This is a genomic window from Aeromonas enterica (assembly GCF_054052465.1).
In genome coordinates, this window is sequence record NZ_JBSTYL010000004.1 from 226,293 (window position 1) to 332,184 (window position 105,892).

88 protein-coding genes, 2 tRNA genes and 1 pseudogene (1 of these 91 running past the window's edge) are annotated in these 105,892 nt (G+C 59.4%); 40 read left to right on the top strand and 51 right to left on the bottom strand.

The features are described from left to right. The 3 genes in view from ACW5XD_RS06975 to ACW5XD_RS06985 are tightly spaced (at most 4 nt apart) and all read left to right on the top strand, a layout consistent with a single transcriptional unit that may run on beyond the window. A protein-coding gene (locus tag ACW5XD_RS06975) for a formate dehydrogenase subunit alpha (RefSeq protein ID WP_456494244.1) crosses the window boundary here: on the top strand, positions 1-1,380 show its end. It extends 1,497 nt beyond the left edge of the window; 1,380 of the gene's 2,877 nt are visible here — the last part of the coding sequence; its start codon lies off the left edge, out of view; it ends in the stop codon at positions 1,378-1,380. 4 nt (positions 1,381-1,384) lie between these two features. Then, entirely contained in the window at positions 1,385-2,008 is a 624-nt protein-coding gene (gene fdh3B, locus ACW5XD_RS06980; RefSeq protein WP_042865547.1) for a formate dehydrogenase FDH3 subunit beta, read from the top strand. Continuing rightward, positions 2,005-2,976, top strand: a complete 972-nt coding sequence (locus ACW5XD_RS06985; protein WP_456494245.1) for a formate dehydrogenase subunit gamma — start codon at positions 2,005-2,007, stop codon at positions 2,974-2,976. The genes fdh3B and ACW5XD_RS06985 overlap by 4 nt, the downstream gene beginning before the upstream one ends. A gap of 81 nt (positions 2,977-3,057) precedes the next feature. Here the strand turns inward: ACW5XD_RS06985 and ACW5XD_RS06990 are convergent, their stop codons facing one another. Further along, the gene (locus tag ACW5XD_RS06990) at positions 3,058-4,188 is read right to left on the bottom strand and encodes a response regulator (RefSeq protein WP_456494246.1); all 1,131 of its coding nucleotides are present in this window, start codon (positions 4,186-4,188) and stop codon (positions 3,058-3,060) included. Between the two features lie 179 nt (positions 4,189-4,367). On the opposite strand from ACW5XD_RS06990, the gene ACW5XD_RS06995 reads away from it, so the two are divergent. The 3 genes from ACW5XD_RS06995 (at position 4,368) to ACW5XD_RS07005 (ending at position 8,350) form a co-directional block, all read left to right on the top strand. Further along, positions 4,368-4,784 carry a DNA breaking-rejoining protein gene (locus tag ACW5XD_RS06995; protein WP_456494247.1) on the top strand — a complete coding sequence of 139 codons (417 nt, stop codon included), beginning with the start codon at positions 4,368-4,370 and terminating at the stop codon, positions 4,782-4,784. A gap of 215 nt (positions 4,785-4,999) precedes the next feature. Beyond that, positions 5,000-6,715 carry an NAD-dependent malic enzyme gene (locus ACW5XD_RS07000; RefSeq protein ID WP_456494248.1) on the top strand — a complete coding sequence of 572 codons (1,716 nt, stop codon included), beginning with the start codon at positions 5,000-5,002 and terminating at the stop codon, positions 6,713-6,715. Positions 6,716-7,111: 396 nt separating this feature from the next. Next, the gene (locus ACW5XD_RS07005; protein ID WP_456494249.1) at positions 7,112-8,350 is read left to right on the top strand and encodes a uracil-xanthine permease family protein; all 1,239 of its coding nucleotides are present in this window, start codon (positions 7,112-7,114) and stop codon (positions 8,348-8,350) included. A 74-nt stretch (positions 8,351-8,424) separates the two neighbouring features. On the opposite strand, the gene pgl is transcribed toward ACW5XD_RS07005, so the two are convergent. From pgl to pykF, 17 genes are all read right to left on the bottom strand, one after another. Continuing rightward, on the bottom strand, positions 8,425-9,432 hold the full coding sequence (pgl, locus tag ACW5XD_RS07010; RefSeq protein WP_456494250.1) for a 6-phosphogluconolactonase: 1,008 nt from the start codon (positions 9,430-9,432) through the stop codon (positions 8,425-8,427). Positions 9,433-9,545: 113 nt separating this feature from the next. Continuing rightward, complete coding sequence (locus ACW5XD_RS07015; RefSeq protein WP_456494251.1) at positions 9,546-9,848, bottom strand: response regulator transcription factor; 303 nt, start codon at positions 9,846-9,848, stop codon at positions 9,546-9,548. 464 nt (positions 9,849-10,312) lie between these two features. Further along, positions 10,313-11,482 carry a Fic family protein gene (locus ACW5XD_RS07020; RefSeq protein WP_456494252.1) on the bottom strand — a complete coding sequence of 390 codons (1,170 nt, stop codon included), beginning with the start codon at positions 11,480-11,482 and terminating at the stop codon, positions 10,313-10,315. 728 nt (positions 11,483-12,210) lie between these two features. Beyond that, complete coding sequence (locus ACW5XD_RS07025) at positions 12,211-14,673, bottom strand: phage tail tape measure protein (RefSeq protein ID WP_456494253.1); 2,463 nt, start codon at positions 14,671-14,673, stop codon at positions 12,211-12,213. 96 nt (positions 14,674-14,769) lie between these two features. After that, a complete protein-coding gene (locus ACW5XD_RS07030; RefSeq protein ID WP_456494254.1) occupies positions 14,770-15,591 on the bottom strand; it encodes a hypothetical protein in 822 nt (273 codons plus the stop codon). Positions 15,592-15,618: 27 nt separating this feature from the next. Next, complete coding sequence (locus ACW5XD_RS07035; protein WP_456494255.1) at positions 15,619-15,933, bottom strand: hypothetical protein; 315 nt, start codon at positions 15,931-15,933, stop codon at positions 15,619-15,621. Next, positions 15,926-16,267, bottom strand: coding sequence for a hypothetical protein (locus ACW5XD_RS07040; RefSeq protein ID WP_456494256.1), 342 nt, complete (start codon positions 16,265-16,267; stop codon positions 15,926-15,928). Before ACW5XD_RS07040 ends, ACW5XD_RS07035 begins: the two co-directional genes overlap by 8 nt. Before the next feature lie 2 nt (positions 16,268-16,269). Next, positions 16,270-16,494 (bottom strand): helix-turn-helix transcriptional regulator, encoded by a 225-nt coding sequence (locus tag ACW5XD_RS07045; RefSeq protein ID WP_456494257.1) that lies wholly within the window; start codon positions 16,492-16,494, stop codon positions 16,270-16,272. A gap of 248 nt (positions 16,495-16,742) precedes the next feature. After that, positions 16,743-17,738, bottom strand: coding sequence for a hypothetical protein (locus ACW5XD_RS07050; protein ID WP_456494258.1), 996 nt, complete (start codon positions 17,736-17,738; stop codon positions 16,743-16,745). 961 nt (positions 17,739-18,699) lie between these two features. Further along, entirely contained in the window at positions 18,700-21,504 is a 2,805-nt protein-coding gene (locus ACW5XD_RS07055) for a DUF927 domain-containing protein (protein WP_456494259.1), read from the bottom strand. Beyond that, positions 21,501-21,755: a hypothetical protein gene (locus tag ACW5XD_RS07060; RefSeq protein ID WP_042467310.1), complete on the bottom strand. Its 255-nt coding sequence runs from the start codon at positions 21,753-21,755 to the stop codon at positions 21,501-21,503. The genes ACW5XD_RS07055 and ACW5XD_RS07060 overlap by 4 nt, the downstream gene beginning before the upstream one ends. After that, positions 21,752-22,111, bottom strand: coding sequence for a hypothetical protein (locus tag ACW5XD_RS07065; RefSeq protein WP_042467308.1), 360 nt, complete (start codon positions 22,109-22,111; stop codon positions 21,752-21,754). Before ACW5XD_RS07065 ends, ACW5XD_RS07060 begins: the two co-directional genes overlap by 4 nt. Further along, positions 22,108-22,869, bottom strand: coding sequence for an ash family protein (locus tag ACW5XD_RS07070; RefSeq protein WP_456494260.1), 762 nt, complete (start codon positions 22,867-22,869; stop codon positions 22,108-22,110). The genes ACW5XD_RS07065 and ACW5XD_RS07070 overlap by 4 nt, the downstream gene beginning before the upstream one ends. 211 nt (positions 22,870-23,080) lie before the next feature. Then, positions 23,081-23,272, bottom strand: coding sequence for a helix-turn-helix transcriptional regulator (locus ACW5XD_RS07075; RefSeq protein WP_236301764.1), 192 nt, complete (start codon positions 23,270-23,272; stop codon positions 23,081-23,083). A gap of 398 nt (positions 23,273-23,670) precedes the next feature. Continuing rightward, positions 23,671-24,918, bottom strand: coding sequence for a tyrosine-type recombinase/integrase (locus ACW5XD_RS07080; protein ID WP_236301765.1), 1,248 nt, complete (start codon positions 24,916-24,918; stop codon positions 23,671-23,673). A gap of 133 nt (positions 24,919-25,051) precedes the next feature. Then, positions 25,052-28,357 carry a mechanosensitive channel MscK gene (gene mscK, locus ACW5XD_RS07085; protein ID WP_456494261.1) on the bottom strand — a complete coding sequence of 1,102 codons (3,306 nt, stop codon included), beginning with the start codon at positions 28,355-28,357 and terminating at the stop codon, positions 25,052-25,054. A 148-nt stretch (positions 28,358-28,505) separates the two neighbouring features. Next, positions 28,506-29,918: a pyruvate kinase PykF gene (pykF, locus tag ACW5XD_RS07090; RefSeq protein ID WP_456494262.1), complete on the bottom strand. Its 1,413-nt coding sequence runs from the start codon at positions 29,916-29,918 to the stop codon at positions 28,506-28,508. A gap of 303 nt (positions 29,919-30,221) precedes the next feature. Here pykF and ACW5XD_RS07095 point away from each other — a divergent pair, with 303 nt between their 5' ends. Beyond that, positions 30,222-30,443 carry a hypothetical protein gene (locus ACW5XD_RS07095; protein WP_456494263.1) on the top strand — a complete coding sequence of 74 codons (222 nt, stop codon included), beginning with the start codon at positions 30,222-30,224 and terminating at the stop codon, positions 30,441-30,443. 70 nt (positions 30,444-30,513) lie between these two features. On the opposite strand, the gene ACW5XD_RS07100 is transcribed toward ACW5XD_RS07095, so the two are convergent. The 3 genes from ACW5XD_RS07100 to rdgC form a co-directional block, all read right to left on the bottom strand. Then, positions 30,514-31,695, bottom strand: a complete 1,182-nt coding sequence (locus ACW5XD_RS07100; RefSeq protein ID WP_456494264.1) for a M28 family metallopeptidase — start codon at positions 31,693-31,695, stop codon at positions 30,514-30,516. A gap of 846 nt (positions 31,696-32,541) precedes the next feature. Then, the gene (gene ggt, locus ACW5XD_RS07105; protein ID WP_456494265.1) at positions 32,542-34,323 is read right to left on the bottom strand and encodes a gamma-glutamyltransferase; all 1,782 of its coding nucleotides are present in this window, start codon (positions 34,321-34,323) and stop codon (positions 32,542-32,544) included. 183 nt (positions 34,324-34,506) lie between these two features. Continuing rightward, positions 34,507-35,418 (bottom strand): recombination-associated protein RdgC, encoded by a 912-nt coding sequence (rdgC, locus tag ACW5XD_RS07110; protein ID WP_456494266.1) that lies wholly within the window; start codon positions 35,416-35,418, stop codon positions 34,507-34,509. 180 nt (positions 35,419-35,598) lie between these two features. Between rdgC and ACW5XD_RS07115 the strand changes: the two genes are divergently transcribed. The 4 genes from ACW5XD_RS07115 (at position 35,599) to ACW5XD_RS07130 (ending at position 41,930) form a co-directional block, all read left to right on the top strand. After that, positions 35,599-36,027: a GNAT family N-acetyltransferase gene (locus ACW5XD_RS07115; RefSeq protein WP_456494267.1), complete on the top strand. Its 429-nt coding sequence runs from the start codon at positions 35,599-35,601 to the stop codon at positions 36,025-36,027. A 105-nt stretch (positions 36,028-36,132) separates the two neighbouring features. Then, positions 36,133-37,359 (top strand): exonuclease SbcCD subunit D C-terminal domain-containing protein, encoded by a 1,227-nt coding sequence (locus ACW5XD_RS07120; protein ID WP_456494268.1) that lies wholly within the window; start codon positions 36,133-36,135, stop codon positions 37,357-37,359. Further along, entirely contained in the window at positions 37,356-41,114 is a 3,759-nt protein-coding gene (locus ACW5XD_RS07125; RefSeq protein WP_456494269.1) for an AAA family ATPase, read from the top strand. Before ACW5XD_RS07120 ends, ACW5XD_RS07125 begins: the two co-directional genes overlap by 4 nt. Positions 41,115-41,288: 174 nt before the next feature. Next, on the top strand, positions 41,289-41,930 hold the full coding sequence (locus tag ACW5XD_RS07130) for a bactofilin family protein (protein WP_456494270.1): 642 nt from the start codon (positions 41,289-41,291) through the stop codon (positions 41,928-41,930). 41 nt (positions 41,931-41,971) lie between these two features. On the opposite strand, the gene ACW5XD_RS07135 is transcribed toward ACW5XD_RS07130, so the two are convergent. After that, positions 41,972-42,520 (bottom strand): cytochrome b, encoded by a 549-nt coding sequence (locus ACW5XD_RS07135; protein ID WP_456494271.1) that lies wholly within the window; start codon positions 42,518-42,520, stop codon positions 41,972-41,974. 244 nt (positions 42,521-42,764) lie between these two features. Here ACW5XD_RS07135 and ACW5XD_RS07140 point away from each other — a divergent pair, with 244 nt between their 5' ends. Further along, entirely contained in the window at positions 42,765-43,583 is an 819-nt protein-coding gene (locus tag ACW5XD_RS07140; protein WP_456494272.1) for an ABC transporter substrate-binding protein, read from the top strand. A gap of 296 nt (positions 43,584-43,879) precedes the next feature. Here the strand turns inward: ACW5XD_RS07140 and crr are convergent, their stop codons facing one another. The 4 genes from crr to cysK form a co-directional block, all read right to left on the bottom strand. Next, positions 43,880-44,389, bottom strand: a complete 510-nt coding sequence (gene crr, locus ACW5XD_RS07145; RefSeq protein ID WP_042871003.1) for a PTS glucose transporter subunit IIA — start codon at positions 44,387-44,389, stop codon at positions 43,880-43,882. A 43-nt stretch (positions 44,390-44,432) separates the two neighbouring features. Beyond that, positions 44,433-46,160: a phosphoenolpyruvate-protein phosphotransferase PtsI gene (gene ptsI / locus ACW5XD_RS07150; protein ID WP_456494273.1), complete on the bottom strand. Its 1,728-nt coding sequence runs from the start codon at positions 46,158-46,160 to the stop codon at positions 44,433-44,435. 44 nt (positions 46,161-46,204) lie between these two features. Next, on the bottom strand, positions 46,205-46,462 hold the full coding sequence (locus ACW5XD_RS07155) for an HPr family phosphocarrier protein (protein ID WP_005303128.1): 258 nt from the start codon (positions 46,460-46,462) through the stop codon (positions 46,205-46,207). Between the two features lie 443 nt (positions 46,463-46,905). After that, positions 46,906-47,874, bottom strand: coding sequence for a cysteine synthase A (cysK, locus tag ACW5XD_RS07160; protein ID WP_456494274.1), 969 nt, complete (start codon positions 47,872-47,874; stop codon positions 46,906-46,908). 167 nt (positions 47,875-48,041) lie between these two features. Between cysK and ACW5XD_RS07165 the strand changes: the two genes are divergently transcribed. From ACW5XD_RS07165 to ACW5XD_RS07180, 4 genes are read left to right on the top strand one after another with little or no spacing between them, the layout of a single operon-like run. Further along, on the top strand, positions 48,042-48,884 hold the full coding sequence (locus ACW5XD_RS07165; protein ID WP_456494275.1) for an AAA family ATPase: 843 nt from the start codon (positions 48,042-48,044) through the stop codon (positions 48,882-48,884). After that, positions 48,885-50,048, top strand: coding sequence for a vWA domain-containing protein (locus ACW5XD_RS07170; RefSeq protein ID WP_456494276.1), 1,164 nt, complete (start codon positions 48,885-48,887; stop codon positions 50,046-50,048). Positions 50,049-50,105: 57 nt separating this feature from the next. Next, positions 50,106-51,227 (top strand): beta-ketoacyl-ACP synthase III, encoded by a 1,122-nt coding sequence (locus tag ACW5XD_RS07175; protein WP_456494277.1) that lies wholly within the window; start codon positions 50,106-50,108, stop codon positions 51,225-51,227. A gap of 55 nt (positions 51,228-51,282) precedes the next feature. Next, a complete protein-coding gene (locus ACW5XD_RS07180; protein WP_456494278.1) occupies positions 51,283-52,728 on the top strand; it encodes an HD domain-containing phosphohydrolase in 1,446 nt (481 codons plus the stop codon). Positions 52,729-52,779: 51 nt separating this feature from the next. On the opposite strand, the gene tsaA is transcribed toward ACW5XD_RS07180, so the two are convergent. Continuing rightward, entirely contained in the window at positions 52,780-53,484 is a 705-nt protein-coding gene (tsaA, locus tag ACW5XD_RS07185) for a tRNA (N6-threonylcarbamoyladenosine(37)-N6)-methyltransferase TrmO (protein WP_456494279.1), read from the bottom strand. A 249-nt stretch (positions 53,485-53,733) separates the two neighbouring features. Between tsaA and ACW5XD_RS07190 the strand changes: the two genes are divergently transcribed. Next, positions 53,734-54,726, top strand: a complete 993-nt coding sequence (locus ACW5XD_RS07190; RefSeq protein ID WP_456494280.1) for an NAD-dependent epimerase/dehydratase family protein — start codon at positions 53,734-53,736, stop codon at positions 54,724-54,726. 89 nt (positions 54,727-54,815) lie between these two features. Here the strand turns inward: ACW5XD_RS07190 and ACW5XD_RS07195 are convergent, their stop codons facing one another. From ACW5XD_RS07195 to cydD, 4 genes are all read right to left on the bottom strand, one after another. Continuing rightward, positions 54,816-55,202, bottom strand: a complete 387-nt coding sequence (locus ACW5XD_RS07195) for a DUF488 domain-containing protein (RefSeq protein ID WP_456494281.1) — start codon at positions 55,200-55,202, stop codon at positions 54,816-54,818. Positions 55,203-55,209: 7 nt separating this feature from the next. Beyond that, positions 55,210-55,581 (bottom strand): Rcs stress response system protein RcsF, encoded by a 372-nt coding sequence (gene rcsF / locus ACW5XD_RS07200; RefSeq protein ID WP_456494282.1) that lies wholly within the window; start codon positions 55,579-55,581, stop codon positions 55,210-55,212. A gap of 200 nt (positions 55,582-55,781) precedes the next feature. Then, positions 55,782-57,527: a heme ABC transporter ATP-binding protein/permease CydC gene (gene cydC / locus ACW5XD_RS07205; protein WP_456494283.1), complete on the bottom strand. Its 1,746-nt coding sequence runs from the start codon at positions 57,525-57,527 to the stop codon at positions 55,782-55,784. Continuing rightward, complete coding sequence (gene cydD, locus ACW5XD_RS07210) at positions 57,520-59,289, bottom strand: heme ABC transporter permease/ATP-binding protein CydD (protein ID WP_456494284.1); 1,770 nt, start codon at positions 59,287-59,289, stop codon at positions 57,520-57,522. Before cydD ends, cydC begins: the two co-directional genes overlap by 8 nt. Positions 59,290-59,490: 201 nt before the next feature. Here cydD and ACW5XD_RS07215 point away from each other — a divergent pair. After that, a tRNA-Gly gene (locus tag ACW5XD_RS07215) sits at positions 59,491-59,564 on the top strand. Between the two features lie 105 nt (positions 59,565-59,669). Continuing rightward, positions 59,670-59,744: transfer RNA gene (locus ACW5XD_RS07220), tRNA-Gly, on the top strand. A 132-nt stretch (positions 59,745-59,876) separates the two neighbouring features. Here ACW5XD_RS07220 and arcA read toward each other — a convergent pair. Next, positions 59,877-60,596 carry a two-component system response regulator ArcA gene (arcA, locus tag ACW5XD_RS07225; protein WP_010633329.1) on the bottom strand — a complete coding sequence of 240 codons (720 nt, stop codon included), beginning with the start codon at positions 60,594-60,596 and terminating at the stop codon, positions 59,877-59,879. A gap of 376 nt (positions 60,597-60,972) precedes the next feature. On the opposite strand from arcA, the gene ACW5XD_RS07230 reads away from it, so the two are divergent. After that, positions 60,973-61,389, top strand: a complete 417-nt coding sequence (locus tag ACW5XD_RS07230; protein ID WP_456494285.1) for a DUF3293 domain-containing protein — start codon at positions 60,973-60,975, stop codon at positions 61,387-61,389. Positions 61,390-61,431: 42 nt separating this feature from the next. Further along, positions 61,432-61,911 (top strand): putative 4-hydroxy-4-methyl-2-oxoglutarate aldolase, encoded by a 480-nt coding sequence (locus tag ACW5XD_RS07235; RefSeq protein WP_456494327.1) that lies wholly within the window; start codon positions 61,432-61,434, stop codon positions 61,909-61,911. A gap of 4 nt (positions 61,912-61,915) precedes the next feature. Here ACW5XD_RS07235 and ACW5XD_RS07240 read toward each other — a convergent pair whose 3' ends face one another. Further along, positions 61,916-62,392, bottom strand: a complete 477-nt coding sequence (locus ACW5XD_RS07240; protein WP_456494286.1) for a hypothetical protein — start codon at positions 62,390-62,392, stop codon at positions 61,916-61,918. 172 nt (positions 62,393-62,564) lie between these two features. Here ACW5XD_RS07240 and ACW5XD_RS07245 point away from each other — a divergent pair, with 172 nt between their 5' ends. Beyond that, positions 62,565-62,963, top strand: coding sequence for an META domain-containing protein (locus tag ACW5XD_RS07245; protein WP_456494287.1), 399 nt, complete (start codon positions 62,565-62,567; stop codon positions 62,961-62,963). Between the two features lie 160 nt (positions 62,964-63,123). Here ACW5XD_RS07245 and aceK read toward each other — a convergent pair whose 3' ends face one another. Next, positions 63,124-64,851, bottom strand: a complete 1,728-nt coding sequence (aceK, locus tag ACW5XD_RS07250; protein WP_456494288.1) for a bifunctional isocitrate dehydrogenase kinase/phosphatase — start codon at positions 64,849-64,851, stop codon at positions 63,124-63,126. A gap of 265 nt (positions 64,852-65,116) precedes the next feature. On the opposite strand from aceK, the gene ACW5XD_RS07255 reads away from it, so the two are divergent. From ACW5XD_RS07255 to tsgA, 11 genes and pseudogenes are all read left to right on the top strand, one after another. Beyond that, positions 65,117-65,812 (top strand): tRNA/rRNA methyltransferase, encoded by a 696-nt coding sequence (locus tag ACW5XD_RS07255; RefSeq protein ID WP_456494289.1) that lies wholly within the window; start codon positions 65,117-65,119, stop codon positions 65,810-65,812. Between the two features lie 265 nt (positions 65,813-66,077). Then, positions 66,078-68,537 (top strand): bifunctional aspartate kinase/homoserine dehydrogenase I, encoded by a 2,460-nt coding sequence (gene thrA / locus ACW5XD_RS07260; protein WP_456494290.1) that lies wholly within the window; start codon positions 66,078-66,080, stop codon positions 68,535-68,537. 2 nt (positions 68,538-68,539) lie between these two features. Continuing rightward, entirely contained in the window at positions 68,540-69,532 is a 993-nt protein-coding gene (gene thrB / locus ACW5XD_RS07265) for a homoserine kinase (RefSeq protein WP_456494291.1), read from the top strand. After that, the gene (gene thrC, locus ACW5XD_RS07270; protein ID WP_456494292.1) at positions 69,529-70,803 is read left to right on the top strand and encodes a threonine synthase; all 1,275 of its coding nucleotides are present in this window, start codon (positions 69,529-69,531) and stop codon (positions 70,801-70,803) included. The genes thrB and thrC overlap by 4 nt, the downstream gene beginning before the upstream one ends. Before the next feature lie 94 nt (positions 70,804-70,897). Next, the gene (locus ACW5XD_RS07275) at positions 70,898-71,290 is read left to right on the top strand and encodes a YybH family protein (protein ID WP_456494293.1); all 393 of its coding nucleotides are present in this window, start codon (positions 70,898-70,900) and stop codon (positions 71,288-71,290) included. A 47-nt stretch (positions 71,291-71,337) separates the two neighbouring features. After that, positions 71,338-71,610 (top strand): annotated as a pseudogene (locus ACW5XD_RS07280) (ABC transporter ATP-binding protein); the annotation flags it as partial. A 297-nt stretch (positions 71,611-71,907) separates the two neighbouring features. Further along, complete coding sequence (locus ACW5XD_RS07285; RefSeq protein WP_456494294.1) at positions 71,908-72,477, top strand: SLATT domain-containing protein; 570 nt, start codon at positions 71,908-71,910, stop codon at positions 72,475-72,477. Then, positions 72,474-73,808 carry a reverse transcriptase domain-containing protein gene (locus ACW5XD_RS07290; protein WP_456494295.1) on the top strand — a complete coding sequence of 445 codons (1,335 nt, stop codon included), beginning with the start codon at positions 72,474-72,476 and terminating at the stop codon, positions 73,806-73,808. The genes ACW5XD_RS07285 and ACW5XD_RS07290 overlap by 4 nt, the downstream gene beginning before the upstream one ends. A gap of 664 nt (positions 73,809-74,472) precedes the next feature. Continuing rightward, positions 74,473-74,853: a hypothetical protein gene (locus ACW5XD_RS07295; RefSeq protein WP_456494296.1), complete on the top strand. Its 381-nt coding sequence runs from the start codon at positions 74,473-74,475 to the stop codon at positions 74,851-74,853. Between the two features lie 286 nt (positions 74,854-75,139). Then, positions 75,140-75,841 (top strand): purine-nucleoside phosphorylase, encoded by a 702-nt coding sequence (gene deoD, locus ACW5XD_RS07300; protein ID WP_456494297.1) that lies wholly within the window; start codon positions 75,140-75,142, stop codon positions 75,839-75,841. Positions 75,842-75,896: 55 nt separating this feature from the next. After that, complete coding sequence (gene tsgA / locus ACW5XD_RS07305) at positions 75,897-77,060, top strand: MFS transporter TsgA (protein WP_456494298.1); 1,164 nt, start codon at positions 75,897-75,899, stop codon at positions 77,058-77,060. 90 nt (positions 77,061-77,150) lie between these two features. Here tsgA and ACW5XD_RS07310 read toward each other — a convergent pair whose 3' ends face one another. From ACW5XD_RS07310 to ACW5XD_RS07330, 5 genes are all read right to left on the bottom strand, one after another. Further along, entirely contained in the window at positions 77,151-77,828 is a 678-nt protein-coding gene (locus tag ACW5XD_RS07310) for a Crp/Fnr family transcriptional regulator (RefSeq protein WP_456494299.1), read from the bottom strand. 65 nt (positions 77,829-77,893) lie between these two features. Further along, positions 77,894-81,154: a response regulator gene (locus tag ACW5XD_RS07315; protein WP_456494300.1), complete on the bottom strand. Its 3,261-nt coding sequence runs from the start codon at positions 81,152-81,154 to the stop codon at positions 77,894-77,896. Positions 81,155-81,320: 166 nt separating this feature from the next. Then, positions 81,321-82,088, bottom strand: coding sequence for a DODA-type extradiol aromatic ring-opening family dioxygenase (locus tag ACW5XD_RS07320; RefSeq protein WP_456494301.1), 768 nt, complete (start codon positions 82,086-82,088; stop codon positions 81,321-81,323). Between the two features lie 395 nt (positions 82,089-82,483). After that, entirely contained in the window at positions 82,484-82,954 is a 471-nt protein-coding gene (locus ACW5XD_RS07325) for an FKBP-type peptidyl-prolyl cis-trans isomerase (RefSeq protein WP_456494302.1), read from the bottom strand. Positions 82,955-83,093: 139 nt separating this feature from the next. Next, on the bottom strand, positions 83,094-84,248 hold the full coding sequence (locus ACW5XD_RS07330) for a Na/Pi cotransporter family protein (protein WP_456494303.1): 1,155 nt from the start codon (positions 84,246-84,248) through the stop codon (positions 83,094-83,096). A gap of 283 nt (positions 84,249-84,531) precedes the next feature. Between ACW5XD_RS07330 and ACW5XD_RS07335 the strand changes: the two genes are divergently transcribed. Further along, the gene (locus tag ACW5XD_RS07335; RefSeq protein ID WP_456494304.1) at positions 84,532-84,912 is read left to right on the top strand and encodes a hypothetical protein; all 381 of its coding nucleotides are present in this window, start codon (positions 84,532-84,534) and stop codon (positions 84,910-84,912) included. 103 nt (positions 84,913-85,015) lie between these two features. Here ACW5XD_RS07335 and ACW5XD_RS07340 read toward each other — a convergent pair whose 3' ends face one another. The 4 genes from ACW5XD_RS07340 to ACW5XD_RS07355 form a co-directional block, all read right to left on the bottom strand. After that, complete coding sequence (locus ACW5XD_RS07340) at positions 85,016-86,368, bottom strand: APC family permease (protein ID WP_456494305.1); 1,353 nt, start codon at positions 86,366-86,368, stop codon at positions 85,016-85,018. A 448-nt stretch (positions 86,369-86,816) separates the two neighbouring features. After that, complete coding sequence (locus ACW5XD_RS07345; RefSeq protein ID WP_456494306.1) at positions 86,817-88,142, bottom strand: APC family permease; 1,326 nt, start codon at positions 88,140-88,142, stop codon at positions 86,817-86,819. 209 nt (positions 88,143-88,351) lie between these two features. Further along, complete coding sequence (gabT, locus tag ACW5XD_RS07350; RefSeq protein WP_456494307.1) at positions 88,352-89,653, bottom strand: 4-aminobutyrate--2-oxoglutarate transaminase; 1,302 nt, start codon at positions 89,651-89,653, stop codon at positions 88,352-88,354. Between the two features lie 185 nt (positions 89,654-89,838). Continuing rightward, positions 89,839-91,302 (bottom strand): NAD-dependent succinate-semialdehyde dehydrogenase, encoded by a 1,464-nt coding sequence (locus tag ACW5XD_RS07355; protein ID WP_456494308.1) that lies wholly within the window; start codon positions 91,300-91,302, stop codon positions 89,839-89,841. 311 nt (positions 91,303-91,613) lie between these two features. Here ACW5XD_RS07355 and puuR point away from each other — a divergent pair, with 311 nt between their 5' ends. Continuing rightward, positions 91,614-92,213, top strand: coding sequence for an HTH-type transcriptional regulator PuuR (puuR, locus tag ACW5XD_RS07360; RefSeq protein WP_456494309.1), 600 nt, complete (start codon positions 91,614-91,616; stop codon positions 92,211-92,213). A gap of 50 nt (positions 92,214-92,263) precedes the next feature. After that, the gene (locus tag ACW5XD_RS07365; protein ID WP_456494310.1) at positions 92,264-93,541 is read left to right on the top strand and encodes an NAD(P)/FAD-dependent oxidoreductase; all 1,278 of its coding nucleotides are present in this window, start codon (positions 92,264-92,266) and stop codon (positions 93,539-93,541) included. A 185-nt stretch (positions 93,542-93,726) separates the two neighbouring features. Here the strand turns inward: ACW5XD_RS07365 and ACW5XD_RS07370 are convergent, their stop codons facing one another. Together ACW5XD_RS07370 and ACW5XD_RS07375 are read right to left on the bottom strand one after the other, a co-directional pair. Then, complete coding sequence (locus ACW5XD_RS07370; protein ID WP_042034019.1) at positions 93,727-93,975, bottom strand: DUF3297 family protein; 249 nt, start codon at positions 93,973-93,975, stop codon at positions 93,727-93,729. Positions 93,976-94,196: 221 nt separating this feature from the next. Then, positions 94,197-95,240, bottom strand: a complete 1,044-nt coding sequence (locus tag ACW5XD_RS07375) for a helix-turn-helix domain-containing protein (protein WP_456494311.1) — start codon at positions 95,238-95,240, stop codon at positions 94,197-94,199. A 187-nt stretch (positions 95,241-95,427) separates the two neighbouring features. On the opposite strand from ACW5XD_RS07375, the gene ACW5XD_RS07380 reads away from it, so the two are divergent. Together ACW5XD_RS07380 and ACW5XD_RS07385 are read left to right on the top strand one after the other, a co-directional pair. Further along, complete coding sequence (locus ACW5XD_RS07380) at positions 95,428-95,769, top strand: DUF805 domain-containing protein (protein ID WP_456494312.1); 342 nt, start codon at positions 95,428-95,430, stop codon at positions 95,767-95,769. Continuing rightward, positions 95,766-96,248 carry a hypothetical protein gene (locus ACW5XD_RS07385; protein ID WP_456494313.1) on the top strand — a complete coding sequence of 161 codons (483 nt, stop codon included), beginning with the start codon at positions 95,766-95,768 and terminating at the stop codon, positions 96,246-96,248. The genes ACW5XD_RS07380 and ACW5XD_RS07385 overlap by 4 nt, the downstream gene beginning before the upstream one ends. A 46-nt stretch (positions 96,249-96,294) precedes the next feature. On the opposite strand, the gene ACW5XD_RS07390 is transcribed toward ACW5XD_RS07385, so the two are convergent. Then, positions 96,295-96,795, bottom strand: coding sequence for an SRPBCC family protein (locus ACW5XD_RS07390; protein WP_456494314.1), 501 nt, complete (start codon positions 96,793-96,795; stop codon positions 96,295-96,297). Positions 96,796-96,980: 185 nt separating this feature from the next. Here ACW5XD_RS07390 and ACW5XD_RS07395 point away from each other — a divergent pair, with 185 nt between their 5' ends. Next, entirely contained in the window at positions 96,981-97,403 is a 423-nt protein-coding gene (locus ACW5XD_RS07395) for an N-acetyltransferase family protein (RefSeq protein WP_456494315.1), read from the top strand. Between the two features lie 401 nt (positions 97,404-97,804). Next, positions 97,805-98,215, top strand: coding sequence for an H-NS family histone-like protein (locus tag ACW5XD_RS07400; RefSeq protein ID WP_043134332.1), 411 nt, complete (start codon positions 97,805-97,807; stop codon positions 98,213-98,215). A 592-nt stretch (positions 98,216-98,807) separates the two neighbouring features. On the opposite strand, the gene ACW5XD_RS07405 is transcribed toward ACW5XD_RS07400, so the two are convergent. From ACW5XD_RS07405 to ACW5XD_RS07425, 5 genes are all read right to left on the bottom strand, one after another. Continuing rightward, a complete protein-coding gene (locus ACW5XD_RS07405) occupies positions 98,808-99,914 on the bottom strand; it encodes a 3-deoxy-7-phosphoheptulonate synthase (RefSeq protein WP_456494316.1) in 1,107 nt (368 codons plus the stop codon). 260 nt (positions 99,915-100,174) lie between these two features. Then, the gene (locus tag ACW5XD_RS07410) at positions 100,175-100,981 is read right to left on the bottom strand and encodes a siderophore-interacting protein (protein ID WP_456494317.1); all 807 of its coding nucleotides are present in this window, start codon (positions 100,979-100,981) and stop codon (positions 100,175-100,177) included. 153 nt (positions 100,982-101,134) lie between these two features. Continuing rightward, complete coding sequence (locus ACW5XD_RS07415) at positions 101,135-102,508, bottom strand: efflux transporter outer membrane subunit (protein WP_456494318.1); 1,374 nt, start codon at positions 102,506-102,508, stop codon at positions 101,135-101,137. Next, entirely contained in the window at positions 102,505-104,445 is a 1,941-nt protein-coding gene (locus ACW5XD_RS07420; RefSeq protein WP_456494319.1) for a MacB family efflux pump subunit, read from the bottom strand. The genes ACW5XD_RS07415 and ACW5XD_RS07420 overlap by 4 nt, the downstream gene beginning before the upstream one ends. Then, on the bottom strand, positions 104,442-105,605 hold the full coding sequence (locus ACW5XD_RS07425) for an efflux RND transporter periplasmic adaptor subunit (RefSeq protein ID WP_456494320.1): 1,164 nt from the start codon (positions 105,603-105,605) through the stop codon (positions 104,442-104,444). The genes ACW5XD_RS07420 and ACW5XD_RS07425 overlap by 4 nt, the downstream gene beginning before the upstream one ends. Positions 105,606-105,892 lie beyond the last annotated feature (287 nt).

Genomic DNA, 105,892 nt, shown 5'->3' on the forward strand with positions numbered 1-105,892 from the left:
ATGCAAAAGCTCGACATGATGGTGATTGTCGACCCGTATCCCACCGTTGCCTCGGTGATGAACGATCGTACCGATGGCGTCTACCTGCTGCCGGCCACCACCCAGTTCGAGACCTATGGTTCCGTCACCGCCACCAACCGCTCCATGCAGTGGCGCGACAAGGTGATCGAACCCCTGTTCGAATCCAGGGTCGACCACGAGATCATGTATCTGTTGAGCAAGAAGCTCGGCTTTGCCGATGAGCTGTTCAAGCACATCAAGGTAGAGAACAACCAGCCACTGCTGGAAGACATCACCCGCGAATATAACCGCGGCATGTGGAGCGTGGGCTACACAGGCCAGAGCCCGGAGCGGCTCAAGGCGCACCAGCAGAACTGGCACACCTTCCACAAGACCAACCTCAAGGCCGAAGGCGGCCCGGTCAGCGGCGAAGTGTACGGTCTGCCCTGGCCCTGCTGGGGCACCCCTGAGATGAAACACCCCGGCAGCCACATCCTCTACGACACCAGCATTCCGGTGTCGGAAGGGGGCGGTGGTTTCCGCGCCCGTTTCGGCATCGAGTATCAGGGTGTCTCACTGCTTGCCGAAGACTCCTGGCCGAAAGGGAGCGAGGTGGAGGATGGCTATCCCGAGATCACTGCCGAGTTGATGAAGCAGCTCGGCTGGTGGGATGAGCTGACCGAGGCCGAGAAGAAGGAGGCCGAGGGCAAGAACTGGAAGACAGATCTCTCTGGCGGCATCCAGCGGGTCGCCATCAAGCACGGCTTCGTGCCTTACGGCAACGCCAAGGCGCGCTGCGTGGTGTGGACCTTCCCGGATCAGGTGCCCAAGCACCGCGAGCCGCTCTACACCCCGCGTCGGGATCTGCTGGCGGACTACGCCACCTGGCCTGATTCGAAGAGCCTGTGGCGCCTGCCGACCCAGTATGCCTCCGTGCAGGAGAAGGACGTCAGCAAGGAGTTCCCCATCATCCTCACCTCCGGCCGTCTGGTGGAATACGAGGGGGGCGGTGACGAGACCCGCTCCAACCCCTGGCTGGCCGAGCTGCAACAGGAGATGTTCGTCGAGATGAACCCGGCGGATGCCAACGACGTCGGCGTGCGCGACGGTCAGGATGTGTGGGTCGAGGGGCCGGAAGGGGGTCGGGTCAAGGTGAAGGCGCTGGTGACTCCACGGGTCAAACCTGGGCTCGCCTTTATGCCGTTCCACTTCGGCGGTCACTTCGAGGGCCAGGATCTGCGATCCAAATATCCGGAAGGGTCAGACCCCTATGTGCTGGGGGAGTCGGTCAACATAGTCACCACCTATGGTTATGACCCGGTCACCCAGATGCAGGAGACCAAGGTCACCCTGTGCCGTTTTCGCCAAGTAGGAGCCTGATCTCATGGCCAGAATGAAATTCATGTGTGACACCAAGCGCTGCATCGAGTGCAACGGCTGTGTGACGGCGTGCAAGAACGAGAACGATGATGCCCTCGAGTGGGGCATCCAGCGCCGCCGGGTGGTGACCCTCAACGACGGCCTGCCGGGTGAGACCTCCATCTCGGTCGCCTGCATGCACTGCACCGACGCCCCCTGCATGGCGGTCTGCCCGGCCGACTGCTTCTATCACACCGACGACGGCATAGTGCTGCACAACAAGGATCTCTGCATCGGTTGCGGCTACTGCCTGTTCGCCTGTCCGTTCGGGGCGCCCCAGTTCCCGAAGACCGCCGCCTTCGGCGATCGGGGCAAGATGGACAAGTGCACCTTCTGCGCCGGTGGCCCGGAAGAGGATCACAGCGAGGCGGAGCGCCAGAAGTACGGTGCCAACCGCATCGCCGAGGGCAAGCTGCCCATGTGTGCCGAGCTCTGCTCCACCAAGGCGCTGCTGGCGGGGGACGCACAGGTGATCTCCGATATCTTCCGCGAGCGGGTCGCCTATCGCGGTGCCAAGGAGGCGGGCTGGGGCAGCGGTGAAGAGCTGTTCCATGACGCCAGCAAGGCGGGCAAGGGAGGGGCGGCATGAAAACCTGGCTAATGGCCCTGTTTGCCGCCCTGCTGCTGGTGAGCTCCGCCAGCTTCGCCGACGCCGAGAAGGAGGCGGTCGGCTTTGCCGGCGCCGACTACTGGCGGGCGGTGAAGGATGGGCAGGAGGGGGTGACCAGCTCCCGCTCGCCGGAGCACGGGGTGCTGATCTCGGTGCCGGGCCAGCTCTGGTTCGAGGTGAAGACCAAGTGGGTGTCGCCGCTCGGTGCCATCGCCATCTTTGGATCCCTGGCCATGTGTGGCTTGATGTACTGGGCGGTGGGGCCGACCAGGCTCTCCAAGCCGCGTACCGGGCGCAAGCTCAAGCGTTGGAGCCGGCTGGATCGGGCGCTGCACTGGACCACGGCGGGCATGTTTCTGACCCTGTCCGGGTCTGGGCTGGCCATCATCTACGGCAAGCACTTCATCAAGCCGGTGGTGAGTATGGGGGTATGGGAGAACTGGATCTGGTTCGCCAAGCTGTTCCACAACTACGTGGGCCCGCTCTTTTTCCTCTGCCTGCTCGGCGTGCTCATCAAGTGGTTTCGCCACAATATCGTCAACATGGTGGACGTGCGCTGGTTCATGAAGGCGGGCGGCATGCTGGGGCCCCACAAGGGGAGTCACCCCTCGGCGGGCTTCTCCAACGGCGGTGAGAAGGCCATCTTCTGGCTGCTCATCTGGTTTGGCGGCATCGTGGTGGCGACCGGGCTGTTTCTGGACTTCCCCATCTTCGGCCAGCTGCGCCGTCAGATGGAGTGGGCCAGCTTCATCCACATCGTCGGGGCGCTCATTCTCATCTGCGGCTTCATCTTCCATATCTACATGGGCCTGTTCCAGCTGGAAGGGGCGCTGGAGGGGATGATCGGTGGCGAGGTGGACGAGACCTGGGCCAAGGAGCACCACGACCTCTGGTATGAAGAGGTGAAGCACAAGCTGGATGACCCCAAGGCGGGCAAGCCCGGCTGAGCGTCGTGGGGTTGGTAGAAGGGGCGCTGATGCGCCCCTTTCTATTGCTGTTCCTTGATCGCTTCGTCGGCGTCAGCCTCATTACAGGGGCGGTTGCAGAGGGAGCCGGATCTGGTATGCCAGCCCTTTGCCGGGGGGGCTGGTGACGGTCAGCTGGCCGTGCAGATTGTTCTCCACCAGGTTGTGGATGCGACAGGCGCTCAGTCCACAGTGGCTGGCATCGCCGCGCAGGGTAGTGAAGAAAGGCTCGAACAGGTGGGGCAACTGCTCGGCCGTCATGCCGGGGCCCGAGTCCTGATAGGTCAGCAGCAGATCGTTGTCGCTTTGTACTAGGTTCAGGCTGAAGCTGTGCTGTCCCGGCCCCTTGAAGGCGTGCTCCATGCTGTTCTTGATGAGTTCTTGCACCAGATCGAGAAACAGGTGCTCTGGGGCGGTCAGGATCACCTCCTCGCCGCTGACATCCGCGTTGACCCGGGCGATGAGAAACTCGGGCGAGAAGGCCTGCAACAGTTTTTGCAGGCTTTTCTGTACCGCGAAGGGATGGGCAGGCAGCTCGTGCTGATCCCGGGTCAGCTCCTTGAAGCGGCTGATCAGCAGGGCGACCCGGCGCAGGCTGGATTCGACCAGCTCGGTGCCTTCCTTGATGTCGGTGAGCTGCTGGTGGAGCAGACGCTGGCCCAGCATGCCGTTTTGCACCGCATTTGCCAGCAGATCGCCAGCGCCGTGGATCAGGCTGGAGGCCGTGATGCCGATGCCGACCGGGGTATTGATCTCGTGGGCAATCCCGGCCGTGAGCTGGAACAGGCTCTGGTAGAGCTGTACCTTGGCCTGCTGACGGCTCAGCTCCTTGAGCCGCAACTGGTTTTGCACCCGGGCCAGCACCTCGAGCTGGTGAAACGGTTTGGAGACATAGTCGCAGCCACCCGCCTGAAAAGCCTGCTCGAGGGCACTGATCTCATTGTTGGCACTGATGAAGAGAACGGGCAGGCACCACTGGCCCGGCAACTGCTTGATACGGCGGCAGGCTTCATAGCCATTCATTATCGGCATGTTGATGTCCATCAGTACCAGCGCGGGAGGAAACCGGGTGGCGGCATCCAGCGCCTGCTGGCCATCGGTCGCCTCACGCACCTGATAACCCGCCTCTTCCAGCAGGCAGCGCAATATGTAGCGGTTGGACGCCATGTCATCGACGATCAGGATATCACTCATAGTATTGCTTCCCGGAATAGAGGGGAGATGCCACCCTGCGGTGGGCTTGATATAAAGCATAGTTGCCCGCCATATTCATTGCGTTAACAACCCCTTGGCATCGTCAAATCGGATAGCTTTTTATGCAGGGGTGAGCAACAGTAAAAGCCGTTTCGTTCATTAAAGAGGAGAGCAGAGAAATGAAGAGATCATTGTTGGCAGCCGTCTGTTCATTTGGTCTGTTGGGGGGGATGGCAGTCGGGGTTGCGCAGGCGGCCGATGGCATCAAGACCCAGCAGGTGCAGTTCAAGAAAGGGGAGTCCGGCGCCACCATCAAGAGTGCGATCCAGGGACGTGAGACGCTGGACTACACGCTGACCGCCAACAAGGGTCAGACCATGGCGGTGATCCTGACGGGCAAATCGAGCACCTATTTCAATATCCTGCCGCCGGGCAGCACGGGAGAGGCGATATTTATCGGTTCCAACGAGGGCAACAGCTTCCAGGCAAGCCTGCCGGCCAAGGGCACCTATACCATTCGGGTCTACCAAATGGGTGCGGCCGAAACCAGCAAGGCCAAGAATGCCTTCAAGCTGGAGGTGGGTGTCAGCGGTTGAGTTTGATGTGGGCGGGAGAATGAAGACTCGGTGGCTACGGCCGCCGTGTTCGTTTCAGGCTGCCGCCCGGCTCTAGGCACGGTCTGATCACGTTTTTGGCCGCAGGGTATGCCCAAGCTCACAAAACTAAACAACCAAACGTCATATGATTGATTTCATTATGAGTCTTGCTCTCCTGCCGAACGGCAATTTCACGTAAATCAAAGAGAACGACTATGGCTACCGGACAATATCTGCTGTGGAAAGATGCACAGGGACAGGATTTTCGCCCCGTTGCACTGACTGGCACCGATCTGCTCAACGATCGCAACCTCAACAAGGGCACCGCCTTCACCGAACAGGAGCGCGCCGACTTCGAGCTCGACGGCCTGTTGCCTCCGCAAGTTCAGACCTTTAAGGCCCAGCTGGAGCGGGTCTATCAGGGTTTCCTGAGCGCCTGCAGCGACATCGAGAAGTATCAGAACCTGCGGGCATTGCAGGATCGCAACGAAACCCTGTTTTATGCCCTGCTGTCGCGTCACGTGGAGGAGATGACCCCCATCATCTATACCCCGACCGTCGGCAAGGCGTGCCAGGAGTTCAGCCATCGCTACCAGAAGGCGCGTGGCCTCTATATCACCCCGAAAAACGTCGAGGACATGGGGTCTCTGGCCCGTCAGCTGGACGCAAAATCGGTGCGCATCATAGTCGTGACCGACAGCCAGGGCATCCTGGGGATAGGTGACCAGGGGGTGGGCGGCATGGGGATCCCCATCGGCAAGCTCTCCCTCTATACCCTGGCGGCCGGCATTCATCCCGCCTGCTGCCTGCCCATCGCGCTGGATGTGGGCACCGACAATCAGGCCCTGCTGGATGACCCCATGTATCTGGGTCAGCCTCACAAGCGCATCCGTGGCAAGGAGTATGACGACTTCATCGACAAGTTCGTGGCCGGGGTCAAGCGCCACTTCCCGAACGCCGTGCTGCAGTGGGAAGACTTCAGCAAGTCCAACGCCTTCAACAATCTTTCCCGCTACCAGCAGGCGCTGCCCTCCTTCAACGATGACATTCAGGGCACGGGGGCCGTGGTACTGGCCGGCATCATAGGGGCGGTCAAGGTCAAGGGGGAGACACTAGGTCAGCAGAACTACCTGGTCTATGGTGCCGGTGCCGGCGGGGTGGGGGTCGCGGATCAGATCTGCGCGGGCATGATCCGCGAGGGGCTGGATCCGCAGGCGGCCCGCGATCGCATCTATATCCTGGATACCCAGGGGCTGGTGTGTGACAACCGCGAGGGGCTCGACGAGTACAAGCGCCGTTACGCCAAACCGGGTCTGCTGCTGGCGGGCTGGGATACCGAAGTGCCCGGCAGGGCCAACCTGACCGACGTGCTGCGCCATGTGCCCATCACTGTGCTGCTCGGCACCAGCGGCTCCGGCGGCGCCTTCAAGGAGGAGCACGTGCAGCTGATGCAAAAGCACTGTGCCCGCCCCATGGTGTTCCCGCTCTCCAACCCGACCGCCAACTGCGAAGCGCTGCCGGAAGACATCTACCGCTGGAGTCAGGGCAAGGCCATCGTCGCCACCGGCAGCCCGTTCAAGGACGTGCACTATGAGGGCAAGGATTACCGCATCGGCCAGGGCAACAACGTCTTCATCTTCCCGGGGGTGGGGCTGGCGGCCATCGTCAGCCAGTTGAGCGAAATCAGCCCGGATATCTTCACCACGGCCGCCTTTGCGCTGGCCGAATGCGTGAACGAGGTGGATCTGGCACAAGGCTCCGTCTATCCGCGCATTCGCGAGCTGCGCAACATCTCGGTACACGTGGCGACCGCCGTGCTCAAAGACATAGTGCGCAAGGATCCGTCCCACCCGCTGATCGGGCAGGATCTGCAGCAGCATATCCTGAGCCACATGTGGGAGCCGCTCTACCTGCCTTATCGTCGGGTATGACGGCTGAACGCGTGAGATGAAAAGGGGGTGGCCGTCGGGCCACCTCCTTTTTCGTTTGGCCCCATCCGTGGCGGCCGCATCAGGTTGTAGCCTTGGTCATTCCGGGTTAAGTCGCGGTGCAGGCATCAGGTTGGGGCTCAACACATCAGCCCAGCTGAAAAGCGTGTCAATAAAGTCCACCAGAAAAACGATTGGCGTCCGCCATAAAAGTGCGTAAAATCGCATACTCGATGCTTGTAGCAACGAATCCCGCCTAAAAAGCCAGTTTCATGCCCTCCCCAAGCAGTAAAAGGTAACGAATGACGCCAAATGGCCCATTTCACGCCTTGAAAGCGTCTTGTGATAACTGAAAAGTGTCAAATATCCCTGTCAGTTATCAAAAAATTAAGGACATCCATGTTTTCCTTAGTCAAGCAAAGTGTCGCCGGGCTGCAAATCCTGTTTGTCGCCTTCGGTGCCATGGTTCTGGTGCCCCTGCTCACCGGACTGAACCCCTCCATGGCCCTGCTTGGCGCTGGTGTGGGAACCCTGCTGTTCCAGCTCTGCACTCGCCGCCAGGTCCCGATTTTCCTCGGTTCCAGCTTTGCCTTCATCGCCCCCATCATCTACGCCACCCAGACCTGGGGACTGCCGTCCACCATGTTTGGCCTGTTTGCCGCCGGTTTCATGTACTTCATCTTGGCCGCACTGATTCGTGTGCGGGGCATGGGCTTTGTGCACAAGTTGCTGCCGCCCGTGGTGATTGGCCCTGTGATCATGGTGATCGGCCTGTCGGTCGCTCAGGTTGCCTGCAATATGGCGATGGGCCGTGCCGGTGGTGAGCAGGTGGTGCCCGCGGGGACTGCGCTGACGCTGGCCGGTATTTCGCTGGCGGTGACTCTGATTGCGGCCGTGTTCTGCAAGGGCTGGATCAAGCTGATCCCCATACTGTGCGGTGTCATCGCCGGTTATGTTTCTGCCGTGCTGATGGGTCAGGTGAACTTTGACGGTCTGGTCAACACCCCCTGGCTGGCGCTGCCTCACTTCGAAACGCCGGAGATTAACTGGGCCGCGGCGCTGTTCATGCTGCCGGTGGCTATAGCCCCCTGTATCGAACACATTGGCGGCGTGCTCGCCATCGGTGGTGTGACCGGGCAGGACTACACCAAGAACCCGGGTCTGCACCGTACCCTGGCCGGTGACGGCATTGGCGTCTGCTTTGCCGGTTTCATCGGTGGCCCACCCGTGACCACCTACGCCGAAGTAACCGGCGCCGTGATGATTACCCGCAACTTCAACCCTGTCACCATGACCTGGGCAGCCGTGTTCGCCATCATTCTGGCCTTCTTCGGCAAGTTCAACGCCCTGCTCACCTCCATCCCCATGCCGGTGATGGGCGGCATCATGCTGCTGCTGTTCGGATCCATCGCCGCCATCGGTCTCAAGACGCTGGTGGAGTCCAAGGTGGATCTGGGGCTGGCCCGCAACATCGCCATCGTGGCCGTGACCCTGACGGTCGGCGTCGGCGCGCTGGAGATGAAGATAGGTGACTTCGCTCTGGCCGGTGTCGGTCTGGCATCGGTTGCCGCCATACTGCTGAACCTGATCCTGCCTGCCAGCTCCGAAGAGGGAGTCATGGAGAGCGCCAAGGACTAAGCAAAAGGTTGCTGTCAGTCAAGCAGTGAGGCCACCCCCGGGTGGCCTCACTCATTTCGACCGGTTTCTCGGCATCACTCGGGCAAGGCCAGCACTCGCACCCACATGGCCCCGTCGCCCACCGGATGGCGCGCGAGCAGCGTCAGCTCGCCGCTGCCCGGCTCTATGCGGTGCACGGCGAGCTGGTGGGAGGCTTGCCCGGCCGCCAGCAGATAGCGGCCGCTGTGATCGATGGCAAAGCCGCGCGGCATGGTCTCGGTCGGGAAGTGGGCCAACGGGGTCAGGCTGCCATCCCGCGCCGCTATGCCAAACAGGGTCAGCAGGCTGCTGGCCCGTTCGCAGCTGTAGAGAAAACGGCCATCCGGCATGACATGCAGATCCGCCCCCCAGCGCTCTCCCTGATACCCCGCAGGCAGCATGTCCAGACTCTGTTGCAGATGGATATGGCCATCGGCCAGCCTGTGGTAGCGGTTGATGGTGCAATCTAGCTCGTTCAGGCAGTAGATATCGCCATTGACGGGGTGCAGCGCCAGGTGCCTTGGCCCGGCGCCGCTGGCAGTATGCAGGTCCCCCAGCGGATGGGGCGTCAGCCGCCCCTCGTCGTTCAGGGTGAAGCGGCGGATGGCATCTTCCGTGAGGCAGGCAACCAGCGCCTCCTGCCTGCCCTGCTCGTCCGCCAGCAGGGTGACCGAGTGAGCCGTCATCAGCGGATCTATGAGCTGGTGCGGGGCCTGCACCAGACCAGCGGCATCGATGGGGGAGACGGTGACATGGTTGAAGGCGTAGGAAGCCGCCAGCAGGAAGCGGCCGTCGGCCGTGATGGCGGTGTGGGAGGCACTGCCCGCCAGCGGCGCCGAGCCCTGTTCGCTGAGCCAGCCATCCATGCCAATCCGGTAGCTGATGACCGCAAAATCGGGCCGCACGGCGGCATGAAGCCAACATCCATCCGGGCTTGTCACCAGCGGTTGTACCTGACCCGGCGTGCTCACCCGCTGCAAGAGCTGCATTTCTCCCGTGTCGGCCAGGGCAAACACATGGATCTGCTGACTGCCTGGGCTGGCGACATAAACAACTTGCTGCATTGTGCTCTCCTTATGCTCTGGGGCTTATCATCGGATGATTTCTGCGAACCAGGCAAGTTGTTGTGCCGGTTGGCGTCATGATTGGCCAGGCCCTGCCTTTGTCGAGATGCAGATTATTTTTCCAGGCTCAGCAGGTAGTTGCGCAGGTTGACGTCGCGATTGGCCAGCCCCAGCTTGATGCGCACACTGTTGCGATGATTCTCCACCGTTTTGCGCGCAACATTGAGCGCGCTGGCGATCTCCTGGCTGGACATGCCGCTACGAATGAATTCAGCCACCTGCATCTCCGAGGGGGTCAGTACTTCCAACAGGCGTTGGTTGCCATCATCCTGCAGGCTCTTCTCCATGCTGGTGCGGATAAGTTCCAGGCACATCCTGAGGGCAGGATCTTGAATTTGGGTCAGCTTTCGCTCCACATTGCACTCCTCAACTGATGACACCCTATTGTTTCATCAATATTGGGTGCCTTGGGGCGCTTGCAAGTCATCTTTCGTGTCCGCAAAAAAACAGGCCCCATAATGGGACCTGTGTATTGCAACCGGAGTCAGTATCAGCCTGGCTCACTGTCTTTTGCGGGTGGCAGGCTCTTGCTGGGCTCGACCTTCTGCTCCTCGCCCTGCATGTTCTTGATATGAACTATATAAACGATAAATTCAATTGTTTTTAAAGGGTTTTTTCTTTTTGGTATGGCTTTGGGGTCACGCTTAGGGCCACACATTCAACACTTGATGTTTCATTAGCAAGCGACATTAGGAACCGAAACCGCCAAAGCTGCCCTCTAAAATGGACAATATTGCCCTTCGTTTCTTCACCAGAGAAAAGTGGTCACTTGTCGCCTGTTGGAATCTGTTGAAGTGACCGAGTGCCAGACAAATTTGGTTTACGCTTGTTCCAGTTGAGCAGGTATAAATCCTTGCTCGCGTAGCGACTGGATAACTCCGCGCAACAGGTAGTTATTGGCAAAGCAGATCACGTACTGCCGAGCACCTTCTTGCACAGGCTGCAGCATCTTTTGTTCAAGTAGTTTGTTGATTTGGTAGGTTCTCTGAGCTGGCTTGGCTAGCTCAGGTATTGCCTTTGCTAAGTCACCAGCTTTGATTAACCCTTGTTGCGAGCAGGCGAGTCGTAGGATCTTAAATTCAACATCGGTCAAGAGACCGCGCTTCTTAGAATAGGCTAGTGCTGGCAACAACACATGTTCTTGCAAGTACGCATACCGGGTTAACTGATCCACCTTTTTCAATTCAGCCAAGATCCCATCCAGGACGTAAATACACCATGTTTCTCGCCCTTCCGCCGTGCCCTCATCTGCTGCGGACAGCATTTTGTAATAGCGGTTACGATCATTGCAAAAGACAGCTGTTGGGTTTAGTACCCGTCCGCCATCTTTGACGTTGAAGCCATATTTGATCAGCAAGGCGTAGGTCAAGAGGCGCACTGTCCTGCCGTTTCCATTCGTGAATGGGTGAATCCAGCCGAATCTGTGGTGCGCCAGCGCGACCTTCATCAGGTCATACTTCTGTGAGTCCTCCCTATTGATGAAGTTGACCAAATCAGACATGTAGCCGGGGACTTGAATATGCTCAGGGGGCAAGTGAGTTGATTGAGCGATACGAACGCCCTCTTGACGGTATGATCCCGGAGTGCGATCACCCTCACGTTCAAGTGATGACACGGCAAGCGTGTGTAACTCTCGGATGAGGTGCTCTGTAAAAGGCACCCCAGGTTCCACCACCTCATCGATATACGCCATGGCGTGCTCAATGTTGGAAATCTCTCTCAGGTGGTCCGTACCCTGAATTTCACCATCAACCCGGCTTTCGACATAATCGGCCAAGGTAGTGTGGTTACCTTCAATGCGAGCAGAGCCCAAGCTCTCCAGCAGATGAAAAATCCCCTTCAATTGGAAGAACAACGGAGCTGGGGTATCGCCTGCCAGTTGTAGTCTTCGCAGGTGCTCAAGCTCCGTGAGCACATCAACCAATGGGGAGTCGAATGAAGGGTTCAACAACTCAAGGTCATGATGGATAAATCGAGGTGCGTTTGACATACATTTCAAATCCAGTGAGCGCGACAAATCAAAAAATAACACATAACCCATTGAGGTGGTTATATTAAGATAACTTTCATTACATTAAAATTTTCATCATCACCTTGACGAACAAGTCAAAATTTACCTTCGTGACATATCAAAAAATCCCATTCAGGCTATGTCGCCCCCACACCCCGACATGTACCTATCCACTGTTGCTACTTGGCCCTTTAGACCACCATAGGTATCTGACACATGCAAAGAGTGCGGTCTCTACGACACCACACAGAATGCAGTTCCCCCAAGCCACTAACATCTAACCCTCAAAACAGATAAAACCATGCCCAAAATCGTGGCTTTAGCCTCGTTTTGCCCGAACGCTCTCCAGCCACCAGATCGGCGTGACGGAAAGTGAAAGATTTTGAAGGATTCTGAAGGATTAATTCGCCCCCATTACCCCTGACTCCCATCAGTGCTGGCGCGGTTTCAGCCCGATCTGTTAGGTGAAGGGTTATCCACACACAAAGCGCGTGCAGGCGGGCGGGGGCTTCTGCTCGCGCTGGGTGCTGGCGGTGATCGGCAGACGGCACCTCAACTCAGGTCAATTACAGATCGACTCCGAAGAAGCTTTATGTGTTTTTGGACAGCTGAGCTCTATCTGTGCGCCTTCAAGTCATTCTGCTCGCAGTAAAAAAGCCCAGCCAAATGGCCGGGCTTTCAGATTTGGATTATCGGTATGGTTACACTCAGTTGATATCAGACAAGCTGGCCAGAACCGATCTCTTGTTAGCCCGCTCATGCTCTTTAATTTTGTCGACCATCATCTGGGCCAGTCGTGACTCATCCATCCCTGATGTAGCTGTTACATTCAGCTGATAGAACGGTTGGCTGTTGATGGTTTTACTCGCCTTTGGGGCTAGCTTTGGTGTTTCAACGATACGAGTTCGATTACCAGTCCCATAGGTGTATGCAGACGAGTATGCAGGCACACCAAAGTTACCATTTGGATACCCCAAGGCATCTGCGGCCGGAAGCTTAAATGTTGGAATTTTTTTGGTTTCCAGGACACCCAGAGATTGGAGTAGCCACTCTATTCCTTTCAGGAAAGCCTTGAGAGGGGTAAGGGCGAAATTAAATGCCTCACCAAGTATGCGGCCAACAAACTCACCAGCATTCCCAAAACCCTGCAGGACTTCTTTGGAAAACTTGATTGGAGCAAGTAGGTCACCGAACCAACCCGTTAGGGCTTTCACACTGCCGCTAATCCCATCAACCAAAGGAGAGAACGGCTTTAAAGCTTCAAATACAGGGGACAACCCAACCAAGATCCCTTTCCAGAGCCCATTAAAAAATGAACTGATTGGCTCCCATAGTTTGACAATAGTAATTCCCAATGCAGCTAGCCCAGCTAGTGGAGCCAAGATCGCACTGATAGCCCCAAGCATCCCGCCCAAGGTGACCCCCAGCACCCCGAAAGTCAGTTTCATGATCGCCATTGGACCAAGCAAAGTGGCCAGAACCAGTGATAGCCCACCAAGAGCAGCAGTAACCAGAGAGGTTATCGCAGCAATTCGCATCAGGGTGTTGGACAGTTCAGGATTACGCTTTGACCAGTTACCAAGTCGCTCTGACAGGTTGCCAATCCATTCGATGATAGCTTTGATTTCCGGGCTAATCGCTTCCCCAAAATTGACCATGGCGTTGGTGAAGGTGCCGGTGGCAGCATCCCAGAGGTTACCCATTGTTCCTAGCTGGGCGTTGACCCTCTCTTGCAATGAGGCTTGTGCTTCCATCTTGGCGATGGTTTCGTTATATCCCGCCAAGCCTTTGGTCATCATCAGTGTGAGCACCTGCTGGGTTTCACTGTCGTCACCCCACACCTGATTGAACACGGCCAGCCGCTTCTGTTCGCTCAACTTATTGAGCTTGCCAAGCTGGGCGAACATCTTATCCAGCCCGCCAAAATTGCCTTTACCATCGGTGAAGTCGAGTTTGATGCCATTGCCTTCCAGCAGGTCGTTGGCCTTATCCATATTCTTGGCATTCATGCTGCGTTGAAATGCCTTGCGATAGGCGTTGCCTGCTTTTTCACCACCCATGCTCGCCTGGTCAGCCATGACCAGCAGCGGACTAAGTGCCTTGGCGGCATCAAGACCGTCTTTCTTTATCAAGTTCAGGATCGGCGACAAGCTGGCATAGGCCGCCTCTTGGTTGCCGATATCCATCCCCAGGTAGTTTGCCCTCTGGATTACATCCATCAGGCCCATCATGTCCTTTTCGGTTGTTCTGGTGGCATCTTGCAGCTTTGAGGCTGATTGCGCTGCCTGGTCATATGGCATTTTGAGCTGCACACCCAGATAGGCTGTTGCTTCTCCCAAGCCGCCAAGGATGGCCTTGGTAGTCATACCCTGCTTGCTCAGGGTGTTCATCATGTTCTGGAAATCAGCTGTGGTACCCGGCAGCTTATTGCCTAGCTGGGTCGCCAGATTGCTGATCGCTTGAAAGTCTTTATTTACCACTCCGCCTTTGCCCATCATGGTGACTTTGAGATCGACGGCAGCTGTTTCAGCCTTGGCAAACTCGATCACCGGCTTAATGGTGGTCAGGCTCATGGCTGTTCCAGTGGCAAGCGCAGCAGCGCCATGTCCTGCCAGCTGGCCGCGCAGCTCCTGGGTCTGGCGGTAGCTGGCCTTAACTTGATTTAGGCGCTTTTGCTGGTCAGCCAGTTGGCCCAGTTTGGCGCGCTGTTGGTCAAGCTGGCCGTTGGCGGCGGCCAGATCGGTCTTGAGGCGGCGCTGGTGCTCGCCGAGCTGCTTGGTGTTGATGCCAGCCTCGCCCATGGCTCGTTTCAAACTGCCGTGGCTGGCAACCATTTCACGCTCTTGCTGGGAGAGGTCGCGCACCTTCTGCTTGGCCTGTTCCATGGCGCGGGTCATGGCCTTGGTGGGCTGTTCTACTTGGGCGAGCTGTTGGGCCATCTGCTGAGCGTCGCGCTGGGCCTGGGTGAGCTGGGCGCGGGTGGCGCCAATCTGGCGGCCCAGGGTGCGATAGCCTTCAATCTGGCCGCTTTGGGTTTCCAGCTCTTTGATGCGCTTTTTCGCGTCGACAAGGTCTTTGGCGGTCAGGCGGCTCTGGCCGCTAACAGCTTTGAGGGGGGCGGTGAGCTTGTCGACCGCCCCTAGCAGGATTTGAAGTTTGAGAGAGCTCATTGTTCTTACCCATTGATTTAACTGTTGGTTTTTAACAAGGGGTAGCCACGATTTGGAATGCCCCTTGCTCTGTAATGGTTATGGGGACAATCACAACTAACTTAGCTGTTTAGATCTGTTCAGCATTGCCTCCGGCGACCAATTATCACGGCTTGCCTGGACCGCAGATTTAGGCTCTTTCGCTTTCTGCAGGCGCAAAGCCTGTTTTGCACGAGCACTTCTTTTGGCTGACGGGCTGCCTACCAAATCAAGACGGATCAGATTGCTCGGAGGAATACGCTTAATCTCTTCCATGACCACCGGGTCCAGTTCCGGGTCAGTATCTCTCCAGATTGGTTCAAGCAACTCAGCCACCAATGACTTCACCATATCGAGCGGAAGGATTTCTGCTGGCTCTATATCGCTCAAGCCGGGGGGAACGACTAAAGAGTTGGTGTCATCTTTCAAGAATGAACCGATGGCCGCCTTCTGTCTGCCTCTGGACACTAATCTGGCCAGCATTGGCAAGAGTGGAGTCAGGGCCCCGCGGGCTTCATCCAAGTCGCTGGCGATCAATTCATCCAGATAGGTTCCAGCAAGGCCGGAACGCTGCTTAAGATGCTGGCGCCACAGTTCCTGCCCTGAACAGGAACGCACAAACTCACCTTCCTCCAACTCTTCGGCAACGACCTCCATGTCTGCCAACTCACTCTCAAGTGACGAGATATGGACAGACAGTTGGCGGTACTCTTTCCCGGCGGTTTTCCCCTCGGCAATCGCTGTTCGCCGGAGCTCACGCCCCCGTTGGATCTCCTGCTTGATCTCGTCAATACGCGGGCCACTGATGCAGGTCAACAGCCGCTGCTCGCCCTCATGCCACGCCATATATTCATGGTGAGCTTGTTTGGCTGCCTGCACTAAATCTGTGATGTTATTCATTTTCTGTCTCCAAATCGGGTTGAATAATCAGCAATCTGTTTCGGTAAGGTGCTTCAGGTCCGTAGTTAGGCGATCCACATTTTCGGCAGTGAAGTTCATCACGCCTGGCTGGCCAGTGGATAAATACCCCAGCTGCTGCGACAGGCTGAGCAGCACCTGTTCATCACGTGGGTGAAGGTGACTCTTCACCAGTTCGCTGGCATTGGCGGCATATTTGCGTAGCTCGCTTTCGGTCATGCCGTCCAGGTTATCCAGCAACATGGCCTCTTGTTGCTGGGTCAAAGTAGGCATTGCGGCAAAAATACGGCCGCAAATTGCGCCGTGGTTAAGCTGTTTAGTCATGGTTTTTTCTCCAGTGTGTGAGGGTGTTCTTGATGAGGGTTTGAGCAGTGCGATTGGGCGTCTGGCGCTGGATATTCCGACCAGCAGAGCTCAACACCACTTGCCCGTAGGCGTGGTCGGTGAGGTAGTGCCAAGGGTCTAACCTGGCTTCGGCTTGAGCCGGCAGCGCGGCCTTCACGAGCTCATGGCGCAAGATCTCGAGTAGTATCCTTGCCTGTTCGGGATGAAGTGGGCCTGCCATGTGCAACACGCCACACACTGCCTGACAAATCGTTAACCAGGTAGAACCGGGCTGGAAGATCCCGCCCCAGTTGGGTGTTGTGGCCAGCGGCATGATCAGACGGCACTCTCGGCGTGGGCCGCTTCCAGCTTGGCCAGATCGATCCCGTGCTGTTTCAAGGCGGGCTCAACCTCGGCCCGAATGAAGCGATAACGGCCATTTCGGCCCAGACGGATCGGGCGTGGTAACTCGCCCCGTTCGACCATGCGGTCAATCGTGTCGTAGCGACAGCCGATCAACACGGTCAGGCGCTTACGCGCAATGAACACTTGATTGGTCATCATGCTCTCCTGCTGTTGGTTACTTTATGGAGGTTGCAACGGTTTACGCAGGGAGACGAGCCACCGCCATTGTGTAATGACGTTACACAATGGCGGTTATGACTGTCTCCGCTATGAGAGATGATGCGGCGGTTTCAAGCGAAATGTGAGCAGCGGCCAGTGTATCCAGGGCGGACACACTGGTGGAGTTGGATATTTCAGCTGGACTGAGGGGAATTACCCCTTAATGGCTATCGGTAATCAGGTCGTTACGGATGAAGGTCGAGCCCAAGTGCTTGGTTAACTTTGTTGGCTTTTTTAACTGCCTTTGCAACCGGGTAGAGGGCTTGCTGGATCTCTGTGGCGAGCGGGCGCAGTTCCGCCAACGCTGCAATCGCGGCATCTGCTTCGACCTTGGGTTCTATTGCCTTGGGGTCGCGAAGGATCGCCGTAAATGCGGCAAGGATGGGGGACAAAATCTCTCTCATTCGACCCTCCATGGCGGTGACGGCCTGCTTGGCCCAGCGTTCGGCCCGTATTGCCATTGCCTCCGCCTGCTCGGCCTGCAGCAAAGAAGCGTCTATGCGTGCCTGAGCCTTGCAGTTGACTTCCTTTACTCTCTCGGCAGCCTCAGCCAACCGGAGCGCAGTTGCGGCTTCCTGGGTGGCCAGTTCGGCCAGCCGACTCTCTGCGGCCTCAATCTCAGAGGTTCGCAGGATCACCGCCTCCAGTAAGTCCTGACGCTGATCGGCCATGTGTCGAGCACCATACAGTGCAGCAGCCTTCGTCGCGGCCAGTAGCTGCTCCTCGGTGTAGAGCGGAGCGCCCCGCCCCAACAACCCGGTTCGGTGCTCAACCTCTTGCATGGCGATGATCTGGTTGATTTTCCCCATGGTTGGCCCTTTCGGCTTCGTTGCACTAATGAGCGCAGCATGGGCAGACAAAGCACGCTGCTCCGCGTTCCACACTTCCCTCGGTAGTCGCCGCCGACGCGGGCCGATTCTGGCAAGCCCAAAGTCCGCGGACACAATGTGGATCTCGTCCTGCCAAGCTCTCATGGCCTGATTGAACGCGAGACGTTGCAGACCCTTTCGCTCCCCTCGAGCAGCTGAGGCCCGCGCCGCCGCAACCCCAGGATGTACAGCACCGAATGATTCGCCTGGCTGCGGTACCAGGTAAAAGTGGATGTGCCGATGCGGCTCATCAACATGCTCGACTACCGATTTCAGCCTGTCGCCATGCTTTGTTTTCAGATACCCAATCATGGCGTCACGATACCTTGGCCAGAGCTCATCGGGCAGGTTCTCCGGGACACTGACCACGCCAGCCCCTAAACACAGTCCGTCAATCCTCAGCTTACGCCCTCGCGGGTCAACGGCCTGCTCCGCCCATGCCATGGCCTGCTGCACTGCCTCCGATGGCATAACCCCAAACCGTAGGATCGGCGGATTAGGCTCTTTCACATGTGGATGAGCACCGGGTTTACGCTCAGCCTCATCCGCTATCTGCTGGGCTGACAGTACCCGCCCCGTCTTTGTCTTCCCGCCTTGTCGTGCATACCCGTCAATGTGTGCAAACTGACATCCCGCCATACCTGATCTGCCTCCCCCTGCTTGCTCTCATTCCACGCTACCCCAAAAGCGAAAATGAGTGGGCGAAAACTTACGCATAGTGACCGACTTTGCTTATGCGCTTGAGTCCTTCGTCCTCTTCGGCATAAGCGTCGGCCCTGCGGGGCGCGGGCGCGGCTGGCAACACCAGCATGGGAGGGAAACTGCGAGCCCTAAACACGGCCAGCCAGAGAAAGAATTTGACACAAAGCATCGCTTTTTGCTATTCGCGCACGCACACATGCATGTGTGATGTAAAAACGATGGGAACAGTGGGAACATGGGAACATTACCCGCTAACCCTTGCCACTACTGGGTTTCTCTGTTCCCACAATCGCTGGAAGGTGTGGGAACAAAGGGAACAGGGGTTGGGAACATTTCCGACTTGTTCCCACTGTTCCCACTGTTCCCAATCTGTTCCCACGAAATTCCGTGAGTGTGGGAACATTAGTATCACTTGCTGGATAAGGCTTTGAAGGTCATTTATCTATCTTGTTCCCACTGTTCCCATACTTTTATTAAATTCACCCCTGCGGGCGCACATGCGCGAATAGCATGAGCAGCCACAAAAAGTAAAGGGCCGCACGATGGCGACCCCTTGCTTTCTTCTGGCTGGCTACTCGTCTTCCGGCCCATCGGCCTCATCGGCTAGCACTCTCTCGGTCAGCATGTAGATCCAGACCGTTGCGCCGCCATCCCGCAGGCGGATCTTGCGCTGGGCTCGTTTGCCATCATTCGAGGGCAACAGATAGCCCGCCTCCAAACAAAGCTGGGCCACCCGCTTGGGATCCCGACCTCGGGTGATCTCATTCCAACCGGGAGGCAGCACGATAAAGCTCACGCCATCGGCTTCCTTCTTGCGATAGCCGACCATATTGGCCGGACGGTGGTTGGGGTCGAACCAGTCGGCAAAGCGGCTGTGCTGATGCGCCACAACAAAACCGCGCACCTGCTCCAGGGTGGCCTTGTCTTCCTTGTTTCCCAGGTGCCCCCGTTCATCCAGCCACGCCTTGAGGCATATCCGCACGGCGCTGGTCGCTTCACCCTGTGGCCAACCGGTGATCCCCAGTTCAGTGGCAAGCTCACCCGCTGCGGCCACTATGGCAAAGCGATTGATAGCCCGCCCAACCTGATTACCGGCCCCCGCGGGTGTCAGCTCGACCGCCAGACGCTTGATCTCCGCCTTCAGGCGTTCCTTGTGTGCGTCTAGCCCTGTTGCCAAGGTCTCGATGTAGGCACGAAATGCGGTGCCGTATTCGCGCTTACAGGCCTCGTTGAGGGCATCGGCAAAGGCTCGCCCATCTGGTTGGTTGTGCAGCACCTCAAACGCACCGTGCTTACCGGTACTGCTCGGGATCTGGATGGTCCGCACCTCCATCCCGGCTTGGGTACGCTTACCCGCTTCGGCGGCGTGATCTTCTAGGGATAGTTCACCCGTGGAGAGGAACAGCAACCGCCACGCCTTGCGCTCTTTTAGCTCACCATCCTGCTTGCTGCGGCCCTTGCCTTGGCCATTCGCTAGCATGTAGGCCACCTGTCCGGCCTCACGCCCATCCAACTCGCCCAGTTCATCCAGGCACAACAAGGCATCGTTACGCCGACTGGCGATCCCCTCGATGGCGTTGCCAGTCGCCCGCCAGGTGTGACAGTAGCGATCGGGCTGGCCATAGATGCTGGCGGCGGCCTTCATGATGGTGGACTTGCCATCGGTACTCTCGCCCTTGAGGTGGAAACCGCCACCTTCCTGCCCCACCAGTGACAACAGGGGGGCGGCGAAGGCCAGCGACAAGGCGAAGCACAGGCGGGAGTTACCCACGGCCATAGCAGCGATCTGGCGCTGCCAGTCGGCCAGCTCCCCCGAGCTGGTGAAGTCGCTGCTCAGGTAGCCGGCCGATTGCAGGATCACCTGCTCAGCATCTGGCCCGATGCCCCCACCCGGCAGCACATACGCTTTGCCGTACCAGCCGGTACGCTCGACACAGGTCACCCGCCGCTCGGGTTGGCTCATCATCAGATAGACCGCCAACTTGTCGAGCTTCTTGAGGTTCACAAAGGGTAAGCCGCCATTGAGTAAGGACGCCAGCGCCTCCTGGCCACCACGGTGGACCAACATGCTGACCGGCATCGCCCATTGCCGGGTACGGCCAGCCCGATCCTGCCACTCCAGCAAGCGCCCTTGGCCATACCCCGCCTCATCAGAAGTTTCGGCAACCACCCTAAGCTCAGGGGAAATCAGGGTTTCCTCCTGCCTGCCGTTCTGCCCCGAGCCCACCCATTCATGCACGTAGAGCATACCATCCCTGATCTCATAGCCCTCTGGCAGTTCCTCACCATCAATTGGTTGATCCTGCTCGCCTTGCACATCTGGCACAGAATGCAATGGGATCACTTCGGCTCGCGGCCCTTCCTTCTGGCTGGCGCCTTGCTGCTGGATCTGTTCAATCTGGCTCATGATGGCTCTCTTGGTCTCTTCAAGCCCATGGGCCTGGTGGTAGTCGTTCCAGTCGCCTGCAGTGGGCGGTAGTGCTACCACAGCCCCCACTGCAGCAGCGGCTTGCTCGGCCTTGGTCTTGCCCGGGTTGCCCGTCTTGGTGGCATCGTTGTCGGCGGCAAGCCATAACCGGCACGGTTGCAAGGGGCCGTCCATCCCCCTCACCACCTGAGCGATGGCCAGCAAGTTACCCGCATCCATGGCGCAGTAGACTGTCGCACCGGTCGCCAGATTCACTGATAGCCCGGTGGCATAGCCCTCGCAAATCGCCACCAGGGCACTACCCGGGATCCGGTGGCAGGCAGCCTGCTTCTGGCCACCGGCAAGGTAGTGCCTCACCCCGTCATGGCGGATCAGCTGTACGTTCACCAGTTCGCCGGTCTCGCTGTAGAGCGGCACCACCAGGGAGCCAGCGGGGAACGCCTCTTCCCCCACCCGGATCAGGGAGCTATTCAACAGCCCACCGGGCCAGCTCAAGCGCTTGTGTGACAGATAAGGGGATTGGCCAGGCTTGCAGTCGCGCAGGATATCTGCAGCGCGTCTGGCGGCTTTCTGGCGCTTAATCTGCTGCTGTTGTTGCTCTACATCAGCCTGCGCGCGCTGTTGCTGCTGCAATTGCTCTCGATCTGCTTCTGATATGGCAACATGGGAAATGCCAAGCACCCCCGCCACCAGTTCCGCAGCATCCTTCGGCAACTTACCGGTGACACGGCGGATCAGATCCAGCCCGTCACCCGCACCACACTGGCTACAAATCCAGGTACCGCGCCCGCCCTTGTCATCGAGCCGAAAGCGGTCTTTCCCACCACAAGCCGGACAAGGTCCATGCTGCTTACGTGGCGGTACCGTCACACCCAGATTGGCCAGCAGTTCGGGCCAGTGGCCACAGGCCGCGGCGGCCACGTCAGAAACGAATGTTGCCTGGCTCATGTATCACCCCCCACCAGAACGGTCACCAGCTCATTGAAAGCGCGTTCATCCAACCCAGCCTTCAGCTGGCGGGCCTGTTTGGCTGTAACGGCCCCCGCCATACCGCTGGTGCTGGCAATGAACTCATCGCGCTGCCGACGGCTGGCAAAGGCGCTCAGGCTGCCCGCTTGTGAGCGTTTGCCTGTCTTGGGGTTGGCTGGGCCCATGAATGTGGGTTGTTGGGCCGCTGGAGCCCATGCGTAATAGGTCATACACCCTCTCTGAGCTTGGCCAGCTCGACAGCCTCAAACTCCGCAATGACTGGGGCGAGCAACACACTGATCACACACGGCTCGATATGGGACTGATTTCCATTGAGCACCTTGAGTAGGACGGAGGCATAACGATTGATCCGTTCAGCAGGTTCCTCCAGCGGTGTCCCGGCACAGCACGCCTCCAATTCATCAAGTTGGGTCTGCAATGGATGCAACAGGTCGGAGAGCTCCAAATAGAGCATCCTCTCGGTATTGGACTCACAGATGCAGCTCAAAGCAGAAGCGAGCATTGCAGACTGCTCAAACAGAGCTTCAGCTTGGATAACCTGGCGAGTTCGAATGGTGCGTTTCATACTGCGGCCCCCTTGCTCGGGGTACGGGACAAAAACACCAAGGGCAGGCCAGGCAGATGGGCACGGGCCTCGTCTTCGGAGTATGCAGTGGTCGACACAGTGCGAATGCGGGGTAGCTCGGCCACACGGCAACCATGCGCAGCAAGCAAAAAAGTAAATATTTTGGATGTAGCAAGAGTGGGGATAGTAGCCATGATGGCAGCCTCTGAGTTCGATAGGTATTCACTACCGACCAGAGTTTCCACACTCATGGCGGTAGCCCGAGCGGGGGTGGAAATACCGGCGAACCCAGAGGAAACCGGCCAGCCCGAAAGCTGCCCCGCCCGAGCCACCATTACACAGCAGACCCCGCCGACCAGATAGGCCAACAGAGCCCCGAGCAAAGGGGATCGAGTGCCAACAAAAAACCACGCAAGCGCGTGGGTTGGCGCTGAGTTCAATTCCGGGTTTCCACGCCCGGCAACGGATTTTGCCGTTGCGCTAGATACATTATCGTATTGAACCATATCAGACAAGTGACATTGCGCATCTTGCTTCGTCTTGGTGCGTAAGCGGGCACCTTGGCGCAGCCCATGGGCTTTGATAGAGTACGTAAGCTTGCTCGCGGGTGATGGGTATTGTTGAGCCAGCGAAGTGGAAGGGGGAGCTGGGTGGGCTCCCCCTTTTATTTTGTGTTCGCGTAAGCGGTGGGCCACGCATGAATTCAATACCGATCCCCCCGTAGGAATACTGGGCGGCATGACTATTTCATAATGCATAATTACCTCAGCATTAATTATAAAAATCCAACTGCTAATTTTTAAATAAAGACACCCGTCAGCTAAAAACTGATGCGATGATTTTAATTTAATCTGTGACAGTGGGGTGAGCGATTTTCTACTTCAAGTATCAGTGCCTGGGTTAATAGCAGATGGTATTAGAATACTGATTGGTTAATTTTTTTAAATATACCCTGCCAGCACAGTACGATTATCGTTCTTTCATCCGTTGCAATAGCCAATCATTCACTTCGCTTTCCACCCAAGCCACAGCTTTAGGGCCAATAGTGATGGGCTTAGGAAAATCCCCCGTTTTCATTTTTAAATAAATAGTGGGTTTCGACATACACACTCTAGCCGTGACATCACGGATTCTGAGTAATCGGATGTTTTCAATACTCATCGTTTCACCTCATTGAATGAAATTAAAAAATATTGTCAGCGCGGCCTTGGTTTAACTCAAGTGATGCGCAGCTTACGCTGAGTAGCACCTCTATTTTTAACGTCTTAACGCTACGTTTGATAAAACGATACTACCCAAAACCAGCCAAGGCAACGTCGAATATTTTTAATAAATTGTTTTTTTAAAGTACGAGTGAATATGTAGTTTTGAGCGGCGCAACAGTGCGCAAGGTGACGCGGTATTGCGCAGAATTTAGCGCCATTTAATTAATTTATGCATAGTAAGTGAATTAAAAAAAATCGCTCAAGCGCGTTTTTTTAAATGTGCAATGTACTGTGACGTGAACCGATGGAGGGGGAGGGGCCATGGTCAGCCCACTCCTGCATATGCGTTTGGTGTTATGGTGTGGGAAGCAAGCTCTCAATCAAGGTAGCCCAAAGCTCTAGGGCCTCTTTTCGTTCTTCAAAGAATTGATAGTGGTTGTAGGTAGCAACTATCCCCTGAGACTTTAGGCTGTGATTTAGGCACATTTCAGCCACCTCCTGCTTAACCCCCAATTCTGCGAGGTGGGTGCGGGCTGTATGGCGTAGAGAATGCACGTTAAGTTTCTCAATACCCTCAACCTGTTGCCGGAGTTTCTTAATAGCCCCATTCAGGGTGTTTTGTGCCATGTGAGGGGTTAATTGCTGGCTGATAGCGGGAAAAACATAATCACTACCGCAGCCCAGATACTTAGCTTCCTTGAGCCATGTCACTGCCAAGTTGGGTAGGGGGATCGTAATCCCTTTTTCCATCTTGGTACGTGCAGGCAGCGTCCAGGTCTGCGCGTCTAGGTCAAACTCACTCCAGGGGGCCTTCAGCAGCTCCATCTTACGGCCACCCAATAGCAGCAGCAGATAAAAGGCCAGTTCGCAGCTTCGACTAAAACTGCGGCATAGGGGGATTGCTGCCAGCACCTCAGCGAGTTTCTCACGGGTGAGGTAGAACTCTCGGCGGTGGATCTGGCCACCGGCATCGGCCCTGGTAAAGGCAACTGCGGGGTTACTCTCCACGATATGCAGCTTGACGGCGTAATTGAACAGACGTTTCAGCCAATCAAGAATGCTGTTGGCCATAGCAGGGCTTCCTCTATTCACGATGCCATGCAGGATCTCGTCAACATGGCTCGGCTTCACCTCACCGGGGCTCATTTTGCCGATGGCGGGGATGATATGGTTCTCGAACCGCTGCCGGACAGCCTTCGCATCCTTACGCTTACCCTCGACATGTCGGGTTAAGAAGTCATTAGTTAGCGCCGTCACAGTGAGACGGTTCTGTGCTGCAGCATGCTTGGCTTGCGCCTCACGTTTACGTTCCTGCCGAACATTGGCGACGTCTATCCCACGGGTAATGTCGGCCATCATGAGTTTTGTCTCGTCCAAAGCCTGCTTGAGCGACATAACGTCGACGTGGCCTAGCAACATCTTGCATTGCCTACCCGCAAAGCGATAACGCAGACGCCAGAACGGACGCTGGTACTTCTCTGGCCAGCAGAGGGCAAGGTTAGGGTAGACCGCCTGGTTATCGAACCGCTCTCCCTGTTCGCCCCTGCGCATGAGATCCTTGAAGGCTTTGTCAGCCTCTTTTCTCGTGGTGATCTTGCTCAATGGTGTGACCCTAAAAGTTTTTTTCAGACATAAAAAAGCGTGACCCCAGTGTAATTAGGGTCACGCTTAGGGTCACATCTTTTTTCGTTCAGATTGGTTTTTGGTGGTAATGGTTAGCGATAACTAACTGTTATTACGTTGATTTTTTACCATCCTGCGCCGGAGCTGCCATTTCAGAACCATCGTTCATGTTCTTGATATAGACATCCATCTGGTTGAAGGCGATCTCGATGCCGTTCTCGCGAAATAGCTGATCGATTTTGCGGTTCAGCTCGTCCACTGCCGGGTTGCGATCCCCCAGTTCGCTCACGAAGAAGCGCAGCTCGTGATCCAGCGTACTGGCTCCAAACGTGAGGAAGTAGACGATGGGCGACGGGTCTTTCAGCACGCGGCTGTTGTCGTCGGCGGCCTGCTTGAGCAGGGTGCGGGTCAGCTCCAGATCCGAGCCGTAAGCCACGCCCACTCGTACGATGACGCGGGTGACGGTATCGCTCAGCGACCAGTTGATCAGCCGTTCGGTCATCAGCTGCTGGTTGGGGATGATCACCTCTTTGCGGTCGAAGTCGGTCAGGGTGGTGGCGCGAATACGGATCCGGGAGACGGTACCTGAGAAGGAGCCGATGGTGACAGTGTCACCGATCCGCACCGGACGCTCGAACAGTATGATGATGCCGGAGACGAAGTTGGAGAGGATCTCCTTCATACCGAAACCGATACCGACCGACAGACCACCCGCGACCCACTGCAGCTTGTCCCACTGGACGCCCATCATGGAGAGGGCGGTCAGGGAGCCGAAACCGATCAGCACGTAGTTGAGCATGGTGGTGATGGCGTAGGCGGTACCTTGAGCCAGGTTCAGCTTGGAGAGCACCAGCACTTCCAGCAGACCGGGCAGGTTGCGCGCCAGCGACCAGGCGCCCCCGAGCAGCAGGAAACCGATCAGTACGTCGCTCAGGCTGATCGGGAAGAGCACGGCATTGGCGCCAGTCCCTTCACTGCGGTGCCACAGGACCATGCTGTCGAGGTAGGAGAAGACCGCTACCAGATCGGACCAGAGCCAATAGAAGGCGAGGCCAAAAATCAGCAGCAGGACGGTACGGGTCAGACGCAGGGATTGCTGGCTGACATCCTCCAGATCCATCGGTTGCTCTTCGATGGATTCACCACCTTCCGCATCTTCCACCGATCTGTGCTCACGTTTGGCAACCGCACGGCGGTAGGCCAGACGACGGGCGGCCAGTTCCAGGCCACGCAGGGCGGTGCGATAGACCAGACTCCAGATGATGATGAGGTAGAAGGATTCAATCAGCCGGCCGGTCAGTTTGAGCGCTGTGTAGTAGTAACCGAGCATCGCCAGCACGATCAGCGCGATAGGCGCCAGCGCCAGGGCGATGGCGACCAGCGACTTCTGCATGCTCGCCTCGCCCTTGATGCGGGCGCGGGAGATGGGGAACACCAGATAGGCGGCCAGTCCCAGCAGTGCCAGGGTCATGGCCTGGCCAATCACGTCGTTGCCGAGGGTGGAGGGTTCAACCACCGCCTTGGTCGCGAGCATGATGAGCGGCAGCAGCGGCAGCCACAGATAGCGCATGCTGGCTCGCTTGGCCTGCAGCTCCGCTTTCGGGATCCGGAAGTGGGACTCGGCGATGCCGCCCGGACGCATCACGGCCAGATAGACGCTGAATACCAGGTAACCGAGGGCGAGGTTGAGGGTGATCTGGAACGTCAGCTTGGGGCTGAGTAGACCGCAGTAGGTGAGCAGCAGGCCGCCAGCCAGAATGAACATGCTGCCTGGCAGGCGCTGCAGTACGGTATAGAGCAGGGCGCGCGGAGTGTGCCATTGGCTGTCATGGCGGAAGCGACCAAGATCTTTGGTGATCTTCTTCTCGCGCTCGATCAGGGCTGGGCGCTTCCATACCAGCAGACCGCCGATCAGCAGCAGTGGAAAGACGAGCAGGGAGATCCCCAGCAGTTCTTCACGCCAGCTTTTCCAGTCCGGTTTCAACACCCAGTCGGAGGCTTGCTTGTAAGCCTGTGCGGGCCAGCTGATGAACCACTTCATGTCGATGGGCTTGTTGCTGCTAACCCAGAAGATATGTTGCTGCAGGGTAAATTCGATGGCCGCGTAGATCCGTGCCAGTTGCTGTTGGGTCAGCTGCAGGCTGATGGCGTTGGTCAGCTGGCTGTCGAGCTGGCGGTTGAGCTGGTCCAGCAGATTGATACGGGTATCGAGCAGCTTGGCAAGGTTGACCTTGTCCTCTTCACTGACCGGCTCCTTGCTGCTGGCAATCAGATTGTCCAGATAGAGGTTTTTCTGGAACAGTTGGTCACGCTGCTGGCTCAATTCAAACTGGGCCAGGTGCAGGTCGGCGATCTGCTCTTCCAGATTCTTGACGGCGATAGTCGGCGCTGCTTCCAGTTGTTGGTAGAGCTGATAGAGGATGCGTGACAGCAGCAGATTGCCCTTGAGCATCTGCACCTGTTCGTTGAGGTTGCGTTCGGTCTGGGTGCCGCGCTCCAGCCAGCTCTTGGCTTGCAGGTTTTTTTGTACCAGCGAGTTGAGGTTGGTGGTAGCGCCGATGAGCTGTTGGCTGAGCTGGTGGTTGAGCTCCTGCTCTTTTTGTACCAGCGGGCTGTTTTCGGTGGCGACCAGCTCGCCGGTCTGTTCGGCGGTTTTTTCGGTGTCGCCCAGGCGTTTGGCGCTGCTCTGCGCTTGCAGCAGTTGCAGTTTCTGCTCCTCGTTGGCGAGGCGTGCACTCTGGAAGTCGCGATGCTTGACCGCCAGATCCTGCATGCTGGTACGGTTGTCCAGCTCCTTTTGCAGGTGAGTCAGTTGCAGATCCAGCAGAGCCAGCTCGGTATTGAGCTTCAGTTTCTCGGCATTGCTGACACTCTCGCCCATATTGAGGCGGCTGCGGATCTCCTGGCTGCGCTGGTAGGCTCGGCTCATGCTGGCCTGAGCCCGTTCCGGCAGGGTTTGCAGACTGGTGAGCTGGCTGCCAATGGTGCCGAGGGCTTCCTGGGCATCCTGCATGTTGGCCAGTACTTCCGGTTGACGGCTGTCGAGCTCCGCCAGGCTCATGCTGGCGTACTCGCTCTTGATCTGTTCGGCGCTCTTGCTTTGGGCCAGGGCATCGAGCTTGGCGCTGATCTCTTTGATCTCGGTTGGCAGATTGCGCAAGCGCTGAGCCTGGGCTTTGGCTTTCGCCTCTTCCTTGTCGATGCTATCGAGCAGGCTGAGGGTCTCGGTCAGGAACTTCTGGTCGGCCTGCTGGCTGACGGTGAGGGTTTCCGATTTGCCCAGACTATCCAGCGCACGTTGAACCGTGGCGCGGGAAGGGACATCTTGCGCCATGGCTTGCGGTGCGCAGAGGCTGATGAATAAGCAGAGCAGCGGCAACAGGGTGGCCGAGGCTCTTTTGAAGCGTGTTGAGAGCATAAAACTTCCGGGTTATTACGCGATATTTGGGACATTTCCCACATGGATTAAATCCGCGTGGATTCTAACACCGGGCTTGAACGGGAAGCAGGGGGAGCAGATAAAAAAAACGGCGCCCGCAGGCGCCGTTTCATCGGTTCAGTACGGATTAGAGTACGTGAACGGAGGCGGTGTTGGTGGTGCCGCTCGGTACCAGGGCACCGGAGACCATCACAACCACGTCACCTTTCAGACCCATGCCGCTGGCCAGCGCCGCTTCTTTACCGATGCGATAGAAATCGTCGGTGGAGGCGATGCTGTCAACCACGTGAGCAACCACACCCTTGGTCAGGACCAGCTGGGCTGCAGTTTTCTTGTTGGTGGTAATGGCCAGGATCCAGGCTTTCGGGAAGTACTTGCGAATGGCCTTGGCAGACTTGCCGCCTTCAGTAGCCACCACGATCAGCGGGGCGTCCAGCTTCTCGGAGGTCTCGACTGCGCCTTTACAAACGGCTTCGGTGATGCGCAGCTTGTTGCTGTCGTTGGCAGCAGACAGGTTGGACGGCATCACGGCATCGGTACGCTCGCAGATGGTGGCCATGATGGTCACGGCTTCCAGCGGGTACTTGCCCTTGGCGGATTCACCGGACAGCATGACTGCGTCGGTACCGTCCAGGATGGCGTTGGCCACATCGCCGGCTTCGGCGCGGGTCGGACGCGGGTTCTTGATCATGGAGTCCAGCATCTGGGTGGCGGTGATAACCACTTTACGTGCCTTGTTGCACTTGGTGATGATCATCTTCTGGGCGAAGATCACTTCTTCAACCGGAATTTCCACGCCCATGTCGCCACGTGCAACCATGATGCCATCGGAGACAGCCAGGATCTCGTCGAAGTTGTCCAGGCCTTCCTGGTTTTCGATCTTGGAGATGATCTGGATGTTCTCGCCACCGTGGGCTTTCAGGTGCTCACGGATTTCCAGCACGTCTTCTTTCTTGCGAATGAAGGAGGCAGCAACGAAATCAACGCCTTGCTCGCAACCGAAGATGAGGTCGCGTTTGTCTTTCTCGGCCAGGGCCGGCAGCTTGATGGAGACGCCCGGCAGGTTGATGCCCTTGTTCTCGCCCAGATCACCGTTGTTCAGCACTTTACAGACAACTTCACGCTCGGTGATTTCGATCACGTCCAGGCCGATCAGGCCGTCATCCACCAGGATGCGGTTGCCGACGCGCAGGTCGTTGGCGAAACCGGCATAGGTCACGGCCACTTTGTCTTTGTTGCCAACCACGGTCTGGTCGGTGGTGAAGGTGAATGTCTGGCCAGCGACCAGGGCAACGTCGTTGCCGCCTTCCAGCTTGATGGTACGGATTTCCGGACCCTTGGTATCCAGCAGTATGGCTGCGTGCTTGCCGGTTTCGGCCATGACAGCGCGCAGGTTGCTGATACGACCGCCGTGCTCGGCGTAGTCGCCGTGGGAGAAGTTCAGGCGCATGACGTTCATGCCGGCATCCAGCATTTTAGCCAGCATTTCTTTGGATTCGGTCTTGGGACCGATGGTGCAGACGATTTTGGTCTTTTTCATGTCAGTCTTCATGGTTAAGGAGTTTCCGCCGTGCAATATACACCAGTTTTTGGATACTTTTTATGATCCAGAAACAACGTTTTGACCAGATAACGTTTTCTTTTCAGGGATAACGTTTTCCTCCCGACTACTTTTTAGGGCATAAATTAACTGGTTCGCGCAGATTTGGCATAAATGTTGCCATATGCATCCAGGCGCCAGCCCGCCTCGTCAGATGTTGTAAAATGACGATCCCACCCTGTCATCAAGCCGTCATCAGTCCCGACAAGAATAGACCTGGTGACGGAACATGAGAGCCACAGGATGACGCCCTATCTGTTGATACTTTCCCTCGCCTTGCTGGCCGTGCAGATACTGCCCGCCGCCTGTTGGCCGGATAATCCAGCTCCCCGAGTTGCCAGTGCCGCCCTTGAGCTTGTCGAATTGCAGCAGATGCTGGCAGCCCGTGAACCCGGCCTCTCCCGTGACGCCTGGCGGCAGTTGCGCCAGGACAGCCTGTTCGGCTGGCAACAAAGACCGTACTGAACGGGAGACGTTAAAAGAGAGGGAGGCCAAGCCTCCCTCTCTTTTTATCCTGTTTTCAACGGCGTCTGGCTCAGTTGATCTTGCCCATCTCGATGGCGAAGCTGGTGGCCAGCTGGGCGAACTTGAGGGCGTGGCCGGCGGAGGCATCCGAGTTTTGCAGGGTGTCCTGGGCGGTATGGATGTTGGGGTTGTAGTCGTTGAAGCGCGACTCGAACGGCATGGCGGCGGGATAGCCCTGATTGTGCCAGGAGGCGTGATCCGAACAGCCGTAGCCGCAGCTGTCGTAGCCATAACTTATCTGCGGCAGGTAGGCATCGAGCAGTTGGGCGAGATAGCCGGTCAGCCCCTGATCCGTGTAGTCGGTCATGAAGACGATGTCCTCGGCCGAGCCCTGATAGTTGGTCATGTCCAGCTGCAGCGCGGCCAGTACCTTGGTGTTGGCCGCCTTGTAGCGGCTGGCGATGTCCTTGGAGCCGCGCAGGCCCACCTCTTCCGCTGCATAGCCGATAAACTGCAGGGTGCGTTCCGGTTGGCGACCCTGCTCGGCGATGACCCTCAGCACCTCGGTCAGAGTGGCGATGCCGGAGGCGTCATCGTCGGCGCCGGGTGCCAGGGTACGGCTGTTGGGGGCCGAGCCTGCGGTGGAGTCGAGATGACCGCCGATCACCACCACCTCATCCGGATAGCGGCTGCCCTTGAGGGTCAGCACCACGGATTGCTGTGGGTAGCCGCTGTGCTTGACCCGGCTGACGCTGGCCCAGGGCAGGGTTGTGCTCAGGCTCTGCCACTGGCTGGCCACCCAGTCGGCGGATTGCACCCCTGTGGTGGTGGTGTAGTAGCGGTTGCGCCAGCTGGCGAGCTTGCTGATGGTGCCGACTATGTTGCCCTGATCCAGATAGGGCAGCAGTCGGTTGACGCTGCTGCCCTGGGTCAGCGGCGGTGCGCTGAACAGGTTCTGCGTGAGGGGCTGGGCCATGCTCTGCAGGGCGTCGGCCAGGGTGCTGTGCACCACGTAGCCGCCGCAGCGCTGATGACCCTCGTGCATCAGGTGGGAGAGGGTGCCAAGCTCGTTCGCCTCGACCTGAGCCAGCTGAATGGGGGCGCCGCTGGCACTGAACAGGGGGGCCAGCTTGGCCTTGACCTGCTTGAGTTCGACGCCGCTGTCGGCACCGACCGTGATCCAGACGGGTTCGGCGGCCTGCACGGCGAGGGGCAGCAGGGGGAGCAAGAGGGCGGTCAGCAAGGGTTTCATATCGGATCCTTCCAGATTGGGTTGCGGGCACATGTGCCAAGTGGGTGTCATAAGACGACTGGCCCAGTCTAGCCAAGGGCGCAAACGAACGGATTTGCCCATCTGGCGGCGGGGCTTCCCCATCCGGTGGGGGCCGCTGCAGGATCTGCTGTTTACCTGACGGATTGAGCCGGGCTGGTCAGCGTTTTGTGCTGATGAGAAGGGGAGTGGCAACCTGGTCGCCGTGCCGTGGCCATTGTGTCCCGGCTGGGGGGCTGACAAAGGGACCCAAACTGTGCCGCATCGGTGCAGGTAGCAAGAGTGCGAGACGCTGCGGGAAGGGCGGGGACGTAAAAAACGAGGATAAAAGAGAGGGGCCAGAGCCCCTCTCTTTTACATGGCTGATGCTGTCATGCCGTCGCCTGGGCCAGCATGCCGAGCACGTAGCCGCCAACCAGAGTGGTAATCAGGGGAAGGGAGTGGTCCATGTTGTCACCTCGCTAATGGCAGTCTGGGGGCTACCTGCACCGCGCGGCGAAGAAGGCAGCTGTCAATGAGCAGGGGGCGAAAGAGACAGATGTTGGCCGCGGCGAACAAGAGATATTGGGGGCGACAGCTGTCGTTTCTGTTGAAAAATAATGCATTTTTTTGCCTAAAATCGATATTTATCCACAATTTAACGACTATTTTCGATTGAAAGTGCATAACTATCGAGACGCGGGGGAAGGGGCACCTTTCTCCATTTTGTTGGCAGGAGTCATTCATCGGTGATGAATTTGGCCTGCAAGTGTGTCCCCCGGGGCGGCGCCAGGGTGCAACAAGCAACAAGGCGACCCTTAGGTCGCCTTGTTGAAGAGACGTGGGCACTCATTCGCCCTTGGCGATGCCCTCTCGCCTCGGATCGGCTGCGCCGAACCAGCCGCCGGCGTTGCGCTGTACTCCCTGCAGGCCCGAGGTCTGCTCGCTCAGCACCACCTCGTGCCCCCTCGCCTTGAGCCCCTTGACCACTGCCTCGGGGGTGCGTCCCGCCTCCAGCTCGGTGGGGCCGTTGCGGCTGCCGAAGTTGGGCAGGTTGATGGCCTGCTGCAGGTTGAGCCCCCAATCCTGGGTGCCGAGCAACGTCTTGCCCACGTAGTTGATGATGGCGGAGCCCCCCGGGGAACCCAGGCTCATTTCGAGCTCGCCACTGTGCTTGTCAAACACCAGCAGGGGGGACATGGAGGAGCGCGGCCGTTTGCCGGGCGCTACCCGGTTTGCCACCGGCAGACCGGCGGCATCCACCGAGGTGAAGGAAAAGTCGGTGAGCTGGTTGTTGAGCAAGTAGCCGTTGACCATCAGTCGCGAGCCGAAGCCATCCTCGATGGAGCTGGTCATGGAGACCGCCATGCCCGCCTTGTCGACGATGGAAACGTGGCTGGTGGAGGGGAGCTCGGGGGTTGCATCCTGGCCGCGGGCCAGTGCCAGCGGCGGCGTACCGGGCTGGGCGATCCCCATGGATTGCTCGCCGATAAGCGTGCCCCGCTCGGCCAGATAGCCCTTGTCCAGCAGACCCTTCACCGGCACGCTGACAACATCGCCGTCCGCCACGTACTGGTTGCGATCGGCGAAGGCGAGCCGCGCCGCCTCGCTGTAGAGATGGATAGCATCGCTTGATGCGGCCAGTCCCCCTTCCGTCGTGGCGATCGGCTTGAGGGCCGCCATGTCGTGGCTCTCCAGCATGCCGAAGATCTGGCCCAGGGCTATGGTGCCGGAGGAGGGGGTCGGGAAGCCGCAGATCTGGCTCTGGCGATAGTCAAAGCAGAGACCATCCCGAAGTTTGGCCTGGTAGCTGGCCAGATCCGCCGCTGCCAGCACGCCGGGATTGGTGGGATGCTGGCGCACCTTGGCCACCATGGCCTCCGCCAGCGGCCCCTGATAGAAGGCATCCGCCCCCTGTGTGGCCAGAGTGCGCAGCACCTTGGCCAGCGCCGGGTTGGTGAGCGTGCTGCCAGCAGGCCTTGGCGTGCCATCCGGCAGATAGAAGTAGGCGCGGGCATCCGGGTCCCTGGCGAGATAGGGGTCTTTTGCCAGCAGAGTGGCGAGGCGGGGGCTTATCACAAAGCCCTGTTCTGCCAGCGTGATGGCGGGCTCGAACAGCGTGGCCCAGGGCAGCTTGCCATAGCGCTGATGGGCCAGTGCCAGTGCCCGTACCGTGCCGGGGGCGCCGACCGAGCGGCCACCCACCACGCCATCGTAGAAGGCCATGGGTTTGCCATCCTTCATGAACAGCTGATCCGTGGCGGCGGCGGGGGCCGTCTCGCGGCCATCCACAGCCGCGACCTTGCTGCCATCCCACACCAGCAGCAGGGAGCCGCCGCCGATACCGGAGGATTGCGGCTCCACCAGGGTCAACACCAGTTGCACCGCGATGGCGGCATCCACGGCGCTGCCGCCTGCCCGGATGATCTGGTAGCCCGCATCCACCGCCAGCGGGTTGGCCGCAGCTACCATGAAGTCATGGCCCTGCCACCCCTGTTTGTCGGCCCAGCCACTGGCGGCTTCCGGGGCGAGCAGGGTTTGAGGCGGCGGGGCATAGTGAAAGCCCTTGTCATTGGCGCAACCGGCCAGCAGGGCGAGGGCAAGGGTCAGCCCCAGGGGTTTGAGCAACATGACACTCTCCTTGTCTGTTTTATGACCATGAGGGGCGACTATGTCACGATTGGCGCTTGTTGCTCAAGTTATTGAACAGGATCAATATCTTACTCATTTATCAATAGTGCCCATCTATCACTATCTGCCATAAAAAAAAAACCGCCCTGGGGCGGTTTTTGCAATGCGGTGAGGCAGACCAGGTTAGATGGACTGCTCTTCGCCACCCAGGGCGGCAAACAGCGCCGGAATGAACTGGGCCAGCTCTGAGGTCACCAGGGCAAAATCCGCATCCAGACGGGCGGCAGGATCTTCGCTGGTCACGTCGTCATTCTGCTCGCGCAGCTCTTCACTGAATTTCAGACGCTTGATGGAGATGTCGTCCCCCAGCACGAAGCTCAGGGTTTCGCCCCAATTGAGAGCCAGCTTGGTCACCAGCTTGTCGTTGGCCAGGTGGTTTTTGATCTCGTCGGTCATCAGATCCTGCTGCTTGCAGCGGATGATGCCGCCGTGCTCCATGGCACTGCGCAGCTCGGCTTCGTCTTCCAGCGTGAAGGACGCGGGCAGATTACCCTCGCTCAGCCACTCGGTCATGGTGATCTCGGGCGGGTTCTTCAGGGCCACCGGTACCACGGGCAGTGTGCCTATGCTCTTGCGCAGCAGCGCCAGCAGATCGTCCGCCTTCTTGGCTGAACCTGCGTCCACCACCATCAGATTATCGGCCGGATTGATCCAGGCGAAGGTCTGGCTGGTACGACTGAAGGCACGGGGCAGCAGGGTGTGGAGTATCTCCTCCTTCAGCGCTTCCTTCTCTTTCTTCTTGAGGGCGCGGCCCTGCTCGAATTCGATCGCTTCTACCTTCTCCGCCAGCATCTCCTTGACGACGGAGCCCGGCAGCATCTTCTCTTCCTTGCGGGCACAGAGCAGGATGTGACCGGCGGCCGAGTGGGTCAGGGTCGAGCCGAATTTGCCAAGGGGCTTGACCCAACCGAACCGGGAGATGTCCTGACTGCCACAAGGGGTGAAGGCACAGGCTTCAAGCTGGGTTTCCAGCTGATCCACGGTCAGGTCAAAGGGGCGGGTAAAGCGATAAATCTGCAGGTTTTTAAACCACATGGCGTCCTCGGTCTCATAGATTGTCCGGCGGGCATTGTACTAGAGAGGCGCTTTGTGATCAGCCAATCATTCTCGCTAAATAAAGGGAGATCGAGTTCACAGGGAGTCATGTTTGCCCCCGACCCTGTCATCAAACTCTCTTAGACTGCGAGTGTTCAAGTTGTTAACAAGGATGTGAATATGCTGAGGTCGAGTCGGTCCGAGGACATGGAAGATATCGTTGAAATCTGGTTGCTGGCTTCTCTGCAGGCACACGATTTTGTCGATGCCTCCTGCTGGTGGCAGGCCCAGGAAGATCTGCGCACCCGCTATCTTGACCATGCCCGCATCTGGGTATTCGAGGAGCGTGGCGAGCTGCTCGGCTTTATGGCGCTGGTGGATGACTACCTTGCAGCCCTGTTCGTGCGCCCAGATCGCCAGGGACGCGGCGTGGGCCATGCTCTGCTGTTGGAAGCCAAGTTGCAGGGGGCCAGGCTGCATGTGCGGGTGTTCGTGGAGAATGATCAGGCGGTGCGCTTCTATCGTCGCCACGGTTTCGTGATCGAGGGAGAGGTGGCCGATCCCCTTACCGGTCATCCTCAGTACAAGATGTGTTGCGAGCCCGCCTGAATCTGACGCCACCGGCCTGTTTTGCTTGAAAAAAGGGTGGGGTATCCTCATCTTGTCTGCATTGGGTGCCGTGGGCACCACTCCTCCATTTCGAGCCGTTTTCTCATGAAGATCCTGCATACCGCCGACTGGCACTTGGGCCATCAACTCCATGGCCATGAACGCCGCTTCGAACACGACGCCTTTCTCGACTGGTTGACCGCCACCATCAAGCAGCGACAGATCGACGCCCTGCTGGTGGCGGGAGATCTGTTCGACACCGCCAATCCTCCCGCGAGCGCCTGGCAGCAGCTCTATCGCTTTCTGGCGCGGCTGCGCGCCGAGCACCCGGCACTGGAGATGGTGCTGATCGGCGGCAATCACGACTCTCCCTCCAAGCTGGATGCACCCCACGAGCTGCTGCGGGCCTTCGACCTGCATCTGGTGGGCAGCATCAGCCGGGACAGTGATGGCAAGCTTGAGACCGATCGCCTGCTGGTGCCGCTGCAAGACTGGGAGGGCAAGATAGCCGCCTGGTGCGCCGCCGTCCCTTTCTTGCGCAGCAGCGACCTGAGAGTCGAGCAACTGGCAGAGGGGCAGGATCGGCTGATTGAGGGGGTTCGTCAGGTCTATGAAGAGGTGCTGAGTGCCGGTCGTGCACGCTGTGAACCCGATCAGGCGCTGATCGCCATGGGCCACGCCTATCTGGCGGCGGGCCAGCTCTCCGAACTCTCCGAGCGGCGGGTACTGGGTGGCAACCAGCACGCCCTGCCGGCCGACATCTTCGCCGCCGCCGACTACACGGCGCTCGGGCACCTGCATCTGGCCCAGAGCCCGGCCAGCGGGGTGCACTACAGCGGCTCGCCGTTGCCGCTCTCGCTCGCCGAGGCCAACTACAACCATCAGGTGCTGGAAGTGACGTTTGAGGGGGGCCAATTGGTGGGGCTGGAGCGGCTCCCGGTGCCCCGCGTGGTAGAGATGATCCGGCTGCCCGAGAGCGAACTGGAAGGGGCGCTCAAAGCCATCGAGGCGCTGACGCTACCCGCTTGCCAACAAGAAGCACAGCCTTTCCTCGAAGTGCGACTATTGTTGCCCAGACCTGAGGCCCGTATTCGCGAGCGCATTCTGGCGGCCATGGCCGGCAAACCCGTGCGGCTGGCTCGCATCAGCACCCGTTATCTGGGGTCCGGGCAGGGGCTGGCCGATGGCTCCCATCAGCGCAGGCTGGATGAGCTCTCCCCCACAGAGGTGTTCCGGCTCTGCTATCAGCGCCAGTTTGATGGTGAACCCGGGGCCGAACTGGTGGCCTCGTTTGAAGAAATATTGCAACAGGTGAAGGAGTCCGGCGCATGAAGATCCTGTCCCTCAGCGGTGAGAACCTGGCCAGCCTGACCGGCGCTTTCTCCATCGACTTTACCAAGGGGGCGCTCGGCGCCGCGGGTCTGTTTGCCATCACGGGCAACACGGGTGCGGGCAAAAGTACCCTGCTCGATGCCATCTGTCTGGCGCTGTACGACGAGATGCCGCGCTTTATCGCCAACCGCAAGAATGTTGAGAAAATTGGTCGAGCGGATGAAGACGAAAAAGAAAAATTAACTGCCAATGATGTTAGAAATATCCTCAGTCGCGGCCACGCCAGCGGCTGTGCCGAGGTGCAGTTTCGCGGCTGTGACGGTCGCATCTGGCTGGCCCGCTGGGCGGTGCGCCGGGCCCGCAACCGCTCCGAGGGGCGCTTTCAGACTCAGGAGCGCAGCCTGACTGACGTGGCGTCGGGCCAGGTCTTCTCCGGCAGCAAGCGGGAGCTGCAGGATCGCATCGACGAGCTGGTGGGGCTCTCCTGGGAGCAGTTCCGCCGCGCCGTGATCCTGCCCCAGGGGGAGTTTGCCGCGTTTCTCAAATCGAGCGCCGACGAGCGCTCCGCCCTGCTGGAGCGGATGACGGGCACCGAACTTTACTCCGCCATCTCCATCCAGACCCATGAGCGGGCGCGGGAGGAGCAGCAAAAACTGGCTGCCATAGGGCAACGGCTCGGCGACGTGGCGCTGATGGACGAGGCGACCCGCGAGCAGTGGGTCACCCGGCAGTTGGCCCTCTCCACCAGCCTCAAGCACGAACAGCAGCAGCGCCAGCTGTTGCAGGACTTGCGCGATCTCAATGATCGCATCACCGCCCAGCAGCTGGCCTGTCAGGAGGGACTGGCGGCACTGGCCGCCGCCGAAGCGGCTCACGCCCAGGCCGTTCCCGAGCGGGAGGAGTTTGTCCGCGCCGAGCAGGCCCAGGTGGCCCGTGCCGATCACGACGAGCTGGCGCGTCTCACCCTGGAGGTGCAGCAGCAGGAGCAGCTTGTCGGTCAGTTGGGGCCTGAATTGGCACAGGTTGAACTGGCCCAGCAGCAGGCCGCGCTGCGCGAGCAACAACTGCTGGCCGACAAGATAGCCACCGAGCGCGATTGGGGGGCGTTGCAACCCGAGCTCAAGCGGGCACAGGAGCTGGATACCCGCATCAGGGAGAAGGGCAGCCAGTTGCAGGACGTCCAGCAGCAGGGCGCGCAGGCGCGCACCTTGCAACTGGCGCTGCAGCAGGAGTGGCAACAGCAGGCGAGCCGGGTGCAGGCACTCGAGACGCGCCGCCAGCAATGGGCACTCTGGCTGGATGAGCGCAAGGCGCTGGCACCCCTGGCGCGTCAGTGGCAACCCTTGCTGGCGGCCATGCAGGATTGGGCAGAGGGCCGGGATCAGCTGCAACAGCTGTTGCAAAGCCGTGAGCACAAGAGCCATGCCCTGCGGGATCTCAACAGCCGGCTGGAGCAGGGTCAGCAGGAGCGGGACTACTGGCTGCAGGAGCGCACGCGGCTGCAACAGCAGCACGATCAGTTGCAGGCACAAGAGTGGGACGGCCAGGTCGCCAAGGCGCAGGAGCTGCGGCAGGCACAGACCGAGCAGTTGGCAAGGGTACGCCAGTTGCTGGATCTGGCAGAAACGGGCCGCAACCACAGCGAGCAGCAGGAGCGGTTGCGGCAAGAGATGGCGCAGCTGGAACAGCATCTGCATCGATTGGCCGGTCAGCGCGAGGAACGGGTGCCTGCGTTGGAACGGCTCGCCACCCAGCGTGGCGAGGCGCGCCATGCGCTGGAGCAGGCCCGCGCCGTGGCCAGCCTCGAACAGTATCGTCACGTGCTGATCGATGGCTCCCCCTGCCCGCTCTGCGGCGCCGAGGATCACCCCTACAGCCAGAGCCAGCCGCAGGTGGCGGGCATTCTGGCGCAATTGGCCGAGCGTGCCCGTCAGCTGGAGCTGGAGTGGGAGCGGCTCAATCATCAACATATTCAGGAGGAGAGCGAACGGGTGGAGCTGGCCCGTCAGCTGGTCGCCCGTCAGCAGCGTCAACCCGAGTTTGAGGCGAGATCCGAACAACTGACCCTGCGCTGGTTGCAACTGGGCGGCAATACCCTGCTGGGGCACGAGCTGCCCTTGCGCCAAAGTCCGGTGGAGTGGGCGGATCTGCTGACGCATCTGCTGGCACAGGGAGAGGCCCTGGAGATCGGTCTGGTGGCTGGCCAGCGCCAACTGCAACAGGCCCAGCAGGGGCAACAGATGTTGATGGGGCTGCGCAATCAGCTGACCCAGTTGACGGCCCGTCATCAGCAGTTTGAACAGCAGTGGCAGGAGGCCGAGCGACAGAAGATCGAATGGGAAGCCGAGCTCAAAGCGCTGGCCGAGCAGGAGGCCGCGCTGCGCCAGCGCCTGGTGCAGGGGGAGGCCAGACTCGATGAACAGATGGGCGCCGAACCTTGGCGTCAATGGCTCGGCAGCCGGCAGTGGCTCGAATGGCAGCAGACCTGCGAGGCCTATCTGCAGGGGCAGCGCGAGTGGGAGCTGCTTGGCAGTGAACTCGCCAGCCTGACGCCGGGCGTGAGCGCACAGGAGGCGCGTGTGCAGAGCCAGAACGAGTTGCTGCACAAGCTGGAGCGCGACTACAAGGAAGCCGAGTTGCAGCGCCAGGGGTTGCTCGCCAGCCGCGAGGCCTGCCTCGGAGGCCGTGCTATCGCCGAGGTCGAAGGCGAATGGCAACAACGGTTGTCGCATGCTGCCAGCCAGCTCGAAGAGGCGGTGGCCGCCTTGCGGATTGCCCGGGAGAAACAGACCGAGCTCAAGGCCAGGCTGACTCACCTTGAGCAGGACAAGCAGGTGAGCAGCCGTCGCCGGCGTGAGGTGTTGGGACGCTGGGCGGCGCACGCCAGCACTCTGGGCATCGCCGAATATGATCTGCGGCGGCTGCTGGCCATGGGGCCGGATGAACTCAGGTCTCGCCGTGCAGCCTTGCAGCAGCTGGACGATGCCCTGGCCGAGGCCCGCACCCGGTTGGCTGAGCGCCAGCGGGCACTGGCGTTGGAGGAGGTCAAGCTGGCGCGTTATCGCGAGCATCACGGCGAGCTGACCGCCCTCTCTGCGCAGGAGCTTGGCCTGCGCCTGAGTGCCAGCGAAGCCCATTGCCGCGAGCTGGAAGAGCAGCTGTTCCAGTGCAAGAGCACCCTGGCCCAGGCTGCGGCAGCGGCCCTCAAGGCTGGCTCCCTGCAAGAGGAGCTGGGCCGCCAGCAGGCGGTGGCGGATCACTGGCAGCAGCTGTCCGAACTTATCGGCTCCGCCAGCGGTGCCAAGCTGCGCACCTTCGCCCAGAGCCTCACGCTGGAGCGGTTGCTGCTGGAGGCCAATGCCCAGCTCGGCGAGCTGTCGCCGCGCTACCGGTTGGAGCGGGTGCCCGGCACGGATCTGGCGCTGCAGGTGGTGGATCTCGATATGGGGGACGAGGTGCGATCTGTGGATTCCCTCTCCGGTGGCGAGAGCTTCCTGGTGTCGCTGGCGTTGGCGCTGGCCCTCTCCAGCCTCTCGTCGCGCCAGACCCAGGTCGAGTCGCTGTTTATCGACGAGGGCTTCGGCACCCTGGATCCGGACAGCCTGGATCTCGCGCTCTCCAGCTTGGACTCGTTGCAGGCGGCCGGCCGCCAGATCGGCGTCATCTCCCACGTACAGACCCTGGTGGAGCGGATCGGTGTGCAGATCCGGGTCGAGGCCCTCGGTGGTGGTGAAAGCCGGGTGGTGCTGCCCTGAGCCCTGCTTCGGTTTGCTGATGAATCACGGCTCCGCCATCCGGCGGGGCCTTTTTGTTTCAGAGTTTCGACAATCTGGTCGCTTGAGCTAGGTCCATGCCCGCGTATCGCGGGAAACGAGAGTGAGGGGGTGACCCCGGTCTTGCATCCATCTACCCGCAAGAGGGAATGGTCAATGACATTGATGCCTGAAAGGATCCTGGCTCGCATCGCGATGCGGCCACGCAGTGACGCGCTTTATCTCATCTGGTTCTGCTGGGGCCTGGCGTTGCTGCTCTATGTGGTGGGATCTGCATATTACAAATTACCCATAGTGCCGTTGCTACTGATGGTGCTGCTGTTGATTGTGGAGCAAACCAAGATGTTTGGACGAAAGCGCAATGAGTCTGAGATGATCGGGGCGGGGAGCATGACGACGGTGATCGCCAAGTGTGCCCGTTTCAAGGGGGAGTTGCAGGTGGAAGGTAATCTGGACGTGTATGGCCAGTTCGTCGGGACGCTGCAACTGAACGGCGGGACGGTACGCATCATGGAAGGCGGACGGATTGAAGGGGATGTCAGCGCTGCTCACGTGATCATCAATGGCACCCTGGACGGCACCTGCGCCTCGAATGAGGTGGAGATCCTCGAAAACGGCAAGATGAAAGGGTTATTCAAGGGCGGGAGCCTCTCCATACGCAAGGGAGGCCAGTTTGTTGGCCAGTCCCAGTCTCAGGAGGATCAGAAGGGCGAGAGCAAAGGCAACGTCAAGCAACTGCAGCCTGAAGGTAAACGCAAGGCTGTCGACGCCGCCGAGGTAGTGGCCAAACAGGCTTGATCAAAAGAGGGGCGAGTACGCCCCTCTCTGGTGGCAAGGAATTAACTGCGCCGCTCGGGCAACATATTGGTCAGGGTGTTGTCCTTGAGCACGTGGTGGTGGTAGATGGCCGCCGCCGCATGCAGGGCGATCAGGGCATAGCCCAGGTTGGCCAGCGTTTCGTGCAGCTCTTTTATCGTTCCCTTCAAGCCATCATCCGGTGCGATCAGGGCGGGCAGTTCGAAACCGAAGAAGGGGATGGGCTTGCCGCCCGCGCTCAGCAACAGCCAGCCCAGCAGCGGGGTGAGGATCAGGAAACCGTACAGTGCCAGATGGGCAAGCTGGGCCAGCTTGTGCATCAAGGGAGAGAGTTCGGGCACTATGCGGGGTGAAGGGCTGCCTACGCGAACCAGCAGGCGGATCACCACCAGCGTCAGGATCAGCAGGCCAATCATGAAGTGAAACTCCTTCATCAGGTCGCGTCCGGCCGAACCCTTGGGAAAGATGTCCCTGAACTCCATCAGGGCGTAGACGGCGATCATCAGCAGCAGGGTCAGCCAGTGCAGGCCGATACTCAGGCTGCCGTAACGTTGTTCGCTATTCTTCAACATGCTCATATCCTTCTCGGGGCGTTCATTGCATCTCTGCGTGTCTCTCCGGGTTTTGCTTCCTGCACCCGGACCTTGTCGTGTCCCTGTCCATGTTACAAGGTCGGCTTGCCAATACCTTGATCTCGATAAGTTTTTAACATTTTATTCCCATTTTTCAGACCCTGACCGACGGGACTCCGTTTTGTACGAAGCTATGCTTCAAACATGCCTGCCAAGGTGTGGCAGCCTGGATGAGGAATCAGTCATGAAACATCTCAAGTTGGGCACACTGTCTCTGCTGATGTTGAGCGCTATGGTGTTGGGCATCACAGGTGGGGGCGACGAGCCGCTCTCTGCGGCCGAGCCTGCTCATCCATCACATTTCTCGGCGTATCTGGGTCTGTTACCGGGGCTCATTGATGCCAATGGCACCGGCCCCTTTGTCGATCTGGTCAAGGCCATTGCGGCGCTTGATGACGGGGTCGAGGTGAGCGTGATGGTCTACCCCATGCCACGAGCCACTCGTAGCGTTGTGGTGGGGGAAGCGGACTTCAATCTGCCTGCGTTGCGCAATCCCTATATTGATGAGTCCATGCTTCCTTATCGCTTCAGTTCGACAGCCTTCGGCAAGGTGACCCATGTGCTCTACAGCAACAGCGCAGCGCCCATCACGCCGGCAATGGTGCTGGGCTATGAGTATACCAAGCGCGACCTGCTCATCGAGGGGGTGGGTGATTTCTGGCCTTTCTCGGTCAAGCGCTCCCTGTCTATTGAGCAGTCCCTGGGCAAGGTAAGCCTGGGTCGCATCGATGCTTTCCTCTGGGCACAGGAGGAGGCGGACCTTGCTCTGAAGAAAATGCAGTTGACCAATATCCATCGGGTCTATTTTGGCGAGTTTGACGATGTGTTCATCATCCCGAAGGGGGCGAGGGGGGATGCGGTGGACCGTTTTCTGACACAATCCATCGAAAGACTCAGGGCATCCGGCCAACTGGACAAGCTCTACTCCAGTATCCACGGCCCCTATCATGAATGGCAGCCAAGTGAAAACGCTGCAAGCAAGGTCGTTCGAACAACGCCATGATCCCGTTTCCTATCCAGGTCAACGATCGGTATGACCATCCTGCCTGGGATGCGACCTTGTGTGGGGTTGCCCGGATTGTGGAAGAGCGGCTGCCTTGCGGGTGCTTGTCAAGGCTGAGCCGTTGCGCCAGCCCCATGAGTTGGTACCGCCGCTGTTCTTGCTGACTTTCGCGGCATTACTCTGGCTGCCGGGCAGAGCCTGGACAACCTGTTGCTGGTGGCCGATCGGGCCCATAAAAAAACCGAAGCGCTTGGCTTCGGTTTTTTGTTGCAGTCACTGGCACCAGCCAGAGCGCATTATTTCTTGATGCGGATCACCGGGGTCTCGCCCACGGTCACGGCGCCAGTCATCTTGATCAGCTCTTTGATCTCGTCCATGTTGGAGATGACCACAGGCGTCAGGGTAGACTTGGCTTTCGCTTCCAGGATGGCCAGATCGAACTCGATGATGGTATCACCGCGCTTGACCTTTTGACCTTCCTGAGCGATGCGCTTGAAGCCTTCACCTTTCAGTTCAACGGTGTCGATACCGAAGTGAACGAACAGCTCGATACCTGAGTCGGATTCCAGCGAGAACGCATGGTTGGTCTCGAAGATCTTGCCGATGGTGCCATCGCACGGTGCAACCATCTTGTTGCCGGCCGGCTTGATGGCGATACCGTCGCCGACGATCTTCTCGGCGAAGACAACGTCAGGCACATCTTCGATCGGCACGATTTCCCCTGACAGCGGGGCAAAAATTTCGATGCCGCCGGTATCAGAGCTATCGTCGGAAACCAGTTTCTTCAGTTTATCAAACAGACCCATAGTAAAAGCTCCTAGAGATGATTGTCGCTGTTTGCAGCCGATCTTAGCAGACTGCCTTCTGCTTAATAAAGTTATCTACACAGGCTTCGATTTCGGCGGCGGTTGCATAGCTCAGAGCCTGGTCAGCCATTGCCTTCACATCTTCGAAGTTGGTGTTGCGGATAAGCTTCTTGATACGCGGTACAGAGATGGCGCTCATGGAGAACTCATCCAGACCCATACCCAGCAGCAGCAGTGTGGCGCGTTCGTCACCAGCCAGCTCACCACACATACCGGTCCACTTGCCATTGTCATGGGAAGCGTCGATAACCATCTTGATCAGCGTCAGGACGGAGGGTGACAGCGGGTTGTACATGGCGGAGATCATCTCGTTACCACGGTCGACTGCCAGGGTGTACTGGGTCAGGTCGTTGGTACCGATACTGAAGAAATCCACTTCTTTAGCCAGATGATGAGCCATCACGGCAGCAGCCGGAGTCTCGATCATGATACCCACTTCGATGGATTCATCAAAGGCTTTGCCTTCGGTGCGCAGTTCGGCTTTCAGCTTCTCTACGGTGGCCTTCAGGCTACGGAACTCTTCGACGGAGATGATCATCGGGAACATGATGCGCAGTTTGCCGAAGGCAGACGCACGCAGTATGGCCCGCAGCTGGGCATGCATGATGTCTTCGCGATCGAAGAAAATACGCACGGCACGCCAGCCCAGGAAGGGGTTCATCTCTTTCGGGAAATTCATGTAAGGCAGTTCTTTGTCGCCGCCAATGTCCATGGTACGGACTATGATCGGCTGATCCGGCATGGCCTCTGCCACTTCTTTGTAGGCCTTGAACTGCTCGTCTTCGGTCGGCAGCGCATCACGGTCCATGAACAGGAACTCGGTGCGGTACAGACCCACGCCTTCGGCGCCATTGCGGATGGCACCTTCGGTATCCTTGACGGTACCTATGTTGGCGCAGACTTCAACCTGATGACCATCGAGGGTGATGGCAGGCAGGTCTTTCAGTTTGGCCAGCTCGTCCTTCTCGGCCTGGAACTGGGCCTGGAACTGTTTGGCTTCAGTCAGCTGCTCGGCGGTCGGGTTGATGATGATCTGGTTGTTGATCGCATCCAGTATCAGCATCTCGCCATTGTTGACGCGCTCGGTGATGTCGTTGGTGCCCACTATGGCCGGCAGCTCCAGGGAACGCGCCATGATGGAGGTGTGAGAGGTACGGCCACCGATGTCGGTAACGAAACCCAGCACATATTTCAGGTTGATCTGGGCAGTTTCGGACGGGGTCAGGTCTTTGGCGACCAGGATGACCTCTTCGTCTATGGTGCTCAGGTTGACAACGGCGATGCCCAGCACGTTCTTCACCAGACGGGTTCCGATGTCACGGAAGTCGGTGGCGCGCTCACGCAGGTAGGGATCGTCCAGATCGGCCATCATCTTGGCGTATTGCTCGATGACCTCGTAGACGGCCTTATCAGCGGTGGCCTTGTTGTCTTTAATGAAGGATCTGATATCCCCTTCCAGCTCCTCATCTTCGAGCAGCATGATGTGGCCTTCGAAGATGGCCTCTTTTTCCTCACCGAAGGTGCGACCAGCCATGACTTTGATGGCTTCCAGCTGGGCAGCTGACTTGGTGCGGGCTTCGAGGAAGCGGTTGATCTCGGCGTCAATCTGGTCAGCAGAAATCTTGCCCTGATTGATAACGATTTCATCTTCTTTCAGAAGAAGCGCCTTACCGAATGCGATACCGGGGGACGCAAGAATGCCAGATATCATAATCCTTCCTATTAAAACGACTGTGGGGGAGGAATAAAGCTGGATTACTCCAGCTCGTCCATCAGGGCAACCAGCTTCTCAACGGCTTTCTGAGCGTCCGGGCCGTCGGCCTGGATGGTCACGTTGGTGCCTTTGGTCAGGCCCAGAGTCTGCAGCTTGAACAGGCTCTTGGCGCTGGCGGATTTGCCACCGGAGACCACAGTGATCTCACTTTGGAATTCTTTGGCTTCTTTCACGAACTGAGCTGCCGGACGGGTGTGCAGACCGTTTTCAGCAGTGATAACAACAGACTTCTCGTACATGGTTTCACCCCATATTATTGATATTTTTTGGAGAGATGGATGCTTTTGACGCTTCCTTAATCTCACCGTGTCAGTATGGATATGTTGTAAAGTAACGAAATCAGACCTGCAATGGTTTAATCCAAGTCAATTTTCTGTGCAGTATTCGGTGTCTGCCTGAACTCTTTTCCGTTATCGCGCTACAAGCCGCATAAACACTGGCTTGAAATTATTTTATAACGAAAAATAACACTTTGTTACTTTGTGATACCTAGTCAGCAAACACCTCGTGACGCCGCACAGGATATGAGATTTATCACGGAATGTCTGCTTTTTTTGTCGCCCGTCAGCTTGTTATTTTACCCCAAAAAATAAGGGGCCGAGTGGCGCTGCCAAGTGCTTAGTCTAGCCCATAAAGAAACGGCGCTCCTGAGAGCGCCGTTGTTTTGACAGATTCCGATCACTTACTGCTGCAATTCCTGCTCGCTGAATACCCCGGCAAACAGGGCACTGGAGAGGTAACGCTCGGCGGCGCTCGGCAGTATGACGACAATTGTCTTGTCGGCAAACTCCGGCAATTCGGCCAGACGGGCGGCGGCCACGACGGCTGCTCCTGAGCTTATCCCGGCCAGGATCCCTTCCTCTTCCATCAGGCGACGGGCCATCTCGATGGCATCATCGCTGCTTACCTGCTCGACGCGGTCCAGCAGGGTCAGGTCCAGGTTGCCCGGGATGAACCCGGCGCCAATACCCTGGATTTTGTGAGGTCCCGGCTTGATTTCGAGACCGGCCAGACGTTGGCTGATCACGGGTGATTCGCTCGGCTCGACGGCCACCGAGACCACGGCCTTGCCCTTGGTCTGTTTCAGATAGCGGGAGACACCGGTGATGGTGCCACCTGTGCCGACACCTGCCACGAACACATCCACCTGACCATCGGTGGCATCCCAGATCTCGGGACCTGTGGTTTTTTCGTGGATTTCCGGGTTGGCGGGGTTTTCAAACTGTTGCAGCAGCACATATTTGCCCGGCTCGGATTCGAGGATCTCGTTGGCCTTGGCGATGGCGCCCTTCATGCCCAGCGGTCCTTCGGTCAGCACCAGATTGGCGCCGAGCGCCTTGAGCAGCTTGCGGCGCTCCAGGCTCATGGTGGCGGGCATGGTCAAGGTGATGGGATAGCCGCGAGCGGCGGCCACGAAAGCCAGAGCAATACCCGTGTTACCGCTGGTGGGTTCGATGATCTCCTTGCCCTTGGTCAGGACGCCGCGTTTCTCGGCATCCCAGATCAGGTTGGCGCCGATACGGCACTTGACGCTGAAGCTCGGGTTACGGCTCTCAATCTTGGCCAGTACACGGCCCTTGGTAACACGGTTGAGTCGAACCAGCGGGGTGTGACCTATGGTCAGGCTGTTGTCCTCATAAATTTTGCTCATGGTGCTATCCCTGTTTGTTACGGCGATGAAACAAGATTACCCTGTGGTTTCTGAATGAGAAGTGACGATTTGTTATAACAATATGTTATTACAAGATATAGAGCTTATTCTTTCTTACTGAGGCCTCGATCTCAAAAAGGTCTCTTGTCGTCAAAGGAATGGACGTTATGGGATTTGCAGGAAGCGATCGCTATCTCGCCTCAGAGGCGCTGAAGATGGCGGTCAATGCGGCAATAGTGTTGGAAAAACCCTTACTGATCAAAGGTGAACCCGGTACAGGCAAGACGGAGCTGGCCGAAGCGGTGGCCAGCCATCTGGGCACCGAGCTTATCGCCTGGCACATCAAGTCCACCACCAAGGCCCAGCAGGGGCTGTATGAGTATGATGCCGTGGCGCGGCTGCGCGACTCCCAGCTTGGCGATCCGCGAGTAGGGGACATCAGCCACTACATTCGCCGGGGTAAGTTGTGGCAGGCCTTCACCGCCGAGCAGCGACCCGTGCTGCTCATCGACGAAATCGACAAGGCGGACATCGAATTTCCCAACGACCTGCTGCTGGAGCTGGATCGGATGGAGTTCGACGTCTATGAGACGGGCGAGCGAGTCAAGGCCCGCCAGCGCCCCGTAGTCATCATCACTTCCAACAATGAAAAAGAGCTGCCGGACGCCTTCCTGCGCCGCTGCTTCTTCCACTACATCCGTTTCCCCGACAAGGCCGAGATGCAGGCCATCGTCAACCTGCACTATCCGAACCTGAAAGCGGCGCTGCTGGACGAGGCCATGGCGCTCTTCTTCGAGCTGCGCGAAGTGGACGGGCTGCGCAAGAAGCCCTCCACCTCCGAGCTGCTGGACTGGATCCGGCTGCTGCTGGCCGACGACATCTCCCCCGAGGCGATGCGCACCCGCGAGCCGGGCAAGCTGGTACCCGCCCTCTACGGCGCCCTGCTCAAGACAGAGCAGGACTTGCACCTGTTCGAAAAGCTCGCCTTCCTGGCGCGTCGCGGTAGCTGAATGCTGATCGACTTTTTCAGCCACCTGCGCCGTCACAAGCTGCCCTGCAGCCTGCGTGAATTGCTGGATCTGCACGGGGCCTTGTCGGCCGGGCTTGCCACGGTCGACATGAACGACTTTTACCAGATCTCCCACTGTCTGCTGGTGAAAGACGAGGCCCATTACGATCGCTTCGATCGCGCCTTTGCCGAATATTATGACGGCCTGCAGTCCTCTCCCCTGTTGCCCGAAACCCTGCCGGATGACTGGCTGCGCCAGGAGTTTGAGCGGCTGCTGAGTCCGGAAGAAAAAGCGCTGCTGCAATCCTTAGGCGGGCTCGACAAGCTGCTTGAGACCCTCAACCAGCGCTTGAGCGAACAGAAAGAGCGCCACGCCGGCGGCAACAAGTGGGTGGGCACGGGGGGCAGCAGCCCGTTCGGCCACGGCGGTTTTCACCCGGAAGGGGTCCGCATGGGGGGAGAGGGCCAGCATGGCAAGGCGGCCAAGGTGTGGGAGGCGCGTCACTATCGCAATCTCAGCGATGATTCACCGCTGGGACAGCGTGCCATTCAGCTGGCGCTGCGCAAGCTCAGGCGCTGGGTGCGCCAGGGCAACCCGGACGAGCTGGATCTCGACGGCACCATCCAGAGCACGGCCCGTCAGGGCTGGCTCGATGTGAAGCTGAGGCCCGAGCGCCACAACGGGGTGAAGCTGCTGGTTTTCTTCGACGTGGGGGGCTCCATGGATGCCCACGTGGCCGAGGTGCAGCGGCTCTTCTCGGCGCTGCGCCACGAGTTCAAGCATCTGGAGTACTTCTATTTTCACAACTGTCTCTACGACTTCGTCTGGCAAGACAACAACCGCCGGGCCGAGGAGCGTTTTGATACCCTGCGGCTGCTACGCACCTACGGCAGCGACTATAGGGTGATTTTGGTGGGGGACGCCAAGATGGGTCCCTATGAGATCACCTGGCCCGGTGGCAGTGTCGAATACTGGAACGAGGAGGCGGGTCAGGTGTGGCTCGCCCGCCTGCAGCAGCACTATGCCAAACTGGTGTGGCTCAACCCGGTCCCGAGGCGGGAGTGGCTCTGGCACCCCTCCATCAAGTTGATGAATGAACTGGTTGGCGGACGCATGCATCCGCTGACCCTGGCCGGTCTCGCCGCGGCGATCGATCAGCTGTAATAACCTCTCTACCCTAAAAAGCCAACAAGCCGGGAACGAACCCGGCCAGGAGCAAAGATGACTTCTATCGTGATCAGTGGATCAGGCCTCTATACGCCGCCTTTTGCCGTCAGCAACGAAGCGCTGGTGGCCGCCTTCAACCAGTATGTGGATCTCTACAACGAGGAGAATGCCTCCGCCATCGATGCGGGCCAGCTTCCCGCCAAGCAGCACTCCAGCTGCGAGTTCATCGAGAAGGCTTCCGGCATCAAGAGCCGCTATCTGGTGAGCAAGGAAGGGGTGCTGGATCCGGACATCATGCAGCCGCTGCTGCCCGAGCGGCCCGATGACAAACCCTCCATCATGGTGGAGATGGCGGTGGCCGCTGCCGAACAGGCGCTGATCGCTGCCGGCCGCGAGCCGGGTGACGTGGATTTGGTGATAGTGGCTGCCTCCAATATGCCGCGCCCCTATCCGGCGCTCTCCATCGAGCTGCAGCACTATCTGGGGGCGGGCGGCATGGCTTTTGACATGAACGTGGCCTGTTCGTCCGCTACCTTTGGCATCAAGACGGCAGCCGACATGCTGGCCGCCGGCACCGCCAAACTGGCGCTGGTGGTGAACCCCGAGATCTGCTCGGGTCACCTCAACTTTCGCGATCGGGACAGCCACTTCATCTTCGGCGATGCCTGCACCGCCGTGTTGCTGGAGCGGGAGGCCGATTGCAAGGTGGCCAACCCCTGGCAACTGGTGGCGAGCAAGCTGGTGACCCAGTATTCCAACAACATTCGCAACAACTTCGGCTTCCTTAACCGGCTCAGCCCGCGCACCCGTTATGGCGATGACAAGCTGTTTTGCCAGCAGGGGCGCAAGGTGTTCAAGGAGGTGCTGCCGCTGGTATGCGATCAGATCGCCGGCCAGCTCGACGAGCAGGGCTGGGCGGCGGATACCCTGAGCCGGCTCTGGTTGCATCAGGCCAACCTCACCATGAACCAGTTCATCGGTCGCAAGCTGCTGGGTCACGATGCCAGCCAGCAAGAGGCGCCGGTGATCCTCGACAGTTACGGCAACACCAGCTCGGCGGGTTCCATTATCGCGTTCCATCTGTACAATCGCGACCTTCCTGCGGGGGCCCGCGGTGTGCTCTGTTCGTTTGGCGCTGGCTATTCGATAGGGAGTCTGCTGCTGCTGCGCCTGTGAGGGGGGCGGGAATATCCCCGCCGTCATAACAATAAACCGCAGTTCGGGTGGAATTATGCAGAAAATAACGGGGCGTTGCGCCCTGCACTACGGCGTGACACTGTCACTCTTTTGCCTCTACGGATTTCAGGTCTGTCCGTTCCTGGATAGCCTGACCCTGCCCCAGCTGCTGGGACCGACCCTGCTGGTTTTCGCCATCATGTTCGCCGTGCGCGATCGCGTGTTGCGCAGGCTGGATCTGCCCGGCAACGGACTCGGCAGCTTCGGGTTGGAGGTGGGCTTCTACCTGCTGGGGGCGCTGCTGCTCTCGGGCTACAACGGCCTCATGCATGACTTCCCGCTGGAGAGTCACCTCAAGATCCTGCTGGGGATGACCACCCTGGGCTTTCTGGTGGCGGCGGATCTGTCGCTGGTGCGGGACTGGAACCTGGCCAAACTGCGGGAGCATCAGGGCTCGCTGGTGCTGACCCGGCCGCTGGCCATGCCGGTTTCCCGCAAGTTCTCCCTGTTTACCTTCACCACGCTAGCGCTGCTGGGGGGTGTCTTCTTCCTGCTGTTCAACAAGGATCTGGAGTGGCTGGCGACGGTGGACAGAAGCCTGTCGCGGCTCGATGCCCAGCACTACATATTGCTGGAAATCGCCTTCGTGATGGCAGTGACCTTCTGTTACCTCTGGCTCATCATTCGCGGCTATGGCCGCAATCTGACCCTTTCCCTGATGCACCAGACGCGCACCATGGCGCAGGTGCAGTGCGGCGATCTGGATGCGCGGGTGCCGGTGACCCGGGATGACGAATTCGGCCTGATCGCCGCCAGCACCAACCAGATGATCGGCGAGCTGAAGGCGCGCAGCGACGAGCTCAACCTGACCCGGGACGTGGCCATCCTAGGCCTCGCCTCGCTGGCGGAGACCCGGGACAACGAGACTGGCGCCCACATCATCCGCACCCAGCACTACGTCAAGGTGCTGGCCGAATACCTTAGCCGTCACGACGCCGAGCGTTATCCCCTCGATGACGCCACCATAGACCTGCTGTTCAAGTCGGCGCCGCTGCACGACGTGGGCAAGGTGGGCATTCCCGATGCGATCCTGCTCAAGCCGGGCAAGCTGACCGACGAAGAGTTTGCCATCATGAAGCGCCATCCCCAGATAGGGGCCGATGCGCTGGCCAGCGCCGAGGCCCAGCTCGGCTCCAACTCCTTCCTGCGGCTGGCCCGCGAAATCTCCCTTACCCATCACGAGAAGTGGGATGGCAGCGGTTACCCGGCCGGCCTGGCCGGGGAGCTCATCCCGCTCTCGGGCCGCTTGATGGCGGTGGCGGATGTCTACGATGCCCTCATCTCGAAACGGGTCTACAAGCCCGCCTTCACCCACGAAGAGGCGAAAGCCATCATAGTGCAGGGTCGCGGCAGCCATTTCGATCCCGGCATGGTCGATGCCTTCCTTGCCTGCGAGGGGGCCTTCAGGCAGATTGCCGCCGAGCACAGGGATCAGGCGTGATAAAAAAACCACCCTCGGGTGGTTTTTTTATGGCTCGCAATCGCGTGGCGATCAGGCCGGCTCTATGGCCAGCACCAGACAGTCGGGTTCGCTGATGCGAAAGCGCACATTGAGATCGAACAGGCGTACCCCGTACTCCTTGTCGTCCGGCTTGCCCTTCTTGTAGGCGGGACGGGGATCCTGGGCCAGTACCTCGCTCACCAGCAGGCGCAGCTCGGGATAGGCCTTGAGCCAGGGTTGCAGCTGTTGCTCCGCCTCCGGGCTGAAACTTACCGCCAGCGGCGGGGTGGGGGCGTCGGGGGCAAAGCCACCGCGGGCATCCGGCAGGCTGTCGGCATAGGGGATATAGGGCTTGATATCGACGATGGGGGTGCCATCGAGCAAGTCCACCGCGCCGAGATCCAGCCACAGCTTGCCCCGTTTGCGGCCCACCCCGTGCAACTCGACTACCGAGAGGCCCAGCGGATTGGGGCGGAAAGTGGAGCGGGTGGCAAAGACGCCGACCCGTTCGTTGCCGCCCAGGCGCGGCGGGCGCACCGTCGGGTGCCAGCCCTGATCCATGGTCTGGTGAAACACGAAGCTGAGCCACAGATGGGAGAACTGCTCGATGCCGCGCAGCACATCCGGTTGATCGTAGGGGGGCAGCAACTCGAGGCGGGCGCGGGCCGATTTGACCAGACCGGGCTGGCGGGGGATGGCGAACTTCTCCTTGTAGGGAGAGCGGATGATCCCGAGGGTGTCGATTTCGAACTTCATGGTGGATCCTGGCTGAAAACCTCGGCAATTTAGCACAGGCGGCGCCAAAACGCAGGCCTCGCTTCCCTTGCCTGGCCGGGTCTTCCCCAGACCCTTTTCCTTATGTCCTGCCGTGATCACCCTCTCATCCCCGTGCCATGGAGGCTGTACCCCGCCGCCAACTTGGGTAGGGTGGGGGCACTATGAATACCGGCATGCAAGGCGCGTCATACCCGAGATAGCCCATCGTGCCGGACAGGAGGGACATGGATGAAACTGCTGATCATCGGCGGCACTGGTTTTCTGGGCCGCCACCTCACCTCGCTGGCGCTGGATTGGGGCCACGAGGTGACTTTGTTCAACCGGGGTCATCGCCAGCACCCGGACTGGCGCGATCTGGTTCAGCTCACCGGTGACAGGGACAAGGATCTGCATGCCCTGCATGGGGAAGGGCCCGGCTGGGATCTGGTTATCGAAACCTGCTGCTACCGGCCCGAGCAGGCGGCAAGCCTCTCCACCGCTCTGCTCGGGCGATGCGAGCGGCTGATCTTCATCTCCACCATCAGCGTCTATCGCGACTTCGCCCAGCGGGGGATGGATGAGTCGGCGCCGCTGCACGAGACAAGGGCCGGGGACATGCCCACCGACTACGGCCCCTTGAAAGTGTTGTGCGAGGCCGAATATCGGGCCCGCTGGGGCGAGCGGATCTGCATTCTGCGCCCCGGCGTGCTGTGCGGCCCCTTTGATCCGACCGGTCGTTTGGCCTGGTGGGTGAAACGGATACAGCAGGGGGGCTCCTGGCTGCTGCCAGGGGAGGGGCAGGATCGATTGCAATATCTGGATGTGCGCGACTGCGCCGAGTTCGTGCTGCGCGCTGCCGAGCAGCAGCTGGGGGGCATCTTCAACCTGCTCAAGCCCGGCATAGCGCTGGCGGACTGGGTGGATCGCCTCGCAGCCCGGCTCGCTCCCGCCATGCCACTGCAACCTGAGTGGGTGCCCTGGCCCACGCTGCTGGCGGCCGGTGTCGAGCCCTGGCAGAGCTACCCGGCCCTGTTGCCCAATGAGCAGCCGGAGTATGCCGGTTATGGCCGCATCAGCGCCGAGGCAGCCATAGTGCAGGGGCTCAATTTCCGGCCGCTGGAGGAGACGGTGGCCGATCTGGCCCAGTGGCTGGCGGAGAACGGTCAGGCCGTGGTGGCCGGGATGACGGCCGGGCAGGAGCGGGCGCTGCAACAAGGGTTACGGCTGGGCACTCTGCAATAGGGCGCGGTGTGCGCCCATCCCGCCTTGATGGCCAGCATATGAAAGAGGGCGTCCCGTGGGACGCCCTCTTTCATATGCGGTTGTGCGGGTCAGCGCAGCCTGGCGCCGCACTGGATCAGCAGTTCTTTCAGCAGGGTACGATGACAACGCTCGGCCTGTTCACAGTAGCAACCCACCGACAGGTTGGTGGTGTGGGAGAGGGCTGCCAGCAGCGCCAGATCGTGGCGGGCACTGGGGGTGGCCATCTCGGCCTTGTACTGCTTGCAGAAAGCGGCCCATTGAGCGGGAGTCTCGGCGGCCTGACCCAGCTTCATGGTCTCGTTGCTGGGGGCCAGGTTGGGGAACCAGACGTCGTACCAATCCTGACTGGCAAACTTGGCTTTGGGCACGCCACGAGGTGGGCGCCGCACCGTGCCGATCCGCAGCCCCTCGTCGGGCAGGCGGGGGCTGCCGAGCCGGACTATGGCCAGTGCCATGGCCTCTTTACTTCTCTTGCGCCACTTTCAGCGCCTGCCCGTAGCAGATCACCTGTTTCAGGCAGCCAGGGGTGTCACTGAACTCGGCGCACTTGTCGAAGGTGACACCATTGCCACCCATGTCGGCCACACGGCGGCGCGCCAGGGTGCGGGCTTCACCTGCGTTGGGAATGGGCTGCTTGGCATCGCTCTGACAGGATTCCCCCTCGACTGTGCCGAGGTAGAGGTAGTTGAGGTCAGCCAGCTGACTCTGCTCATAGATCTGGACGCTGCCCGGCTTGAAGTACTCGTCGAAATTTTCCTTGTCCAGATTGCTGTTGAAAGAGAAGTCGGCGCAACCGGAGGCGATCAGGGGCATCATCAGGATAAGGCGTTTCATGTCGATGTCTTGTTGAACTGTGAGGGGGTCATTATAGGGGCCAGTCGCTGCCTGCGACCAGCCCCATTTTTAACCATGGAGACGGGGTGTGACGGGGATCAGACCGGTGCCAGCCGCTGATGCAGGCTGCGATAGTCATCATCCGCCAGCAATTCATGGCGTGAGAAGGGCGCAGGTACGCCCCTCTGCTTTTCTTATGTTCAGACTGGTGCCAGCCGTTGATGCAGGCTGCGGTAGTAATCATCCGCCAGCAACTCGTGATGGGGGGCACAGAGGCGGATCTGCCCCTCTTCCATCAGGGCTATCCTGTCCATCTGCTCCAGCCCCAGCAGGCGGTGGGAGATGAGCAGCAAGGAGCGATCCGCCCCCAGCCTGAACAACAAGTTCATGATCTCCCGTTCGGTCTGGCTGTCGAGCCCCTCGGTCGGCTCATCCAGCAGCCAGAGCGGCGCGTCGTGCAGCAGGGCGCGGGCGATGCCGATGCGACGGCGCTCGCCACCGGAGAGCGGGCGACCGCCATCCCCCAGCCAGGCATTGAGCCCGCTGTCGCTGTGGCCGTTGTCATCTTCCAGCAGATTGGCGAGGCCGACCTGGGTCAGTACCTGCACCAGTTGCTCGTCACTGGCATCGGGGGCGGCCAGCTTGAGGTTGCCTCGCAAAGTATCGGCAAACAGGTGAACCCGCTGGCTCACCACCGACAGCGAGGCGCGCAGCGCCCCTTCGCTGTAGTCGGTGAGCGGCTTGCCATCCAGCACTATCTTGCCCGCCTGCGGGCTCCACTCACGGGTCAACAACCCCATCAGGGTGGACTTGCCGCAACCTGTCTGCCCCAGCAGCGCCAGCTTCTCGCCTGCCTGCAGCTGCAGGGTGCAACCGCGCAGCACAGGATGCGGGTTGCCGGGGTAGCCGAAATAGAGGTCGCTTATCTGCAGAGTGCCGACGCTGGCGTGCTGCTGCTCGGCTCCCCACTGGGGGGCCTTGGCCTCCTGCAGTATCTCGTTGAGACGGCGGGCCGAGGTGAGGCTGGTGGAGAGGTGCTGGAAGGCACCCGCCAGCGGCAGCAGGGCCTCGAAGCTTGCCAGGGTCGCGAACACCATCAGCGCCGTGATGGGGTCGGGCTGCGCGCCCGCCACGCCGTGACCGGCCAGCCAGAGCATCAGGGTCAGGGTCCAGCCGCTAAGCAGCTGTACCGAGAAGTTGGCCAGTCCGCTCACCATGGCCATGCGGGCCTGGGCGGCCAGCAGCGCCTGTTCGGCCTGTTTCAGCTCGGTCAGCGCCTTGGGGGCGGCGGCAAACATCTGCAGCTCGGCCTGACCGTCCAGATAGTCCACCATGCGGGTACGCATGGCCGATTTCTCGGCGATCAGCCGACGGCCGGGCTGGCGACCGAGGAAGTAGAACACCAGCGGCAGGGCTATCATGCCAAGCAGCAGTATGGCGCCCAGCGTCAGGGCGAGTCGACCGTCGAAGAAGGAGAGGAAGAACACCAGGCCGGCGCAGCTGAGCAGTGCCGCGCCTATGGGGGTGACCAGGCGCAGATAGACGTGATCCATGGCGTCTATGTCAGCTACCAGCCGGTTGAGCAGATCCGCCTGGCGAAAGCCGGCCAGGGTGCCGGTGGAGAGCGGCGAGAGCTTTTGCCAGAACCAGACCCGCAACCGGGTTAGCACCCGGAAGGTGGCGTCGTGGCTCACCACCCGCTCGCCCCAGCGACCTGCGGTGCGGATGATGGAGAAGAAACGCACTCCGCCAGCCGGGGTCATGTAGTTGAAGGTATCGCGGCTGGCGACGGCCAGCCCCGCCACGGCGGCGGCGGAGAGGAACCAGCCGGAGAGCGACAGCAGTCCCATGCCGGCCACCAGGGTCACCAGGGCTAGCAGCAGGCCCAGCGAGAGGCTCAGCCAGTGCTGACGATAGAGGCGCAGAAACGGCAATAGATCAGTCATCGAGAGAATCCCCCGGGTGTTGGGACAAGAGGCGCGCGAACGGGCCCTGCGCCCTGCTCAGTTGCTGGAAGGTGCCTTGCTCCACCAGCTGGCCGCGCGCCAGCACCAGTATCTTGTCCATCTTGGTCAGTTGATCGAGGCGGTGGGTGATCATCAACAGGGTCTGGCCCGCCATCGCCTGCTCCAGCGTGGTCATGATGGCGCGCTCCGAGTGGCGATCCAGGCTGGCGGTGGGCTCATCCAGTACCATCAGCTGGGTGGATTTGAGCAGGGTACGGGCCAGGGCGAGGCGCTGGGCCTGGCCGACCGAGAGGCCGCCGGCCTGATCCCCAACCGGATAGTCGAGCCCCTTCTCCATGGCAAATTCCCAGGCCTGAGCCCGTTTCAGGGCGGCTTCCAGCTCGGCATCGCTGGCTGACGGCTTGGCCAGCAGCAGGTTGTCGCGCAAGGAAGCGTGGAACAGCTGCGGGTTCTGGGAGAGCCAGCCCAGCTGCAGTCGCCACTGGCTCATGTCGAGGCTGGCCAGCTCCTGACCGTTGACCTTTAGCTCACCACGATAGGGGGCAAAACCGAGCAGGGCATTGACCAGCGAGCTCTTGCCGGCGCCGCTGACACCGACGAGCGCCGTGCGTGACCCCGCTTCCAGGGTGAAGTCGATGGGGCCGGCCAGCACCTTGCCCTCGGCACTCAGCACTTCGAGGTCTTTGGCTTCGACTTTGATCGGGCTGTCGGCATGGAAAGGGGTGTTGCCTGCGGCGGGCTCGCTCACGTCGGCTTCGAGGAACTCCAGCAACTGCTCGGCGGCGCCGATGGCCTGCGCCTTGGCGTGGTAGTGGGCGCCGAGTTCCCGCAGCGGAGCGTAGAACTCGGGGGCGAGAAACAGCACGAACAGGCCGGTAAACAGGGTGACTTTGGTGCCATAGTGGCCAAAGTTCAGGTGATCGATATAGGAGAAACCGAAGTAGACGGCGACCAGCGCCACCGAGATGGCGGCGAAGAATTCCAGCACGGCCGTGCTCAAGAAAGCAAGGCGCAGCACCTCCATGGTGCGCTCGCGAAAATCTTCCGAGGCGTCGCGAATGGCATCCCCTTCCGCCTGGGTGCGCATGAAAAGCTGCAAAGTGCGCAGCCCCTTGAGGCGATCGAGGAAGTGGCCGGAGAGGCGCGCCAGTGCCTGGAAGTTGCGGCGGTTGGCATCGGCGGCGCCCACCCCCACCAGGATCATGAAGAGAGGGATGAGGGGCGCAGTGCCCAGCAGGATCAGACCCGCCGCCCAGTTGACCGGGAACACGGCCACCAGGATCACCACGGGAATAAAGACGGCAATGGCCATCTGCGGCAGGTAGCGCGAGAAGAAATCCTGCATATTTTCAATCTGTTCAAGCAGCAGACTGGCCCAGCTGCCGGCCGGGCGTCGCTGGATATAGGCAGGGCCGAGGCGGCCGAGGCGAGTGAGCACCAGCTCGCGAATGGCCTGGCGCACCGCGCTGCCTGCCTTGAAGCTGGTCACCTCACGACCATAGGCAAGCGCCGCCTTGGACAGGGTCACCAGCAGCAGGGTAATAAAGAGGGGAATGGATTGTTCCGGGGTTGTGCCCTCGATGATGAAGCCATGCAGCAGGGTCGCCAGCAACCAGGCTTGCGCCACCATCAGTATGCCCTGACCCAGACCAAAGCCGATGGAGAGACCGATCCAGCGTCGGCCGTGGCTCGACTGGTTGCGCAACCAGCCATAAAGATGTTTCTGAGTTTTCTTGTCCATTACCACCATCCTCGCGTCGAGTGGCGCAAGACTATCCTCGGCTCCCGGCATTGGCAACCTTGTAAATTCCCGGTGTTGAAAATGTTTGATGGAAAAAACAGCTTGCTGCTCATTAGTTGGTCGAACGGCTTGATTTATGGTAAAAAACAGCACCGCAGTGATTGCGCTCGGCGGCAAAATGCATATAGTAGAGGCCCTGACGCGGGTGTAGTTCAATGGTAGAACGGTAGCTTCCCAAGCTGCATACGTGGGTTCGATTCCCATCACCCGCTCCACATTTTGATCCCCGGTAACCAAGCCGTCTTGTTATTGCCTCTGCCTGGTGCATGGCTTCTCGACGTTTGTTTGATGCCTGGAATCTGCTGCGATTTTGATGCCTAGCGGGCATCGTATAATGGCTATTACCTCAGCCTTCCAAGCTGATGATGCGGGTTCGATTCCCGCTGCCCGCTCCAGCTTTCATGCAAAAAGCCCACTCCTGCGAGTGGGCTTTTTGTTTTGCGCTTGCGCCGAAAAAGGGCAAACAGCAGGCAGATAAAAGGCGCCGATGGCGCCTCTTGAACCTGATTCCATGGGATGGAACTGGTTTATTCCTGTTCCAGCTCGCCACAGAAGCGGTAGCCTTCGCCATGGATGGTGGCGATGATCTCCGGGGTGTCGTTGACGCTTTCGAAGTGCTTGCGAATACGGCGTATGGTGACATCCACGGTGCGGTCATGAGGCTTGAGCTCGCGGCCAGTCATCTTCTTGAGCAGCTCGGCACGGGTCTGGATCTGGCCCGGGTTTTCGCAGAAGTGCAGCATGGCACGGAATTCGGAGCGCGGCAGCTTGAACATGTCGCCAGCCGGGCTGACCAGTGCGCGGCTGTTGATGTCCAGTGCCCAGCCGTTGAACAGGTAACGTTCAACCAGCTTCTTCTCTTCGCCACCGGCGGCCACATTCATGGTGCGGCTCAGCAGGTTGCGGGCACGAATCGTCAGTTCACGGGGGTTGAATGGCTTGGTGATGTAATCGTCGGCGCCGATTTCCAGACCCAGGATCTTGTCCACTTCATTGTCACGACCGGTCAGGAACATCAGAGCAATGTTGTCATCTTCACGCAGTTCGCGCGCCAGCAGCAGGCCATTTTTGCCCGGCAGGTTGATGTCCATGATCACCAGATTGATGGTGTGGGCGGTCAGGGCTTGATGCATTTCGTCGCCATTGTTGGCTTCGAGCACTATATAGCCTTCGGCCTCAAAGATGCTTTTCAGGGTATTGCGGGTGACCAGTTCGTCTTCGACGATCAGAATGTGTGGTGTTTGCATGAGTATTCCCAGATTCTTATCAGTTAGTTATCTAAATTTTAACACTCTTTGGCGTTACCCGACCGGTCCTGAAAATTTATTACGTCATCCTGGGTATGAATGTCAGGTCGGGTTATCGCGAATTTGGCATCAGCGTTGGCAAACATCCCTGTGCCACACATAGGCTCTCAACAAGTCTGATCGAGAGAAGCCTGGAAAGGTAGTCCATTACAAAAGTGGCTGCATTTTATCAGTTAACAGGCGCATAACAACACTCTTTGCCGTCAGATAGCAACTTTTTAACTCTGGTTTGATATAGGTCAAACCCTGAGTACACAGCATGATACTTGGGGTTGTCCCCATTTTCGCCCTTATAAAATGTAATGGAATGTAACATGTGGTTGACATGAATTTGTGGGAAAACTACAGAAAAATTTGTTTTATTGCCTCCTTTGCTGCGCCGAAATGGCCCGCCTACGCCATAGTGACGGCCTGGAATCCGGCCAGTCGCGAGGTGGGAATGCGTCGTAATACCCGCCGTCAGCGGGCTCTCTGGCGAGTGATCGTGGCGTCTCCCCACATGATGGCCATGGGGCCTTGCTGGGGGAGCTCGCCCGATGAAAGTTGGCGTGAATCGTCGTTGTTGCTGGCTTCCTCTCGCAGTGAGGCCATTGGTTTGGCGACCCGTTTCGGCCAGAACGCCCTCTATTGGGTGGAACAGGGGGAGCTTTGGTTGCTGCCGGTATTGATAAAAGGCGCACCTCTCCATCTGGGCAGAATTGAATCCCACTGGATTGTCAGGGACCCGGCTTGATGAAAGAATGAGCGAATTCATATCCATGGAAGGAAGCTTATGATGCTGGATCTACTGCCCGACCTCTGCGATCAACACGGCGATGCCCTGCAAGTGGCCGATCCGCTGTTCCACAATTTTGGTGGCAAGCCGCTGTTTTATGGCCAGGCGGTCACCCTCTCCTGCTATGAAGACAACAGCCTGGTACGGGAGTTGGTCACTCGACCTGGCCAGGGGCGGGTGATGGTGATCGATGGCGGCGGTTCGTTGCGCCGCGCCCTGCTCGGTGATCAGCTGGCCATCAAGGCGGCAGAGCAGGGATGGGAGGGGATCCTGATCCACGGCGCCGTGCGTGATGTGGGCACCTTGGCGACGCTGGCACTGGGGGTCAAGGCGCTGGCGGCCTGCCCGGTCAAGACCGAGAAGCGGGGTCAGGGGGCGCTGGATGCCGTGGTGTCGTTTGCAGGGGTGACCATACATCCGGGTGACTACGTCTATGCCGACCTCAACGGCGTACTGGTGAGCGCAACCCGGCTTATTTGAGCGGTCAGAAGTTGAGGCCGACACCAATGCTGAGGGATTGCCCCGTACTGAATGCACTCATGCCGTAGTTGGCCGTGATGGCGAACTGGGGTGTCAGCAGCAGGCTGGTATTGAGCTCCAGCAGGGTGCTGGCCTTGTTCACTTCCAGCTGCTTGAGCTGGCTGCCGATGTTCAGCGAGGGGGAGAGCCGGTAACGCACCCCTGAGCTGATATTGAAGCCAGTCTGCTCGCTGTGGGTGCCCACCGCAGGCCCGGCTTCCATGTAGAGGCTGACATCGTCCTGAACCGGATACTGATAGCCGGTGTTGATGAGCCAGAGGTCGAAATTGTCGCTGTGATGACTCTGATTGCCGAGCAGCACACCGGAATAGCTTTTCACGTAGAGCTGGCTGTTTGCCTCGCTCTTGAGGAAGTCCCAGTCGGCGGCCTGGGCACCGAGGCTGAGGCATGACGCGAGTGCGATGATGAGTGGTTTGACCATTCTTTTCCCCTCCCTGGGTCCGGAACAGGAATACAAGCATGGCACATGCCAGCTGCTAGTAAAGGCAACCCAGATCACAATAAAACAGTTTTAATCTGCCGCCGACTCATGATAAACAGGCCACCATCATCACTTTCCTTCCCCTATTTCTCTCATATCAAGAGGTGAACCCATGAACAAGAAACTGACCCTGCTGGCCGCACTGGCACTGGGAGGCTGCGCTATGGCAACTGGTTCCAGTCTGGCTCAACTGCAAGCATCCACCTGGCAGTTGCAGGGAGCGAGCGGCGATACCTTCACTCTGCAGGTTGCGGGTGACAAGGTGGCGGGCAAGGGCGGCTGCAACCGCTATTTTGGCGGCATCACCCAGCAGGGTGACGGCGTATTGACGCTGGGAGCCATGGGCTCGACCCGCATGATGTGCATGGGCGAGCTGGCCGGCAAGGAGATGCTCTATCTGCAGAAACTGGAGAAGGTGGCAACCTTCAAGGTAAGCGGTCAACAGCTGGTGCTGAGTGATGCCAACAAGGTGGCGTTGCTCACCTTCGATGCCATGCCAGCCGCCAAGTAACTGATATTCCTGTCAGAGGTTGTCGTAGCTCGAGCAGGCAGCCGCGATCAGAAAGGGACGCCGCAGCGTCCCTTTTTCAATGCCGTTTTGCGGCTTGTGTCGGCAAGCATCGCAAGATGCATCGCATCTTGAGCCATGACAAGGTGCCGCGAGCTGATCTTCATCCTCCCCGCTGGAACTTGAAGCGCTTCTTGCGCCGATAGGGATAGACATCCTCGAACACCCCCACCTTGATGTTGCTCTGCAGCATCTTCCAGTAGTTGGCGTCGAACATCTCCTTGTGCAGCTGCATCATGATCTCTCGCACCTGGGGCTTTTGCAGCAGGAAGGTGGCGAACTCCTCGGGAAAGATGTCGTTGGGGGCCACCGAATACCAGGGCTCGGCGCTCCATTCATCTTCCGGGTAGCGCGGCGGCGGGATCTGGCGGAAGTTGCACTCCGTCATGTAGCAGATCTCGTCGTAGTCGTAGAAGACCACCCGGCCGTGACGGGTGACGCCGAAGTTCTTGAACAGCATGTCGCCGGGGAAGATGTTGGCCGCCGCCAGCTGCTTGATGGCGTTGCCGTACTCCTCCAGCGCGAGCCGGGTCTGCTGCTCGTCCGCCTTGTCCAGATAGAGGTTGAGCGGGATCATCTTGCGCTCTGTGTAGAGGTGTTTTATCACCAGCTTGTCACTGGTGATGGTGAGTGCCGAGGGGGCCACAGTCTTGAGCTCGACCAGCAGCTCGGGCGAGATGCGATCCAGGGGAAACTCGAAGTTGGTGAACTCCTGGGTATCGGCCATGCGACCCACTCTATCGTGCTGTTTGACCAGCCGGTACTTGGCCTTCACCTGCTCGTGGCTCACATCCTTGGGCGGAGTGAACTCGTCTTTTATCACCTTGAACACAACGTCATAGGAGGGGAGGGTGAACACGCTCATCACCATCCCCTTGATGCCGGGGGCTATGATGAACAGCTCCCGGCTCTGGGCCAGGTGCTGCTGATAGTGGCGATAGAGCTCTGTCTTGCCGTGCTTCTGGCAGCCGATGGCGTTGTAAATCTCGTAATCGGGTTTGTGGGGCATGATCTGGCGCAGAAACACCACAAACAGCGCCGGCACAGGGGCATAGACCATGAAGTAGGCGCGGGCGAAACCGAACACGATGGAGGCGAGCTCAGGCTCGAAGATGACGGTATCCACGTAGATGCTGTGGCCTGTGCTGAGCAGCGGCAGAATGAAGGGGAATACCTGCCCCTTCACCCGAATAAGTCCCACCAGATAGGCGCCTTTGTTGCGGTAGAACACCTCCTTGAGCAGCTCGATGGCGAAGGGCTCTTCATGCAGGATCTGCGGGCCGTTCTCGGCAAGATGGCGGTGGATGTCGACAATGTCGCGCTGCTTGTCCTCATAGGGCAGAGTGAAGCTGTAATCCCCCAGCATCTGGCTCAGGGTTTGCGGCAGGTGGGTCAGATCGGTGCGATAGACCCGCAGCAGGGCGCTCAAGTCTGGATGCTCCCCCCGGCTGCGAAACGGATGGATGTAGAGGTTCTCGTCGCGAATGTTGCGATGGCGGAAGATGCGGCGATAGACGGAGTTGAAGAAGGACTCTGCCACCTCGAAGTTGTCACAGCGGGGCAGCAGATCGCTGAAGGCGCCTTTTACCCGTTTGAGCAGCTCCTGAGTGGCGTGATGCTCCCCCATCATCTGCTTTATCAGGGCCGTGGTGGCGCCGACGTGGTGATCATAGAGGCGAATGCGTTCGCGCCCGGCGAGCTGTACTCCCAGCCAGTCACTGTTCTCGAAGCGGCTCTTGCTGCCCTGGGTTATCTCGAGAAACCGGCTGTAAAATGACTCGAAGCGTTGCAAGATAGTCTCGGCGACGGCCTGTTCCAATGGCTGCTGCATCTCTCTCTTCCTTGTGATGTGTCGGCCGGTATGGCGGCTGAATCCGGGGCGGGTCTGTCGTCCTGTCCTTGCCCTGCAAGTGCTCAATCACTCACGGCATTCATACCGAGAATGGCTGGCAGTTTGTGCACACGTCTGGCCACTATGGCAACATTCAAATGGCTGTTCAAGTGGCAATTTTCGGGGATAAACGGTAGATTGCGCCCCTGTTTTGCCGACCATTTGCAGCCTGTTCGAGCGGTCGGCCTGCTCAAGAGGAAACCCAATGAAACTCTATTTTGTGCTGGTGGCGCCAGCCCGGGCACCCAATGTCGGGGCCGCCGCCCGTGCCATGAAAACCATGGGCTTTGATGCCATGCGACTGGTGGCGAGCCGGGTACACGAAGAGGAGGAGGCGAACTGGGTAGCCCATGGGGCGCAGGACATTTTGACCAACGCCGAGGCATTCGACACCCTGCCAGAGGCGCTGGCCGACATGGATCTGGTGATCGCCACCACGGCCCGCCAGCGTGGTCGCTATCAGCACTACCTCACCCCGGGGGAGATCCGCGAGCAGATCCGCACCAAGCCCTCGCTCGGCAAGGTCGCCATCGTATTTGGGTGTGAGGAATCCGGCCTCTCCAATGAGCAGCTGGCCCACGCCGACCTGCTGAGCTACCTGCCGCTCAAGGTGAGTTACCCGTCGCTGAACCTGGGGCAGGCGATCATGCTGTATGCCTACGAGATGAGCCAGTTGCTGGATGAGCCGCAGGCTATAGCAGAAAATTTTGATAACGCCGGGCAGGTTCGTGTACTGAAACACAAAACAGCAGAAATACTTGGTGAACTCGGAGTTTCTCAGGATGAAAAACTGCATCAATGGGTGATGGACCGGGTGCCCATGCTGCCGCAGCGGGATTTGAATATGCTGCATCTGCTCTGCAAAGACCTGGTTCGCCGATTTGAACGCAAGGGGCAATGAGGTTTAAGTTGACAGCCCATCGCCTGCCGCGGTATTGCTAAAAGCCAGCTTCGTTCAAGAGTGTTCGTCATGCAGTCATTCACCAACGTCACCACCACCACCATTATTACCGGTACCACCACAGGTGGCACTGGGGCCGGTTGATGCGCTGACGAACAAGCACAGAAATCAAAAAAGGCCCGTACCCACCCAGTACGGGCCTTTTTGTTGAGTTGTTTTTAGACCGTTTTCAGATCAATTTGCAGGGTTCACAGGGAGATAAGCGATGAGAGTGTTGAAGTTTGGCGGGTCGTCACTGGCCGACGCAGAGCGTTTTTTACGGGTAGCCGATATCGCGGTCAATACCCACGGCCAATCCCAGGTTGCCCTGGTGCTATCGGCACCGGCCAAGGTGACCAATCACCTGGTCGCCCTGGTGGAGCAGACCAGTCGCGGCATGGATGCCAGTTCCACCCTGTTTGAAATCAACGGTATCTTCTCCCGCCTGCTGGCCGGCTTGAAGGCCGCGTATCCGGCGCTGGATGACAAGGCGCTGCAGGCCCGCCTCACCGCCGAGCTGGATCAGGTGGAGCGGCTGATGCAGGGCATCCGCCTGCTGGGGCTCTGCCCGGACAACGTGCAGGCCCGCATCCTGAGCCGCGGCGAGAACCTCTCCATCGCCTTCATGCACGAGTTGCTGCGAGTGCGCGGCCTCGAGCTGGATATCATAGTACCGGAGCAACTGCTGGCCACCGACGGCGGCTACCTCGAAGCTCACGTCGACATCGAGGCCTCCCGCCTGCGCTTTGCCGCCAAGGGGCTGCGTTCCGATTGTCTCTACCTGATGCCGGGCTTCACCGGTGGCAGCGACAAGGGTGAGACCGTGCTGCTGGGTCGTAACGGCTCGGATTACTCAGCCGCCGTGCTGGCCGCCTGCGTCGATGCCGAGTGTTGCGAGATCTGGACTGACGTGGAGGGTTGCTACAACTGCGACCCGCGCTTGGTGCCGGACGCCTACCTGCTGAAAACCCTCTCCTATAAAGAGGCGATGGAGCTCTCGTATTTTGGCGCCAAGGTGCTGCACCCGAAAACCATCGCGCCCGTGGCCCAATTCCACATTCCCTGCCTTATCAAGAACAGCTTCAACCCGCAGGGGCCTGGCACCCTGATCGGCGTCGAGCAGGGGGATGACGACCTGAAAGTGAAGGCCATCTCGGATCTCTCCGGCATGTGTATGTTCAACGTCTCCGGCCCTGGCATGAAGGGCATGGTGGGCATGGCCGGTCGCATCTTCTCCGCCGTCTCCCGCGCCGGGGTCAGCATCGTCCTCATCACCCAGTCATCAAGCGAGTACAGCGTCAGCTTCTGTATCCACAGCTATGACTGCGACAAGACCCGCAAGGTGCTGGAGCGCGAGTTCGAGCTGGAATTCAAGAACCAGCTGCTGGATCCGCTGGAGATCATGAGCGATCTGGCCATCATCTCCCTGATCGGTGACGGCATGCGCACCAGCAAGGGGATGGCGGCCCGCTTCTTCACCTCGCTGGCGCAGGCCTCCATCAATATCGTCGCCATCGCGCAGGGCTCGAGCGAGCGTTCCATCTCCGCCGTGGTGCGGGATCGCAAGGTGGCCGAAGCCATCAAGGCCTGCCACCAGAATTTCTTCGGCAGCCAGCAGTTCATCGATCTCTTCGTAGTCGGCGTCGGCGGTGTCGGCGCGGCCCTGGTGGATCAGATTGCCCGCCAGCAGCCGGTATTGGCCGAACAGGGCACCGGCCTGCGGGTAGTGGGCATCGCCAACAGCCGCCAGATGGCGGTCAACAAGGATGGGCTGAATCTTGCCCACTGGCGTGAACAGCTGGTGGAGGCCCGTGACAGCTTCAGCCTGGAAGCGGTGCAAAAGCTGGTGGAAGAGAGCCACCTCATCAACCCGGTGATCGTCGACTGCACCTCGAGCGAGGCCGTCGCCGTCCAGTACGCCGACTTCCTGGCCGCCGGTTTCCACGTGGTCACCCCGAACAAGAAGGCCAACACAGGGTCGCTCGATTACTACAAGGCGCTGCGTCGCACCGCCCGTCAGACTCGTCGCAAGTTCCTGTACGAGACCAACGTCGGCGCCGGCCTGCCGGTCATCGAAAACCTGCAAAACCTCATCAAGGCCGGTGACAAGCTGCGCGCCTTCGACGGCGTGCTGTCCGGCTCTCTCTCTTTCATCTTCGGCAAGCTGGATGAGGGCATGGCCTTCTCCGAGGCGACCAAGATTGCCCGTGGCAACGGCTTCACCGAGCCGGATCCCCGCGACGATCTCAACGGCATGGACGTGGCGCGCAAGCTGCTCATTCTGGCTCGCGAGGCCGGCATGGCGCTGGAGCTCTCCGACGTGGAAGTGGAGCAGGCACTGCCGCCAGGATTTGATGTGAGCGGCGATGTGGAAGCCTTTATGGCCCGCCTGCCCGAAGCTGACGGCTGGTTCCGCGACCAGTTCGCACTGGCTCAGAGCGAGGGCAAGGTGCTGCGTTACGTGGGTTCCATCGAGGGCGGCAAGTGCAAGGTCGCCATCAAGGCGGTCGGCGCCGATGAGCCGCTGTTCAAGGTCAAAGACGGGGAGAACGCGCTCGCCTTCTTCTCCACCTACTACCAGCCGATCCCGCTGGTGCTGCGCGGCTATGGCGCCGGTACCGAAGTGACTGCGGCGGGCGTCTTTGCCGACGTGCTGCGCACCCAGAACTGGAAGCAGGAGTTATAACCATGAGTTCAGAGATGAACCCCTATATGGCAGCAGGCGGCAGCGTGGTTGCCTACGCCCCCGCCTCCAGCGCCAACCTGAGCGTGGGATTCGATGTACTGGGGGCGGCGCTCGCCCCCGTGGATGGCTCCCTGCTGGGCGATCGGGTGCAAGTGAAAGCGGCTGACGTGGCGTTTGCCCTCTCTTCCGTGGGCCGCTACGCCCACAAGTTGCCGGACGATCCGAAAAAGAACATCCTCTACGACTGCTGGGTCGCCTATGGCGAGGCGCTGGAGAAGCGCGGCCAGCAGCTCAAGCAGCTCGAAATGGTGCTGGAGAAGAACCTGCCGGTGGGCTCGGGTCTGGGTTCCAGTGCCTGTAGCGTGGTGGCGGCCCTTGAAGGGCTCAACGCCTTTCACGGCGAGCCCCTCAACGAGCACGATATGTTGCTGCTGATGGGGGAGATGGAAGGGCGCATCTCCGGCTCCGTCCACTACGACAACGTCGCTCCCTGCTATCTCGGCGGCATGCAGCTGGTGCTGGAAGAGCACGGCGTCATCAGCCAGGGCATCCCTGTGTTCGAGCAGTGGTACTGGGTGGTCTGCTATCCGGGTACTGTGGTGTCTACCGCTGCCGCCCGCGCCATTCTGCCGGCCCAGTATCGCCGGCAGGATTGTCTCACCTACGGCCGCCGGCTGGCTGCCTTCGTCCACGCCAGCTACACAGGGCAGGAGGGATTGGCCGCGAGCGTACTGAAGGACGTGATTGCCGAACCCTACCGCGCGGCGCTGATCGAAGGCTTCAACGAGGTGCGGGCCCAGGCGGCCCAGAACGGGGCGCTGGCCACCGGCATCTCCGGCTCAGGCCCCAGCGTCTTCGTGGTGATGAAGGATCTGGCGCAGGCCGAGCGGATGAAGGATTGGATGGACGCACATTTCGTGCAGAACGAAGATGGATTTGCCCGGGTCTGTAAATTGGACATGGCCGGGGCACGGGTAACAGGAAGCGAGCTATGAATCTTTACAATATCAAGGACAAGAGTGAACAGGTGAGCTTCGCGCAGGCGGTGCGTCAGGGGCTGGGCCGTGAGCAGGGGCTCTTCTTCCCCGAAGTGATTGCGCCGCTGGCCGACGTGGATGCCCTGCTGGACTTGCCGCTGGCCGAGCGTTCCGCCCGCATCATCAGCCATCTGCTGGGGGATGAAGTGCCCGCCGCCAAGGTAAGCGAGCTGATCGACGCCGCCTTCACCTTCCCGGCGCCGCTGGTGAAACTCAAAGATGGCACTTATGCCCTTGAGCTGTTCCACGGCCCGACCCTGGCATTCAAGGATTTTGGCGGCCGCTTTATGGCCCAGTGCCTCGCCGCGTTCCGTACCAACGACAAGATCACCATATTGACCGCCACCTCCGGCGACACAGGCGCCGCCGTGGCCCACGCCTTCTACGGGCTGGAAGGGATCGAGGTGGTCATTCTCTACCCCAAGGGCAAGATCAGCCCCCTGCAGGAAAAGCTCTTCTGCACCCTGGGCGGCAATATCCGCACCATCGCCATCGACGGCGACTTCGATGCCTGTCAGGCGCTGGTGAAAGATGCCTTCGACGACGAGGAGCTGAAAAAGGCCATAGGTCTGAACTCCGCCAACTCCATCAATATCAGCCGCCTGCTGGCGCAGGTTTGCTACTACTTCGAGGCGGTTGCCCAGTTGCCGAAAGCGGATCGTGCCAAGGCGGTCATCAGCGTGCCGTCCGGCAACTTTGGCAACCTCACTGCGGGGCTGATCGCCAAGGCGCTGGGGCTGCCGGTGAAGCGCTTTATCGCCGCCACCAACGCCAACGATACCGTGCCGCGCTACCTGAAATCTGGCCAGTGGGAGCCGCACCAGACGGTCGCGACCCTCTCCAACGCTATGGACGTGAGCCGCCCCAACAACTGGCCTAGGGTAGAGGAGCTGTGCCGCCGCAACGGCTGGGCGCTGGAAACGCTGGGCTCCGGCATGCGTGACGACGCCCAGACCCGCGATGCGCTCAAACGCCTGCACCAGCTGGATTATCTGTGCGAGCCCCACGGCGCCATCGCCTGGGATCTGCTGAACGAGCAGCTCGGTGAAGATGAGGTGGGGGTCTTCCTCTGCACCGCCCATCCCGCCAAGTTCAAGGAGTCGGTGGACGAGATCCTGAATCTCGATGTGCCGCTGCCCGGCCCGCTTGCCAAGCACGCCGAACTGCCGCTGCTCTCCGTTAATTTGCCAGCGGAGTTTGCCCGGTTAAGGGCCTTCCTGCTCGGTTAAGTGGATTGCCAATCCCCCGACCTCGGGGGATTTTTCTATCCGTTGTTTTCTATCCATGACAGGATGGGCAAGCCGCCCCATATAAGGAGTGAAGATGAATCAGCATCCCCTTCGAACCCTCATCGAGACCTGCGACGCCGCCATCTCCCGGCGTGATTTCGACGCCTTGATGGCCTTCTACGCCGAGGACGCCGCCTTGGTGGTCAAGCCCGGCATGGTGGTGCGCGGCATTCCCGCTATCCGCCGCGCCTTCACCGCGATCTCGGATTACTTTCAGGGGCAGCTCAAGGTGGAGCAGGGTGCCATGGCGGTGATTGAGGGGGCCGGCAATGCGCTGGTGATCATGGAGACCCGGCTGCGCTATCCCGATGGGCAAGGCGGCCAGATCGATGAGAACCGACGTGCCACCTATGTCTTTCGCAAGGAGGCAGATGGGGAGTGGCGTTGCACCATAGATAACTCCTATGGTACTGCGCTAGTCCCATAACCCCAGCGGCTCAACGTCGCCTCACTTGGCTAGATCCTTGGTCCGCTCGCGCCCCGCAACCGACCCACCAGTTGAGTGGTGGTGAGCGGCTGAAGCTGGGCTTCTTGATGGTATTGGCACAGCAACCTGAGCTGCTGCTCCTCGATGAGACGGATAATCACCTGGATAACGCCTCTCGCCAGCTGCTCACTCAGGTGCTGGCCGATTATCCGGGCACGTTGCTGCTTGTCTCCCTCGATCCCGAGTTTGTCGCCGGAGTGGGAATACAGGTTGGGGGGAGAAATAGAAACGGAAGAATAAAGATGGGTGGTACTTCTTAGTACCACCCATCTTGCCTGTTCCAAATTTCCATTTCATATAAAGTCTTCAAAAATGGAGAGCTATGAGGAGATGGATATGATCAGCCTAAAATGATTGATTACATAAATTCCTATATATTTAGTTTGATTTTCAGTGGAAAAACAGTAATCTCCTGTTGAGAGGCGTATCGCTTGCGATCATCCAGTCTTCTGGGTGCAACTAATTTTGGGAGGGTTTTCCTCTAGTTTTACTAGTCTGTTTAACAGGCGTTACACGATTACTACCTTTGACGCCTCACTCTTCAAAGGATTTTTTCAATGAGCGACTTCTCTGACAAGGTATGGTGGACACGAAAGTCCAAAATAAAAGCTGAGCGTAGGTTGTTGAATCTTGATACATATTCTCAGATATTACTTCTTTGGCACTCCGTATTTCTTGTGTTTTATTCTATCTACACATTGGTAAATCCTGTTAAAAGTAGTTCTGAGTCGGCAATAATGGTTGCTTTATCAGTTTCTATACTTATCCTCACATTATTCATCAATAATATGAACTACAAAGGAAGAGCTATGCTTTTAAAGCAGAGCTACGAGCAGCTAAGCTTGATTTATACAAAAACTATATCTAGTCATGGTCATGATTTAGCTCAGTTAGATAAAGACTACCAATCTATACTTGCCGCATCCGAAAATCATCTTGAACTTGATTTCATTAAAGCAGTTGTTGATGAAAATAATAACTCTACAGATGGTTCAAAACTAAGTAAGCATCCAACTTGTATCCATAAATTACTTGTGGTGTTCTATGCGGTAAGAAACTTCATATACTTTGTTTTTATATTTTGCGTTCCTTTTCTTATTTTATATTTTTTAAGGATGGATGCATGAACTCCTATAATATACTAAAAAAGCATTTCGAAACTGCGAATCTGAAAAGGATTTATAAGGAAAACGTTCTGCTATCTTCAGCAACCGGTGTGGATAATATGTCACACGAAATATTCTGGAGGTTTCATGATGATGAAATGAATGTTGTACAGAGAAAGTCGCTTAATGGTAATTATGATTTTAATAAATATAAACTTAAATTAATTAGTAAAGGAAAGGGGAAGGCTCCCCGTGAAATATCAATCCCTACAATTAGAGATAAAATAGCACTACGTGCAACTTGTGATTTTTTACAAGAAATATATCAGAATGATCTTGTATTTAATCTACCGCAGGAAATGGTCGTTGAAGTCAAAGAAGCTGTTTCTTCGAATGCCTATGATTCGTACTTAAAATTTGACGTTGCTAATTTTTATCCATCAGTTGTGCATGATAAGTTGATTAGCCGGTTACGAGGGAAAATTAGAGACAAAAGAATATTAGATCTGATTTACAGTGCAATAAAATCCCCGACAGTGTCAAAACCCAGTAAAAGTGATATTGATTCAAATTGTGGGGTTCCTCAGGGTTTATCTGTATCAAATATCCTTGCAGCTATTTACTTATTGAATATTGATAAATATTTTTCTAAATTGGATGGAATAAAATATTTCCGATATGTTGATGATGTGCTGATATTGTGTGCCTCATCACAGACCGAAAAAATTTCACTCGAGATTATCAGGAGATTTAAACATTTAGGGTTGAAGGTGTATGATCCTAAACGAAACCCTGAAAAGTCCAGTACAGGGTCTTTGGGTTATGATGAATTTGGGTATCTTGGATATTATTTTCAAGGTAATGTAGTAACTGCAAGAAAAGGGTCAGTTGACAATCTGAGAGAATCACTTATAGCAATTTTCACTGGTTATAAACACTCCCAATTGAGGAATGCTGAGTTTTTAGAATGGCGGGTTAATTTACGCATAACGGGATGTATTTTTCAGAATAAATCTAAAGGATGGATGTATTTCTTCTCAGAAATAACAGATGAAAATTTATTGCATGAACTAGATGCTTTCTTACAAAAATTGATTGTAAGGTTTAATGTGAAGGTGAACCTTAAATCATTTGTGCGTACATATTTTCAGATTAAGCATTATAGGCGTGAAACAACATACATTCCTAATTTCGACAACTATGATCTTGAAAAGAAAATTCATGTGTTAAGTTACTACTTTAAAAAAGATACCAGTAATATGACTGAGGAGGAGGTTAATTATCATTTTAATAAAAGAATAGCTAAGCAAGTAAAAGATATTGAAACAGATATAAAAGATGCAGGTTATTAAATTTATGAATCTCGTATGCTGGGCTAAACCTTGTGGGTTGATGCTTCACGAAATGAAGCCTAACGTTTATCATGTGTGACATATATGAATTAAAATAAATAACCTAATCATTGGTTATCGATCTCTACTCGATATCTCAGTGAATGGATAAATAAGGTAAATTAATAGATAAGGTATTCCTATCAGAATTAACGGTGGACAAGACCCAAGCTACCGCCCCTGGATTACAGCTTCCAATGCGCTCCATCGACCAGCGGGCGGAGCCCGGATGGTGCTGTAGGCGCCGAATGACCAGCATATCCTCAAGCCTCATACGCAAACCAGTCACAAAGTGACGTAGCTACCTGAAAATTCTCTTTTTATGCGCTACCTCAACAAATCGCACTGACCGGGCACTGGATTCCCATGGCCCTTTATTTTATTGGGGTTGGCGGGTGTGGCGAGGAAGATGGGTCTGGCTTGCTGTTGAGGCGGAGCTGGCTGGGGAGAATCCCGCTCTGCCAATCGGCGCTATAGTGCGGGGATGGTTGCCCGGCTTCCGGTCGCCCTTGCTGGCGAGACGGGGGATCTGCGGCAACAATCAGCTGTTGCAATAACCGCTATTTGCAAACCATCACCATGCAAACAGGTCACCATGCCAACACATCACAATAAGGAACGTCATATGAAGCGTATTGCCATCCTGTTCGGCCTGCTCTGCGGTAGCGTGCTGCTGACCAATCCGGTTTTTGCCAACGACTCCACCCAGTTGCAGTGCGAGGCGCAGGCTGCGGCCAAGAAGCTGAACGGCGCTGCCAAGACCAGTTTTATCGGCAAGTGTGTGAAAGATGCCGCCGGCGCAGCGACCGGTGAGTGCGAGAAGGCGGCGGCCGACAAGAAGCTGGCCGGTGCGGCCAAGAACAGCTTTATCCAGAAGTGCGTGAAGACGGGGGCGGCGATGGATCCGACGGCCAAGTGCGAGAAGGCGGCGGCCGACAAGAAGCTGGCCGGCGCGGCCAAGAACAGCTTTGTCCAGAAGTGCGTGAAGGATAGCGCCGCCAAGTAAGGCGTTTTCTTGTCCGGTGTGTTTGCGAGGGGCCTGATGGCCCCCCGCGCTTTTTGGGCGCAGGGGCGTTATCGCTGAACGGGTGACGGGGCGCTTGCCGCAGGGGCAGGGCTGGGTTGGGCGGGGGCAGATAAGCGGCGGCGAAGGAGGGCAAGCGGGGTGGCCCTGGAGAAGTTGCCGGAACTGGGATCTCGATCGGGGCAACAGGACTTTTGTCCTGCAAGGGGAGGCCAGGCGGGGGCTAGGATGCGCTCATCTACAGGAGTCAAACTGGAGCACAACAACAATGACAGCTCATATCAATGCCAACCCGGGCGATTTCGCCGATACCGTCATCATGCCGGGGGATCCGCTGCGGGCCCGCTATATCGCCGAGACCTTTCTGACCGATGCGTGCGAGGTGACCAATGTGCGCAACATGCTGGGCTACACCGGCTACTACAACGGTCAGCGCATCTCTGTGATGGGCCACGGCATGGGGATCCCCTCCATGGTGCTCTACGCCCACGAGCTGGTGAACGACTTCGGGGTCAAGCGGATCATCCGCATCGGCAGTCTGGGAGCGACCCAGCGCCATGTGCAGATGCGCGATGTCATCCTGGCGCAGGCGGCGGGCACCGACTCCCCCACCAACGCCAAGCGCAGCGCCGGTTACCAGATGGCCACCTCGGCCGACTTCACCCTGTTGCACAAGGCGTTTACCAAGGCGCAGGAGAAGGCGATTCCGGTCAAGGTGGGCAATATCTTCACCGGCGATCTCTATTACGATCCGGACGAAAACCTCATTCCGGCGCTGGAGAAGTTCGGCGTGCTCGGCATCGACATGGAGGTGGCCGGTCTCTACGGGCTGGCCCATCAGCAGGGGATAGAGGCGCTCGCCATCCTCACCGTCTCCGACCACTGCCTGACCGGTGAAGAGACCACTGCCGAGGAACGGCAACTCTCCTTTAACCAGATGATCGAGCTGGCGCTGCATACCGCGCTGTAAGCGCCGCGGCCCCGCCCAACCCTGCACGCACCCTGACCCCTATGAGAGATCCAATATGAACAATAAGCTCTCCCTCACTGCCATCAGCTTCCTGGCCAACTTCGTGATGGCCGGTTTTGCGACCCAGTTCGGCATGCTGATCGAACCCATCGCCGCCAAGTTCGGCGCAGACGTCAATCAGGTGGCCTCCATCTTCTCTCTGCTGAACGGCGGGGCGCTGGCGGGCACCATAGCGGCCTTCTTCCTCATCGAGAAGGTGGGCCTCAAGCGGATGACGCTGCTCTGCTACGGCCTGATCGCGCTGGCGGCGGCCTCGCTCCATCTGACCGGTTCCCTCTATGTGGTGATGGCGGCCATGACGGTGATTGGTCTGTGTGGCGGGGTGGGGCTCTGCATTGCGGGGACCCTGGTGGTCAGTGTCTGGAAGGCGCGGATGCAGAGCACCATGCTGGTGGTGCAGGATGCCACCTTCAACGTGGCCGGGGTGGTTTTCCCGCTTATCACCACCTACACCCTGACCCACGCCATGGCGTGGAGCTGGAGCTATCTGGCGGTGGGGGTGGTGGCGCTGGCGACCATGCTGGTGGCGGTGCTGACCAATTTTCGCAGTTGCGAGGCGGGCGGCGAGAGCGCCGGCAATGAGCACTCGGAGTGGAACCTTGGCATCATCAGAGGCGGCCTGGGGCTCTTTCTCGGCATGCTGGCGCTCTACACCTTCCTCACCTGGGCGCCTATGTTCGTGAAGAACAAGTTCGGCATCCCCTTCGAGGAGGCGGGCAACATCATCACCCAGTACTGGACGGCGGCCCTGCTCGGCGCGCTGGTCTCGACCGCCATCGTCACCCGCATTGCGATCCGCACCTTCCTCTTGGTGATCATCACATTGGCGATGGGGATGACGGCGCTCATCGTCACCACCGACAATCTGAGCCAGCTGCCTTACCTCACCTATGGTTACGGCTTTGTCTGCGCCGCGCTCTACAACGCCTTTATCGCCTACGGGGTGTCGTTTGTGCGCCAGGCATCGAGCAAGAACGTCGCCTATATCCTCATCAGCGGCAGCGCGGGGGCCATGTTCAGCCCGGCCATCAGTGCCCTGCTGGAGCAGGTGATCGGCTTGCAGGCGGTGATGTATGCCATCCCGATGATCTACGGCCTGATCCTCGCCATGCTGGTAGCCTCGCTGAGAATGGCTCGGCCCCAGCCCTGTCTGGCCTGAGCGGGGGAGTGAATGGCAAGAGGGGCGGTTTGGACCGCCCCTCTTTTTACCCTGTTATTGTGACTTGTTGGCGGGCGTTGCCCGCTTTGTTTATGGCTGCTCCAGAAACCCCTTGAGCCCCGCCAGATCGCGGATCTGCAACCCTTCCTCACCGCGCTCCACCAGTCCCTTGTCCATCAGCTCTTTTACCGCTCGCCGGTAGACTCGGTCCGTGGTACCGAAACGTTCCGCCTCCTGATACCCCTTGCGAAAGCCGCTCACCGGATTGTCATGACAGTGGCTGTGATAGAGGTCGAGGGCAATGTTGTAGCTGATGGGGTAGAGCATGCGGCAGGTGAAGATATCCACAGTGTCCTGATAGTCGATGGCAATGGCGGTGGCAAAGAAGAGCGCCACCTTTGGGTGGGCGACCAGCGCCTGCTCCAGCTGCTCGCCGTCGATGCGGGCCACCGCCAGCGGCTCCTCGGCGATGATGTCGAGCTGGCAGCGGTAGCCGGTGAAGAACTCCATCTCGCCAAACAGCTGGTTGTCGCACTCCAGGGTGCCGAGCTGAAAGCGGCGGCCATTCATGGCGGTGTGGCCCATGGCGATGCGGCCATTCGGCACCAGCACCAGATCCCGCAACGGCTCCCCTTGGCGCATCAGGGGTTCCCCCTCGGGGATCAGGCGCCGCTCCGTGATGCAGGATGAAACCACCTGCACGATAAGATCGTGGCTGGCCTGCCAGTGGGGCTGAAAGCGGCCCTTGAGAAGCGGTTTGAGTTGCATGAAGTGCGCGCGCCTGCTGAAAACAAGCGGCTATTACACACGCTTGCGGGCGGATACTCCAGCCCTTAAACCCGCTCGCCTGTCCGGGTCTGAGCCTCAAGCTGGTTGAGGCTGGCGAGTGCGGTGCGCAGGCGGGCAAGCCCTATGGGTTTGTAGAGGCAATCATCCATGCCGGCGGCCAGACAGAGTGCCCGCTCGCGGGGCAGGGCATGGGCGGTGAAGCCCCAGATTGGCAGCTCATGACCACGGGCGCGGATACGGCGAGTCAGCTCGAAACCATCCATCAGCGGCATCTGGCAGTCGGTGATGACCAGATCGAAGGGATGGCTCTGGATGGCCCGCAGCGCCTCGACCCCGTTGCCGCGCACGCTCACCTCGTGGCCCAGGTGCTTGAGTTGCTGGCGCAGCAGGATCTGGTTGGCGTGGTTGTCATCCACCACCAGGATCTGCAGCTGCGCCACGTCACCCTGCGCCGGGGATCTGACCCCGTCGCCGTGTCGGTGCGAGGGGGCGGGCGGCTGCGCGGCGGCATCGCCCATCGGGGTCAGCGGCAGGCGGATCCTGAGTTCGGTGCCCACTCCGAGCTGGCTGCTGACCTCTATCTTGCCCCCCATTATCTGGCACAGGATCCGGGCGATATTGAGGCCAAGGCCCGTGCCCGCGTACTGATAAGGGTCGTGGGCACGATAGAAGGGGTTGAACAGCAGGGGCAGCTTGTCGGGCGCTATGCCCACGCCGCTGTCGGCTATGGTGAGCAGCAGCAGGGGACGACTGGCGTCCCCGCCGAGTGTGGCCCTGAGGCTCACCTCCCCCCGTTCGGTGAACTTGATGGCGTTGCCGAGCAGATTGAAGATGATCTGGCGCAGCCGCAGCGGATCGATCAGCACCCGCGGCAGGGCGTCCAGAGTGACGAGGTAACTCAGCCCCTTCTGCTCGGCCATGCCCCTGAACACCTGGGCCACGGATTGCAGCAGCGGCGCCAGCTCGCAGGGGGCGGGGGAGAGCGTCATCTGGCCCGACTCTATGCTGGAGATGTCGAGCACGTCGCCGATGAGATCCAGCAGACCGTTGGCGGACTCGGAGGCGATGCGCAGTTGCTCGCTGGTGTGGGGCGCGAGCGCCGGATCCTGAATGGCGAGCTCCAGCATGCCGAGAATGGCGTTCATGGGGGTGCGGATCTCGTGGCTCATGGTGGCGAGAAAATCGCTCTTGGCCCGGCTGGCGTTGTCGGCTTGCTCCTTGGCGTGGCGCAGCGCCTCCTCCATGGTCTTGCGCTCTGTGATGTCGATCCAGCCGTTGATCACCCCGCTGATGGCCCCCTGGCCGTCAAAGTAGGGCACCATCCAGTGGTAGACGAACTGGCGCCGCTCCGTGTTGCTGAAGATGCGATCCGAGAGGATGGGGCTGCCGCTGTGCAGCGCCTGCTGGAAATCCTGCTCCAGCGCGACGATGGCATCGGCATTGATGTGCCCCTGCAACCCTTCGACGAAGGATTTGCCCAGTACCTGATCCAGTCGGGCGTCCAGGATGGCGAGGTACTTGCTGTTGCAGAGGATCACCTTGCCGCCCGTGTTGCGCACCACGATGGGGTGGGGCAGGCTCTCCCCCAGCGCCTCGATGAAACGCACATGTTCCTCCAGCTGGCGGCGGGAGGCCTGCTCCGATTGCGCCAGCCGGTTGAGCATGCGGTTGCGGTAAAACAGCAACAAGGCCAGGCCGAGCAGGACCGCAAACAACAGGTAGAAGTAGCGAGCATGGCGCTCCATGAAGGTGGGCGCCGGCAGTTTTCGGGTGCGCCACTCGTAGCTCATCATGGCCAGCTCGTTGGGGGAGATGGAGAGTATGGTCTTGTCGATGATGCGCATCAGCATGTCGTGACCCGGCATGCTGGCAAATCCCATCTTGATGGGGGTGCTGTCGGCGGGCCCGGCGATGCGGATCCTGGTCAGCCGGCCGCAGTCCACCGCGTTCTGGGCAAAGTAGAGCGGCACTATGGCGACATCGAGCCGCCCGCTGTCGACGGCCCGCATCGCCTCATCCGCGCTCTCCATGAAGCTCACCTGGCTGTCGTCGGTCAGCTGCCGGGCTATGGGGTTGTAGTAAGTCGCGCCCACCCGTTTGCCCGCCAGCTCCCCCAGGGTGCCGCGCAAGTCATCCCCCTTGCGCGCGACTATCACATAGATGTCATCGGTGGAGTAGGGGATGGAGGCGTGCAGCCGGTAGCTCTCGGCCACCGGCTTGGAGATGGCACCGATGAGATCGAGCTCGCCGCTATGCAGGGCGTCGTTGCGCGCCTGCTCCGAGCGAAATGACACAAATTCGAACTTCAGGCCGGAGCGCTTGCTCAGCTTGGCCAGCATGTCTACCGACATGCCGGTGAGCTGGTTGTCATAATCCCGCACGCCATAGGGGTAGAGATCGTCCACCAGCCACACCTTGACGGGCTTGGCTCTGGCGAGCCAGGCCAGCTCGGCGACGTCATAGATGTCGGCCGGGTTGTCGACTATGTCGCGGATGGGCCCGTTCCACTGGCTGAAGATGAGGCTGCGGGTCACGTCGTTGACCTCTTGCAGCGTGCGGTTGAGCAGGGCCAGCAGGTGCGGGTTGCGCGCCGAGACCGCGAAGCGAAAGCCGTCCGGGGCCAGGCTGGGCTGTGCCTCGCTGCGCTGCATGAGTTTGTCGAAGCGCTCGCTGTTGAGGTAGTGCATGGAGTGGATGTCGCTCAGCAGCAGCTGATCCCGCCCGAAGAAGACAGCATCAAAGGCCGCTACGTTGGAGGGGTAGCTGACCAGGGTGAGCTGCGGGTAGTAGCGCTTGAACTTGACCGGATCGACGTACCCCTGCACGGTGGCGACGCGCTGGCCCGTCAGCAGCAGAGGCCCGGACTCGGATTTCAATGCCGAGAAGATGGGGGTATTGCTGAAATAGCGCTGACTGAGGGCGATACCGGTCTGCTGGCGCTTGCCCAGGCTAAGGTTGCCGAGGTTGACCATGTCGAGCTTGCCCGCCCGCAAGGCGGCCAGCGCGCTCTGCTTGTCATCGAACGTCAGCAGCACGACCGGCTTTTGCAACGTCTTGGCCACTATGTTCAGGTAATCGGCGGAGATCCCCTCGAAGCGGCTGTCCGAGACTATCATGGCGAACGGGCGATAGTCGTGACGCAGCACGCCGACCCGCAGCGCCTTGACTTGCCTGAGCCAGTGCTGCTCGGCTGGCACCTTGGAGGCGTAGCTGCTCTGTATGTAGTGGCGGCTGTGCAGGGTCAGCGCCTGCAGCGGCAGGGAGATCAGCAGGCCGAGGAGGATCAGGGATCTTGTAAACTTCATCATGCTACCTGGGTTGCGACAACCATCCCTGCCTGCCAGAAAACGCCCGAAAGGGGCGATTCTACCGCAAAGTCCCGCGCCATGAGTCCCTATTTACCTGTTGGTCAGTGCTCTAATCATGAAAATGGCGGGACAGGCCCGCCATATCGACTTGATTTGCACGGCGTCAGCCGAAGCGGTAGGAGCCCATGTAGAGGCTGCCGCCGTCCCAGCTGTCATGCAGCTTGAGGGGCTTGTCCTGGCCGGCGGCGCCCAGCGCCACAAACAGAGGTCGCAGGTGATCGTCGTGCGGGTGGGATTCCACCGCCCCCGGCGCGCGTGCCCGGTAATCCTCCAGCGCGGGCCTGTCGCCCTCGCTCATGGTCTGCTCCAGCCAGTTGACGAAGGCGCTTGCCCAGCCGGGCACGGGCGAGTTTTCCGGCCCGAGCGCCCGCAGGTTGTGGGTGATGGCGCCGGAGGCCAGTATGCCTATCCCTTGCTCGCGCAGGCTCTGCAGTGCCTCGCCCAGTTGCCACAGCTGGCTCGGGCTGAAACTGGCCGGGATGGAGAGCTGCACCAGGGGGATGCGGCTGGCCGGATCCATCAGGGAGAGCGGCGACCAGACGCCGTGATCCAGTTCGCGGCGCACCGGCGTGGCCGGCAAGCCCGCCAGCAGCAGCTGATCGCCCACCGCCTCCTGCAGCCACTGCGGGCTCTGCGCCGGCCAGCGAATATGGTAGAGCGGCTCGGGAAAACCGTAGAAGTCATACATGAGTGCCGGGCTGGGCTCGACGTTGATCTGCAGCTCGGTGCGGCTGAACCAGTGGGCCGAGATCACCACCAGCCCCTTGAGGTCGCCAAGAGACAGACTTTTCAGGAAGTGGGTCGCCGGCTGGTCGCGCAGAACCAGATCCGGGGCACCGTGAGAGATGAACCATACAGGGGCGATAGACATGACAAGACTCCATATAAGCTGTGTCGGTACGCGCGGCGCACCAGAAACCCGGGTCAGGGCGCGGCGCCACTGACGATGAGCTCATTATCTGCCCAGGATTGGCGGTTAACAATCTAGTGTCATGTATAAGCACTGTTCACTATAGGTTGATAGTTGTGGCAAAAACCGGAGGATTTATTCCATAAGCGACAAGGCCAGCACATGGTGCTGGCCTTGTCTGATTATCACGCCATCAGGCATTGCTGAATGCCCGGCAGCACCATGTCGAAATCCGTGCGGATAGCGAGCGGAATGCGGCCATAGGCCCGCTTATTGGATGCCCGGCAGCTTAACTTCGAGGATCAGTACGGGCGCTCAGCGGTATCTTGCTGGCGGTACGGTCGCCATAGGCCAGCTTATTGGATGCCCAGCAGCTCAACGTCGAAGATGAGCACGGATCCTGGCGGTATCTTGCCGGCGGCGCGATCGCCATAGGCCAGATTGGCGGGGATGTAGAAGCGGGTCTTCTCCCCTTCCACCATCAGCTGTACCCCTTCGGTCCAGCCCTTGATCACCTGATTGAGGCCAAACTCGATGGGCTCGCCACGGGCGACCGAGCTGTCGAAGACGGTGCCGTCCAGCAGCTTGCCCTCGTAGTGCACCTTCACCTTGCTGGTGGCGGTAGGGTGAACCGTGCCAGTGCCCGGAGTCAGCACCTCGTACTGCAAGCCGGAGGCTGTGGTGGTTACCAGAGGCTTGTCTTTGTTGCTGGCGAGGAACTCGGCACCCTTGCGCACATTGTCTTGCGCCAGCTTTTTGTTATTGCTGCTCGAGTAGAAGTAGTAGGCGACACCGGCAACCAGCAGCGCGATCAGAATGAATTTCATCAGTTTTTCCTTAAATGCAATGAAGGCGGCATCTTATCCCAGTCGGGGAGGCAGGGCGAGTCGGGACGCAGGAGGATGTGACGGGGCAGACAGACGACGCGGGGGCCCGGCTCCGGCCCCCTCGTCTCATGATGGCGGATTACTTCACTGCGACCATCATCAGGGCGGGCAGGGCGAAGAAGAGGCCCGCCACATAGCCCAGCGCCAGCAGCTTGTTCTCGCTGCCCACTCGGGCCAGTCCCTCGGCGGCCCGCACCGGCAACTCGCGCAGGAAGGGCACGCCATAGATGAGCGCCACGGCGAACAGGTTGAACAGCACGTGCACCAGGGCGATGGTCAGCGCCAGCTTGGCCCCGGCGCCGCTGATGGCGGTGGCTGCCAGCAGGGCCGTGATGGTGGTGCCTATGTTGGCGCCCAGGGTGAAGGGGTAGAGCTGACGGGTGCTGAACAGGCCGCTCCCCGCCAGCGGTATCATCAGGCTGGTGGTGGTGGAGGAAGACTGCACCATGACGGTGACCAGGGTGCCGGAGGCGATGCCGGTCAGCGGACCACGGCCCAGCGCCTTGTGCAGCAGATCCTTGGCACGCCCCACCAGCACTCGTTGCAGTACCTTGCCGAGCCAGGTGACGCAGCCGAGGATCAGCAAGATGCCGATGACGATGGTGGCGATGGCGGCGCCCTTGCCCGGCAGGAAGGAGACCAGGCCGTCAATGACGGTGAGGGCGGGGGAGATGAGGGGCTTCATGAAATCCATCCCCTGCATCGACATGTCGGCGGACCCCACCAGCAGGTTGGCCAAGGCTTCGGCGCTCTTTTGCAGCAGGCCGAACATCAGCTCCAGCGGCAAGAAGATGAACACCGCCAGCAGGTTGAAGAAGTCGTGCACGGTGGCGGCGGCGAAGGCGCGGCGAAACTCGGCCCGATCCCGGATATGGCCCATGGAGACGATGGTGTTGGTGATGGTGGTGCCGAGGTTGGCCCCCATCACCATGGGGATGGCCATGCCGATGGGCAGGCCGCCCGCCACCAGACCGACGATCACCGAGGTGACAGTGCTGGAGGATTGCACCAGTGCCGTGGCCAGTATGCCGAGCAGCAGGGCGACGAAGGGGTTGCTCGCGAAGGCGAAGATCTGGGCCGCGCCCTCGGCGCCACCGGAGAAGCCCTTGAAACCGTGGGAGACGGCGCCAACGGCCACCAGGATCAGGTAGATCAGGGTGATCACAGCGAGCCAGTTGAACAGTGGGCCAGTGCGACGGGTCTGCTGTTGTGCGAAAGATGGGGTGCTGTGCATGAAGCCTCTTGGGACAGTCTGCGTGAAAATGGACGGGCGCATTAAACCAAGGCTCCATGACAGAAATATGACAAAGTGACACTTTTGTGATGGTTTGATGACATGGCGTCGGGGTCGCTGTCGTAGGGAAAGAGGGGCGTAGCACTGCCCATGGTGGACAACCGGTGTCGGAGCCGGAGCCAATTTTGACCCGTTTGGCGACTCACGTGCCCAAGTACTTGCGCCGGGAAGTCAGGGTTATATGCTGCGCACCTTTCCTTCCCTCAACAAGAGTGATGTTGTTATGCGAGCATGGGTACTGTGTCTTTCCCTGGGTCTGCTGTCTGCCGGTGCGCAGGCCAGCGTGTTCAAGTCCGAGTGCAACCTCGACAAGGCCGTCAAGAATGAAGCGCTCAATGCGACCCTGGGTGTCAAGGGCAATTGCGACACCGACAAGCTGGTGCGCCAGCAGAAAGAGAAAGCCAAGGCGGAAGTGAAGAAGAACACCACTGACGTGCTGGACAAGAAGACCGCCGGCCTCAAAGAGGGCAAGAACGATGTGAAGGCGACCCAGCACAAGGTCAACCAGGCCGGCCAGCAGCTCAAGCAGACCCGTCAGGATGTGAAAGCGGTGACGAACGATCCGCTCAAGGCGGCTGCTACCGCCGTGATCAACCAGGGCTGATCCGCAGGCCAGTCCGCCGCGGGCATGGCCGGCGCTGGCCGGGTGCAAAACAAGAAGGGGAGCCATGGCTCCCCTTCTTGTTTTTGCGGTGTGGCGCGATCCCTTATTGGGAGTCGGCAGTCTCTTCGTATTGACGGAAGGGAATGCGGAACACGGCGAGGCGCAGGAACAGGTAGGTGACCCCCAGACCCGCCCAGATCAGGCCCAGCTCCAGCGAGCTCTGCTCCAGGTTGATCCAGAGCGCACCGATAGTGGCTGCGCCGAGCAGCGGCAGCAGCAGGTAGAGCAGGTGATCCTTGATGCTCTTGTTGCGCTTCTCGCGTACCCAGAACTGGCCTATGACCGACAGGTTGACGAAGGTGAAGGCCACTAGGGCACCGAAGTTCACCAGCGCCAGCGCGGTATCCAGATCAAACGACACGGCGGAGAGGGCCAGACCGCCCACCATCAACACGTTGATGGCCGGAGTCCGGTATTTCGGGTGGATATAGCCAAACACCCGCTCCGGGATCATGCGATCGCGCCCCATCACGTAGAGGATGCGCGACACGCCTGCGTGCGCCGCCATGCCGGAGGCCAGCACCGCGACCGTGGTGCACACCAGCACCACGCTCTGGAAGAAGGCGCCGCCGACGTAGAGGGCGATCTCGGGCAACACGGCATCGGGCTCCTTGAAACGGGTCAGGTCCGGGAAGTAGAGCTGCAGGCAGTAGGAGACCACCACGAAGATGACGCCGCCGATGAGCGCGGTCAGCACGATGGCGCGCGGGATCACTTTGCCGGCGTCAGGGGTCTCTTCACTGAGCGAGCTCAGGCCGTCGAAGCCGAGGAAGGAGAAGCAGAGGATGGTGGCGCCGGTAAACAGCGGCACCACGCTGGCGGATTCGAAGTGGAACGGCCGGCTGCTCATCAGGGTTGCCGCGCCTTCGCCGTGGTAAATGCCCCAGCCCATCAGACCGATGAAGAGGGTGATGATGGCCAGCTGGATCACCACGATCAGGCCATTGAAGTTGGCCACCAGGTTGATGCCGCGCAGGTTGAGGAAGGTCATCACGGTCACCAGACCAAAGATGAAGATCCAGGGATCGACACCCGGGAACATGGCGGTGAGGTAGATCTTGGCCAAGAGGATGTTGATCATCGGCATGAACATGTAGTCGAGCAGGGAAGACCAGCCCACCATGAAACCGACGTAGGGGTTGAACACCTTCTGGGCATAGGTATAGGCAGAGCCCGCAGAGGGGAACTTGCGCACCAGATGGCCGTAGCTGAACGCGGTCAGCAGTATGCCGCCCAGTGCCAGCAGATAGGCGGTGGCGACCCGCCCCTCGGTGATGTCACCGACGATGGCAAAGGTATCGAACACGGCCATGGGGGTCAGATAGGCGAGGCCCATCACCACCACCTGCCACATGCTGAGGGTCTTCTTCAGACGAACGGGTTGCTGCTGGCTCATTCAGGCTTCCTCCTTGCACGGACGGCAGGAAGTGGAATGGCTTGAGGCCATGGGACCGGGTTCTCGCGTACTCACAACATCGGTATGCAAACCACAGACGTTGGTCGCGCGGCGACCAAAGCAGGTTCCGGTGGCGACCGGAGACAAAGCAAACAAGAGCCCCATGTTTTTCCTCATTGCGGCATTAGGTTCATCTGAACCTTGATATCATTTCCGGAATTGTTCCGGCCTCGAGTGGTATTGATTTTTTTTCAAAATGAAAATAACCGATGTGGGATCACATCGGTTATGAAAGCGGCGGGATTTTGCCCCAGATGGGGGGGGAAGACAAGCCACTAAGGGCATTCCAGGCAAGAGAATTATCAATGACCTGGTTTATATCAATAAATGGCGTCCAGCCTGGTGTGTGGAGCATGGACGCCAGCCCAGCCGTAGCCGGGGTTGTGGCTCAATAAGTCGGCAAGGATACGCGCCAGAAAGTGGTGCGCAAAAACAGATAAATTCCCCCTATGGCAGCCCAGATAAGGCCGAGGATAAGGGAGGTTTGTTCCAGATTGAACCAGAGAACCGCGACAGTCCCTGCCCCGCACAGGGGCAGCACCAGATATTGCAGGTGATCCCTGAGGGTCTTGTTGCGCCCTTGACGCACGTAATAGCAGGCGATCACCGACAGATTGACCATGGTAAAGGCCACCAGGGCGCCGAAGTTGATCAGGGCCAGTGCGATTTCCAGATCGAAGCTGATGGCTGACAGCGCCAGTATGCCCACCAGCAATATGTTGAACACCGGCGTCTGCCACTTGGGGTGGATGTAGCCGAAGGTGCGTTGGGGCAGCACCTTGTCCCGCCCCATCACATAGAGGATGCGGGAGACCCCGGCATGGGAGGAGAGCCCGGAGGCCAGCACGGCCACGCAGGCGCACACCAATACCACGCTCTGGAACAGCTTGCCGCCCACGTAGAGGGCTATTTCGGGCAGCACGGCATCTGGCTCCTTGAAGCGGGAGGCATCCGGGAAGTAGAGCTGCAGGGCATAGGCCACCACCACGAAGATGAGGCCCCCCAGCAGTGCGGTCAGGAAGATGGCCTTGGGGATCACCTTGCCCGCCTCCGGCGTCTCTTCACACAGGGCGCTCAGACTGTCAAAACCCAGGAAGGAGAAACAGAGGATGGTGGCGCCGGTCAGCAGTGGCAACACCTCGGCGTTGGCGCTGTAGACGGGTTGCAGGCTGAGGGCACCCATGCCTTCACCCTGGGCTATGCCATAACCAATCAGGGCCAGGAACACCACTATGATGGCGATCTGGATCAGGATGATGATGCCGTTGAGGTTGGCCACCAGATCGATACCGCGCAGGTTGATGAGGGTCATCAGGGCCGTCATGGCGCAGATGAAGATCCAGGGCTCGACGCCGGGAAACAGCGCGCTCAGATAGATCTTGGCCAGCAGCATGTTGATCATCGGCAGGAAGACATAGTCCAGCAGGGACGACCAGCCCACCATGAAGCCCACCACGGGGGAGAACTCCTTCTGGGCATAGGTGTAGGCCGAGCCCGCCGAGGGGTAGTGACGTACCATCTGGCTGTAGCTGGTGGCGGTAAAAAGCACGCCGACCAGGGCCAGCAGGTAGGCGGTGGTGACATGACCGTGGGTGATGTCGGTGACGATGCCGAAGGTATCGAACACCACCATGGGGGTCATGTAGGCCAATCCCATCACCACCACTTGCCACAGGGTGAGGGTTTGCTTCAATCGAGCCGGGCGTGGAGCCATTGGCCTATCTCCTTGAATTCGGTGCAGGTTTCCCGCGCAGGGGCAGGCGCAGGATCCGTGACAGGGGGGCCTCGGCCTTGGAGGGAGCCAAGCGCTCCTGTCATCATTTTTTGGGGCGGCGATGATACCGTATGAGCAGGCCGTCCGCGATGGGCGGCCTGCGGTTATCTGACGGTATTTTTCGCACCGACTGGCAACACGGCGCGGATCTAGCCTTGACTGGCGGCCGTGAGTGCCTGTTCCAGCAGACCCAGCCCTTCCTCGATCAAGGCCGGGGAGGCAGTGAGGGGCGCCAGGAAGCGGATGACATTGGCCCGCACGCCGCAGGAGAGCAGCACCAGCCCGCGCTTGCCCGCCTCGGCCACCAGCCGTTTGGTGAGATCCGGATCGGGTTGGCCGGCATCGCGTCCCTTGACCAGCTCCATGGCCACCATGGCGCCGGGGCCGCGGATGTCGCCGATGCAGTCGAAGCGTTCCGCCAGCTGGTGCAGGCGTGCCTTGATCTGCTCACCCTGGGTCAGGGCTTGCTGGTTGAGCCGCTCCTCCTCGATCACCTCCAGCACCGCCAGGGCGGCGGCGCAGGCGATGGGCGAGCCCGCATAGGTGCCCCCCAGACCGCCCGGCTTGGCGGCGTTCATGATGGCCGCCTTGCCCACCACGGCAGACAGCGGGAAGCCGCCGGCCAGGCTCTTGGCGAGCGTCATTATGTCCGGCTCTATGCCGCTGTACTCGGTGGCAAAGGTCTTGCCGGTACGACAGAAACCGCTCTGGATCTCGTCGCAGATGAGCACTATGCCGTGCTGATCGCACAGCTTGCGCAGGCTTTGCATGAAGCTTGGGGAGGCGGCATAGAAGCCACCCTCACCCTGCACGGGTTCGAGAATGATGGCCGCGACCCGGGCCGGCTCTATGTCCGAGCTGAAGCAGAGATCCAGCGCCGCCAGGGCGTCGGCCTCGCTCACCCCCAGGTAGTCGCTCGGGAAGGGCAGGTGATAGACTTCCCCCGGGAAGGGGCCGAAGCCGGTCTTGTAGGGCACCACCTTGCCGGTCAGCGCCATGCCCATCATGGTGCGGCCGTGAAAGCCCCCCTTGAAGGCGATGGTGCCGCTGCGACCCGTGTGGGCGCGGGCGATCTTGATGGCGTTTTCCACCGCCTCGGCGCCGGTGGAGAGAAACAGGGTGCGCTTGGGGGTGGATCCCGGCACCAGGGCGTTGAGCTTCTCGGCAAGCTCGATATAACCGGGGTAGGGGGTGACCTGGAAGCAGGTGTGGCTGAATTTTTCGAGCTGTTCACGCACCGCCGCCACCACTTTCGGGTGGTTGTGGCCGGTGTTGAGCACGGCGATGCCGGAGGCAAAGTCGATGTAGCGGTTGCCCTCCACATCCCACAGCTCGGCGTTTTGCGCCCGGTCGATAAACACCGGCAGCAGGGTGCCAACGCCGTTGACCACGGCAGCTTCACGGCGGGCTTGCCAGGCCTGGTTGTTGGCATGGCTATCTGAATGACTCATCTTTCCTCCCTGAGGGGGTGATCCCCTGTCTCAATGATGGCGAGTCTCCCCCTGATGGGAGCACTCACTTCGTCCTTGTATTGCTGTCTGTCTGCGCTGGCAGTATCCCTCCCTGAAGGGAGGCCCCGGTTTGCACTCCCCCTCAAGAAGGGGGAGGCCGGGACGGAGCCGGTATAAAACCGCCCCTAGCGAATGCCGCCAAAGCAGAGGTATTTGGTTTCGAGGTACTCTTCCAGCCCCTCGGCCGCCCCTTCACGACCGAGGCCCGACTCCTTGATGCCGCCAAAGGGGGCCAGTTCGGTGGAGATGATCCCCTCGTTGATGCCCACCATGCCGTATTCCAGCTGCTCGGCCACCCGCCATACCCGGGCGATGTCGCGGCCATAGAAGTAGGCGGCCAACCCGTAGGGTGTGTCGTTGGCGATGGCGATGGCCTCGGCTTCGGTTTCAAACCGAACCAGCGGGGCGACCGGGCCGAAGATCTCCTCCTGCAAAATGGGGTTGCTCTTGTCGACCTTGCCCAAAATGGTGGGCTGGTAGAAGAGCGGGCCGGCGGGATGGGCTTCCCCTCCCAGCAGCAGCTCGGCGCCGGCGGCGGTGGCCTGCTTGACCAGCTCGGCCACCTTGCTGGCGGCGGCCGGGTTGATGAGCGGGCCTATCTGGGTGCCCTCGCTCATGCCGTCGCCCACCTTGAAGGCGGCGACGGCAGCGGTGAGCTTCTCGGCGAAGGCCTCGTAGACACCGGCCTGTACCAGAATGCGGTTGGCGCAGACGCAAGTCTGGCCGGCGTTGCGGTATTTGGAGGCGAGCGCTCCGGCGATGGCGGCGTCGAGATCGGCGTCGTCAAACACGATGAAGGGGGCGTTGCCACCCAGCTCCAGCGACAGCTTCTTCATGGTGTCGGCGCACTGGCGCATCAACAGCTTGCCGATGCGAGTGGAGCCGGTGAAGGAGAGCTTGCGCACAGTTTTGTTGTTGCACAGCTCGTTGCCCACGGCGGCCGCCTGGTGGGAGGTGACTATGTTGATGACTCCGGCCGGCATGCCCGCCTGCTCCGCCAGCGCCGCCAGCGCCAGCGCACACAGGGGGGTCTCGGCGGCAGGCTTGATGACGATGGTGCAACCGGCTGCCAGCGCCGGGCCCGCCTTGCGGGTGATCATGGCGATGGGGAAGTTCCAGGGGGTGATGGCGGCGACCACACCCACCGGCTGCTTGATGGTGGCCAGACGCCGGTCGCTGGAGAAACCTGGAATGGTGCGGCCATAGGCGCGCTTGCCCTCTTCCGCGAACCACTGGATGAAGCTGGCGCCATAGGCCACTTCCCCCTTGGCTTCGGCCAGCGGCTTGCCCTGCTCGCAGGTCATGATGCGGGCCAGCTCATCCTGGTTGGCCATGATGAGCTCGAACCAGGCGTAGAGTTTGTTGCTGCGCTCCTTGGCGGTAAGCGCCGCCCAGGCTGGCTGGGCAGCGTGGGCGGCCTCGATGGCGCGGCGGGTGTCTGCCTCGTCCATGTCGGGCACCTGGGTGATGACTTGACCGGTGGCCGGGTTGTGCACCTCGAAGCGGTGCCCGCCATGGGCCTCGCACCAGCGGCCATCGATATAGGCAAGGGATTTGATCAAGGAGAGAGCAGGTTGTGATGCTGACATGAGAAGCCTCGATTGTGGGTCAGGGTGGTCACGTCATCCCGTGCTGCCACCGTATAGAATAATAAGCACAGGAAGACCATAAATTGAGCCGAAATGTTTTTCAAGTGTTAAATATATTTGAGTAAACTGGGCTGCGCATGCTAGAAATGGAGCTGTCAGGGCGATTTTACCGGTTTTTACGGTGTCGGGTGTGCAAAATAATGAACGGTACTGGCCGTGCAGGATAGCGAACACACCAGCCGGATTGACCCAATATTTTAACCAACAGCTCGGCAGCCACACACGTTCGCGGGCACACAAGGAGGTGGGCGATGCAGCAACCACACGGAGAGGCAAGGTGGCAGACCATGACGGATAACCCGCTGATAGACAAGAGTATGGGGGAACGCCTCGCCGCCACCCGCCGCCGCCTCGGGCTCTCCCAGCGGCGAGTCGCCGAGCTGAGCGGGCTGACCCACGGCGCCATCTGCATGATAGAGCAGGACAAGGTGAGCCCATCGGTGGCCTCCCTGCAGAAGCTGCTCAACGTCTATGAGCTGCCGCTGTCGCGCTTCTTCGCCGAGGAGGAGGGACGTACGCCGAGTGTGGTGATCAGGGCCGAACAGTTGATCGAGCTGGGCAGTCAGGGGGTTTCCATGAAGCTGGTGCACAACGGCAACAACCGTCGTCAGCTCGGCTTCATGCTGGAGACCTATGCTCCCGGCACCGACACCGGCGGCCAGGTCAAGCATCTGGGGGAGGAGGTCGGAACCGTGCTGGAAGGGGCCGTGACCCTGACGGTGGCCGGCCAGGCCTATCAACTCAGTGCCGGGGACAGCTATGTGATAGACACGGGCGAGCCCCACAGTTTCAGCAATCCGTCGGGGCAGGTCTGCCGCATCGTCAGCGCCCATACCCCGGCCAACTTTTAGTATTGAGACAATGTCTCGTTTGGGAAAAGAACCGGTAAGGAAACAGGATCATGACCGAGCATGTAAACAGTTACTACGCAGCCAGCGCCAATCAACACGCACCCTATCCGACACTGACCGAGCAGCTTGAGTGCGATGTTTGCGTCATTGGCGCGGGTTACACCGGCCTCTCCAGCGCGCTGCATCTGGTGGAGAAGGGCTATTCGGTGGTGGTGCTGGAAGCGGCCCGGGTGGGTTTTGGCGCCAGCGGTCGCAACGGCGGCCAGATCGTCAACTCCTACAGCCGTGACATCGACACCATAGAAGCGAACTGCCCGCCGGATCAGGCCAGGCTGCTCGGCTCCATGTTGTTTGAAGGGGGCCAGATCATCCGCGAGCGCATCAAGCGCTACAACATCCAGTGTGACCTGCAGGAGGGTGGGGTCTTTGCCGCCGAGACGGAGCGTCAACTGCATGAGCTCAAGGCCCAGCAGGCGCGCTGGCAGCAGTGGGGCAACGACAAGCTGGAGCTGCTGGACGGGGACGGGATCCGCGAGGTGGTCGCGAGTGATCGCTATGTCGGCGGCCTGCTCGACAAGAGCGGTGGTCATATCCACCCCCTCAACCTGGCGCTGGGGGAGGCGGAAGCCATCCGCATGCAGGGAGGCAGGATCTTCGAGCAATCCGCCGTCACCAGCATCACCCCGGGCCAGCCCGCTCTGGTCAAGACCGCCAAGGGGGCGGTGAAGGCGCGCTTCGTGGTGGTGGCCGGCAACGCCTATCTTGGCAACCTGGTGCCCGAGCTCGCCGGCAAGAGCATGCCCTGCGGCACTCAGGTGATCGCCACCGAGGTGCTGGGGGAGGAGCGGGCCCGCTCCCTGCTGCCGCAAAACTACTGTCTGGAAGATTGCAACTACCTGCTCGACTACTACCGCACCTCGGGCGATCACCGGTTGATCTACGGCGGCGGCGTTGTCTATGGCGCGCGGGATCCGGCGGATATCGAGCGGCTGATCATCCCCAAGATGCTCAAAACCTTCCCGCAGCTGGCGGGCGTCAAGGTGGAGTACACCTGGACCGGCAACTTCCTGCTGACCTTGTCGCGCCTGCCGCAGTTTGGTCGCATCGGCCCCAATATCTATTACATGCAGGGTTACAGCGGCCACGGCGTCACCTGTACCCATCTGGCGGGCAAGCTGCTCTCCGAGGTGTTGAGCGGTCAGGCGGAGCGCTTCGATGCCTTCGCCAAGCTGCCGCACTACCCCTTCCCCGGCGGCCGCCTGTTCCGCATTCCCTTCACCGCCGCCGGCGCCGCCTGGTACACGCTGCGCGACCGCTTGGGGGTGTAAGCGCCGCCTGTTCTGCCCGTTATTGGTGTGGGCAGAAGCCAGAAACGACAAGGCCACCGAACGGTGGCCTTGGTTTTTTTAACCCTGTTGGCGACAGACGCCTGACTCGCAGGTCGGCGCTATTCGCGCAGCGTCATCAGGCGCGTACGAGACAACCCGGTTTGCTTGCAGCGTGTCTGACGAGCTTAGAGATAAAAGGCTTCAACAGTACCTTTCAGGGTGATCAGAATGGGCTGTCCGCGACGATCCAGCGCCTTGGGGGAGGGGATTTTTACCCAGCCTTCGCTGATGCAATACTCTTCGACGTTGGTGCGCTCTTTGCCATTGAGTCGAATACCAATCTGGTGTTCGAAACAGGCGGCGACATGGTGCGGGCTGCGCGGGTTGCCTGCAAGGCGATCCGGCAGGGCCGGCTTGGTGTTGGTATCGCTCATCAATATGACCTGAAATGGATAAAAAGTGCGTCATTGTAGAGAATGCCGCCATGGCATTCAAGGTGACCTAACGTGTGCCTCAATCCCCTCTTCCATGCTGGATGCGGGATTGATTCTGCATATTAATGGACGATGTAGCCGTCATCTTCTTTCACTGCCAAGTAGCAGTGATGCGGGTTTTTGGTGACTGTTTCATGCTTGCGACCATGCTCGGCTGCGTATCACCTGAGCCGTGCTTCGCTCTGTTTTCTGAAGGCGCTGGGGGTCAGGCCGGCGATGCGGGAAAACTCGCGATTAAAGTTGGATTTGGTCTGAAAGCCTGCATTCATCAATATGTGGGTAATGGTCTCGTCCGTGGTGAGCAACGCTTGTTTTGCATGCTCGATGCGATATTCATTGACTACTCTGGAGATGCTCTTCTGGTGTACCTGGTTGACCGCCATCGAGATTTGCTTTGCGGGAATACCCAGTTTGCGTGACAGCGCTGCCAGGGTCAGATCCGGGTCAAGATAGCTGGCTTTTTCTCGCATCAATCTATCCACTCTTGCCACGATCTCGTCGGCGCGCTCTTGTGTCAATAATGACTCCGAACTTGGTGTCTTGGGAATCTCCGGTATTTGCGGCTGGGCAATATCTTCGACAGCGGGGGTATTGACGCTCACCATGATGACGGCAATTGCCAGCACGGGCAGCAGCACCAGGTGAGCGAGCGTCAAAATATAAAGGGAATATCCGCCCTGATTAACCGCAAAGTCGAGTGAGATAGCCGCATCTATCATGGCAGAGAACAACAGCATCCAGCCCGCCACCTGCTCTGCCTTTTTCACGCCTTCCCAATGGTTGAATGAGACATGGATAAGCAGCGGCTCTTTGGCTGAGTAGCGTACCAGCGCGATACCATAAAACAGATAAATGGCTGTAATGATCCCATCCAGTGGCAAGGCGAGAAAGGGGTAAGTGCAGAGACTGACGGCAACCAATATAGGTCCCGCAACATGGTGATAAGCGACCCTGTGGGTGTCGGTAGCTGCATGGGTAAAAATGAGCCAGGCGGCCACAGGGATCAGTGAGGCAAGTAGTGGCTGGACCATGCTGAAGAGCGCAATATCGAATGTCCAGCGCAGCCCGACCAGCCCTGTGGTAGCCGCACAGAGCGCCAAAAACAGGCAAGCCGCTTTTGCTTGGTTGGCCAATCGTACATACAGGATCACCGCCAGCAAGAGCAGCAGCAAAGAGACAACAAAGGGTACGGGAATTGCGAGCATAACCGATCCGGATCCCAGTCATGGTGGTGAAAAGATAACGTCATGCCAGCATAACGATTTGCATCCATGTAAAGAAGAATGTCGCGGACCAAGACGGGTTTTAGCACGTCCTAAAACCGGTTTCAGGACGTCTACCACCGCGTTAGCTATCAGGATGGGTGACCAAATAACGCTGGAGATATCCTGAATGTGCTCTTTTTATTTACTCGCGTGGCGCCGCTATGCTGATTTTTCCGGTCGCTCCTCCAGAAAGGAGTTCTGGATGTTCATGCTGGTTCATGTGCTGGTTACCCTGATGTGCATCGCATTGGATGTGGGCATCAATGGTATGAGCGGCTTGGAGGTTGGTTATAGCGTGGTGAGCACCATCCCCATGGCCGCTGTCATAGTCCGCCGGCTGCACGATATTGATCGCTCGGGATGGTGGGGATGGATCTTTTTTGTCCCTGGCGTGGGTCCCTTTGTGTTGATCCATTTGCTTGCTCGGCAAGCTTGTTCAGGCCACCTATCCGTGAGGAAGGCATCATGAAGTATCGTTTCTTGCTGCTCATGCTGATAAGTCCGGTCGCACTCGCTGACGCCGTCAAGATTCACCAATTTCCCACGGGGGCGCAGGGTATATTGTCGGTAGAGCGTCTGACCCAGGGGAAACTGTTATGGCTGCAGGGCCGGGTTGGTGAGGGAAGCTATACCCGTGTTGATGGCGAAGGGCGTCACTGTACCATCAGGGTGCCGGTTGTCGTGGGTCGTGTTGCAAATACCGGGCTGGGGATAGACGCTGTGGAGGGACTGTCAATCATTGTGATGAATAAGCAGTTAAGCGAAGCCTTAATCAAGGGGGAGCGCATTAATAGCAACGAATGGCAGTTTGTTGCGCTGGCGGAACGTCGCGCCGCAGATGGCTACATAGTAAAAGGCATAGCGGCAGATGAAGGATTCGTGCTCAATTCAAAACGACGCTGGATTTCCTGGCTATTGGATGAGACGCCCATGCAGCATTGCCAGTAAACCTATAGAAAAACACCGCCTGTTGGCGGTGTTTTGGTGTGCGCCCTTATTGGGCCAGAGATTTCAGTTGCTGTTTGTCCGGCGGGTTATTCCAGTCGATGGGGCCGTGGGTGAAGCGGTACTGCAGGCGGGGCAGGCTGGTTTCCAGCCACTCTTCCCGAAAATAGGCATAGCCCTGATCCCAGTCAGGATCATTCGCCCAGCCGGTTTGCAGGAAGTAGAGCCGAGTGCCCTGACCTTCCGGCACAAACCGCAGGCTGACCTGGGTCTTTTGCAGGCGAATGTGAGGCAGGGTGGGCGGGAAATTCCAGCTGAAGCTGAGCAGGTCGTGGGGCATGACGGCCATCACCCGACAGCCTTCGCTGCCACGTTCACCCAGTGGGGCATCGGGTCTGAAATAGATCTCGAACGGACCATTCGGTTCGGGCACCATCAGGCATTCCGGCGCCAGGAAGCTGCGCAGGCCGCTTTCGGTTGTCCAGGCGCGCCAGACATCGTCGATATGGGCCGGAACAAAGATGTTACCTTCTATCTGCTTGTTATCCATAAATCAGCGAGCCTCAAACCATCCATACATAGGACTCAGGCAGTATAGCCCCACGGGCGATAAAATGGACAGAGGTGTGTCACACCCGTGCCATCGTTCAGCCGTTATTCTGGTCTGGCAATTTGACATGATGTGGCGATCCATCGACAGTGGTGCCAGGTGATCATAGTGACGAGGAAGGCTTGATGATCAGAGTCATGCGAGAGACAGATACGCCCTACTTGGCACAGTTGTTTCTGAAAGGGAGGCGTCAGACCTTTCATTGGGTCGATCCTTCCCACTTTCGGCTGGAAGATTTCAACGAGCAGACTCGGGGCGAGCAGATTTGGGTGGCCGAACAGGGAGGTACCCCCTGCGGGTTTGTCTCCACCTGGGAGGATGAGAGCTTCGTGCATCACCTCTATGTATCGGCCGACTGGCATGGTCAGGGGCTGGGGCGAGCCCTGCTTGCCCAGGGATTGGCGGCGTTCCGGAAACCGGCCTCGCTCAAGGTGGCGACCCATAATACGGCTGCTCTGGCCTTCTATCATCGTCTTGGTTGGCAGAACACGGAGGAGACGGGGCACTGCGAGATCACCGGTCCCTGGCGCCGACTTCGCCTCGAATAGTGCTCGTCAGCATCTGGTGAAAATGAGGATGACAAATGTCAGGGGCCATGGGCCCCTGGCGGCTATATATAGCGTCAATCGTCTACCTTGAGTCTCGTGTGGGTTGCATGGGTTTTAACAGCCGTGGCCAATTGTAAAATAGCTGGCGCAAGTGTGATGAGAAATATATCAGAAAGGCTCGTGCCTATTTGCCTGGTCGGTATGGGGGAATTGTGTTGAGCGTGATCAGTCGGTCTTGCACAATGACCAATGGATGAATAAAGTGGCTGACATATTCAGCCAATAGTTTTTGTTAAGAAAGTGACAGCAGCTATAAAATCATTATGTTGTTATCAGACAGGCATGCTATTCTCAAGCTGTGTTATCCCTGTGACAAACAAAAATAATTCTGTGAGGAAGTAATGAACGAGTTTCTGAAAGTTCTGCTGAACATTCGCAGCCTGCGCGCTGCCATCCGTGAATTGCCGTTTGAACAGCTGCAAGAAGCGAAAGAAAAGTTTGAGCTGGTATATAACGAGCGTGCCGAGTCTGTTGAACAAGAGCGTGCCGAACAGGAAGAGCGTCAGCGCAAGCTGAGCGAGTTCACTGAAATGCTGCAGCAAGCCGGTATCGACCCGCGCGAGCTGATCAACAGCGCTGCTGCTCCTGCCGCTGCCGCTGGCGCGACCAAGAGCAAGCGTGCTCCGCGTCCTGCCAAGTACAAGTACCAGGAAGACGGCCAGGAGAAGACCTGGACCGGTCAAGGTCGTATGCCGAAAGCCATTGCCGAGCAAGTTGCGCTGGGCAAGGATCTGAATGATTTCCTGATCTGATCCATTGGATCTGTCATGAATAATGCCGCCCGCGAGGCGGCATTATTATTTGTGCTCACCGAAACTCTCTCCTGTCAATTCCCTACTCATTTTGTACCGCCCCGTTTGTCGTCGTGTGACGCATCACATCAGTCCGTAGGTTTGCTTCCTTTATTGACTGATTAATTGCGATCCGTCTGCATCTGAGTAGTGATGTTGAGCTCTATTTTATTGCAGGGTGCTTGTCGACAACTCGCGAGAGACAAGCGGCTGGACTCATATAGCCCGGTGCATATTCTTCTCTGCCATTCCTCAGAAAATTAGGGGGCATTAAGCTGCCCGCAAGCAAGCCGCGCTTCTTTTTTACTCATTGGCGGTGCCGGTGCCATTAAGTCAGCTGTTTTTCAGTTTTATCTGACGCAGCATAAAGGGGCGCTCGCCATACCGGTTGTTAACCATGGTGGGGGATATTTTCTTTATCCCCCTGCGGATCAGGATATCCGGGGTTTTCAACCCGAATGGATCACTCCGGTCGTGCCGGCGTGGCGAGGGGGCGTATTGCAAGGGGGAAAGACAGGGGCAGTCAGGCTCCCGCAGGGGAGCCTGACTGGGTTCAACTGGCCAGCTGGGTATTCCAGAGCGCTTTGCCAGGCTGGACCTTGACGCTGCGCTGACGGCGGGCCTCCACGGCATCTGCCAGCATGGCGAGCAGGGTCTGGGTATCGTCCCAGCACAGGCAGGCGTCGGTGACCGACTGGCCGTAGGCGAGCTCGTTCAAGGGGGCAGGTTTCTGGCTGCCGCCCTGCAAGAAACTTTCGACCATGACGGCGGCGATGGCGTCGCTGCCTTCTCCCAGTTGACGGCAGAGCTCACCCGCCACCCGGATCTGGTTCTTGTGCAACTTCTGGCTGTTGCCGTGGCTGCAATCCACCATCAGGTGGTGGCTGAGCCCCTGTCGCGTCAGTTGTTCGGCGGCATCCTCCACGTCGCTCTGGTGGTAATTGGGGCGCGTACCACCGCGCAATATGATGTGGCCGGCTGGGTTGCCTTCGCTCTTGATCACCACAATGCCGCCCTGGCTGCCCGGTGCGGTAAACAGGTGGGAGGCTTCACTGGCCTGGATGGCATCGATGGCCACCCGGATATTGCCGTCCGTGCCGTTCTTGAAGCCGACGGGGCAGGGCAGGGCCGAGGCCAGCTGCCGGTGCACTTGGGACTCGGTGGTACGGGCGCCTATCGCCCCCCAGCTGATGAGGTCGGCCAGATAGAGGAAGCTGGTGGTATCGAGAAACTCGGTGGCGGTGGCCAGCCCCAGTCGGTTGATGTCGAGCAACAACTGGCGCGCCAGCCGCAGGCCATGGCCTATGTCGTTGCTGCCATCCAGATGGGGGTCGAACACCAGCCCCTTCCAGCCGACCGTGGTGCGGGGCTTCTCGAAGTAGGTACGCATCACTATCTGCAACCGGTCTTGATAGGCGTCAGCCACTCGCGCCAGCCGCTGGGCGTAGTCGAGGGCGGCGAGCGGATCATGGATGGAGCAGGGGCCTATCACCACCAGCAGGCGATCGTCCTCTCCCGTCAGGATCTGGCGAACCTGCTGGCGATGGTGCGCGATCAGCGCCGTGGTCGGGGCGGGACAGGGATGAAGTGCCAACAGGTCGGCAGGAGTGGGGAGAGCCTCCACCGCGAAGGCGCGCATTACCGAGTTCAAAACTGCCATCTGGATTACCTTGCTGTGCAAATGGAGTGAATGACGTGCACTCCACACCGGGACCCGGGCGAGGGAGCTGCAATGGGGCGTCATCATCTGTTATTGTTGAGAGTGATTATCATTATCTTGTTGTCGGCCACAAATGCAAGCACAACCGAGCGGATCACCAGAATGGGGGGAGAGGGGTAACAACGGGGGCGGACAGATAGCCATCAGGCCCATGACCGGTAGGTCATGGGCCTGATAATGGGAGGCAAAATGCGGGGGGATCAGCTGTCCATCACGTCGTGACGGGCGTGGTGATAGGCCTCTTCATCCTTGCCTTGACGCCAGTAGGGCACGGCGTAGACGCGCGTGCGATCCACCTCCAGGGTGCGCCTGACGTGACGGCGCAAGGGCACCACCAGCCCCTCTTCGCCGCCGAACCAGAAGTAGCTCGCCTGCTCCTGCATCGGCAGGGCGGTGAAATACGCCACCAGCGGCTCGGTTTGTTCGGGGGTGCCGATAAACCAGCGCAGGCTGACGCCGGCCGGCAGCGACAGATCCTGCACATCTTCCTGATAGGGCACCAGCAGGGCGATATGGCCCTGGGCGTCGGCGGGCATCACTTCTGCCATGGCGCTGATGGCGGGCAGGGAAGTGAGATCCCCCGCCATGTAGTAGTACCGGGCGGGTTGCAGCATGGGATCCGGGCCGCCCGGGCCCGAGATGGCCAGCAGATCGCCGGGTTGGGCCTCAAGGGCAAAGCGGCTGGCGGGGCCGGCATCGCCGTGCAGCGCGAAGTCGATATCCAGCTCCAGCGCCTCGCGGCGAAACGCCCGTATGGTGAAGGTGCGCATGATGGGGCGCTGGCTCGGGTCTTCCCAGCGCGGCCCTTGCGGGGTGGGCGTGGGCAGGACGGCATGGGCCTGGCCCGGCTGGGGCAGCATGATCTTGATATGGGCGCCGCCGCAGGTGAAGGGGTAGTCAGCGAGTTCCGGGCTGGTCAGGCAGACTCGGCGCAGGTGCGGGCTCACATCCCGGATGTGTTTGACCGTGAGCAGACGAGGACGATTGACCGGGGCGGGCTGAGACATATGGATACTCCTGACTGATAATGGCGCCCATTTTTCATTAAATGAAAATTATTATCAATTGCTTTGCGTGGCAGTCCGTCAGGAAGGGGACCTGAAAAAGGGAGAAAAACGCCGCCTCTCATGGCATGAGTGGCGGCGTCGCCAGGGCTTGGGTTAGCTGCGATCGCTGCCCCCCAACGCCTTGTAGATCCTGGCCATGGTGTTGAGCTGCTCCTTCTGCTGACCGAGCAGGGCGAGCTCGGCATCCCACAACCGGTTCTGCTCATCCAGCCAGGCCTGCACCCCGGTGGCACCGGCCTGGAAACGGGCCTTGGCCAGCCGCTCCGCCTCTTTGGCAAACGCCAGCTGCTCGGCCAGATAGCTCAGGCGCTGCTCGCCATGATGGCGGGCGGCCAGGCCATCTTCCACCTCCACCAGGGCGGTGTAGAGCTGCTTGCGAAACTCGGACTCGGCGATCTGGTAGTCAAGCTCTGAACTCGCGATGGCGAGCCGGGTCTTGTTGTATTCGAGGAAGGGCAGCGCCAGGGTGGCGCCCAGGGTGCCTACCGGGTTTTGCAGCACCTGGGTCAGGGTATCCGAGCTGGTGCTGGCCCCGCCAGTGAGGCTCAGGGTGGGGTAGAAACCTGTGCGGATCTCGTCCCCTTTCGCCAGGGTCTTGCGCAGCCGCAGCTCGGCGGCGCGCACGTCGGGGCGCCGTGCCAGCACATCTGCCGGTATACCGACTGCCAGCGACGGCGCGGGCGTCGTCGTCAGTGCAGTCGGGGCAAATGGCAGCGGACCACTGCTGCGACCGAGCAAGAGGCGCAGTCCGTTGCGGGCCTGTTCCTGCTGCATCAAGAGCGAGCTGAGTTCCGCCTGCTTGCCCGCCTTCTGCTGGCTGGCCTGCACCAAATCGAGCCGAGTGACGGCGCCGGCCTGGTACTTGGCCTGGGTCAGTTGTTCAGCGCGGGTGTAGTTTGCCAGTTGCCGCTCGCCCAGACTGACGGCCGAGCCGAGATAGGCCAGTTGCCAGTACTGCTCCAGCGCCTTGCCGATCAGCATCAGACGGGTGGCCGCCAGATCCTGGGCGGAAGCCTGGGCTTCCCAGCTCGCCTGATCCCGCGCCGAGGCGAGCCGGCCCCACAGATCCACTTCATAGCTGAGGGTCAGGGAGGGGCCCATGCTGCCTTCAGACTTGCCACTCTTCAGATCCTTGGTGCCGTTGGCGCCCAGGCTGGCATTGACCGAGGGAGTCAGGTTGGTATCGGCGAGATCCGCCCCCAGCAGTGCGCTTCTGAGCCTCAGTCCGGCGACCTGCATGTCGGGGTTGGCGGCCAGCACGGCCGCCACCAGCTGATCCAGCGCCGGATCATGAAACCCTTGCCACCAGAGGCCGGCTTGCTGCCGGGTGAGACCGTCGTCCGGCTGCTGCCAGCTCGGGGCCAGCGCCAGATCTTGTCTGTGATAGGTGCTCTGCTGGCTGCAGGCGCTCACGCCGGCGGCAAGGGCGAGGCAGAGCCCCAGTCTGGATAAGTTGTGCATCGTCATTCCCTCGCCAGCGCCTCGACCGGATCGAGCCGGGCGGCATTGCGGGCGGGCAGGTAACCAAACAGGATCCCGATGAGCGAGGAGCAGCCAAATGCCATCAAGATGGAAAAGAGCGAGAAGTGCATCTGTATGCTCTCCACGAACAGGGAGAAGAGCAGCCCGATGAGCAGGGAGACGCCGACCCCGAGCATGCCGCCGAGCAGACTCACCATCACCGCCTCGATCAGGAATTGCTGCAGGATGTCGGACTGACGGGCGCCGACCGCGATGCGGATCCCGATTTCGCGGGTGCGCTCCACCACCGAGACCAACATGATGTTCATCACCCCCACCCCGCCGACGATGAGGGAGATCACCGCGATGGCGGAGACCAGCAGCGTCATGGTGGCCGTGGTCTTCTCCACCGATTTGATGATGCTGTCGCTGCTGAAGGTGAAGAAGTCTTTCACCCCGTGGCGCTGGGTCAGCAGCTCGATGGCGGCCTGTTCGGCCAGTGCCGGCTGCACCCCGTCCTTGACCCGTATGGTGAGCTGGCTGAAGTGGTTCTGGGAGATGAGCCGGCTCATCACGGCGCTGTAGGGCAGCCAGACATTGACCGACTGGCTGCTGCGGCCAAACCCCGTCTCCTCTTCCACCACGCCTATGATGCGCACCGGCAGGGTGCCGACCAGCACCACCTGGCCGACGGGATCTTCCTCGCCGAGCAGGCTCTTTATGGTCTTGCCATCCACCACAGCCACCGCAGTCCGGTTCTGGATGTCACGCTCGTCAAACAACCGACCGTTGGTGAGCTTCATCCCCTTGACCCGGAAGAAGTCGCTGCCGACCCCCACTATGTTGCCGCTGCTGGTCTTGTTGCGATAACGCAGCTGGCCGGGGGCGGCGATCTGGGGACTGGCCCCTTCCAGATAGGGCTGGCCGAGCAGGGCATCGAGATCCCGCTTGTTGAGGGTCTGGATGCTGGCGGCCTTCTCGTCCCCCCAATCCTTGCCGGGGAAGATGTCGATGGTGTTGGTGCCCATGGCGTTGATCTGATCGATTACCTTGGCGCGGGCACCCTGACCGAGTGCGACCACGCTCACCACGGCGGCGATGCCTATGATGATGCCGAGCATGGTGAGGAAGGTGCGCATGCGGTGGGCCAGCATGGCGTGCAGCGCCATGCGCCCCGCCTCGCGATAGCGATCCCAGTCGTTGCCAGCGGCCCTGGCGGCGGGTGGGGCGGGCTGAAGGGGGGCTGTGGCCGTGGCCGGTTTGCCACTGTCTTCCAGCACCCGGCCATCGCGCAGCGTGATGATGCGATCTGCGTGGCTGGCCACCGCCATGTCGTGGGTCACCAGTATGATGGTGTGGCCCTGGGCGTGCAGCTCCTTGAGGATGGCCATCACCTCCTTGCCGCTCTGGCTGTCGAGGGCGCCTGTGGGTTCGTCCGCCAGGATCACCTCGCCGCCGTTGGCCAGCGCCCGGGCGATACTGACCCTCTGCTGCTGGCCGCCGGAGAGCTGGCCCGGAGTGTGATGGCTGCGATCGCTCAAACCCAGCCGTGCCAGCAGGTCTTGGGAGCGCGCCTGCCGTTCGGGGCGGGAGGCGCCGGCATAGACGGCCGGGATCTCCACGTTGGCGGCGGCATTGAGGTGCGGCAGCAGGTGGTAGCGCTGAAAGATGAAGCCAAAGTGGTGGCAGCGCAACCGGGCCAGGGAGAGGGCATCCAGAGTGGCAGTGTCCTGGCCCCGAAACAGATACTGGCCCGCGCTTGGACGATCGAGGCAGCCGAGCAGGTTCATCAGGGTGGATTTGCCGGAGCCGGAGGCGCCGACGATGGCGATCATCTCCCCCGCCTCTATGGTCAGATCGAGCGGATGCAGGACGGTAACCTCCTGCTCCCCGCTCTGATAGCGTCGCTCTATGCCCTTGAGCTGGATCAGCGGCTCGCTCACAGCATGATCTCCATGTCACCGTCGCTGACCGGCTTGCCCTGGCCCAGCGTGACGTTGTCATGCTCGCTCAGGCCGCTGACCACTTCGATCTTGATGTCGTCTTTCATGCCGGTCTTGATGCGGCGAGTCTCTTTCTGATCGTCCTCCTTGAGCAGGGTGACCTCGTACTCGTTCTCCCCCAGCTTCTTGCCAAGGGCCGTCTGTGGAATGGTCAGCACCTGCTTGCGCTCGCCGAGCACTATGGTGACCTGGGTGGTCATGGCGACCCGCAGGGTGTGGTCCGGGTTGGGCACGTCGAACAGGGCGTAGTAGTAGACGGCGGCATTGCTGGTGGTCGTGGTACTGGTGGCCTGCTCGTTGATGTTGGTGGGAGCCAGCTCGACCGTGCGCAGGGTGCCGTGATAGCGGGTGTCCGCATCCCCCATCAGGGTGAAATAGACCGGCATGCCGGCCTTGACCCGGGTGACGTCGGCCTCGGAGATCTGCGCCTTGACCGTCATGGTTTCCAGGTTGGCGAGCTTGAGCAGGGTCGGTACCGTCTGGCTGGCGGCCAGGGTCTGGCCCTGGCGGGTCACTATGCTGACGACTGTGCCATCCATGGGGGCCTGGATGCGGTTATAGCCCAGCTCTGTCTTGGTGCGATCTACCTTGATCAGCGCATTCTCAATCTCGGCCTGAGCGCTCTGCAGTTCGGCCCGGGTGACCGCCAGCTGGGCTTCGGCGCTCTCCAGATCGGCGCGGGAGCTGGCTTCCTGCTTGAACATCTGCTGCTGGCGACGCCAGGCCAGCTCGTTTTGCTTGAGCTGTGCCTGCTTGATCTTGAGCTGGGCACGGCGGCTGGCGAGATCCGCTTCGGCAGTCTTGAGGTTGTTCTGGGCGATCAGCGGGTCTATCTCGGCCAGCAGGTCCCCCTGCTTGACGCGCTGTCCGGCCTCGACCGCCAGATAGGTTACCTGACCGGAGACCTGAGCCCCCACATCCACCTGCTCTATGGCTTGCAGGACGCCGCTGGCCAGCACAGTCTGCTCCACATCCTGGCGGGTCACAGACGCGCTCAGTACGGGTTCGGGAGCCTTGTTCGGCCAGGCCAGCCAGGTGATGGCGGCCAGTGGGAGCAGGATGAGCAGGGCAAATTTCCGCTGCTTGGGGGTTATGTTCATTTATCACCTGAAAGAAACGTGCGAAGGCGTGCAAGGGCAATATCCTGCAGCAAACGAGGCTTAAAAAACAGCGATGAATATGTAAGGAAACATGTAGATAGCCTTGTCATTATCGGCCTTGCCTGCCGTCAGGACAGCGGCTGGGCTGTGGCTTGGATGGGCAGGGCTGGGAGGTGCGAGGGAGTGTGGCGAGAGGAAATAAAGCGAGGCGATCACATGTTGGCAAGCGGGGGGGGGCCGCCGGGGGGGGGGGGGGGGGGGGGGCGCGGCGCGCCCCGCGACGCCCC

Coding starts and splice junctions, on each gene's coding strand:
- ACW5XD_RS07285 (WP_456494294.1), top strand. CDS start 71,908: ATGAGCGACTTCTCTGACAAGGTATGGTGGACACGAAAGTCCAAAATA.
- ACW5XD_RS07320 (WP_456494301.1), bottom strand. CDS start 82,088: ATGTCTATCGCCCCTGTATGGTTCATCTCTCACGGTGCCCCGGATCTG.
- ACW5XD_RS07385 (WP_456494313.1), top strand. CDS start 95,766: ATGAAGTATCGTTTCTTGCTGCTCATGCTGATAAGTCCGGTCGCACTC.
- ACW5XD_RS07310 (WP_456494299.1), bottom strand. CDS start 77,828: ATGCAACTCAAACCGCTTCTCAAGGGCCGCTTTCAGCCCCACTGGCAG.
- ACW5XD_RS07355 (WP_456494308.1), bottom strand. CDS start 91,302: ATGTCAGCATCACAACCTGCTCTCTCCTTGATCAAATCCCTTGCCTAT.
- pgl (WP_456494250.1), bottom strand. CDS start 9,432: ATGCAGCAAGTTGTTTATGTCGCCAGCCCAGGCAGTCAGCAGATCCAT.
- ACW5XD_RS07180 (WP_456494278.1), top strand. CDS start 51,283: ATGCAGAAAATAACGGGGCGTTGCGCCCTGCACTACGGCGTGACACTG.
- ACW5XD_RS07100 (WP_456494264.1), bottom strand. CDS start 31,695: ATGAAACCCTTGCTGACCGCCCTCTTGCTCCCCCTGCTGCCCCTCGCC.
- ACW5XD_RS07170 (WP_456494276.1), top strand. CDS start 48,885: ATGCTGATCGACTTTTTCAGCCACCTGCGCCGTCACAAGCTGCCCTGC.
- ACW5XD_RS06990 (WP_456494246.1), bottom strand. CDS start 4,188: ATGAGTGATATCCTGATCGTCGATGACATGGCGTCCAACCGCTACATA.
- ACW5XD_RS07155 (WP_005303128.1), bottom strand. CDS start 46,462: ATGTACGAGAAGTCTGTTGTTATCACTGCTGAAAACGGTCTGCACACC.
- ACW5XD_RS07390 (WP_456494314.1), bottom strand. CDS start 96,795: ATGGATAACAAGCAGATAGAAGGTAACATCTTTGTTCCGGCCCATATC.
- thrA (WP_456494290.1), top strand. CDS start 66,078: ATGAGAGTGTTGAAGTTTGGCGGGTCGTCACTGGCCGACGCAGAGCGT.
- ACW5XD_RS07070 (WP_456494260.1), bottom strand. CDS start 22,869: ATGCATTATGAAATAGTCATGCCGCCCAGTATTCCTACGGGGGGATCG.
- thrB (WP_456494291.1), top strand. CDS start 68,540: ATGAGTTCAGAGATGAACCCCTATATGGCAGCAGGCGGCAGCGTGGTT.
- ACW5XD_RS07410 (WP_456494317.1), bottom strand. CDS start 100,981: ATGTCTCAGCCCGCCCCGGTCAATCGTCCTCGTCTGCTCACGGTCAAA.
- ACW5XD_RS07140 (WP_456494272.1), top strand. CDS start 42,765: ATGAAACATCTCAAGTTGGGCACACTGTCTCTGCTGATGTTGAGCGCT.
- ACW5XD_RS07065 (WP_042467308.1), bottom strand. CDS start 22,111: ATGAAACGCACCATTCGAACTCGCCAGGTTATCCAAGCTGAAGCTCTG.
- ACW5XD_RS07315 (WP_456494300.1), bottom strand. CDS start 81,154: ATGAAGTTTACAAGATCCCTGATCCTCCTCGGCCTGCTGATCTCCCTG.
- ACW5XD_RS07380 (WP_456494312.1), top strand. CDS start 95,428: ATGTGCTCTTTTTATTTACTCGCGTGGCGCCGCTATGCTGATTTTTCC.
- ACW5XD_RS07335 (WP_456494304.1), top strand. CDS start 84,532: ATGCGAGCATGGGTACTGTGTCTTTCCCTGGGTCTGCTGTCTGCCGGT.
- thrC (WP_456494292.1), top strand. CDS start 69,529: ATGAATCTTTACAATATCAAGGACAAGAGTGAACAGGTGAGCTTCGCG.
- ACW5XD_RS07235 (WP_456494327.1), top strand. CDS start 61,432: ATGCTGGATCTACTGCCCGACCTCTGCGATCAACACGGCGATGCCCTG.
- ACW5XD_RS07130 (WP_456494270.1), top strand. CDS start 41,289: ATGACATTGATGCCTGAAAGGATCCTGGCTCGCATCGCGATGCGGCCA.
- cydC (WP_456494283.1), bottom strand. CDS start 57,527: ATGACTGATCTATTGCCGTTTCTGCGCCTCTATCGTCAGCACTGGCTG.
- aceK (WP_456494288.1), bottom strand. CDS start 64,851: ATGCAGCAGCCATTGGAACAGGCCGTCGCCGAGACTATCTTGCAACGC.
- ACW5XD_RS07195 (WP_456494281.1), bottom strand. CDS start 55,202: ATGGCACTGGCCATAGTCCGGCTCGGCAGCCCCCGCCTGCCCGACGAG.
- ggt (WP_456494265.1), bottom strand. CDS start 34,323: ATGTTGCTCAAACCCCTGGGGCTGACCCTTGCCCTCGCCCTGCTGGCC.
- ACW5XD_RS07240 (WP_456494286.1), bottom strand. CDS start 62,392: ATGGTCAAACCACTCATCATCGCACTCGCGTCATGCCTCAGCCTCGGT.
- ACW5XD_RS07400 (WP_043134332.1), top strand. CDS start 97,805: ATGAACGAGTTTCTGAAAGTTCTGCTGAACATTCGCAGCCTGCGCGCT.
- cysK (WP_456494274.1), bottom strand. CDS start 47,874: ATGAGCAAAATTTATGAGGACAACAGCCTGACCATAGGTCACACCCCG.
- rdgC (WP_456494266.1), bottom strand. CDS start 35,418: ATGTGGTTTAAAAACCTGCAGATTTATCGCTTTACCCGCCCCTTTGAC.
- ACW5XD_RS07395 (WP_456494315.1), top strand. CDS start 96,981: ATGATCAGAGTCATGCGAGAGACAGATACGCCCTACTTGGCACAGTTG.
- ACW5XD_RS07340 (WP_456494305.1), bottom strand. CDS start 86,368: ATGAGCCAGCAGCAACCCGTTCGTCTGAAGAAGACCCTCAGCATGTGG.
- cydD (WP_456494284.1), bottom strand. CDS start 59,289: ATGGACAAGAAAACTCAGAAACATCTTTATGGCTGGTTGCGCAACCAG.
- ACW5XD_RS07165 (WP_456494275.1), top strand. CDS start 48,042: ATGGGATTTGCAGGAAGCGATCGCTATCTCGCCTCAGAGGCGCTGAAG.
- ACW5XD_RS07045 (WP_456494257.1), bottom strand. CDS start 16,494: ATGACCAATCAAGTGTTCATTGCGCGTAAGCGCCTGACCGTGTTGATC.
- ACW5XD_RS07255 (WP_456494289.1), top strand. CDS start 65,117: ATGAAACTCTATTTTGTGCTGGTGGCGCCAGCCCGGGCACCCAATGTC.
- ACW5XD_RS07345 (WP_456494306.1), bottom strand. CDS start 88,142: ATGGCTCCACGCCCGGCTCGATTGAAGCAAACCCTCACCCTGTGGCAA.
- ACW5XD_RS07075 (WP_236301764.1), bottom strand. CDS start 23,272: ATGAGTATTGAAAACATCCGATTACTCAGAATCCGTGATGTCACGGCT.
- ACW5XD_RS07055 (WP_456494259.1), bottom strand. CDS start 21,504: ATGAGCCAGGCAACATTCGTTTCTGACGTGGCCGCCGCGGCCTGTGGC.
- ACW5XD_RS07425 (WP_456494320.1), bottom strand. CDS start 105,605: ATGAACATAACCCCCAAGCAGCGGAAATTTGCCCTGCTCATCCTGCTC.
- ACW5XD_RS07175 (WP_456494277.1), top strand. CDS start 50,106: ATGACTTCTATCGTGATCAGTGGATCAGGCCTCTATACGCCGCCTTTT.
- pykF (WP_456494262.1), bottom strand. CDS start 29,918: ATGAAAAAGACCAAAATCGTCTGCACCATCGGTCCCAAGACCGAATCC.
- ACW5XD_RS07025 (WP_456494253.1), bottom strand. CDS start 14,673: ATGAGCTCTCTCAAACTTCAAATCCTGCTAGGGGCGGTCGACAAGCTC.
- fdh3B (WP_042865547.1), top strand. CDS start 1,385: ATGGCCAGAATGAAATTCATGTGTGACACCAAGCGCTGCATCGAGTGC.
- ACW5XD_RS07365 (WP_456494310.1), top strand. CDS start 92,264: ATGACCGAGCATGTAAACAGTTACTACGCAGCCAGCGCCAATCAACAC.
- ACW5XD_RS06995 (WP_456494247.1), top strand. CDS start 4,368: ATGAAGAGATCATTGTTGGCAGCCGTCTGTTCATTTGGTCTGTTGGGG.
- ACW5XD_RS07405 (WP_456494316.1), bottom strand. CDS start 99,914: ATGGCAGTTTTGAACTCGGTAATGCGCGCCTTCGCGGTGGAGGCTCTC.
- ACW5XD_RS07030 (WP_456494254.1), bottom strand. CDS start 15,591: ATGAATAACATCACAGATTTAGTGCAGGCAGCCAAACAAGCTCACCAT.
- ACW5XD_RS07375 (WP_456494311.1), bottom strand. CDS start 95,240: ATGCTCGCAATTCCCGTACCCTTTGTTGTCTCTTTGCTGCTGCTCTTG.
- ACW5XD_RS07290 (WP_456494295.1), top strand. CDS start 72,474: ATGAACTCCTATAATATACTAAAAAAGCATTTCGAAACTGCGAATCTG.
- ACW5XD_RS06985 (WP_456494245.1), top strand. CDS start 2,005: ATGAAAACCTGGCTAATGGCCCTGTTTGCCGCCCTGCTGCTGGTGAGC.
- ACW5XD_RS07295 (WP_456494296.1), top strand. CDS start 74,473: ATGAAGCGTATTGCCATCCTGTTCGGCCTGCTCTGCGGTAGCGTGCTG.
- ACW5XD_RS07120 (WP_456494268.1), top strand. CDS start 36,133: ATGAAGATCCTGCATACCGCCGACTGGCACTTGGGCCATCAACTCCAT.
- ACW5XD_RS07095 (WP_456494263.1), top strand. CDS start 30,222: ATGACGCCCTATCTGTTGATACTTTCCCTCGCCTTGCTGGCCGTGCAG.
- ACW5XD_RS07005 (WP_456494249.1), top strand. CDS start 7,112: ATGTTTTCCTTAGTCAAGCAAAGTGTCGCCGGGCTGCAAATCCTGTTT.
- ACW5XD_RS07050 (WP_456494258.1), bottom strand. CDS start 17,738: ATGATTGGGTATCTGAAAACAAAGCATGGCGACAGGCTGAAATCGGTA.
- puuR (WP_456494309.1), top strand. CDS start 91,614: ATGCAGCAACCACACGGAGAGGCAAGGTGGCAGACCATGACGGATAAC.
- crr (WP_042871003.1), bottom strand. CDS start 44,389: ATGGGTCTGTTTGATAAACTGAAGAAACTGGTTTCCGACGATAGCTCT.
- mscK (WP_456494261.1), bottom strand. CDS start 28,357: ATGCTCTCAACACGCTTCAAAAGAGCCTCGGCCACCCTGTTGCCGCTG.
- ACW5XD_RS07115 (WP_456494267.1), top strand. CDS start 35,599: ATGCTGAGGTCGAGTCGGTCCGAGGACATGGAAGATATCGTTGAAATC.
- ACW5XD_RS07125 (WP_456494269.1), top strand. CDS start 37,356: ATGAAGATCCTGTCCCTCAGCGGTGAGAACCTGGCCAGCCTGACCGGC.
- ACW5XD_RS07020 (WP_456494252.1), bottom strand. CDS start 11,482: ATGTCAAACGCACCTCGATTTATCCATCATGACCTTGAGTTGTTGAAC.
- ACW5XD_RS07035 (WP_456494255.1), bottom strand. CDS start 15,933: ATGACTAAACAGCTTAACCACGGCGCAATTTGCGGCCGTATTTTTGCC.
- rcsF (WP_456494282.1), bottom strand. CDS start 55,581: ATGAAACGCCTTATCCTGATGATGCCCCTGATCGCCTCCGGTTGCGCC.
- deoD (WP_456494297.1), top strand. CDS start 75,140: ATGACAGCTCATATCAATGCCAACCCGGGCGATTTCGCCGATACCGTC.
- ACW5XD_RS07330 (WP_456494303.1), bottom strand. CDS start 84,248: ATGCACAGCACCCCATCTTTCGCACAACAGCAGACCCGTCGCACTGGC.
- ACW5XD_RS07190 (WP_456494280.1), top strand. CDS start 53,734: ATGAAACTGCTGATCATCGGCGGCACTGGTTTTCTGGGCCGCCACCTC.
- arcA (WP_010633329.1), bottom strand. CDS start 60,596: ATGCAAACACCACACATTCTGATCGTCGAAGACGAACTGGTCACCCGC.
- tsgA (WP_456494298.1), top strand. CDS start 75,897: ATGAACAATAAGCTCTCCCTCACTGCCATCAGCTTCCTGGCCAACTTC.
- ACW5XD_RS07370 (WP_042034019.1), bottom strand. CDS start 93,975: ATGAGCGATACCAACACCAAGCCGGCCCTGCCGGATCGCCTTGCAGGC.
- ACW5XD_RS07060 (WP_042467310.1), bottom strand. CDS start 21,755: ATGACCTATTACGCATGGGCTCCAGCGGCCCAACAACCCACATTCATG.
- tsaA (WP_456494279.1), bottom strand. CDS start 53,484: ATGAAGTTCGAAATCGACACCCTCGGGATCATCCGCTCTCCCTACAAG.
- ACW5XD_RS07245 (WP_456494287.1), top strand. CDS start 62,565: ATGAACAAGAAACTGACCCTGCTGGCCGCACTGGCACTGGGAGGCTGC.
- ACW5XD_RS07275 (WP_456494293.1), top strand. CDS start 70,898: ATGAATCAGCATCCCCTTCGAACCCTCATCGAGACCTGCGACGCCGCC.
- ACW5XD_RS07325 (WP_456494302.1), bottom strand. CDS start 82,954: ATGAAATTCATTCTGATCGCGCTGCTGGTTGCCGGTGTCGCCTACTAC.
- ACW5XD_RS07040 (WP_456494256.1), bottom strand. CDS start 16,267: ATGCCGCTGGCCACAACACCCAACTGGGGCGGGATCTTCCAGCCCGGT.
- gabT (WP_456494307.1), bottom strand. CDS start 89,653: ATGAGTCATTCAGATAGCCATGCCAACAACCAGGCCTGGCAAGCCCGC.
- ACW5XD_RS07135 (WP_456494271.1), bottom strand. CDS start 42,520: ATGTTGAAGAATAGCGAACAACGTTACGGCAGCCTGAGTATCGGCCTG.
- ACW5XD_RS07000 (WP_456494248.1), top strand. CDS start 5,000: ATGGCTACCGGACAATATCTGCTGTGGAAAGATGCACAGGGACAGGAT.
- ACW5XD_RS07415 (WP_456494318.1), bottom strand. CDS start 102,508: ATGACGATGCACAACTTATCCAGACTGGGGCTCTGCCTCGCCCTTGCC.
- ptsI (WP_456494273.1), bottom strand. CDS start 46,160: ATGATATCTGGCATTCTTGCGTCCCCCGGTATCGCATTCGGTAAGGCG.